Origin of the sequence: Methanobacterium sp., from assembly GCF_016217785.1 — an archaeon.
In the GTDB taxonomy this organism is placed as follows: Archaea; Methanobacteriota; Methanobacteria; order Methanobacteriales; family Methanobacteriaceae; genus Methanobacterium.
Window position 1 is genome coordinate 1 of the sequence record NZ_JACRGA010000027.1, and the last position, 115,343, is coordinate 115,343.

At 39.4% G+C, this 115,343-nt stretch carries 110 protein-coding genes, 1 tRNA gene and 1 pseudogene (1 of these 112 running past the window's edge); 88 read left to right on the plus strand and 24 right to left on the minus strand.

The window, feature by feature from the left end; genetic code table 11:
- From HY987_RS11475 to HY987_RS11510, 8 genes are all read left to right on the plus strand, one after another.
- Positions 1–286 (plus strand): hypothetical protein (locus HY987_RS11475; RefSeq protein WP_292758766.1); only part of this gene is annotated, 286 nt, incomplete at its 5' end.
- A gap of 43 nt (positions 287–329) precedes the next feature.
- Positions 330–1,130: a hypothetical protein gene (locus HY987_RS11480; RefSeq protein WP_292758769.1), complete on the plus strand. Its 801-nt coding sequence runs from the start codon at positions 330–332 to the stop codon at positions 1,128–1,130.
- Between the two features lie 308 nt (positions 1,131–1,438).
- Positions 1,439–1,861, plus strand: coding sequence for a DUF1616 domain-containing protein (locus HY987_RS11485; protein WP_292758772.1), 423 nt, complete (start codon positions 1,439–1,441; stop codon positions 1,859–1,861).
- Positions 1,862–2,133: 272 nt separating this feature from the next.
- Positions 2,134–3,060, plus strand: coding sequence for an SDR family oxidoreductase (locus HY987_RS11490; RefSeq protein ID WP_292758775.1), 927 nt, complete (start codon positions 2,134–2,136; stop codon positions 3,058–3,060).
- A gap of 103 nt (positions 3,061–3,163) precedes the next feature.
- Positions 3,164–4,891: a glycosyltransferase family 39 protein gene (locus HY987_RS11495; protein ID WP_292758778.1), complete on the plus strand. Its 1,728-nt coding sequence runs from the start codon at positions 3,164–3,166 to the stop codon at positions 4,889–4,891.
- A 330-nt stretch (positions 4,892–5,221) separates the two neighbouring features.
- Positions 5,222–6,454 carry a GDP-mannose 4,6-dehydratase gene (locus tag HY987_RS11500; protein ID WP_292758781.1) on the plus strand — a complete coding sequence of 411 codons (1,233 nt, stop codon included), beginning with the start codon at positions 5,222–5,224 and terminating at the stop codon, positions 6,452–6,454.
- Positions 6,455–6,522: 68 nt separating this feature from the next.
- Positions 6,523–6,963: a GtrA family protein gene (locus HY987_RS11505; protein ID WP_292758783.1), complete on the plus strand. Its 441-nt coding sequence runs from the start codon at positions 6,523–6,525 to the stop codon at positions 6,961–6,963.
- Positions 6,964–7,112: 149 nt separating this feature from the next.
- Positions 7,113–8,732, plus strand: coding sequence for an NAD(P)/FAD-dependent oxidoreductase (locus HY987_RS11510; RefSeq protein ID WP_292758786.1), 1,620 nt, complete (start codon positions 7,113–7,115; stop codon positions 8,730–8,732).
- 210 nt (positions 8,733–8,942) lie between these two features.
- Here the strand turns inward: HY987_RS11510 and HY987_RS11515 are convergent, their stop codons facing one another.
- Both HY987_RS11515 and HY987_RS11520 read right to left on the minus strand, forming a co-directional pair.
- Complete coding sequence (locus tag HY987_RS11515; RefSeq protein ID WP_292758789.1) at positions 8,943–10,082, minus strand: heparan-alpha-glucosaminide N-acetyltransferase domain-containing protein; 1,140 nt, start codon at positions 10,080–10,082, stop codon at positions 8,943–8,945.
- A gap of 176 nt (positions 10,083–10,258) precedes the next feature.
- A complete protein-coding gene (locus HY987_RS11520; RefSeq protein ID WP_292758792.1) occupies positions 10,259–11,893 on the minus strand; it encodes a PIG-L family deacetylase in 1,635 nt (544 codons plus the stop codon).
- Between the two features lie 724 nt (positions 11,894–12,617).
- On the opposite strand from HY987_RS11520, the gene HY987_RS11525 reads away from it, so the two are divergent.
- The 29 genes from HY987_RS11525 to pdxS all read left to right on the plus strand — a co-directional run bounded on the left by HY987_RS11525 (position 12,618) and on the right by pdxS (position 34,084).
- Positions 12,618–12,911 carry an energy-converting hydrogenase A subunit A EhaA gene (locus HY987_RS11525; protein WP_292758795.1) on the plus strand — a complete coding sequence of 98 codons (294 nt, stop codon included), beginning with the start codon at positions 12,618–12,620 and terminating at the stop codon, positions 12,909–12,911.
- A gap of 15 nt (positions 12,912–12,926) precedes the next feature.
- On the plus strand, positions 12,927–13,430 hold the full coding sequence (locus HY987_RS11530) for a hypothetical protein (protein ID WP_292758798.1): 504 nt from the start codon (positions 12,927–12,929) through the stop codon (positions 13,428–13,430).
- Between the two features lie 9 nt (positions 13,431–13,439).
- Positions 13,440–13,688, plus strand: a complete 249-nt coding sequence (locus HY987_RS11535) for a DUF2109 domain-containing protein (RefSeq protein ID WP_292758801.1) — start codon at positions 13,440–13,442, stop codon at positions 13,686–13,688.
- A gap of 1 nt (position 13,689) precedes the next feature.
- A complete protein-coding gene (locus HY987_RS11540; RefSeq protein WP_292758804.1) occupies positions 13,690–13,974 on the plus strand; it encodes an EhaD family protein in 285 nt (94 codons plus the stop codon).
- Entirely contained in the window at positions 13,967–14,227 is a 261-nt protein-coding gene (locus tag HY987_RS11545) for an EhaE family protein (protein ID WP_292758808.1), read from the plus strand. Before HY987_RS11540 ends, HY987_RS11545 begins: the two co-directional genes overlap by 8 nt.
- Complete coding sequence (locus HY987_RS11550; RefSeq protein WP_292758811.1) at positions 14,224–14,709, plus strand: EhaF family protein; 486 nt, start codon at positions 14,224–14,226, stop codon at positions 14,707–14,709. The genes HY987_RS11545 and HY987_RS11550 overlap by 4 nt, the downstream gene beginning before the upstream one ends.
- A complete protein-coding gene (locus tag HY987_RS11555; protein WP_292758814.1) occupies positions 14,706–15,386 on the plus strand; it encodes an EhaG family protein in 681 nt (226 codons plus the stop codon). The genes HY987_RS11550 and HY987_RS11555 overlap by 4 nt, the downstream gene beginning before the upstream one ends.
- A gap of 22 nt (positions 15,387–15,408) precedes the next feature.
- On the plus strand, positions 15,409–16,086 hold the full coding sequence (locus tag HY987_RS11560) for a proton-conducting transporter membrane subunit (protein ID WP_292758816.1): 678 nt from the start codon (positions 15,409–15,411) through the stop codon (positions 16,084–16,086).
- A gap of 129 nt (positions 16,087–16,215) precedes the next feature.
- Complete coding sequence (locus HY987_RS11565; RefSeq protein WP_292758819.1) at positions 16,216–16,431, plus strand: DUF788 domain-containing protein; 216 nt, start codon at positions 16,216–16,218, stop codon at positions 16,429–16,431.
- Positions 16,432–16,495: 64 nt separating this feature from the next.
- Positions 16,496–17,356 carry an NADH-quinone oxidoreductase subunit H gene (locus HY987_RS11570; RefSeq protein WP_292758822.1) on the plus strand — a complete coding sequence of 287 codons (861 nt, stop codon included), beginning with the start codon at positions 16,496–16,498 and terminating at the stop codon, positions 17,354–17,356.
- A gap of 16 nt (positions 17,357–17,372) precedes the next feature.
- A complete protein-coding gene (locus HY987_RS11575) occupies positions 17,373–17,633 on the plus strand; it encodes a hydrogenase (protein ID WP_292758825.1) in 261 nt (86 codons plus the stop codon).
- An 11-nt stretch (positions 17,634–17,644) separates the two neighbouring features.
- Positions 17,645–17,968, plus strand: a complete 324-nt coding sequence (locus HY987_RS11580; protein ID WP_292758829.1) for a DUF2104 domain-containing protein — start codon at positions 17,645–17,647, stop codon at positions 17,966–17,968.
- Positions 17,965–18,390: a DUF1959 domain-containing protein gene (locus tag HY987_RS11585; protein ID WP_292758832.1), complete on the plus strand. Its 426-nt coding sequence runs from the start codon at positions 17,965–17,967 to the stop codon at positions 18,388–18,390. The genes HY987_RS11580 and HY987_RS11585 overlap by 4 nt, the downstream gene beginning before the upstream one ends.
- A gap of 14 nt (positions 18,391–18,404) precedes the next feature.
- Complete coding sequence (locus tag HY987_RS11590) at positions 18,405–18,854, plus strand: NADH-quinone oxidoreductase subunit B family protein (protein WP_292758835.1); 450 nt, start codon at positions 18,405–18,407, stop codon at positions 18,852–18,854.
- Entirely contained in the window at positions 18,851–19,987 is a 1,137-nt protein-coding gene (locus HY987_RS11595; RefSeq protein ID WP_292758837.1) for a nickel-dependent hydrogenase large subunit, read from the plus strand. The genes HY987_RS11590 and HY987_RS11595 overlap by 4 nt, the downstream gene beginning before the upstream one ends.
- 62 nt (positions 19,988–20,049) lie before the next feature.
- Positions 20,050–21,087, plus strand: coding sequence for a 4Fe-4S binding protein (locus tag HY987_RS11600; RefSeq protein WP_292758841.1), 1,038 nt, complete (start codon positions 20,050–20,052; stop codon positions 21,085–21,087).
- A gap of 2 nt (positions 21,088–21,089) precedes the next feature.
- Positions 21,090–22,463: a 4Fe-4S binding protein gene (locus HY987_RS11605; RefSeq protein WP_292758844.1), complete on the plus strand. Its 1,374-nt coding sequence runs from the start codon at positions 21,090–21,092 to the stop codon at positions 22,461–22,463.
- A 141-nt stretch (positions 22,464–22,604) separates the two neighbouring features.
- Complete coding sequence (locus HY987_RS11610; protein WP_292758847.1) at positions 22,605–23,630, plus strand: hypothetical protein; 1,026 nt, start codon at positions 22,605–22,607, stop codon at positions 23,628–23,630.
- A 56-nt stretch (positions 23,631–23,686) separates the two neighbouring features.
- On the plus strand, positions 23,687–24,568 hold the full coding sequence (locus tag HY987_RS11615) for a formylmethanofuran--tetrahydromethanopterin N-formyltransferase (RefSeq protein ID WP_292759418.1): 882 nt from the start codon (positions 23,687–23,689) through the stop codon (positions 24,566–24,568).
- Between the two features lie 246 nt (positions 24,569–24,814).
- Positions 24,815–25,726 (plus strand): carbohydrate kinase family protein, encoded by a 912-nt coding sequence (locus tag HY987_RS11620; protein WP_292758850.1) that lies wholly within the window; start codon positions 24,815–24,817, stop codon positions 25,724–25,726.
- 150 nt (positions 25,727–25,876) lie between these two features.
- Positions 25,877–26,629: a 4Fe-4S binding protein gene (locus HY987_RS11625; protein WP_292758854.1), complete on the plus strand. Its 753-nt coding sequence runs from the start codon at positions 25,877–25,879 to the stop codon at positions 26,627–26,629.
- A 1-nt stretch (position 26,630) separates the two neighbouring features.
- The gene (locus HY987_RS11630) at positions 26,631–27,266 is read left to right on the plus strand and encodes a CBS domain-containing protein (RefSeq protein ID WP_292758857.1); all 636 of its coding nucleotides are present in this window, start codon (positions 26,631–26,633) and stop codon (positions 27,264–27,266) included.
- A 434-nt stretch (positions 27,267–27,700) separates the two neighbouring features.
- Positions 27,701–28,831, plus strand: coding sequence for a PLP-dependent aspartate aminotransferase family protein (locus HY987_RS11635; RefSeq protein ID WP_292758860.1), 1,131 nt, complete (start codon positions 27,701–27,703; stop codon positions 28,829–28,831).
- Between the two features lie 192 nt (positions 28,832–29,023).
- On the plus strand, positions 29,024–29,218 hold the full coding sequence (locus HY987_RS11640) for a MoaD/ThiS family protein (protein WP_292758863.1): 195 nt from the start codon (positions 29,024–29,026) through the stop codon (positions 29,216–29,218).
- 23 nt (positions 29,219–29,241) lie between these two features.
- Positions 29,242–29,964 (plus strand): HesA/MoeB/ThiF family protein, encoded by a 723-nt coding sequence (locus tag HY987_RS11645; protein WP_292758866.1) that lies wholly within the window; start codon positions 29,242–29,244, stop codon positions 29,962–29,964.
- Between the two features lie 52 nt (positions 29,965–30,016).
- On the plus strand, positions 30,017–31,168 hold the full coding sequence (gene thiI, locus HY987_RS11650) for a tRNA uracil 4-sulfurtransferase ThiI (RefSeq protein ID WP_292758868.1): 1,152 nt from the start codon (positions 30,017–30,019) through the stop codon (positions 31,166–31,168).
- Positions 31,169–31,398: 230 nt separating this feature from the next.
- On the plus strand, positions 31,399–32,226 hold the full coding sequence (locus HY987_RS11655) for a sulfide-dependent adenosine diphosphate thiazole synthase (RefSeq protein WP_292758873.1): 828 nt from the start codon (positions 31,399–31,401) through the stop codon (positions 32,224–32,226).
- A 248-nt stretch (positions 32,227–32,474) separates the two neighbouring features.
- Positions 32,475–32,951 (plus strand): MOSC domain-containing protein, encoded by a 477-nt coding sequence (locus HY987_RS11660; protein ID WP_292758876.1) that lies wholly within the window; start codon positions 32,475–32,477, stop codon positions 32,949–32,951.
- Positions 32,952–33,202: 251 nt separating this feature from the next.
- On the plus strand, positions 33,203–34,084 hold the full coding sequence (pdxS, locus tag HY987_RS11665) for a pyridoxal 5'-phosphate synthase lyase subunit PdxS (RefSeq protein ID WP_292758879.1): 882 nt from the start codon (positions 33,203–33,205) through the stop codon (positions 34,082–34,084).
- 59 nt (positions 34,085–34,143) lie between these two features.
- On the opposite strand, the gene HY987_RS12770 is transcribed toward pdxS, so the two are convergent.
- From HY987_RS12770 to HY987_RS11685, 3 genes are read right to left on the minus strand one after another with little or no spacing between them, the layout of a single operon-like run.
- The gene (locus tag HY987_RS12770) at positions 34,144–35,640 is read right to left on the minus strand and encodes a heavy metal-binding domain-containing protein (protein ID WP_367146907.1); all 1,497 of its coding nucleotides are present in this window, start codon (positions 35,638–35,640) and stop codon (positions 34,144–34,146) included.
- 41 nt (positions 35,641–35,681) lie between these two features.
- Positions 35,682–36,008 carry a heavy metal-binding domain-containing protein gene (locus tag HY987_RS11680; protein WP_292758881.1) on the minus strand — a complete coding sequence of 109 codons (327 nt, stop codon included), beginning with the start codon at positions 36,006–36,008 and terminating at the stop codon, positions 35,682–35,684.
- A gap of 54 nt (positions 36,009–36,062) precedes the next feature.
- Positions 36,063–37,061 (minus strand): AI-2E family transporter, encoded by a 999-nt coding sequence (locus HY987_RS11685; protein WP_292758884.1) that lies wholly within the window; start codon positions 37,059–37,061, stop codon positions 36,063–36,065.
- A 596-nt stretch (positions 37,062–37,657) separates the two neighbouring features.
- Here HY987_RS11685 and HY987_RS11690 point away from each other — a divergent pair.
- The 4 genes from HY987_RS11690 to HY987_RS11705 all read left to right on the plus strand — a co-directional run bounded on the left by HY987_RS11690 (position 37,658) and on the right by HY987_RS11705 (position 39,882).
- Positions 37,658–37,933: a hypothetical protein gene (locus HY987_RS11690; protein WP_292758887.1), complete on the plus strand. Its 276-nt coding sequence runs from the start codon at positions 37,658–37,660 to the stop codon at positions 37,931–37,933.
- A gap of 190 nt (positions 37,934–38,123) precedes the next feature.
- Positions 38,124–38,777 carry a YkgJ family cysteine cluster protein gene (locus HY987_RS11695; RefSeq protein WP_292758889.1) on the plus strand — a complete coding sequence of 218 codons (654 nt, stop codon included), beginning with the start codon at positions 38,124–38,126 and terminating at the stop codon, positions 38,775–38,777.
- Between the two features lie 135 nt (positions 38,778–38,912).
- The gene (locus tag HY987_RS11700) at positions 38,913–39,065 is read left to right on the plus strand and encodes a hypothetical protein (RefSeq protein WP_292758893.1); all 153 of its coding nucleotides are present in this window, start codon (positions 38,913–38,915) and stop codon (positions 39,063–39,065) included.
- A 307-nt stretch (positions 39,066–39,372) separates the two neighbouring features.
- Complete coding sequence (locus HY987_RS11705; RefSeq protein WP_292758896.1) at positions 39,373–39,882, plus strand: pyridoxamine 5'-phosphate oxidase family protein; 510 nt, start codon at positions 39,373–39,375, stop codon at positions 39,880–39,882.
- 166 nt (positions 39,883–40,048) lie between these two features.
- On the opposite strand, the gene fdhD is transcribed toward HY987_RS11705, so the two are convergent.
- The 5 genes and pseudogenes from fdhD to HY987_RS11730 form a co-directional block, all read right to left on the minus strand.
- Entirely contained in the window at positions 40,049–41,983 is a 1,935-nt protein-coding gene (gene fdhD / locus HY987_RS11710) for a formate dehydrogenase accessory sulfurtransferase FdhD (RefSeq protein WP_292758898.1), read from the minus strand.
- Positions 41,984–42,085: 102 nt separating this feature from the next.
- Positions 42,086–42,484, minus strand: coding sequence for a Fe-S cluster assembly scaffold protein NifU (gene nifU, locus HY987_RS11715; protein WP_292758900.1), 399 nt, complete (start codon positions 42,482–42,484; stop codon positions 42,086–42,088).
- A gap of 39 nt (positions 42,485–42,523) precedes the next feature.
- A complete protein-coding gene (nifS, locus tag HY987_RS11720; protein ID WP_292758902.1) occupies positions 42,524–43,690 on the minus strand; it encodes a cysteine desulfurase NifS in 1,167 nt (388 codons plus the stop codon).
- 102 nt (positions 43,691–43,792) lie between these two features.
- Positions 43,793–45,274, minus strand: coding sequence for a homoserine O-acetyltransferase (locus tag HY987_RS11725; RefSeq protein ID WP_292758903.1), 1,482 nt, complete (start codon positions 45,272–45,274; stop codon positions 43,793–43,795).
- A gap of 167 nt (positions 45,275–45,441) precedes the next feature.
- Positions 45,442–46,746, minus strand: a pseudogene (locus HY987_RS11730) (O-acetylhomoserine aminocarboxypropyltransferase/cysteine synthase family protein); the annotation flags it as partial.
- Positions 46,747–47,093: 347 nt separating this feature from the next.
- Here HY987_RS11730 and HY987_RS11735 point away from each other — a divergent pair.
- The 10 genes from HY987_RS11735 (at position 47,094) to HY987_RS11780 (ending at position 56,679) form a co-directional block, all read left to right on the plus strand.
- Positions 47,094–47,489 carry a pyridoxamine 5'-phosphate oxidase family protein gene (locus HY987_RS11735; RefSeq protein ID WP_292758907.1) on the plus strand — a complete coding sequence of 132 codons (396 nt, stop codon included), beginning with the start codon at positions 47,094–47,096 and terminating at the stop codon, positions 47,487–47,489.
- Between the two features lie 198 nt (positions 47,490–47,687).
- Positions 47,688–47,758: transfer RNA gene (locus tag HY987_RS11740), tRNA-Cys, on the plus strand.
- A gap of 138 nt (positions 47,759–47,896) precedes the next feature.
- Complete coding sequence (gene cysS / locus HY987_RS11745) at positions 47,897–49,297, plus strand: cysteine--tRNA ligase (RefSeq protein WP_292758909.1); 1,401 nt, start codon at positions 47,897–47,899, stop codon at positions 49,295–49,297.
- Positions 49,298–49,484: 187 nt separating this feature from the next.
- Complete coding sequence (locus tag HY987_RS11750) at positions 49,485–50,825, plus strand: FAD-dependent oxidoreductase (protein ID WP_292759424.1); 1,341 nt, start codon at positions 49,485–49,487, stop codon at positions 50,823–50,825.
- 118 nt (positions 50,826–50,943) lie between these two features.
- Positions 50,944–51,531 (plus strand): ferredoxin:CoB-CoM heterodisulfide reductase subunit HdrC, encoded by a 588-nt coding sequence (gene hdrC, locus HY987_RS11755; RefSeq protein ID WP_292758911.1) that lies wholly within the window; start codon positions 50,944–50,946, stop codon positions 51,529–51,531.
- The gene (hdrB, locus tag HY987_RS11760; protein ID WP_292758913.1) at positions 51,528–52,508 is read left to right on the plus strand and encodes a ferredoxin:CoB-CoM heterodisulfide reductase subunit HdrB; all 981 of its coding nucleotides are present in this window, start codon (positions 51,528–51,530) and stop codon (positions 52,506–52,508) included. The genes hdrC and hdrB overlap by 4 nt, the downstream gene beginning before the upstream one ends.
- A 965-nt stretch (positions 52,509–53,473) precedes the next feature.
- Positions 53,474–53,695 carry a sulfurtransferase TusA family protein gene (locus tag HY987_RS11765; protein WP_292758915.1) on the plus strand — a complete coding sequence of 74 codons (222 nt, stop codon included), beginning with the start codon at positions 53,474–53,476 and terminating at the stop codon, positions 53,693–53,695.
- Between the two features lie 9 nt (positions 53,696–53,704).
- Positions 53,705–54,124 (plus strand): DsrE/DsrF/DrsH-like family protein, encoded by a 420-nt coding sequence (locus tag HY987_RS11770; protein ID WP_292758917.1) that lies wholly within the window; start codon positions 53,705–53,707, stop codon positions 54,122–54,124.
- Between the two features lie 95 nt (positions 54,125–54,219).
- Positions 54,220–55,386 carry a cysteine desulfurase family protein gene (locus tag HY987_RS11775; protein ID WP_292758920.1) on the plus strand — a complete coding sequence of 389 codons (1,167 nt, stop codon included), beginning with the start codon at positions 54,220–54,222 and terminating at the stop codon, positions 55,384–55,386.
- A gap of 120 nt (positions 55,387–55,506) precedes the next feature.
- Entirely contained in the window at positions 55,507–56,679 is a 1,173-nt protein-coding gene (locus HY987_RS11780) for a MalY/PatB family protein (protein WP_292759428.1), read from the plus strand.
- A gap of 550 nt (positions 56,680–57,229) precedes the next feature.
- Here HY987_RS11780 and HY987_RS11785 read toward each other — a convergent pair.
- Positions 57,230–57,460 carry an Lrp/AsnC ligand binding domain-containing protein gene (locus HY987_RS11785; RefSeq protein WP_292758923.1) on the minus strand — a complete coding sequence of 77 codons (231 nt, stop codon included), beginning with the start codon at positions 57,458–57,460 and terminating at the stop codon, positions 57,230–57,232.
- 1,182 nt (positions 57,461–58,642) lie between these two features.
- Here HY987_RS11785 and hdrA point away from each other — a divergent pair.
- A complete protein-coding gene (gene hdrA, locus HY987_RS11790) occupies positions 58,643–61,027 on the plus strand; it encodes a ferredoxin:CoB-CoM heterodisulfide reductase subunit HdrA (protein ID WP_292758926.1) in 2,385 nt (794 codons plus the stop codon).
- On the opposite strand, the gene HY987_RS11795 is transcribed toward hdrA, so the two are convergent.
- Both HY987_RS11795 and HY987_RS11800 read right to left on the minus strand, forming a co-directional pair.
- Complete coding sequence (locus HY987_RS11795; RefSeq protein ID WP_292758929.1) at positions 60,957–61,895, minus strand: ABC transporter substrate-binding protein; 939 nt, start codon at positions 61,893–61,895, stop codon at positions 60,957–60,959. The genes hdrA and HY987_RS11795 overlap by 71 nt on opposite strands.
- A gap of 2 nt (positions 61,896–61,897) precedes the next feature.
- Positions 61,898–62,176 carry a MoaD/ThiS family protein gene (locus tag HY987_RS11800; protein ID WP_292758932.1) on the minus strand — a complete coding sequence of 93 codons (279 nt, stop codon included), beginning with the start codon at positions 62,174–62,176 and terminating at the stop codon, positions 61,898–61,900.
- 228 nt (positions 62,177–62,404) lie between these two features.
- On the opposite strand from HY987_RS11800, the gene HY987_RS11805 reads away from it, so the two are divergent.
- From HY987_RS11805 to HY987_RS11915, 23 genes are all read left to right on the plus strand, one after another.
- On the plus strand, positions 62,405–62,749 hold the full coding sequence (locus tag HY987_RS11805) for a NifB/NifX family molybdenum-iron cluster-binding protein (protein ID WP_292758934.1): 345 nt from the start codon (positions 62,405–62,407) through the stop codon (positions 62,747–62,749).
- 90 nt (positions 62,750–62,839) lie between these two features.
- Positions 62,840–63,169 (plus strand): NifB/NifX family molybdenum-iron cluster-binding protein, encoded by a 330-nt coding sequence (locus HY987_RS11810; RefSeq protein WP_292758937.1) that lies wholly within the window; start codon positions 62,840–62,842, stop codon positions 63,167–63,169.
- Positions 63,170–63,352: 183 nt separating this feature from the next.
- Positions 63,353–64,885 (plus strand): nitrogenase component 1, encoded by a 1,533-nt coding sequence (locus tag HY987_RS11815; RefSeq protein WP_292758940.1) that lies wholly within the window; start codon positions 63,353–63,355, stop codon positions 64,883–64,885.
- Between the two features lie 2 nt (positions 64,886–64,887).
- On the plus strand, positions 64,888–66,261 hold the full coding sequence (locus tag HY987_RS11820; RefSeq protein ID WP_292758943.1) for a nitrogenase component 1: 1,374 nt from the start codon (positions 64,888–64,890) through the stop codon (positions 66,259–66,261).
- 279 nt (positions 66,262–66,540) lie between these two features.
- On the plus strand, positions 66,541–67,419 hold the full coding sequence (locus tag HY987_RS11825; protein ID WP_292758946.1) for a nitrogenase iron protein NifH: 879 nt from the start codon (positions 66,541–66,543) through the stop codon (positions 67,417–67,419).
- Between the two features lie 284 nt (positions 67,420–67,703).
- Positions 67,704–68,690 carry a cysteine synthase A gene (gene cysK / locus HY987_RS11830; RefSeq protein WP_292758949.1) on the plus strand — a complete coding sequence of 329 codons (987 nt, stop codon included), beginning with the start codon at positions 67,704–67,706 and terminating at the stop codon, positions 68,688–68,690.
- Positions 68,691–68,818: 128 nt separating this feature from the next.
- Positions 68,819–69,532: a serine O-acetyltransferase gene (cysE, locus tag HY987_RS11835; RefSeq protein ID WP_292758952.1), complete on the plus strand. Its 714-nt coding sequence runs from the start codon at positions 68,819–68,821 to the stop codon at positions 69,530–69,532.
- 254 nt (positions 69,533–69,786) lie between these two features.
- On the plus strand, positions 69,787–70,164 hold the full coding sequence (locus HY987_RS11840) for a helix-turn-helix domain-containing protein (RefSeq protein ID WP_292758955.1): 378 nt from the start codon (positions 69,787–69,789) through the stop codon (positions 70,162–70,164).
- A gap of 702 nt (positions 70,165–70,866) precedes the next feature.
- Positions 70,867–73,809, plus strand: coding sequence for a carboxypeptidase regulatory-like domain-containing protein (locus HY987_RS11845; RefSeq protein ID WP_292758958.1), 2,943 nt, complete (start codon positions 70,867–70,869; stop codon positions 73,807–73,809).
- A 343-nt stretch (positions 73,810–74,152) separates the two neighbouring features.
- Entirely contained in the window at positions 74,153–75,703 is a 1,551-nt protein-coding gene (gene asnB / locus HY987_RS11850; RefSeq protein WP_292758961.1) for an asparagine synthase (glutamine-hydrolyzing), read from the plus strand.
- A gap of 145 nt (positions 75,704–75,848) precedes the next feature.
- Entirely contained in the window at positions 75,849–76,064 is a 216-nt protein-coding gene (gene gatC / locus HY987_RS11855; protein WP_292758964.1) for an Asp-tRNA(Asn) amidotransferase subunit GatC, read from the plus strand.
- On the plus strand, positions 76,061–76,549 hold the full coding sequence (locus HY987_RS11860) for an amino acid-binding protein (RefSeq protein ID WP_292758967.1): 489 nt from the start codon (positions 76,061–76,063) through the stop codon (positions 76,547–76,549). Before gatC ends, HY987_RS11860 begins: the two co-directional genes overlap by 4 nt.
- A 35-nt stretch (positions 76,550–76,584) precedes the next feature.
- On the plus strand, positions 76,585–77,598 hold the full coding sequence (locus HY987_RS11865; protein WP_292758970.1) for a homoserine dehydrogenase: 1,014 nt from the start codon (positions 76,585–76,587) through the stop codon (positions 77,596–77,598).
- A 233-nt stretch (positions 77,599–77,831) separates the two neighbouring features.
- Positions 77,832–79,067 (plus strand): cofactor-independent phosphoglycerate mutase, encoded by a 1,236-nt coding sequence (locus tag HY987_RS11870; protein ID WP_292758972.1) that lies wholly within the window; start codon positions 77,832–77,834, stop codon positions 79,065–79,067.
- A gap of 253 nt (positions 79,068–79,320) precedes the next feature.
- The gene (locus HY987_RS11875; protein ID WP_292758975.1) at positions 79,321–80,637 is read left to right on the plus strand and encodes a Mur ligase family protein; all 1,317 of its coding nucleotides are present in this window, start codon (positions 79,321–79,323) and stop codon (positions 80,635–80,637) included.
- Between the two features lie 202 nt (positions 80,638–80,839).
- Positions 80,840–81,562 carry a glutamine amidotransferase gene (locus HY987_RS11880; RefSeq protein WP_292758979.1) on the plus strand — a complete coding sequence of 241 codons (723 nt, stop codon included), beginning with the start codon at positions 80,840–80,842 and terminating at the stop codon, positions 81,560–81,562.
- 244 nt (positions 81,563–81,806) lie between these two features.
- Positions 81,807–83,420, plus strand: a complete 1,614-nt coding sequence (gene pyrG / locus HY987_RS11885) for a glutamine hydrolyzing CTP synthase (RefSeq protein ID WP_292758982.1) — start codon at positions 81,807–81,809, stop codon at positions 83,418–83,420.
- Between the two features lie 29 nt (positions 83,421–83,449).
- On the plus strand, positions 83,450–84,613 hold the full coding sequence (locus HY987_RS11890) for an A24 family peptidase C-terminal domain-containing protein (RefSeq protein WP_292758985.1): 1,164 nt from the start codon (positions 83,450–83,452) through the stop codon (positions 84,611–84,613).
- Positions 84,614–84,879: 266 nt separating this feature from the next.
- Positions 84,880–85,320 (plus strand): hypothetical protein, encoded by a 441-nt coding sequence (locus HY987_RS11895; protein WP_292758988.1) that lies wholly within the window; start codon positions 84,880–84,882, stop codon positions 85,318–85,320.
- Positions 85,321–85,339: 19 nt separating this feature from the next.
- The gene (locus HY987_RS11900; protein ID WP_292758991.1) at positions 85,340–86,242 is read left to right on the plus strand and encodes a DUF2101 family protein; all 903 of its coding nucleotides are present in this window, start codon (positions 85,340–85,342) and stop codon (positions 86,240–86,242) included.
- Between the two features lie 147 nt (positions 86,243–86,389).
- Entirely contained in the window at positions 86,390–87,151 is a 762-nt protein-coding gene (locus HY987_RS11905) for a phosphopantothenate/pantothenate synthetase (protein ID WP_292758994.1), read from the plus strand.
- A complete protein-coding gene (locus HY987_RS11910) occupies positions 87,148–87,744 on the plus strand; it encodes an AAA family ATPase (protein ID WP_292758997.1) in 597 nt (198 codons plus the stop codon). The genes HY987_RS11905 and HY987_RS11910 overlap by 4 nt, the downstream gene beginning before the upstream one ends.
- Positions 87,722–88,102 (plus strand): RNA-binding domain-containing protein, encoded by a 381-nt coding sequence (locus tag HY987_RS11915; RefSeq protein WP_292759000.1) that lies wholly within the window; start codon positions 87,722–87,724, stop codon positions 88,100–88,102. Before HY987_RS11910 ends, HY987_RS11915 begins: the two co-directional genes overlap by 23 nt.
- Positions 88,103–88,258: 156 nt before the next feature.
- Here HY987_RS11915 and HY987_RS11920 read toward each other — a convergent pair whose 3' ends face one another.
- From HY987_RS11920 to HY987_RS11950, 7 genes are all read right to left on the minus strand, one after another.
- A complete protein-coding gene (locus HY987_RS11920; RefSeq protein WP_292759003.1) occupies positions 88,259–88,942 on the minus strand; it encodes a TIGR00289 family protein in 684 nt (227 codons plus the stop codon).
- A gap of 194 nt (positions 88,943–89,136) precedes the next feature.
- On the minus strand, positions 89,137–89,943 hold the full coding sequence (locus HY987_RS11925) for a hypothetical protein (RefSeq protein ID WP_292759007.1): 807 nt from the start codon (positions 89,941–89,943) through the stop codon (positions 89,137–89,139).
- 66 nt (positions 89,944–90,009) lie between these two features.
- A complete protein-coding gene (locus tag HY987_RS11930; protein WP_292759010.1) occupies positions 90,010–90,429 on the minus strand; it encodes a peptidase in 420 nt (139 codons plus the stop codon).
- 1 nt (position 90,430) lies between these two features.
- On the minus strand, positions 90,431–90,862 hold the full coding sequence (locus HY987_RS11935) for a hypothetical protein (protein WP_292759013.1): 432 nt from the start codon (positions 90,860–90,862) through the stop codon (positions 90,431–90,433).
- A 14-nt stretch (positions 90,863–90,876) separates the two neighbouring features.
- The gene (locus HY987_RS11940; RefSeq protein WP_292759015.1) at positions 90,877–91,941 is read right to left on the minus strand and encodes a hypothetical protein; all 1,065 of its coding nucleotides are present in this window, start codon (positions 91,939–91,941) and stop codon (positions 90,877–90,879) included.
- Between the two features lie 12 nt (positions 91,942–91,953).
- Positions 91,954–94,059 carry a hypothetical protein gene (locus tag HY987_RS11945; protein ID WP_292759017.1) on the minus strand — a complete coding sequence of 702 codons (2,106 nt, stop codon included), beginning with the start codon at positions 94,057–94,059 and terminating at the stop codon, positions 91,954–91,956.
- A 5-nt stretch (positions 94,060–94,064) separates the two neighbouring features.
- A complete protein-coding gene (locus HY987_RS11950; RefSeq protein WP_292759020.1) occupies positions 94,065–94,883 on the minus strand; it encodes a hypothetical protein in 819 nt (272 codons plus the stop codon).
- Between the two features lie 372 nt (positions 94,884–95,255).
- Here HY987_RS11950 and HY987_RS11955 point away from each other — a divergent pair, with 372 nt between their 5' ends.
- From HY987_RS11955 to HY987_RS11970, 4 genes are all read left to right on the plus strand, one after another.
- Complete coding sequence (locus tag HY987_RS11955; RefSeq protein ID WP_292759023.1) at positions 95,256–95,672, plus strand: class III signal peptide-containing protein; 417 nt, start codon at positions 95,256–95,258, stop codon at positions 95,670–95,672.
- A 71-nt stretch (positions 95,673–95,743) separates the two neighbouring features.
- On the plus strand, positions 95,744–95,977 hold the full coding sequence (locus HY987_RS11960) for a hypothetical protein (RefSeq protein WP_292759026.1): 234 nt from the start codon (positions 95,744–95,746) through the stop codon (positions 95,975–95,977).
- Positions 95,978–96,071: 94 nt separating this feature from the next.
- Positions 96,072–97,100, plus strand: coding sequence for a M42 family metallopeptidase (locus HY987_RS11965; protein WP_292759028.1), 1,029 nt, complete (start codon positions 96,072–96,074; stop codon positions 97,098–97,100).
- A gap of 194 nt (positions 97,101–97,294) precedes the next feature.
- Positions 97,295–97,504, plus strand: coding sequence for a hypothetical protein (locus HY987_RS11970; protein ID WP_292759031.1), 210 nt, complete (start codon positions 97,295–97,297; stop codon positions 97,502–97,504).
- A 138-nt stretch (positions 97,505–97,642) separates the two neighbouring features.
- On the opposite strand, the gene HY987_RS11975 is transcribed toward HY987_RS11970, so the two are convergent.
- From HY987_RS11975 to HY987_RS11990, 4 genes are all read right to left on the minus strand, one after another.
- A complete protein-coding gene (locus HY987_RS11975) occupies positions 97,643–98,353 on the minus strand; it encodes an ATPase domain-containing protein (protein ID WP_292759034.1) in 711 nt (236 codons plus the stop codon).
- A 71-nt stretch (positions 98,354–98,424) separates the two neighbouring features.
- On the minus strand, positions 98,425–99,702 hold the full coding sequence (locus HY987_RS11980) for a GGDEF domain-containing response regulator (RefSeq protein ID WP_292759037.1): 1,278 nt from the start codon (positions 99,700–99,702) through the stop codon (positions 98,425–98,427).
- A gap of 113 nt (positions 99,703–99,815) precedes the next feature.
- Entirely contained in the window at positions 99,816–101,648 is a 1,833-nt protein-coding gene (uvrC, locus tag HY987_RS11985; RefSeq protein ID WP_292759041.1) for an excinuclease ABC subunit UvrC, read from the minus strand.
- An 87-nt stretch (positions 101,649–101,735) separates the two neighbouring features.
- Positions 101,736–102,548, minus strand: a complete 813-nt coding sequence (locus tag HY987_RS11990) for a DUF169 domain-containing protein (RefSeq protein WP_292759044.1) — start codon at positions 102,546–102,548, stop codon at positions 101,736–101,738.
- A 321-nt stretch (positions 102,549–102,869) separates the two neighbouring features.
- Between HY987_RS11990 and uvrB the strand changes: the two genes are divergently transcribed.
- The 9 genes from uvrB to HY987_RS12035 all read left to right on the plus strand — a co-directional run.
- Positions 102,870–104,819 carry an excinuclease ABC subunit UvrB gene (gene uvrB / locus HY987_RS11995; protein WP_292759049.1) on the plus strand — a complete coding sequence of 650 codons (1,950 nt, stop codon included), beginning with the start codon at positions 102,870–102,872 and terminating at the stop codon, positions 104,817–104,819.
- A 132-nt stretch (positions 104,820–104,951) separates the two neighbouring features.
- The gene (uvrA, locus tag HY987_RS12000) at positions 104,952–107,888 is read left to right on the plus strand and encodes an excinuclease ABC subunit UvrA (RefSeq protein ID WP_292759431.1); all 2,937 of its coding nucleotides are present in this window, start codon (positions 104,952–104,954) and stop codon (positions 107,886–107,888) included.
- A gap of 608 nt (positions 107,889–108,496) precedes the next feature.
- Complete coding sequence (locus tag HY987_RS12005; protein WP_292759052.1) at positions 108,497–109,393, plus strand: ATP-binding protein; 897 nt, start codon at positions 108,497–108,499, stop codon at positions 109,391–109,393.
- Positions 109,394–109,480: 87 nt separating this feature from the next.
- A complete protein-coding gene (locus HY987_RS12010; RefSeq protein ID WP_292759055.1) occupies positions 109,481–109,918 on the plus strand; it encodes a response regulator in 438 nt (145 codons plus the stop codon).
- Between the two features lie 177 nt (positions 109,919–110,095).
- A complete protein-coding gene (locus HY987_RS12015) occupies positions 110,096–111,865 on the plus strand; it encodes a response regulator (protein WP_292759058.1) in 1,770 nt (589 codons plus the stop codon).
- On the plus strand, positions 111,865–112,764 hold the full coding sequence (locus HY987_RS12020; RefSeq protein WP_292759061.1) for a methanogen output domain 1-containing protein: 900 nt from the start codon (positions 111,865–111,867) through the stop codon (positions 112,762–112,764). The genes HY987_RS12015 and HY987_RS12020 overlap by 1 nt, the downstream gene beginning before the upstream one ends.
- A 215-nt stretch (positions 112,765–112,979) precedes the next feature.
- Complete coding sequence (locus tag HY987_RS12025) at positions 112,980–113,894, plus strand: DUF362 domain-containing protein (RefSeq protein ID WP_292759064.1); 915 nt, start codon at positions 112,980–112,982, stop codon at positions 113,892–113,894.
- A gap of 362 nt (positions 113,895–114,256) precedes the next feature.
- Positions 114,257–115,183 carry a DUF2121 domain-containing protein gene (locus HY987_RS12030; RefSeq protein ID WP_292759067.1) on the plus strand — a complete coding sequence of 309 codons (927 nt, stop codon included), beginning with the start codon at positions 114,257–114,259 and terminating at the stop codon, positions 115,181–115,183.
- Between the two features lie 125 nt (positions 115,184–115,308).
- A protein-coding gene (locus HY987_RS12035) for an MBL fold metallo-hydrolase (RefSeq protein WP_322168500.1) crosses the window boundary here: on the plus strand, positions 115,309–115,343 show its 5' end (the start). The gene runs 745 nt beyond the window's last position; only the first 35 of its 780 coding nucleotides appear in the window; the start codon lies at positions 115,309–115,311; its stop codon lies off the right edge, out of view.

Here is a 115,343-nt window from a genome sequence, read left to right on the forward strand (position 1 = left end):
ACTACCTCGACTTCGCAACACGAATCACCAACCACATGAACGACAACCACCAAGCACCACCCTACGGCTACATCGGACTAGGAAAAATCAGCTACCAATCACAAGTCTACCTCTACACCCGCATACTAAGCATATACAACAGTACCGGGACTTTACCAACGTATGTGACTGTCAAACCCTTCACAGCATCAAATATACCCATAGTCTACAAACCACCAGTTGTATTCACTTTAGCAGAGATTCTTGCTGCAACGAGCGATGTTCAAGATTATTTGGATACATATAAACATCTGCCTGAAAGTGCTGAAGTTGCGGGAGTGACAGTTAATATGGCTCAGTACCTGTATTTACTGACGACTGCCACTGTACAAATTAAAAACAATCAAAATTCACCAATAATACTGCTGGAGGCTACATTACCCGGATACAGTGAAGAGCAATTGAGTGCGGGTACTTTAAGTATTTCACAATACGTTGAATTTGCCCAGAGAATCTCAAGCCACATAAATGAAAACCACCAGGCACCACCCTATGGTTTAATTGGCCTGGGAAAAATCAGCTACCAATCACAGATCTACCTTTTCAACCATATACTGAACTCATATCTGAGTTGTAATGCTTTGCCAGCTACGGCCATTGTGAAACAGTTCGCATTATGTAAACCTGTATGGATCACAAGCGACAATATAATTAATACGGCAGTAGACACAGCCCGTATGCAAGCAATTGCAAATCTGCTAATATCTTGGGGAGTAAATGCAAATGTTTATGGTTTAGGCTCTAATACACATTATTCTGTTCTCGAGTCTAATAATATACCACAAGACGCCTTAATAGTCAACATATATGGTGGAGCATGTGCTGCAACTATCTATGAAATGGGCCTAAATTCTTATAAAGCTCTAAAGGGAAGTAGAGAAGTTTATTCGATCTGGATATCTCCACCTGCTTTAGATATTAGAGGTTTAGCCTGGTTACCAAGGGCTCATGATGATGACTTCTCATCTCCAAGTTTCACAGGATTGGCTAACCCTGACCAATTCCTGACCAGCCATGGATTTAATTTCTTGGTGTGTGGTGGAGATATTGCACAAATGGCCAGTGCAATTTTCAACGAAGCACGAACCTGAGTTAACCCTATTAATAGATATTTGGCTTTTTTAAGCCAATATCAACCTTTTTTTAATCCTTTTTTTAAATTGTATAATTAATGAATTATGTGATAAATTTATTATGAATTAAAATTATAATAAATTAAAAAATACCAATACAATTAAAAATCGTATATAATTTTTATAATATAACATTATAAAGGAAATAGAGAATTAATAATGGTACGTGTAATAGTTTACTCATAAAAGGATAATTCAAGATAACATTGAATTTTACTTACAAGGACTCTTAAAATATATTAAATCCACGATATGGAAGTATCATAATGGACTTTGATCGGACTATTTCAATTTTAATAATAATTGCCCTCATTGCCGGAATGATAGGTGTATTTTATATCACATTGTCACCCGCGAAAGTAGATGGATTCACTGAATTTTATTTACTGGGTCCTGATGGAAAAGCCGGGGATTATCCAACAAATTTAACAACCGGTGAGCAGGGTAACCTTACCATAGGCGTGGTTAATCATGAGCATTCAACACAGAGTTACCTGATTAAGATTAAAAGAAACAACACTATCCTGAAAGAAGAGAATATTTCCCTTCAAAATGATGAAAAGAATGAAATACCTTTCCAATTCACAGGAAACACTCCGGGTGAGTATAAACTGGAGTTTGAGCTTTACAAATTACCCGATACCAAAAATATTTACAGATCAGTCTTTCTTTTGGTAAACGTTAACTAAAAAACGTTAACTATAAAAAAACGTTAACTAAAAATTCTTGGATAGAGTTCACCATGATGTTCTTAAAATAACCATGGTGTTCTTAAAATAATGTTAATAATGGTATTGACTAATGTAATGGGCAGTAACAAATTGATATGTAGTTACCCATCAAGTTATTTTATAGCTAGAAAAATATCATCGTATTAGTCTATCGTTTACCTAATTTCCCAAACAAAATAATAATAATAATAATAATAATAACCGAATAAAAAGAATTTAAAGGAGTTTAAATGAAGAACAAAAAAGTTGCAGTAACTGGAGGGCTTGGTTTCATTGGATCACACCTGGTGGAGGAACTTTGCCAGGAAAATGAAGTAGTTATTGTGGACAATGAATCCACCGGCAACATTAAAAACATTAAACACCTGGAATTAGATAATATCAGCCTTGACCTGGGTGACATCACTGAGATTGATCTTGAAAAGAGTTTTGAAGGCTGTGACTATGTTTTTCACCATGCTGCCATGGCCAGTGTTCCGGCTAGTGTGGCTGATCCACTCAACTGTAATTTAGTTAATGTCACCGGAACTTTGAAGGTTCTCATAGCCTCCCGGGACAATAACGTGAAGAAAGTTGTCTTTGCTTCCTCTGCCGCAGTTTACGGAGATAACACTGACTTCCCACTTTCTGAGAATACTCCCTTAAAATCCATTTCACCTTATGCTTTGAGTAAAGCCACTGGTGAGATGTACTGTCAGCTTTTCGCTGACATTTACGGGTTATCAACTATTTCCCTCCGGTACTTCAATGTTTTTGGCCCCAGGCAGGACCCTAATTCTCAGTATGCTTCGGTAATTCCCCATTTCATCAGTTCCATGTTAAATAATGAAAGACCGGTTATATTTGGTGATGGCCAGCAGAGCAGGGATTTTATCTATGTTAAGCACATTGTGGATGCCAATTTGAAGGCCTGCCAGACCAAGGAGGCTGGTGCATTTAACATAGCAACCGGGATGAGCACCACTGTCAATCAGCTGGTGGATATAATCAACGAAGTTCTGGGGAAAGATTTGGATCCCATTTATGATGAACCAAGACCGGGTGATGTTAAACATTCACTGGCAGAGGTTTCCAAAGCCAAATCATTTGGTTTTAATCCCTCTACTGATTTTATGGGGGAACTGGGGGAAACAGTAAACTGGTTTGTTGAAAATTAAAATTTGAATAGTTAGCTGTGAATTTAAAAACATATTTTATTATTTTATCGAAGAATTGCGAATAATTTGATGAATTTAAAAGACTATTTCTAAGGGTGGTAATTTGGATCAGGACAAAAAACAGGGTAATGTTATTTCCAGAAGCCTGAAACAGGTTTGCCATAATCCGCTCATTGTATTGATTCTCATCACCCTGGGAATTGTTTCTTATTTTTTGAGTATTCAGATGAGGATAGGTGTTCCTTACTGGGATGTTTTTAACTATCTTAACAATGCACTTTACTTTGCAGGCATGGAGGGTGGGAGTGTCGCTATCTTCTTACCTTCCCTGCTTCCCTTACTCACGTCCCTCCTTTTTAGAATGGGATATGTCTCAATTAATGTTATTTTCATTGTAAGTGGCTTCATATCTATAGTAGGAGTTACTGGATTTTACCTCCTCTTAAAACAACGTTTTAATCCTATTCAAAGTTTTGCAGGTAGTATAATTTTCATTTCATTGCCGGTGATGCTGTCATGGGTTGTCAGTGGTGGTATAGATATCCCAGGAGTTGTTTTTTCAATCTGGGCGATTTATTTCCTGATCATTGGCTTGAAAAAGGATTCACGATTTTTATACTTTGTTCTACCCCTCGCGGTTATTGCCATCATGGCCAGGTACACTTCTGGCCTGATAATTTTACCCATACTCATTTACCTTCTGATAAATCTAGATGAACTTAAAACTAATGAAAACTTGAAAAAAATCATTTTAGGAGTTTTAATAGAATTTGGAGTTCTAATAGTAGGGAGTATGTATTTTTTTGTGAAATTGGGTGCTACTGCTTCTATATTCAACCTGATTTTTGCAGTGGCAACCGCCACATCCACTGGAGCCGGTGATGTGGCCTACAACCCCAACCTTTTATACTATCTTCAGAATCTATTGAATTACATCTCAGTTGGTCCCATTCAGGGTACATATCAACAGATATTAAACCCATCCATGGGAATCCCATCAATATTATCATATGTAATTGCCATTATTACCATAGTTGGACTTTCATTTTACATTTACAGAGGCGCGAAATCAAGATTTGGCATGGTTAATCCATCACCCTTAAACCGGAGTAACCTGCTGAAATTCACACTGACCCTGGTTTTAGTTGCAGGATTTGTGATCAGTTTTTACTTTAAATCCCTGATTATCAGTGAAATCCTGTTAATCTCCGTACTATATCTCTTATATCTCTTCTTATTTAACGGAGCCAGTGACGATTCTAAAGGAAAAGCTAGCCTGGATTTCATGTTTATATCTTGGTTTGGTGTTTTTTTCATATTTCACAGTATTTTACCCTTTAAGGTTGACCGGTACTTCATTACAATGGCCCCGGCATTTGCATATTTCATAATTCTTGGTTTCAGCCAATTCATGGAGCTTGTGGATATAAAATCAAGGATTACAAAATCCAGTTTCCGAAAATGTGGAGTTTACTTGATCCTTGCACTGGTACTCTTATCATCAGCTACAGCAATTTATGTCGGCCATACACCTAAAAAAACTTTTACCATTGATATTGGTAATTCAAGCGACTGGATAAAAGAGTATGACCCCCATTACCATGATAAAAACATAAGGTCTGATTATCCAAATGCAGTTAGCTGGTATCTTAAAATGGATGTGCTGGGGGCATATCCCAGATTGTTCAATACCACAGGGGAATTTGCTGATTATCTTAAAAATAGTAATGTGGATTACTATATTGACTCTACCAGCCAGTCCCATCCAGACATTGAAGGTTATCGTATCATCAAGTCATGGGGAGTGGTGGTAATATACCAAAAATTATAGGGGCCAAAAAGTATAGGGGTATTGTTAAAAAAAGTACAAACATGTCCAAAAATAATATGACTCAAAAAATAATGAGAGATTAATAAAAGAATTAACAGTTGATGGGATAAAATATTTAAATAAGAGATGATTATACTTAAAAAAATCAAATAACCTCAATTAATAGTAGATAATAATTTTTGAAAATAATAAATTTAAATTATTGAAAATTTAATAGAGAATAAATTGATTATTGGACAGTGGTTTTAATTTGAAAGATATCATTGGATTAAAAGATATCAATTGGACAGTTATTTATTAATTGAAAAAGATCATTAAAGAGGAATTCAAATGAATTGGAAAAACAAAAATGTGCTTATAACTGGTGTAGGCGGATTTGCCGGCTCTTACCTTGCTAAAGAGCTTATCAATCAAGAAGCTAATGTTTATGGATTGGTTAGAAGGAGAGCTGACGGTACATTAGCCAAAAATATTGTGGATCGAGGTATTGCTGGAGCATTAACCCTTGTTGAGGGAGATTTGACTGATTTAACCTCACTGACTAATGCTATGGAAGAATCTGAACCGGATTACATTTTCCACTTGGCTGCTCAGTCCTTTGTTGAACGATCATTTGACAACTCCCAGGAAACACAGCACATTAACTGTATTGGAACTTCCAACCTCCTGGAAGCCATGCGAATGGAAGAATCCGACTCCAAAGTAGTCTTCGCTGGATCCAGTGAAGAATATGGTCTGGTATTATCCTCCCAGGAACAGTATGAAAAAGCCAAAAAAGACTACGGAACTATTTTCCCTGAACCAGAAGAAATCCCTGAGGTACCTATAAAAGAAACCAACCCTTTAAGACCAATGTCACCCTACGCAGTGTCCAAGGTCTACGGTGATTATCTCATGAGGAACTATTATCACTCCTATGGGTTAGATACCGTGGTTTCCCGTGCTTTCAACCATGAGGGAGCTGGAAGAGGAATAATGTTCGTAACCTCCGTGGTTACTAACCAGATCATGAAACTGAAATCTGGTGAATCAGACCGTATTGTCATTGGAAACCTTAATGCCCTGCGGGACTGGTCCCATGTTAAAGACATAGTCCAGGGATACCTGTTACTTGCTGAAAAAGGACAATCAGGAGAAGTTTACAACCAGGGCTCCATGCGCACCAACTCCGTACTGAGCTACATATTACTGGGCTTAGAAGAAGCAGGATGGAATGTGAATAAGATTGAAACCCTCAAAGGCGATAAACAGATCCAGGACCCCAATGAAATGGATAACAGTTCTATCTTTGGAATTAAATTCCCAAAAACCAAGATTGACCAGTTAATTTTAGAGGAAAAACTGGAATACACCCTGGAAGATAAGGGAATACGAGTTAACACCGAACAAGGGGATGTTACAATAGAATTCAATCCGGACAGATTCCGGCCGGCTGAAGTCCCAATTCTACTGGCTGACACCAAGAAGATCCAGGCTATTGGTGGTAAAATCGATTACACCCTCAATGATATATTAAAGGATCAGCTGAATTATTTCCTGAAAAAAGAGAATAGAACTTCCTAAACTCTTTTTTTACCTATTTTTTTCTAAAATAGACTGGATTTAAACAACATCTTTGTTAGAAATAGGGAATGTTCATGAAAGCCCGTGCCAAAAGTTTGAAGAACAAATTAATATCAGAACAAACTGATAAAACTCATATACAACTCTTCAGATACGTTTTCACAGGCGGGGCTGCATTCATTGTTGATTTTTCATTGCTTTTGATCCTTACTCATTTTTTTGGAATTTATTATCTGACTTCAGCAGCGGTAGCATTTGTTTTAGGTTTAATAGTTAATTATGTCCTCAGTATAAACTGGGTTTTCAACAGAAGGACTATGGATAATAGGAAGCTCGAGTTTGGGGTTTTTACATTAATAGGATTAGTGGGTATTGTTTTAAATGAAGTGTTTATATGGTTTTTTACTGAAAATTTAGGAATTAATTACCTATGGTTATCCAAGATCATGGCTGCATTTATTATTCTATTCTGGAATTTCTTTGCCAGGAAATTTGCTTTGTTCAGATAAACCTCATCACCTAAGAAACTATTCACCTAAGAAAATCACTGGTTAACTAAGATTTAAGTATCCACCATTATCAGTATCCAAATAAACAATAATTTTATTAAAGATAGATAGGGATATTGAAAATGTTAAAACTTTAGTAACGGTAAAACATGACTAAAACTCCAAAAAAAGCCATTATAATTGGTGCGGGTCCTGCAGGGTTGACAGCCGCCTATGAGTTACTTGATAAAACAGATATAAAACCGATTATATATGAATCAAGTGATTCTATTGGAGGAATTTCAAAAACCATTAATTACAAAGGTAACAGGATCGATATTGGTGGACATCGTTTCTTTTCAAAATCACCACAAATTATGGAATGGTGGACCAATATTTTACCCATTCAGGGCGCACCAGCACGTGATGATAAATTAATGGAACGTGAAATACCCATTAATCAGGAATATGTAAAAAGGGATATAAGCTATGGAAAAACTGTAACCCTCCCTTCACCCGACCCTGAAAAGACAGATAAAGTAATGCTCAAACGCAGCAGATTATCACGGATTTTTTTCCTTAGAAAATTCTTCGATTATCCTGTGTCATTAAATTACAATACATTCTCCAATTTAGGGGTCACAAGAACTACTAAAATTGGCCTAAGTTACATTAAAACATCCGTTCACAAAATAAAACCTGAAAAATCCCTACAAGACTTTTTCATCAACAGATTTGGCATGGAACTGTACCTCATCTTTTTTAAGGATTACACTGAAAAGGTGTGGGGTGTTTCCTGCAGCAAAATCACCGCCGAATGGGGTTCCCAGCGAATAAAAGGACTTTCTGTTTATAAAACTATTGTTCATGCATTGAAAAAGAATTTATCCGGTGATTCTTCCATATATCAGAAGAACGTGGAAACAAGTTTAATAAAAGAGTTCATGTATCCCAAATACGGGCCGGGCCAGTTATGGGAGGAAGTTGCAAGCATTATAATGGAAAATGGCGGAGAGATCCATACCAGTAATAGAGTGACCAGTATAACTGCCAGCGAAGATCTTGTATCTCAAATTACTACCGTTGATAAATCCACCGGGACTTCACATGAGATATCAGCAGACTATTTCATTTCAACAATGCCAGTACAGGATTTGATTAATTCATTACAGTGTGATGTGCCGGAAGATGTTTTAGATGTGTCTAACGGCCTCATGTACCGTGATTTTATAACCGTGGGCTTGCTACTGGATAAATTAAAGATTAAAAATGAAACCAAAACACCCACTGTTAACAATTTGGTGCCGGATAACTGGATCTATATCCAGGAAAGAGACGTGAAAATAGGCAGGCTTCAAATATTCAATAACTGGAGTCCGTATATGGTTAATGATGCTGATGATGTATGGATTGGTCTTGAATATTTCTGTAATGAGGGTGATGACTTGTGGAGCATGACCAAAAAAGATTTCCAACGATTTGCCATTGATGAGCTTGAAAAAATAGGTATCATTGATCCAGAGGATGTGAAGGATGGCGTGGTTATTAAAGTTAAAAAAACGTACCCTGCTTACTTTGGAACCTATCCTCAGTTTAATCTAATCAGAGAATATACTGATCAGTTCAAAAACCTGTTCTTAATTGGAAGGAACGGTATGCACCGTTACAACAACATGGATCATTCCATGTTAACTGCCATGGCTGCTGTTGATAATATTATCAAGGGTGAAACTTCCAAGGATAACCTTTGGGAGATCAACACTGAAGAAGACTACCATGAATCAGACTAGGTTAAATAATTTATAAGTAATCGTTATTTAAAGCTAATAAATCTTAGAAAGACTAATAAATTCTAAAAAAGGCTGATAAATTCTAAAAATAAAGATTAAATCTTTAAAAATCATATTAAATATTAATCCCTTTATTTATTCAATTACTTTTACTTAAGATTCATATTTTGACACTGTGTTCTTCTTATTTTAATTATTTCAAAAAAAAGGTTATAATTTAATGTAAATATGTCTCCAGTGCATTATAGATGCTACAATTAACCATATCAGGACTACGAGAAGCCCATAAGCCACCATTCCTGCACCAGGCCCTAATATATCCATGAAATATATGGTAGATACATCGTAGAAACTGAGGGGGATCTCTCCCATGTTGGTGAAAAAATCCATGTGCATTGGTATGGTGAATACAATGGATAGTATGTATATCACCAGAGCATTAAGGCCCATGGGGATGGCCCAGAAGAAAGCATTAGGCCACCTTTTAATATCAAGATAGGAGAACATCAATGTCAGGAATAGGGTTCCTATGCCTGCGCATACCAGAATAAAACTGGAGGTCCAGAGCTGTTTGTTAATGGGTAAAACCTGGGAAACTAATAAACCTATTATGATGGATATTATCCCACCTACCAGCAAAATACCCATGGTTTTCCAGTTGTGATCTAGTAACTGTAATGTTCGGCCAATACATAATCCCAGTAAAACCAGGGCAGTTGCAGTAAGAATACTCAAAATACCTTCGGGATCACCATTTGCATTAATGGTATGATTTGGTGTTAAAATCTGAAGGTCCAGCCAGTCATCAACGTTGTTTCCCGGTTCTAATGTACCTGCAGGTATTCCTGGCGCCCCCACACCAAGGAGAATTGCACCGTGCACCAATAGGAGGATAGCCGCGGCCAGGAGTATCCAGCGAGGTTTCGATTTTGCCAGTGGCGCGGCACAAAGTGATGAAAGAGCAATGAGTTGCAGTACTCCGGGGATTCTTATCATAGTGAAATTGGAGGTGAACCAGTTAAGTCCCACACCAATAAGGAAAAGGGCAACCACTCTAAAGAGGAAATGACCCCATAAACTACGTTTAGAAGCTCCAGAACGAGCAGCAAAAGAGTAGGCCATGGATACCCCTACAATGAAAAGGAAGGAAGGGAAAACCAGATCAGCAATGGTAAGACCATTCCAGGAAGCATGTTCAAAGATCCATGGGGTGGATTCAGAGAAGGCCATGGCATTTACAAAGATCATTGCGGCAACGGCAAGGCCTCTGAACACGTCCAGGGAGATCACTCTCTTCTTTTTCACTGTACTTCCTGTACTACTTACCCTACTGTTAATAATTTCACCCATTAAATTCCCTCGTGCTTATCATTTCTATTCCGTTATTATGTCATCAGACCCCTATCTACATCCAACTCATTTAGATACCACACAGATAACTCCTGATAAGTCATCCAGATGCGTGATTTTAATGTGAGATATTTAAATCTGCAGAGATGTTAATCCCTGACTCTTATTTGTCAGGGTTAAAAATTGGCATCTGCTGCAGAAAGGATATCCTGTGATTCTTCCTGGTTCACCAGACCAAAATTATTACCACCAACTTCAGATTTAGAACCAGTTACTGAGTTTGAAACCTGTTTAGCGGTTGTTACTCCAGGATTGGTGTTTACAATAAATCCGGCAACTTCAGAAGTTACTCCTCCAAATAGACTGTTATCTGCTGTGGCTATTTGATCTGGGAATTTGAACACCCTGTAAGAAAGGAAATCCAACAATCCATTGTTTTGAGGGTTAACCATATCCGTGCTCAACATCATATATTTGGTTCCATTGAAGAGCCCCCGGGGTAGGGTGACAACAATAATACTATTTTTGGTGGTTACTGTAGGTTGCTGGTTAGAGGTTATACTGTTTTTGGCAAGTGTCTGGTATTCGGCTTTTCCATTTTTGGCCAGTATATCCACTCGTTTAACATCAGTTCCATTGAATAAACGGAGGTGGAAGTTGTATCCTAAACCGTTATTCACTGATTGTGATTGTGAGAAGAGGTATACATTGTTGTCATCGTAGGCAACTCCTGCTGCAGATAGATCATCACCTTTCTGTAGTAATCCAGTTTTATCATCATTTTTAACATCCTGATAGGAACTGGATGGCAGGGTGGTCCATATTGAATTGATACTTCCAATCTTCTGTATGTCTATTTTATGATAGGTGGCAAATACCTCATCGGTCCTTATGAATGAAAGCAAGAGGTCCCTGAGAGCGGTCACCTGAGATGCATGTGCCTTGATAGCTTTTTCCTTGGCTGCCTCCTGCGTAGCATTTAAAGAAGTAGAATACCAGTCAGCATCAAGCACACCTAGTTCGGATGGGAAATGAAGTGCTCTACTTGGCTGGTAGTTAAGGGGACTTGGCCAGGCAATGCCCTTGTGAACCAGATAAGTGTAGCTCTTACCAGTATAATTGGTCTGTAATGCAGAATATCTTACAAATGCACTGGTGGCAAAGTGATCTGGGTGATCATCTCCATCATCAGGATAGTAGATAATGGTTGGTTTGTAATCCTTCATGATCTGCTCCAGGTTCTTAACCACATTGGCACCGGTGTAGGGTGCATTTTTTTCATAGGTGAAATTATAAGGAGAGTGATCGTTCTGATTGGACCCAGAAGTACGCTTATAAGCGGTGTCCCAGTTTGTTTCCAAAAGATTTTTTAGTGATCCATCAGGATAGCCCAGGAAAATTATATTATTCGAACTTAATCCCAATGCAGTTACGGCATTAATAGCCTCAGTATGACGCAGGTCACCTATGGTGCCCTTGTAATTGACATTGTTAGTACTGGTTAAATACTTCTTAAAGTCTTCAGGACTCATTGCATCTCCAGTGGTTACCATAACCACTTCCACCGATGCATTTTTTTCCAGTGCTTTTTTAATAAGTCCCCCTGTACCTAAAGACTCATCATCAGGATGCGGAGCAACTATCAGTATCCGATCCGAAGCACTTATCTCAGGCAGGGTGCTGTACTGTAGATCTTCAACATAAACAGTGTACATATAAAATACAGCTCCTAAACCAAGAAGAGAAACTATTACTAATATCACAACACCCTTAGTTAGTCTGAATCTAGAATTATCATCATCATCAACCATTAAAAATACCTCCCCAATTTAACTTCAACTATTTTTTAAGTTCACAGAGTATAAATAAATTTATATTATTTTATGTGAACATGCGGTATTTTAGAAGTTAAGATTAAAGCATGTATAATATTCCTTTTAATAATTATGAGAGAATTTAAAAAGATTTTCAACATTTATCAACAAGTAACAATCTGTGAAAATATTTCCCTGACTTTTACGGATATGATATATAATTCATCCTAATAGAGAATATTAACCACTAATTCACCCATATGGAGCATATTAACCCTTATATAGAATATTAACCCTTAAATTACCCTTATATAGAATATTAACACTAATAATGTTTACAATCATGAAATTATAATTACAAAAAAAGCACCATAACAACTTTGAATGTTTTTAATAATTCCATTTATATTTTAAATCATTATAATTCATTTTAAAATCATTGCAAAAAGTTTATGAGAAAAGTTTAATATATGGCAAGTTAAAGATACTTTATATAACAGTAAAGAGATTAAATGACTTAGAAAAGATTAAAATCTTCTTAATAAGTTTATTTAAAGAAGATTTGTATTATCTGAGAACATCAGTTCATCAGAGAACGTCAGTTCATCAGAGAACGTCAGTTCATCATTAACCGTGAAACTCCACGGACCCTGTAAGTAATAACTCATAAGCATTCTCAAGTAAAAAGATTTATATACATAAAGGAGACCACCTATTTATCATGATTATTCATGCTAATGTGTTCAGTTATCTTATTGCCCTGGCTGCAGCCATAATACTCAGCCTGGTTTTAAGGCTTCCTTTACTCCCAGATAAGCCTATGAGGCATTCCTGGACCATCAGTGCTATTTTCCCAACTGCAGTGTTGGCTGTTGGCTTTTACGCCATGGTTTACGAGTTAGGTTACCAGGGATATATTGTTGCATTAATCACCGGGATTATCACTGCTTTATTTGCCAAATTTATTTTGGAAAAGGTAGTTCCTGTACCAGAATCGGAGGAATCCCATGAATAAAATTGGAGGAATCCCATGAATGAAATTTTAGGAATAGCAATTGCTGCTGTTATCTCCTGGTTGAACTTCGTCCTGATAGACACTTGGATGGGACTTCCAGAAGCACCTGGAGTTAAAGGTGCCGATGTAATCGGCAGATCAATTAAGGAAAGAGACGGGGATCTGGCAGGAGGATTCTTCCAGGGAAACATTGTATGCTCACCAGATGCATCTGCCGGAACATTACTAGCTTCAATTGGCTGTTACGCCATAGGAACCCCGGAAGGAGGGTTAATAGCTGCCGTACTGGTCTACTTCGGGAACCGGTTATGTGCTGACCCCGGATATGCAGGTACCACCGGAGCCCTCACCATTACAGTTATAATATTCTTAACCTCATTTATTGGTTTTAAAACCGAATACTTTATTATAGGCATGGTACTGGCTATTGTAACCATACAGGGCCTATACCACCCTGGAGCCTCACGTCTTTTAGGGAAAATAGCCCAGAAAATGGGGAGACACACCAAGTTAACCTAGGTGCAAATCATGTTAATCGAAATATTAGGTATAATAGTAGTACTCATGGCACTGCGCACACTGGTAGCCCAGAACCGTTCAGAACGTTTACTCTACCTAAACGTTATTGGTTTCAGCATGTCTGCAATCATTGCCTTATACATACAGACACCCTTCGGAGCAATCATGGCCATCACATTCTTTGTTACATCCACCCTAAGCTCCAACGCCATTGCTTATTCTCTGGGAAGGGTAAAAGAAGAGATCATGGTGAAATAAAATGTACCTTGACTTTGTAAACTTAACCACTGTATCGGCAGCAATTGCCTTAATTGGCACTGCCGGGATCATAGCCCTTCCAAAACCCCTGGATAAGGTGATCATGTTTGCACTTCTCCAGGGAGGGTTTATAGGAATGATCGTAGCTGCCAAATACCTAGACGTGGCCATGGCCGCAGCCATCTTCGACCCCATCTCTATTGTTATCTTATTAATCGGAATCATCAAATTAAATGAGGTCCGTAAGAAAAAAGAAGAATCCCAGGAGGAAGGGAACCTTGCTTGATATTTACATATGGTTCTACACAGGGGTGGCACTCACCATCCTCGGAGGAGTTGCCACAGCCATAGGCCCGGGAGTGAAAGATCCAATCGTAAGGACCTTAAACACTGAAATTGCTGCAGTAGGTGTTTCACTTATATTTTTAACCTATAACCATACCATTGCACTCGTCACTTACATTGCAGCCACAGCCATAATAACAATGATTCTCTTGAGGGCTATTGTTAGATTAGAAGAAGTGGAGGCCAAATTATGAGCAGGATTGGCAGGCTGTGGAATTCACTGGCCACACCAAAACGTATCCCACGCTTTTTCTCCATAATTCTGGGAATTTTATTACTGGCAGGTTTTCTGGTGCCCATGGGACTTAATGATAATCAACTCTACCCACGACCAGCACCACAACTACAAATAGACGAGAAAGATCCTCTGGCACCCTATGATCGAGGAGGTGTGCCTCTTGAAGAGCCAGGAATAGTACGATCACAATATCCTGAGTTTTCAGAAAAAGCAGGAATGGTAACCGGATACTTATCACCTATTGCAATTGGAGTTAGTAACACCACTCTCTACTACGGTACATCTATCTATTCATCCCCAGGGGGATTAATAGATGAAATATTATACTATTCACGAGGTTTCGACACCATACTGGAGTCCAGCATACTTATGATGGCATTTGTGGTGGCATCATGGGTGGCACTTAACTTCACCATGAGAAGGAGGGAAGACGAATGAGTGCTTCAGTACTGGTTCCCAGTGTTGTGTCCCCCATAGTGGTCTCATTATTCATTCCAGCAGTATTCACTGGTTTAATCGTTGGTCTCATTGGTCTAATGGCCATTGCCTATCAGAAAAATGATCTAAGTGCCCTGATATTAACTGATATCGTTGGCATTGGCATGCTGATCCTGGTGGCAGCTGTGGGAACCGATCTGGCAGAAGCCCTCATACTACCTGGACTAGTAGTGGAACTGGCAGAAATACTGGCCATATCCGAGATACTGTTGAGTAGGGAGATGAGAAAAACCGGGAAAACTGCAGAGTTAATCCCCTTGCCTGTGTCACTGGACATGGAAATAATGACAACTGCCCCTACTTTCCTGGCTCTTATATTAATTGCATATGGAGCATTTCTTACAGGATTCACTGGAGGAGCTGTAGCCGGAGGAGGGATTCTATTTTATGTTCTCTCAAAAAGAGTGCGCGGAGTTCCAACCGATACATGGGAAGGTATTGCAGGAATATCCGGTATTGCATGGTGCCTATGGCTGGTAGGATTTATAATATTCTTTGTATTCCCACAATACTGGCTTCTGGCTTTGTTCCTGGCAGCGTTTGGAGTGTTTATAAAAGTTGCCTTCAAAGCCGGCCTTATAGGAGTTATAGGCCGTGAAGAATTTAACAAGAAGTAAGGAGTAGTAAGGAGTTAAAAAAATGGATATAATCATACTGGGTCAACAGTTACTGGGCTACATCCCACTGGGAGACATCGTCCTTTACATGGCACCCCTCAACCTGTTCATGTTCGCCAGTGCACTGGCCTTCACTACTCTTATTGCCATAAGCCGGACTGAAACACAGGTTGAAGCTGGTTTCGGCACCCTGAAAGATAAGGAAGTCAAAGTAGGTAAGGAAGAATTCAAGATCAGACGATTCCTGGCTATTATCTGCGGACTGGCCACCGCTGGTGCTATGATCACTGGAGATCTTTTCAACTTCACCCTATTCGTATGTCTTATTGGTATTGTTAACATTGGGATAGTAGCTGCAGTAAAACAAGTGGATGTTTTAGATGCAGCCTTCCAGTATGGTCTGGTGGCCATGATAGCAACCCTACCCCTCTTCGGAGGCGCCGCCATGATCCTGGCATCAACTGGCTCCATAAGTTTACTGGAAATTGTGAATATACCCACCACCGCCATGATGGTCTTTGGATCTCTCCTCCTGTTTTTAGGAGTGGCCGGTGAAACTGGGGTGGCACCATTCTACGCCACTAAAGCAGAGATGTTCAGAACTCCGGGTTCACCATTTTTGCTGATCATTCACTTAAGCTCACTGCTGGTAATAGTTAGAGTGATTGAAATACTCCTAATCATAAATAAACCATTCTAAGAATGATTATACAAAAATATAACAAAAATGTGCTTAAAAAAAATATGCTTATAAATGGTTAAAATTGCTGGTCAAATGATTTGAACAATAAAGTCATTTCATGAATAACACATCAAAACTGGTGAAATAATGGACAAACTGAAGGTAGCAAGTTATTTAATATTTATAATCTCCATAGCAGGAATAGTTTATGCCCTCCTGTTCAACCCGCCCAACTGGGTGGTTTATGCAATTTCCATTATATTCATACCAGCAGGAATACTATCCTTTGGACTGATAGTAATGGCCAGAGGACCTAAGGATGATGAAGAAGACAAGACCAGGGAACCATTTATAGGATATTAACCCCTTTATAAAGAATATATATTAACCGTAACTAAAATATCAGGACAACTAATCGGTGATCATATTGAATTTAATGGCAAACATTTTGTTGAACGTCCTCATCGCATTTCTGGTGGGTAGTGTCCTTTTCGGACTGCAGAGGAAGATAATGGCCAGGATACAGATGAGGCCAGGGCCACCCATCATCCAGCACCTATTACACACATTAAAATTCTTCATTAAAGAATCATCATTCCCCCAAACAGCGGCAATGCCCTTTTACATAGCCATAACTGGCATGTTATGTGTTATATGGGTTTCAGCAGTTATTGTGGGTCCGGTTACTGAGGGATCACTTCTTTTGATCTTTGCAATCTATGCACTACACAAGATCGTGGAGCACAATGCAGGATCATCTTCCGGTTCACCTTACGGTAAGCTTAGCTGTGTCAGGGCAGTTTTCTCAGCAGCAGCCGAGGTTCCACTATTTGCTGTGCTTATAATCATTTACTTTAAAACTGGGACCATGAACATCGGTCAAATTGTCAGTTTACAGGCTGTCAGCGGACCCCTCATATACAGTATACCCTTAGCAGCTGCCATGTTCTTCGTGTTAATACTTTCCAAAGCCCCTTACTCCCCCTTCGCCATAACCAAAGGCAAAGATATCATTTCCGGATATGAAACAGAGCACTTCGGACTTCTCCGTGGTTATTTGATGATTTCAGAGTCAATAGCATGGTACATGCTTTTATGGGTGTTCTTAACTGTGTTCATTGGTGGATTAAGTCCACTCTGGTATCTGGTGGGCATGGTTGTAATGTCAGCAATTGTAGCCCTTATAAATGCTACCACCCCTATATTAAACCCTAATCATTCCATAATGATGCAGGTTAGCTTTGCAATAATTGGAATCGTAGGTTCATTTGTACTTCTACTATACTAACAGGAGAAACAAAAAAATGGAAATGCAAGAAAAAGACACACTGTTCCTCATGACCCTGGCGGCCTTCGGTGCCCTCTTAGCCAGTGGTTTAGCTGCATTATTACAGTGGATCGTAGTTTTACCACTTACCATAGCAGTTTTTCTCTTAATGATTCTCACCTACTTCCTTCACAGAAAGGGAGCCATTCACTTCTCAGAGAATGCTGAGAAATGGGCCATGATCCTGACTCTTGTAGTGTTCATAGCCGCATTTATATACCTTTACCGCCCCATTTAAATGGTGATTAAATGAATGAAACAATTTACCTGCTTTACATACTTTCATTTGTACTGGGATCCGTATTGGGACTGGTACTCAGCTACCGGAAATACAAGGCCCCCTATGCCATTGGAAAGCTTGATGCTCTAGCTGTGGTGCTGGCTGTTGTAGGCTGGACATTAGCCCTTAACAGTATTTTAATTACGTTCATACCAGAATACATAACCATAACCATTGGTGTGTTCTTCCTGGCAATGGTGCTGGGAATGAGACCTGGTTATGGTCGTAACGAGACATTTATCGGCATTATAATTGCAGGAATCATCTGGATTATAAGGACGGTGATCCTTTGAGGAAAGAGGATATAGAAAAAACTGGTGATATGTCCAGTTTAGATGAGGATGATGTGATGCGCATCATGAAGCTGCGAATCGTTGAAAGTTACCGCTGGAAACTGGACATAGTAAAACCTATTTCCAAGGAACTTGGAATATCAGAAGACCAGCTGGAAGAAATACTCATCAAAAGGTTGGACATGGCCAGTTTAGAGGCACTACACCCCCGTTATGAATCTTCAAAACATTACTGTATAAAAGAAAAATTACACTCTGATTTGAGATTATGCTGGCTCTCAGACGTAATGAATATATTATCTGAAGAAGAAACTGAAGAAATTAAAAATAAAATTGCTGCTGAAATATTAACCAAAGGTAAATCTTACCAGGAAGCCCTAGAAAATGGTAGAAAAGATTTACTGGAATATCTAATGAGATGAATCGAGGTAAATCAATGTTAGATGCCCTTAAAGATGTTGTAAGGAAAAGTTCAATTCACGTATGCCTTATTAACACCGGAGGATGCAACGGCTGTGACATCGAAGTGGTGGCACTCCTTTCACCCCGCTACGATTTGGAACAGTACGGTATTTACGTACACAACAACCCCCGTGAAGCAGATGTGATACTGGTAACCGGGGCCATGTCTGAACAGTGGAAGAAAAACTTGCAGAGAATTTATGCTAAAGCCCCAGAACCCAAGATAGTGGTGGCCATAGGAAACTGCCCATTAACCGGTGATGTTTTCAACCAGGAAGGATGCAAAATCTATGCCCCTGTATCAGATTTTATACCTGTAGACGCTGAGATACCTGGCTGTCCACCCCGACCTTCTGAGATTCTAGCTGCCATTTTAGCAGTGGGCCCTGATGCCATAGCAGCCAAAGGGAGGCAAAAACAATGATACTTCCAATTGGACCCATACACCCCGCACTTAAAGAACCAGTACGCCTCAAACTCAAAACAAGGGGAGAAAAGGTCATAAGTGCAGAAATCGATTACGGGTACGTTCATAGAGGAATAGAAAAAGTAATGGAAGGTAAAACCTGGCAGAAAGGAATATTCCTCTCGGAAAGAGTTTGTGGAATCTGTTCCTACATCCACACCCAGACCTTTGCCGAGACCTTTGAGAAAATAGCAGGAGAACGTGCACCCCTAAGGGCACAATATCTGCGGGTTTTAACCAATGAACTGGACCGGATCCAGAGCCACCTTCTGGCCAACTCAACCTACTTCAAAGCTGTTGAACACGAAACCCTCTTCATGTACATGCTGTATCTACGGGAGCCAGTAATGGATGCCATAGAACTATTAACCGGTAACCGGGTGAACATGGGCTGGAATGTGGTGGGAGGCGTTAAAATGGATGCCAAGGAAACCCATCTCAACAGTATCATGAAGATCATAACTAACCTGGAATCAGAGTACGATAAATACGTGGAAATGTATGAGGAAGGCCCGCTTCTAGGCCTCAGGTCAAAAGATGTGGGTAAAATGAGCCGTGAAGACGCCATAAAAGGCCGTGCAGTTGGTCCTATTGGTAGGGGTTCCGGTTTAAAACATGATGTCCGGGAAGACCATCACACCTACCGGGATCACTTTGACTGGAAGGTCATCTGGAGGAAAGACGGTGATAACTTCGCCCGTAATATGAACCGTTTTGATGAAGTTAGGGAGTCTATTAAACTCATCAAACAGGTGATTGAAAACATTCCAGAGGGACCTGTGCGGGAAAAAATTAACATACCTGCTGGATATGCGGAGTGGAGGAATGAAGCTCCCCGTGGTGAAGTCACTTACATGATTGAAACCAATGGTAATCTTATAAACAATATCTCAATTCGAACCCCCAGTATCATGAATATAGATGTCTGTGCCAAGTACATGCTGAATGATGTGGCTACAGTGGCAGATGCAGTTGCTACCTATGCCAGTGTAGACCCTTGTGTTGCCTGCACTGAAAGAGTAGTGATCACGGATGAAAGTGGAGAAAAGAAGGAATTCGATGGGCTTCACACTGTTAAATATCTCAAATAATATTTTAAACAAATTAAATGAATCTTTAAACAGTTAATAAATTTTAAGACAGTTGATGCATCATGTCATCGGTAATATGGTATATTTACGAGTTCGCCCGAAAATCCTGGGCTGAAAATTTTGCAGTGGCCAAAACCGACCCGGAGATAGTGGAAACACCCGACCGTTTCCGCGACTTCCCCCAAGTCTTCCCAGAAAACTGCATAGCCTGCGGTGCTTGTACTGCAGCGTGCCCCGCTCCCCAAGCCATTAAACTGATTAGAAGCGAGGACACTGCAGAGAAAGAAGGGCAAACTTATCCTGTAATCAATACCCGCGGATGTATCCGCTGCGGATTCTGTGCGGAGGTTTGTCCCACTGACCCTAAAACACTTACTTGCGGTGAAAACCATCTAATAAGAGAAGAATTCACCATTCTTCCCGCTGAAATAATGTACGTAATCGATGATTACCTCTGCATTCGCTGCAAAAAATGCATGAATGCCTGCCCAGTTTACGGAGCTATTTACGAAGAGAATAACAAGATCATCGTTGATCAGTCCGTGTGTATTAGCTGTGGAGAATGTTTGAAGAGTTGCCCGGTTAAAGGTGCAGTTAAAGGTATCTACATCTCCAATGTTCAGGAACAAAAGAACATCATCAATCTTATTGTTAACACCTTAGAAGAACGTATCGAGGCTGAAAGAGACAATATAACTCATTTATCTGACACTGAAGTCTTTAATATAGATTATCCCATTGCGGACCTGGTGACGGGGGCCCGATCTATACTGACCAATGATGACCTGATTCTGGATACCTTCCAGAAAATCACCGACCGGCTGAAGTTACGTATCGTGACCTGGGACGAGGAAAAATGCAAAAAATGTCATTTATGTGTTGATGAATGCCCATCTGGGGCCATAAGCTATGATGAAGCAGAAGATGTGATCAAACGGGATACCAAAAAGTGTCTCCGCTGTAGCACCTGTTACCAGACCTGTCCCTTTGGAGTGGCAGGCTACTTTGTAGCCAGGTTCCTCCTGGATCCACCTTCCCTGGAAGAGGGAGTTATCCATATCACAATTAAGGCATCGCAGTTACCTGTAGGAGCTGATTAAAAATGCCCACTACAACGGATAAAATCAGGAAATCAGATAAACTTAAAAAAATTTACAAACCACTTCGTGATGTGGAAGTGGAGTACGATATAAACCATGATAAATGTGCCCTCTGCACCGAGAAGCCCTGTCTAAATGTCTGTCCAGTAGATGCTGTACATAAAAATCTCACAGATGACCACATTGAAATTGATGATAATTGCTTTGGATGTGTCCTGTGCAGGAATGCCTGCCCCTACGATGCCATCCATATGGAAACAACCCTCTCTAAACCCCTTAGAGAGAATGTTCCTAACATAAACACCAAGCTCTGCCGACAATGCGGAGCATGCGTGGACGCCTGCCGTATGGGGGCCATTCACCTTGTTTCTTCCGGTACCGAGGAAGCCCATAGTGTTATTGATGAAGATAAATGTGTGCGCTGTGGTTACTGTTCCAGGGTGTGTCCCACTGAAGCCATAAAGTATGGTGAGATCCTACCACGTTCAGTGGTGGGTGGGAAGGCTATTGTGGTCAACCAGAAAAAATGTATTGGCTGCATGACCTGCACCCGTGTATGTCCTTCCAAGGGTGCCATTAACGTGGATAAAATGAGCAAACTACCCTATATCAACCCATCATACTGTGCTCGGTGTGAAGAGTGCATGAATGTTTGTCCATCAACAGCTATCAGGTATTCATCCCGTAAGAGAGCTTATGAAGGTTATCAGAAGATAAAAACTATGGAAATCGTTTCTGAGCTCATGGAAAAGGAAAGCGAGAAACTTGCCCGTGAAACTGTTAAGATTGACTCCATCCTCAATAAGGTCACCCGTGAGGTAAGTCACAGCCACAGTGAAGATGAATTCACCCAGGATGTCACTGAACGGGTTACAGATGAAATCAAAGCACTGGTTGGGGGAGACCTTGAAATTGAAGATCTTAAAGAGATCATACAGGCAACCAACCCCCACAGGGAGATAATGGTAGATGAAGATACATGTATTGGTTGTGGCGCCTGTATAAAAGAGTGTCCTGTTGATTGCATAGAACTGGAAATGCCCTCACCAGTACATATCGAGGACGGATGTGTTTACTGCGGTAAATGTGTTGAAACCTGCCCATTCCAATCCATATCACTCAAGGAAGAATCCTTCCAGGTGGAAGATGGTCGTGTTCTCTTCAAAAGACGTGACATCACGGGGACCTCATCTGGAGAAGTCCTTATTGATAATACTGCCTGTCAAAGGTGTGGAGTGTGTGTTAATAAGTGTCCAGTTGATGCCATGACCCTGGAAAATGACCAGGTGATTGTTGATGAGGATAAATGCATCTTCTGCGGTGAATGCCAGTCAATTTGTCCCACCAGGGCCGTGAAACTGGATCATGCGGATTAAACTCAGTAAATATCTTTAATTTCAGATTAGGGGGTTTATTATCCCCCTATGATCTCAACCTCAATCTTTAATAAAATAATTTTTAAGCATGTTATTGAAAAACATGTAATTGATTTTAAACGTCCACAGGAGGATGTAGATTTGTTAGGTAAGAAATTCTTTGTTTCTGATTGTGAAGGACCCATCTCAGTTAATGACAATGCCTTTGAACTGGCAGGTCATTTCATTGAAGATGGGGAAAAATTCTTCCAGATAGTCAGCCATTATGATGATATTTTGGTAGATGAAATAAAAAGACCAGGTTATAACGCGGGGAGTACTTTAAAACTCATATTGCCTTTTCTGAAGGCATACGGCGCTACTAATCTGAATATGAGGGAGTTTTCATCACGTAATGTTCTTCTCATACCTGGAGCCAGGGCCACCCTGGGATTGCTGCAATTTATCATGCCATCATACATTGTCAGCACCAGTTACGAACCCTACATCCAGGCACTCTGTGATTTAACCAATTTTTCGTTTAATCAGTGTTACTGTACCCGTCTGGATCTGGATAGTCACCCCCTGAGTGAGCAGGAAGGGAAGAAGCTTAAAGAATTCCGTTCATCCATTGTTTCTGACCCTGAATTTGATAACTTGGAACGTATATTCTGGGAAGACATCCCAGGGATGGAAATTGGTTCACTCATTGAAGAAGTTAAACCGGTAGGTGGTGAAGCCAAGAAGGAAGCAGTTCTGGATATTATGGCCAAGAACGGTTTCCAGGCCCAGGATCTGATGTACGTGGGGGACAGTATAACCGATGTAGAACCACTTCATTTTGCTAAAGAAAATGAAGGAATCGCATTATCATTTAACGGGAATGAATTCGCACTGGATAATGCATCCATTGCAGTTATCTCTGATAACACCGTAATCACATCCATAATTGCTGATCTGTTCAATAGATATAACAGAAACGTTGTTCTTGAATTTGCTGCGTCATTTGAAAAGGACCCTGAGAAGGCAGTTAAAAATCATCCAGTTAACCCCCAGCTGGCTTTTAAACTGGCTGAAACCAACACCAAACTAGAAATCATCACCGAAGATAATCTGGAAGAGTTAAAGAAAGATAGCTGTAAGTTCCGTAAAGAAGTTAGGGGAGAATCAATCGGAGGACTGGGTTAATGACCATCGGAAATGAAAAATTCCATGGAAACGGAAATGATGATTTTTCTGAAAAAATGGATAAAATTGAGGACACCTATGCCGAGGCCTTCAATGGCATATGCTGTCGGGTGATGGTCACTGCCGATGATGAAGAGACCCTCCATAGAGCAGCCTACGATGCCACCAGCACCCCAGGAACAGTTATAGGGCGAGTGGAGGGGGGAATTGAGGGCTGGTTAAATGAAGATGAGACTCCTGACCAGAGGAAAGGAGCAATCCTCCAGTTCTGGTACAACACCACTGATATTGAAAAGTTCCAGGTGGAATTATCATACCGCATAAGGCAGGACATTCTGGTAAAACCCTTCACCTCTGTGTTTGATGCATCCATCAATCCCACCGGTTATATTGACACCATGAAATATGTTGGTCACTGTGGTGATGGATACGAATGGGAAGAAGAACTATACGGTCGGCACATGATTGTGGTACCCATAGCCATACCCGACTTTCTCATTGAACGCAAATTAGGATACATGGAGGGAATCATGGGAGCCAACTTCTGGTACTACTCCCAGAGTAAGAAAGCAGTACTCGAAGGAGGTAGAGCGGCTTTAAAGGCTATTGAACACGTGGGCGGAGTGATAACTCCCTTTGATATCTGTTCAGCAGCCTCTAAACCCGAAACCAACTACCCCTGGATTGGACCCACCACCAACCACCCCTACTGCCCCACCCTTCAGAACATACTTGGAGCTGAATCTCAGGTACCAGTAGGTGTTAATTACATCCCTGAAATAGTTTTAAACGGCCTCACCCTCAAATCCCTTAAAAAAGCCATGAAAACAGGAATTGAGGTTTTACTGGATTACAATGATGTTCTGGGAATATCAGCTGGTAATTATGGTGGGAAACTGGGAGACCACCAGATACATTTGAAAGATTTATTCCCATAAAAGTGAAGATTAAATGATTAATTTAGAATAAGAAGATTAGAGTAGGGATTAAATTAGAGTACAGATTAATTAGTAGATGATAGGTAATAATTTATAGATTCAACATCAAAATTCATATAAAAAAATAGAGAATAATCAGATGATTAACCCTAAATAGAAGGTTACATTTGGTGAACTTGATAACAACTAAACAAGATAAAAAATTGATCAACTGGATGTGATGTTATTTCCCTGATACTGGACGCTGTGGGATTCGGAGCACTGAACCTGGACAGACTCTACTGGGTTAATAAAATAGCTGGAAAAGACGAAGAAGCCTATGTTACCAACGTACATGAAAGCTGCGGGGGCTCGGCAGCCAACACCATCATTGGACTAACCAGACTGGGACTATCAACTGGTTTTTTAGGAAAAGTGGCCCGTGACCGGCAGGGACAGTTACTCCTGGAAAACCTTGAAAAGGAAGGTGTTGACACCGGGGGAGTTATAAAAAATTCCCCAGGTCGCAGTGGTACTGTACAGGGATTTGTGGATCCTAACGCTCAACGAGCGTTATATGTTGATCCGGGAGTAAATGATGAAATCACATCTTCCGAGATCAACCAGGAATACTTGGCAAATACACGACTTATACACCTCACATCATTTGTAGGCAAATCCATCCAGGTACAGGAAGAACTGTTAGATTCAATTCCAGATAGTGTAACCGTAAGCATGGACCCCGGGATGATCTATGCAACAAAAGGCATCAAAGGCCTGGAAAAGTTACTGGGAAGAACTGATATCTTACTTTTAAATCAAAAAGAACTGGAACTTTTAATACCACACCAGAATAAGGAGAATGATAAAATGAAAGCCCTTCTTGATTTTGGACTGGAAATACTGGTAATTAAAAAGGGTGAACAGGGGTGCATAGTTACCGATGGTGATGAATCCCATCTCATGGGGGCTTTTAATGTTGACTGTCAGGACACAACCGGTGCAGGGGATGCGTTTAACTCAGGATTCCTCTACGGATATTTAAGGGGTAAAAGTATCAAAAGATCAGCCAATATGGGAAACTACGTTGCATCTTACTGTGTGAAAATGCCCGGTGCCATCAGCGGTCTTCCATTCTTATCTCAAATAATATCCAAGTATCCGGATAAAATGCGGTGATTTCATAAATCATAAACTGTAATTGAATACTTTGACTTAAATTTAAGATATAACTAAATTGTAGGTTATTATAAAATATTATAAATCAGGGACTGAAAATAAACTAACAATAAAATATCCAGGGTTAGTGAATTACATGATGGTGTTAAGATGGATGTAACATTCAAAAAGAAGAAAGAAGTACTGGAGGGAGAGGTAGCCCTTAAATCCAGGGACCTGGAAGATAGTCAGGAAGGATTTAAAGGAGAAATTGAGGATTGCACCTTTGAGGATAAATTCATAACAATCTCCCCCGAGTGTGTCCGGTGCAATTTATGCGTGGAGGAATGTCCGGTTAATGCTATCAGTGACTCCACATCATCACGACCCGCCAGAATCATGGACAACTGTGTGAAATGTGAAATCTGCGCCCAGACTTGCCCTGTGAAATGTGTACATGTTGTTGAAAGCACATCAAATGTTCAGGACGATGTTAAATTTCATCTGAAGGATGTCAAGGTACCACATCGTAATTTACGCATGGAATCAATTCACGTGGATCCTGATAAATGCGATTCATGTGCTACATGTGTCAAATTCTGCCCCACTGGAGCCATCACTGCCCGTGAGGGTGAAGTAGCCCAGGTTGACCCTGATGCCTGTGTGGGTTGCGGTGCCTGTGTTAATGTCTGCCCCCAAGGGTCCATTGATCTTGTAAGAGAACTGGGACCTGTGATAAAAACAAAAGAGCTCATGGTGGATGAGGACACTTGTGTTCAGTGCCAGGTCTGTGAAGAAAACTGTCCAGTTGATGCCATTAAGATTGATGGCGACAGGGTGGTCTTAGACCAGGAAAAATGTATTTTATGTGAAGTTTGTTCTACAAAATGCCCGGTAGGGGCTTTAAAACTGGAGATGGTTTAAGATGTTAGTTAAGGAAATGATGGACAAGGATTTTATTGTAGTATCCCCTGATGAGGACCTGGTGGAAGTTTCGATTTTAATGGAAAATAAACGGAAATTCACCACTCCTGTAGTTGACGATCAAAAAAGGCTCATTGGATGGATCACCTCCCTGGATGTGACCAGAGGATTCAGGGAAGGTCTGAAAAAGGTTAAAGATGTAATGTATGTTAAGGAAGATGTTGTTCTTGTAAATCAGAATGACCCTGCACGTTTAGCTGTCCTGGAAGCATCCCAGCACAGGGTAGTTGCCATACCAGTTGTAAATGATGATGATGTGGTAGTGGGTGTGGTCCGTACCTTTGATATTGTGAAAACTCTTTCCAGTCTTTATGAGATTAAAGTTTACAAGATCTTCGAGGCCATGGATAATGAACTCAAAGGAGTTACCTGGGATGAACTTATGGAAGCATCAGCCATTGTCACCCGGCGCAGGACAGGTAAACGAGTCACTGCCCAGGACTACGAGAAAAGGATCAGAGAATCCACCTTTGGTGAGGCCATATGGGCCACTGGAGGATTGGAAAAATTCTTCGTGGGACTTATTGCCATTGGTGAACTGGTCATCGCCCGGAAAGTGGCTCAGGCACGGAAATAATTCTTTTTATTTCCCCTATAATTCTTTTTTAAATTTTTTTAAGCCTTTTTTTAAAAAATCATCATTCGAAATACTTTCTTTAGGTAATAGGGAATCTTTTATAAAATAAGGAATTAATCCCTTAATATTTTCTCCTTTGGAATTATTTTTGTGTAATCCTAATTTTTATGTTAAAACCTATTTTTCAAAAAAACGTGGCATCACCCCGATTCTATTCATCAGATCTTTTTGAATATTCTCCCAAGTTAAAAACAGTCTTTTTTTTTACCGCAACCTATATAAGATATAACAATTGTTATATAACTATCGTTATGTTAATTAGAGTTACACCCCCACCTCATAGTTAAGGAGAATGCCTAAAATTCAACCTAATAATATTTCAATCTATTAAAAAAACAAAAATTAGCACATGAATAGTTGAAGGAGAAGAAATAATGAGATTTAATACAAAATCAATACATTCCGGCAGAAGACCGGACAAATCTACTGGGGCAATATCAACCCCCATATGTCAAACCTCAACCTTTGTATTTGATGGATACCAAAAGCCCAAAGAACATGACTACACCCGAACCAGCAACCCCACCCGAAACGTGCTTGAAGACACCATAGCCGCTCTTGAAGGTGGAAACCAGGGATTCGCATTTTCCAGTGGGATGTCAGCTGTTGCTACGGCCATACACCTTTTAAGTGCAGGTGATCATGTGATTAGCTGTGATGATCTCTACGGAGGTTCACACAGACTGTTTGAACAGATAATGACCCGTTTTGGAATTGAATTTACTTTCACACGACTTAATGATGAAGAAAAGATCCAGGATGCTCTTAAACCCAACACCAAGATGATATGGGTAGAAACACCTTCCAATCCCCTCCTGAACATCACTGACCTGGAACTGGTTTCTAGAATTGCACATGAAAACCAGCTACTCACTGTTGCCGACAACACCTTCGCCAGCCCATATTTCCTGAAACCAATAGATTTTGGTATTGACCTGGTGCTTCATTCCACCACCAAGTACCTTAACGGGCACAGTGATGTGATTGGTGGGGCTATTGTAACTACCACTGAAAAACTGGCCGAAGATGTGCACTTCCTCCTCAATGGAATGGGGACTAACGCCGCACCCTTCGATTCATGGTTGGTTCTCCGTGGCATAAAAACACTGCCCCTGAGGATGGAAAGACATGCCAGTAATGCCCTTACCATAGCCGAGTACTTGGAGGATCATCCTCAGGTTAAAGAGGTTTACTACCCGGGTTTAACTAACCATCCTGGCCATGAAATAGCCAGGAAACAGATGACTGGATACGGAGGAGTGGTTTCATTTAAACTCAAGTCAGATGTCGGAACATTCCTCCACAGTCTGGAATTATTCTCCCTGGCGGAATCCCTGGGAGGAGCTGATTCCCTGGTGGAACATGCTGCAACCATGAGCCATGCATCAATGACCCCTGAAGCCCGGAAAAACGCTGGGATAACCGATGACCTAATACGTCTATCAGTGGGTCTGGAAGATGTGGATGATCTGATTGAAGACCTGGATCAGGGCTTCAAAGCATAAAAAAGTGCTTCAAATACAACAAAAATATGATATTCAATTTGAGAAAAATAAAAAAAAGATTTAGAGGTGTTTAAAATGTAGCATGAGTTAAATAATATCCTATGATTAGTGATGGAATTAATTAAAAAAATTGATCAAAATCAATGGTTAATCCATTTATAATAAACGGCCAAATAATTGGCCGGTGATTAAATGAAAATAAACATTAAGGACCAAAAGACAAAAGAATTAGAAATTAGCTCATCTTCGGTTAAAGAGATTCTGGAAGAGCTTGAAATAAATTCACTAGAAGTAGTGGTTAAAAAGGATGATGCCCTTATCCATGAAGACCATCTCTTAACCAATGATGATGAGATAACCGTGATTAAAGTAGTGTTCGGCGGTTAAAAAAAAATAAGTGAGGATATAATATGCTTACAGAAGATGAAATTAAACGATACGCACGTCAAACCCTGATATTTGGCGAAGAAGGACAGGAAAAACTTAAAAATTCAAAGGTATTTATTGCTGGAGCAGGAGGATTAGGGTCCCCCATATCAGTATATCTAGCAGTGGCCGGAGTGGGAAACATAACCATAACAGACCATGATGTTGTGGAGTTAAGCAACCTCAACCGGCAGATATTACATGGAGACGCAGATATTAACCGAAAAAAAACTGAATCAGCTAAAGAAACCCTTATCGCGTTAAACTCGGATATAAACGTCAATATCATTTCGGAGACTATTACTGATGAGAATGTGATTGACCTCGTTGGGGACTCAGACTTGATAATTGATGCTATGGACAACTTTAACACCAGACATACCCTTAACAGGGCAAGTAACCAACTGGGAATTCCCTATTTCCACGGAGCGGTCACTGGATTTGATGGTCAAGCCACCACCATAATTCCGGGTAAAACAGCATGTTTAAACTGCATATTCCCGAAAAGCCCACCCAAAGCAGTTTTTCCAATTATAGGTGTAACAGCCGGATTTATAGGAGTAGTACAGGCTATAGAAGTAGTGAAATACATTACTGGAGAGGGAGAATTACTGGAAAACGAGATATTCCTATGGGATGGTCTCAAGTCAAAAGTAGAAAAAGTTAAAACTAATAAAAGGCCAGATTGTGAAGTATGTGGCCAATAGGTTTACAGAACCTATACTACTATATTTTTTTAATTTTTAGGAGTTTTTCAAGATGCTGGAGAAATTAATAATAGTTCGTTACGGGGAAATTGGGGTTAAAAGCCCGAAAGTCAGAGGAAGATTCGAGAGAAAGCTCATAGCAAATATTAAAACGGTTATTAATGATCGTGTAGATATAAAACAGGGCAGAATCTTCATTTATCCTCAAGATCTAAATAAAACCCTTAAATCCCTCCAAAAAATTGTGGGAATAGTTTCATACAGCCCAGCAACTGTCACTCACACTGACAAGATTTCAATTAAAGAGTTGATTGAAATCTACATCAACGAACTGGTAAATGAAGGATCCTTCTCATCAAGTGACTCATTTGCAGTTAGATGTAGAAGAGTGGGAAAACATGACTTCTCCAGTCAGGAAATGGCTGCATACGCAGGTTCTGTGGTGTACGGAGTAACAAAATCCAAGGTTGATCTTTCAAATCCCGATTTCGAATTATTTGTTGAGGTACGGGATGATAAGACCTACATATTCCATGAAAAGATACAGGGACTTGGAGGCTTACCCCTTGGGACACAGGGAAAGGTTATAGCACTGGTATCAGGAGGGATAGACTCGCCGGTTGCCACGTTTTTAATGATGAAACGTGGTTGTAGTGTTACCATTGTCAACTTCAACAATCATCCATTCACCTCTGGATCCAGTGAAAAAATCCTGAAAATGCATGAGAAATTAAAAGAATACTCTGCAGGTTCAAAACTGAAACTTTACCAAGTTGATTATGGAGAGTACCTCCAGAAGTGTAAGGATGAAGCTCCTGAAAGGATGACTTGTGTGCTGTGTAAAAGTGGGATGTACCAAATTGCCGAAAAAATTGCCGAAAAGGAGAAAGCCTTGGCCATTGTTGATGGAAGCAGTTTAGGTCAAGTAGCATCACAAACCCTGCCAAATATTCTGGCCACACGTTACTCAACTTCATTACCCGTGCTAAGTCCCCTTATAGGGATGGATAAGGTGGAGATTGAAAATATCGGTAAAAAAATTGGTACCTTCGATATATCCATACTCCCTGATAGTGGCTGTTCTGCTGCGCCAAGGCATCCTGAAACTAATGCGGAATTACCACTGGTTTTGGAGACACTGAAAAAAATTGACGCTTTAGATGAATTTGACAAAGTCATTAAGGGTATTAAATTACTTAAATAGGTTTAAAACTATTTAATAATATTTTAAATATTACCCAAATATATTTTTTATATCAAATTTAATTCCCACAGATTTTAATGGTTTAATATTTTTTTATTTATTTTCCAAACACTGGGCGCAATTTTTATATGTAACTATAGTTATATAACAATTGTTAAAGAAGGGTTTTATAGAAGTTCCCACTCTCGTAGGGAGTTTTAAAGGTGAAAATTAAACCAGGAGGAAACTAAATGGAAATATTTTCAAAAGTTTCAGAAAAGGATGTAACCAAAGCAATTGTATCTGAATTTGCAGAAGAATTTATTGATTATATTGAAAGTGATGTTATCATCATAGGAGCTGGTCCAAGTGGTCTTATAGCTGCACGTAGGCTTGCCCAGCAGGGTGTGAAAACTCTCATAATCGAAAGTAACAACTATCTGGGAGGCGGGTTCTGGATTGGAGGGTACCTCATGAACAAATTAACCGTCCGAGAACCGGGAGAGCGAATCTTAGATGAGATTGGAGTTCCCTATAAAAAGGTTCAGGATGGTTTGTTTGTTGCAGACGGTCCCCATGCCTGTTCCAAGCTCATTGCCAGTGCACTTGATGCGGGTGCCAAAGTGATTAACATGACCAAATTCGATGACGTGGTTATCAGAGATGGTAAAGTGGCGGGAGTGGTTATAAACTGGACACCAGTGTCTGCTCTGCCACGGGCAATTACCTGTGTTGATCCAGTGGCCCTGGAGTCAAAGATAGTTATCGATGCCACCGGACACGATGCAGTGGTTGTTAAATCCTTGGAAAAGAGAGGAATGGTGGATATTGAAGGTTTCCAGGGAATGTGGGTGGAAAAATCAGAAGATGCCATTGTGGAGAACACCAAAGAAGTCTACCCCGGATTACTGGTTACTGGTATGGCTGTGGCCACTACCTACGGAAGCCCCCGTATGGGACCCACTTTTGGAGGAATGCTCCTCTCCGGTGAAAAGGTGGCAGAAGTAGCAATAAAAAATTTAAAATCCAACATAAAACTCTCCGAACAGGAAAAAGGTGATGTTAAAGGATCTAAATAATTTAAAATCCAAATAAATTATAAATAATTATTGGTGATCCTAGAGTGATCTGAAACTAGAGTGATCTGAAACTAGAGTGATCTGAAACTAAAGTGATCTGAAACTAGAGTGATCTGAAACTAAAGTGATCAGAAAGTATAAGTGATCTTAAATCTTAAAAAAGGCTTGAATGGATAGATAAACGTCCATCATCCATTTTTTAGAGATAAATTATTGAATGCAATAAAATCTTAAATTACAGTGATCCTATGATAGAATTTACATCCAGTGAAATAGTAACCGGTTCTGAATCAGGGGAGATAATTGCAGTATGTACCAGTCCTCAGAAGCAAACTCGAAAGACTGACGTTGGGGAGTGTGTGGTTAAAGAAAACCACGGACTGGTGGGTGATGCCCACAGTAACCCCGAAACCCACCGACAGGTAAGTCTCCTGGCACAGGAGAGCATTGATAAGATGCGAGATCTGGGACTGGATGTGCATCCAGGGGATTTTGCCGAGAACATTACCACCACCGGAATCGAACTCGTCTTGCTTCCCATAGGCAGCAGGATCCAAGTGGGTGATGAAACCGTCTTGGAAGTTACCCAGATAGGTAAAGAATGCCACAACCGCTGTGCTATTTACCAGCAGGCCGGGGACTGTATAATGCCCAGGGAAGGTATCTTCGCCCGGGCAATCACTGGAGGGAAGGTTAAAACTGGAGATAAAATTAGGATTCTTTGATTACTCACTAAAGACCTACTGAATATGAAGGCCCTAATAATCCTATTTATCCTATTTTTTAATTTATTAATAGCTCTTTTAAAGCCCTGCGGGCTTAAATAATAATAAACTTCATATTAAACTGAAACAGATGATATTATTATTAATTAAGATATAATATTTAATTAATGGACTGATTGATTAATAAAACATGATTTTCATGAGAATAAATGAGTTAAAAGGAGAATAAATAAGTTAAAAGGAGAAATAAAATGTTACATGGAACTGAAGTACTGAAGAAGGGTTTCGCTAAAATGACTAAAGGCGGAGTGATTATGGATGTTGTTAACGCTGAACAGGCTGCTATTGCTGAAGAAGCTGGTGCAGTGTCAGTTATGGCACTGGAAAAAGTCCCTGCAGATATAAGGGCTGCCGGTGGAGTGGCCAGAATGGCAGATCCTTCCAAGATCCTGGAGATCATCGATGCAGTGAGCATACCGGTCATGGCCAAAGCAAGAATAGGCCACTTTGTGGAAGCACAGGTCCTGGAAACACTGGGCGCGGACATGATCGACGAGAGCGAAGTCCTCACCCCTGCCGATGAAAAATACCATATAGATAAAAAACAATTCACCATACCATTCGTATGCGGAGCACGGAACCTGGGTGAAGCACTCCGGAGGATTGATGAAGGTGCAGCCATGATCAGGACCAAAGGAGAAGCAGGTACCGGTAACGTGGTGGAAGCTGTGAGGCACATGCGCGTGATTCAGGGAACCATACGTGAACTCAAGGACAAAACCGAAGAAGAATTGTGGAGTGTGGCCAGGGAGCAGGAAGCATCATTAGAACTTATTAAAGAAACCCAGAAACAGGGTAGATTACCTGTAGTTAACTTCGCAGCCGGTGGTATTGCCACACCAGCCGATGCAGCCCTCATGATGCAGCTTGGAGCAGATGGAGTATTTGTGGGCAGTGGAATTTTCAAATCAGAAAAACCAGAACTGGTGGCCAATGCCATTGTGGAAGCTACTCATAACTACAAAAACGCTGAAGTTATTGCCAAAGTCAGCCGGGACCTGGGAAGTGCCATGCCTGGGCTGGAAATAAGTGAAATACCTGAAAATAAACGGTTACAGGAGAGGGGTTGGTAATTAAACCCCCCTGAATTTTTTTAGACTTATTAATATTCTTCGAGTATTTACCATCCAATTTATATTGTTGATTGGTTCTCTGTTTTCACCAGTATTTTGTCCCCAATAGCGATTACCATGTCCTGAGGAATTCTAACATCATTTTTAGAACTTCCAAGACCTTCTAAGAATCCTCCTCCCCCAACTATGAATGCTTCCAGGGTTTTGGTTTCGAAGTTTACTTCCACATCTCTTACTTTACCAATTACAAGTGCATTGACATCTACAACTTCTTTCCCAACAATTTCTTCTTTTATTTTCATAGCAATCCTCCTCGCATACTCAGATTTATTAACTAATTTTGTAATATTCTCTCTTGGATTGATTTTTCTGTTAGTGTATTCTCTCTCGTGAGACTTGCCAATATCTTCCAAATCCTCCAATACATTTAGAAATCTTTTTTCAAGCTCCTCTCCGAACTCATCTCTCGTGGAAAGTTCAAAATCACTTATTAGCTGATGACTTTGTTCATCCTGTAATAGGTCAGTTTCACTGGATAAATCATCAGTGCTCGCTGTATGATTTATATATCCATTTATTTGTTCATCCTTTTTTGTGATACTTTCACCACCACCTGAAACGTTTTCATTAACTTTATAAACTATTTCTTCACCCAATAGGGGTACAGAATTTTCAGACAGCTTTTCTCCATCTTCTGATATTTTTTCCATAACCCGTCCATCTTCAACTATAACCGCAGTCCCGGTGGCTGTTACTATGGTTACGCTACCTTGTAACCCACCCATGGAAACATAGTCAATTAAAACTTCTACCACTGCATTTGCTCCCATTAGCTCCGCATTTTCGAGCATGCAGGATATGGCGCCCTTTCGGGCCTCTCCTAGATTCATATCCTCCAGTTGAGCGGGTTCGATCATCTTTAAAATTTTTAATAACCGTTTTTCAGGTTCTTTTTCTTGTGTTATTGATTCTCCAACAACTAAACCAATATAACTCTTTATTTTTTCCCCATTTACATCAGGAATAGATACCAGGGGCACGGTTAGTTCATCCAAGAAAATTTCATCAGCTTGCCTGTCAATCTCCTTTCCTTCTGTTTCAAGCGGTTTTAGGATCATTTCAGAGGGAGTTCTCACCAATATTCTAATAATCCGGGTGAATATACCGGGAACTAATACGAAGAGAATATGGTTGACGAAAATAGGAAATGCAGCTTGAATTGTCAATATTATTGCAATGATAGTGATTAAACTCAGGGTTACCGGTTCTTTGGGAAATATCAAGCCCGGTCCGAACCATCCATAACCATTGATTAATAGAAATGTGAAAAGAGCACTGATGGCACCGGTACTCTTACCATATTTTTTACGGGCTATGGTGGTTTCAACAATTCCTGCAAGTAATGGGGATACAATATACATGATATTGAATCCAAAAATAATCAAATTCCATGCTATGCAGATAATAGCTGAAATGAAACCTAATGTGGTTCCTAAGAGTATAGCTAGTAGTGCCCAGCGTTTTTCTATAAAGAAATTTTTATTGGAAGTTGGCAAAACAGGTCACCTTTAAGGCTTTTAAGTTGTTCATAAATCATTTATTCCTGGAAAGAAACTGCAGTTCCCACCACTGTGACCATTATGGTGTTTCCCATGGTACCTCCCAGGTTATGGTATGCCACACGAGTCCCTATGATTGCATTAGCACCTTTTTCTTGAGCTTTTTCTTCCATACTCTTAAGTGCCAGGTTTCTTGCTGTTGTGAGTTCTTCTTCATATTTAGATGTTCTTCCACCCACCACATCTCTAACTCCAGAGAACAGATCTTTATATAAATTTGCTCCCAAAAGAGCATCTCCAGTTACTAAACCATAATATTCATTTATTTTTTTCCCTTCAATAGTTGGTGATGTTAAGATCAACATTTTAAAACACCCCTTATTTTTTTATAAGTCCCTCATTTTTAATGTCCCTTGTTTTTATGATTTCTTTCCTTTACTATCATCTTCTTCCGCTTCACTGGTCATGAGTAAGGCTAACCAGCGAGTTTCATCATAATTTTCCAGATACTTTATTACAATCAAGGTCAAAGGTACTCCTATTAAAAATCCGGTGGGTCCTAAAATCCAGCCCCATACAAATAATGAAACAAATACCACAAAAACTGACATCTGAAGTCCTTTTCCAGTTAATCTGGGGAATATATAACTTTCAGCTACGGTATTAATAATGATAAAGAAGAGACCCATTGCTATAGCTCCCCATATACCATATTTAGCCCATGCTACTAATACCGGAGGTATTGCTGCAATTATAATACCCAAATATGGAATAAATCCCAGGGCAAAAGTTAACAATCCCCAAAGAATTGCAAAGTTAATGTCAAAAACAAAAAGAATAGCTGAAACACCTATTCCATAAATGAAGTTTACTTTTGCCCGGATTATGAAGTAAGTGATGTTAGCTTCAACAATATCAAATATCTTAGTCAGAGTAGGATTATCTGCACCTAATCCATTAACAAGTCTTACTTTTATCAGTGGAAGCTCATAGACCAGGAATATGACTGCAAAGAGAATAAAAGTTCCTGTGGCAATAAGTCCAGTAATATTCTCTATGGGTATATTGGTGACAATGAATTTTATTATTTCATTCCCATATTGAGCTAGAATACCCGAAGAGTTAATGGTGAAATCAGGTAGTTCTTTTACTAATTGGACTAGTGAAACCATGAGAAACCATAAAATTGCCAACCCCACAGCCAATGTTCCAACCAAGGTTACTATTACTGACTGGTTGTAGGAAAGGTCTTTTTTCTTAAGCCACATTAAAACAGGGTATATAATAATAGCAAGGAATATTGAAAGTAATATAGGTCCTAAAATCTCAGAACTATATTTCAATCCTATAATTGCAAGAAAAATAAATGCTATTAACATGATTTGCCGCGTGTAAGGCGGTGTTTTAAAATCCATCATTGTTTATCCTCCCCATAACTTTAAAGTTATTTTATTGGCTTTTAACCTTGTTCTGCTGACTCTTTTTCGTGCTTACCATCCATAAACACGATCCGGGCTGAATATGATCAAAGTAACAATATAACTATATATCCTATAATTGATTAATTTTTGGGCTGGTTTGATTATTGTTAATTTATTCTGAGGTTTCTTTTTTCAAATCTGAGGAGAACGATTACAGTAATGATCATCATTGATACTGAAAGAAATGAAAGCAACACCGTAGAATACACATGATAGCGAGTCCAGAACTAATCACCAGTGGACCATGCCTATCATAGATACGACCAGAAACAGGGGATAAAACACAATTCAAAATACCTTCAGGCAATAGCACAGACTGGTCATAAATGATGTGATTCCAAGGGCAGTCTGCAAGTATATTGGCAGTATAATCACCATTTGCAAATACTATCATCACATTTCTTATGTAATTATAATCCCCTGCTGAAGAAAGGATATTTATCGTGAGAAGGTGCAGCATAGGATGTATAAGTTAGGAAACAAAGGTAATGGTAATGATACAAAAATATCTAAAAATAACGGGTAGGTAAAAAATGAGTAATGAAAATCAAGTAAAATGGATAGAAAGTGTGGATAAGGACTTAATAAAATTGTTTGAGACTACCGAAGAATATAAAGCATGGCAAGAATCATTATTTGCAATTATTGGATATTCATCTAATGAAGAAATTGATGAAAAATTAGTTACAGAATTATTGGCGGATCATCTTAATGCAAGCTTTGAATTACAAAAGGGATTAGGAAACGCCAGACATAAGAAAGGAAAAATGATACGAAATGAGTTGTTATTAGACAATTGTGGAGAATAATTTGAGTAATAATATTATCTAACTCCAGTTAATACATATCATACTACATAAATCAATGATTTTTTAAAATTTAGAATTAATTATTTAAATCATTCAAACCATATTATCCACTTAAATAAGTTGGATATTTGGGTAATTTAAGTTTATACATTCATATAAAAACTTAACAAACAAAGTGAGCGTCCAACAAATGTTAAGAGATCTTCTTATTGATAAAGAACTGTTTAAAACCCTCAGAGAGAAGTCCCTGGAATCTGATGAGGGTGGAGTAAATACCACTGAAGAGGTTGAACTCCTGGAGAAAGCTGTCTTCAATAGATTGAAAAAGAAAAGATCTGTTAAAAAGTACAAGAAATTAGGGGTCAGTAAAGGGGACCTTAAGGAAATAATCCAACTTGCAGACATCATCAGCTTAGATGCACTGGGCGGTCCATCTAACTATGAACTGGCCAAGGAACATCAGGAATGGTGCACCATTTGTGGAAGATGCTGTAGGGAATCTGAATCCATTTTCATACACAAGGATGAACTCAATGTACTCCTCACTTTCAACCCGGATTTGGAAAAGGGAATTATCCGAAACAAACTCTACCCTGAACACTTCGAACTTAAGGACATCCAACCCTGCAAATTCATTGATGATGAGACCAACAAGTGCGGGATATACGATTCAAGACCACAGGTCTGTCGGAGCTATCCCTTGGTACTCATTGAATCAAATGGTAAAGCCAAAAACATCATCAATCTACGTTACAAATGCAATTACTCCGTTAATCTGATCCTGGAAAAGTCAATGATACTATTTGATGAGGCTATCCGGAGACTGAAAGAAAAAAGTAATTAATTAACATAATAAGTTGTAACTTTGAATTGGCTTTAATATATTCAAAATATATTTTTTTAATTTAAATTTATACCCCAAAAAATAAATCTTACCTACACTAAAGAGTATATAGAATATAATTGGGGGTTTATAAAAATGGCTGAAACATGCATGAGTGAAAGTGAAGTAGAAGTGTTCGTTGAAAACTTCAAAGGGATGCTATGGGATGAACTGGAAGATGCCGTGAGTTGCATGTCCAAAGAAGATATGGCAGCAGTCATACTGGCTTTGAAGAAGCGTTTCGGTTAATTAAAATTTATTTACTTTTTTATAAAATTCAGTTCTACTCCAAAATCATATCTTCCATTTTTTTGATTCTTCTCATGAAACCCAGATGATCATGGATTTGTATTATCGCACCAGAATATCATCATTAACAGAATCATATTATAATAAACTTTATATAAAATGATGTTCAATTAACTATCGGAAGTATGATTCCTTATTCCAATACAAGGAATGTAATTAAATCACTTAAATAAAAACATAGAAGTTATTTCACAGAGCTAAAAAGAATGAAAAATGAGGATGTCCCTTTATGAATAAAATCAGATACGTGCAGAGAGATTGCAAAGATAAAGAGAAAATAGAAAAGTTCCTAATTAATACAAGGACCGGTGTAATTGGAATGAATGGTGATGATTTTCCATACGCTGTTCCTGTGAACTTCGTCTGGTATGATGGTTCAATAATTTTCCATGGAATGGGTTCTGGGAAAAAGGTACAGATTCTTTCATCAGAACCACCAGTCTGCTTTACAGTATATGAAGAATACGGAACAGTGACCGATCCAATGCCCTGCCATGCTGATACTTCATACATGAGTGTAATGATCTTTGGAAAAGTGGAGAAGGTTGTTGATTTTGAAGAGGCAGCTTCGGCTCTTCAGAAACTGGTTGAAAAATATACCCCGGGTTATTACAAGAAGCCCTTAACCAGCAAGCTGATTGAAAATTATCGGTCCTCCTTTGATGAAAATGCGGTTTCTGTCTATCGGCTAACACCTGAAGATATGACAGCAAAAGAAAACCAGGCCGATGAAAACGAACTTTTCAAAAATGAATGAATATCTGACTTGAGATGAGGATGTCGTTTCCAATGGTTGCGACATCTTGCATTCAAAGACATCTTGCATTCAAACATTAATCTAATTCAAACATATTCTGAGGGAATATATTTTTGAGAAGTACAGAAAAAAGAGTTTTATTTCTAAAAAATTTAATCTGCAAGGTTTATTCTATCAATATCCTCTGGGGATTGGTGTAAATATTAAACCGGTTCCCCCTTAAAAATCCGATCATGGTTATCCCTGCCTTAAAAGCCACCGAGTAACCGGATGAGGTTGGTGCGGCATTGGATGCGATTATGGGAACTCCCACCCTGGCCAGTTTTATCATCATGTCCGCAGGCATCCGACCACTGTAAACCATGAACGCCTGTGAAAAGTTAACCTTCTCCAGTGCAGCGGCCCCTATAACTTTATCAGCAGCTACATGACGACTGACATCTTCACGGGAAATGAATTTACCCTGATAAACCATGCCTGCAACATGTGCCCCGCCGGTATTCTGCCATACCCGAGCTTCATCCCTTAATTTTTCAATGGCATTGAAAATATCATCCTTTGTAACAGTAAATTCTGATTCCACCCGGTTGATGGTTTCTATCTTCCGTCTCCACCCACCGAAACAGTCCGAGCCCACCACCAGATCCTTTATATCAAAATCAGCCAGGTTGATCTCCACGTTAATGTTCAGCCCATCAATTTCTATCTTTTTTATAACCTCTATACTTGCAACCAGGCCTTCACCCAGGAGGTAGCCAGTGGCAAATTCTTCCAGGGCATCCGGGCTTATGGAAAAGCTCCGTGAGAATTTTTCATTGATAATCAGGTTCACCTGTTCATCAATAACAATTTCATCCTCCCCATTAATTAAACCGGGTTTTTGAGGCTGATCAGACATTTTGCCTGAGAAATCCTGTTCAGAAACACTACTGTAACGCTGTATAGGAACGATTTCAGTCATTCCCCCTACACTAGCCGGAGTTCTCAGTTTCTCCACTGCTTGCTTAATGGTTTTGATGGCAAGATCAATGTCTTCAAAGGTGTTCTCCTTCCCCAGTGTTAACCGGAGGGAGCCATTGGCATCTTCCTCATCCAGCCCCATGGCCAGCAGGACATGGGATGGTTCCACTTTCTTGGTGGAGCAGGCTGACCCGGTTGAAGCATTCACTCCATTAGCGTCCAGGAGGAATGTTAAAGGTTCTCCCCTCACATTTTTAAAACTAAAATGTGCATTGCCCGGTAACCGTTTCAGGGGATGGCCGTTTAACTGTACTTCACCAATTCCTTCCAGAATTCCCCTGATGAGCCGGTCCCTTAATTGGGTAATATGTTTAATATTCTGTTCAAGGTTTTCTTCTGCCACCTGGCAGGCCTTACCCAACCCCACAATTCCAGGAACATTCTCAGTACCTGGGCGTATCCCCTTTTCATGACCTCCACCATGGAATAATGGTTCAAGTTTTACTCCTTTTCTGATGTACAGGGCTCCGACTCCTTTGGGTCCGTAGAGTTTATGGGCAGAAATAGATAAGAGATCAACCTTTAATTCTTTCACATTAACTGGTATTCTACCAATACTTTGCACTGCATCAGTGTGGAAGACAATACCTTTCTCCCGGGCTATCTTCCCAATTCGTTTTATGGGCTGAATGGTACCGATCTCATTGTTGGCGTGCATAACTGTGATTAGAATAGTTTTATCAGTGATTGCATCTTCAACATCAGCTACATTAACAATACCATCAGTACCCATTGGTAGAAAAGAAACTTTAAATCCTTCATTTTCAAGGTGTTTACAGACCTCCAGAACTGCAGGGTGTTCAATGGAGGAAGTTATAATATGGTTTCCCCTATTTTTCAAGCTATAGGCAGTTCCTAATATGGCCAGGTTGTCTGATTCTGTACCACCACTAGTGAAATAAACCTCTTCAGGGAGGGCACCAATAATTGATGCAACCTGTTTACGGGCGTTTTCCATGGCAGTTCTGGCCTCTCTTCCCAATAAGTAGAGAGTGGATGGATTGCCAAAGGAATCTGTAAAATAAGGCTTCATTGCTTCCCACACCTCCAGATCAAGGGGAGATGTGGCTGAATGGTCCAAGTAAACCGGTTTTGGGTTAGGTGGGTGTGAGGTCATAAGCTGGGATTTAAATATTCTAATAAATTAGTTAAAAATTATTCGGGATACATGAAAAAATAGAATTTATTCTGAGGTTTCATCCTCAGAAGATTCTCCGGCCTGTTTCTTTTTGTAGTCTTCAATGGCTGCTTTTAGAGCATCTGCTGCCAGGTTAGAACAGTGCATCTTTACTGGTGGCAGTCCTTCCAATTCATCAGCAACATCATTTCTCGTGATCTTCAGGGCTTCATCTATGGTTTTACCCATTGCCATCTCGGTTATCATACTGCTGGTGGCTATTGCTGCTCCGCAACCGAATGTTTTGAATTTTATATCGGTTATTATATCATCTTCTACCTTGATGTAAATAGTCATCAGGTCCCCACATACGGGGTTTCCTTCAGTTCCCACACCACTGGCATCTTCTATTTCACCGACATTCCGGGGGTTGGAAAAATGGTCCATTACTTTTTCACTGTACATATTCCATCACCTGCTTATTTATTATTAAGCTATTTATTATTAATCTTCTTTGGCTGGACACCAAAGTGGAGACATACTTCTTAATCTTTCAACTACTTCACTAATGGCAGTAATAGTGTAATCAATATCTTCCTGCGTGTTTTCAGTGCCAAGGCTTATACGCAGCGACCCATGAGCATCCACTTCCTTGAGTCCAAGGGCCATCAGGACGTGGGATGGTTCCAGTTTCTTGGATGAACATGCTGACCCGGTGGAAGCGTTAATTCCCTTGGCATCCAATTGTAGTACCAGTGATTCCCCCTCAATACTACTGAAGCGGAAGTTGGCATTGTTGGGAAGTCTTGTGGTGGGGTGTCCGTTGAGGTAGGATTGTTCAATCTCCCCCAGGACTCCCTTTATTAACCTGTCCCTCAATGAGGTTACATATTCAAAGTTCTTGTTTAAGTTTTCTTCTGCCAGCTGACAGGCCTTACCCAATCCCACAATTCCAGGAACATTCTCAGTTCCAGGACGTATCCCTCTCTCGTGGCCTCCGCCGTGGAGCAGGGGATCTACCCTTACTCCCTTCTTGATGTAGAGGGCTCCGATTCCCTTGGGTCCGTAGAGTTTATGGGCGGATATGGAAAGCATGTCCACGTTCAGGTTTTCCACATTGACTGGTATTTTACCCACGCTCTGCACTGCATCAGTATGAAAGTAGATACCTTTTTCCCGAGCCAGTGCACCTATTCCTTTGATGGGCTGGATTGTGCCGATTTCATTGTTGGCATGCATAATGGTAATGAGTATGGTCTCATCATTAATTGCTGATTCCACATCAGAGACTTTAACAATTCCATCCTCACCCACTGGAAGATAGGTAACTTTGTATCCTTTTTTTTCCAGGTATTTACAGGTTTCTTCCACTGCCGGGTGTTCTATGGCACTGGTGATGATGTGGTTGCCCTTGTGTTTAAGTCGGCTGACAGTTCCTTTGATTGCTATGTTGTCTGATTCTGTGCCTCCACTGGTGAAATACACTTCCTCTGGTTTGGCACCTATGAGTGATGCCACCTGTTTCCTGCCATTTTCCATGGCAGTTCTGGCTTCCCTTCCCAGGGCGTATAAAGTAGAGGCATTTCCAAATGATTCTGTGAAGTAAGGTAGCATGGCCTCCAGCACTTCTGGGTTAACGGGTGATGTTGCAGAATGATCCATATAACTCATTATATCACCTTAATTTTTTTTTAATAATATTAAATAATCCTTAAAATTTTTCATTCTTATTGTTTTATATGAGTCTTAAAATTCTTAATATTTTGTCTCTTCTTAATATTTGTCCCCAGCAATTAGGGTGCTTATGTGATCCGTGGTTATGAGACCTAAAACATTCCCATGATCATTGACCACTGGCAGTGAAGATATATTATGTTTTCTCATCTTCCGTGCAGCTAATTCGATTGGATCCTGTGGCAGGGCAGTAACAACATCACGGGTCATGATTTCGTCCAGTTTATTGTATTTGAGAGCTACTGCTTTGGAAATGTCCCATGCAGTTACAATTCCCAACATTCTAAAGTCTTCTGAAACCACAGGTAGATGGGTGACTTTCTCATCCAGCATTAACTCTGCTGCTTCTTCAATACTTGAATCTTCTGTTATAGTGGCTGCATTGAGGGTCATAACATCCACCACCAGTGTTTCACTGTAAAATCCGTTTATAATGTAACTTAACTGTCCAGCTTCGAGTAGGAATGCATCGTGACCATAGCTTGATTTGATCTGGCAGTAACTGACATCCACTTCATTGGCAGTCAGGGCCATTACTATCTCTTTAGACTCAGCTGGCGTGTAAAGCCAGTCTGAATCAACTGATATTACCAGTACTCTGGATTTAACATTTTTGAATGCATCCGATAGTGATACTGTTCCGTTTTCTGTCAGATCAAAATAGTCAATAGCTTTGGAAATGTAGAGATAGGAGTTGGCATCAAATCGCTTGGTGAAAGTGTCTCCCTGGTAGTGAAGGTAGCTTTCCACTTCAAAGTCTGTGGAAAAATCAAAACTGTACTCTTCTTTATCCTGGAGTCTTCTTCCGAACTTCTCATACATTGATTCGTTGCTGAGGTAAGTTATGTGGCCAATCATACGGGCCAGTGCCAGGCCGCTGTCTGGGAATTCTCCATCATAATAATTACCCTCATTCCAGTGGGGGTCACTGATTATGGCCCTTCTCCCCACTTCATTGAAGGCTATTTGTTGAGGTGATGAATAAGATGTAGTGGCAATGGGTATGGCTGATCTGACCATGTCCGGGTAGGATACACACCACTGGAGGACCTGCATACCACCCATGGATCCGCCTACCACTGAGAATAGTTGTTTGATTTGGAGGTGGTCGATTAATTTTTTCTGGGCTTTCACCATGTCTTTTATGGTGATTATAGGGAAGTTTAGTGCGTATGGTTTCCCGGTTTCAGGGTTTATGGATGATGGTCCAGTTGATCCCTGGCATCCTCCTAAGACATTGGAGCAGATGATGAAGTATCGGTCGGTGTCCAGGCATTTGCCAGGGCCGATTATGTTATCCCACCAGCCAGGTTTCCGGTCTCCCCCATGCCATCCTGCCACATGAGCATCACCTGATAGGGCATGACAGACTAAAATAGCATTACTTTTCTGCTTGTTCAGTGTTCCATAGGTTTCATAAGCTATAGTAACATCTTTTAGACTGTATCCACCCTCTAGTATTAATTTTTCAGATAGATTGTAGTATTTAGTTTCTACAACGCCAACAGATTCTTTTTTCATTGTTTATCCCGCATTGAATATGTTTACATGTAACTATACTATTGGTTATACTAGCACAGTTAATTTTAGGAATATCCATCTTATACACCGATGTATCCTTTTAGTTTGTCAACAGTTGACTTATCATTTTCTTCAGAAACATCATCGTTATCATCAATTTTTACATCTATGCGTGATAATGCCTGATCAATGTCAGCAATGATATCTTCTACATCTTCCAGTCCCACGGATACTCGTATGAAGTCAGGAGTTACTCCTGTATTTGCCTGTTCTTCAGGGGTTAGTTGCTGGTGGGTGGTGGATGCAGGGTGTATAACCAGGCTCTTGGAATCTCCAATGTTAGCCAGGTGCGAGAGAAGTTCCACGTTATTTATGAACTGTTTGCCAGCTTCGAGGCCTCCTTTAATTCCAAATCCGAGTAATGCCCCATATCCTTTTTTAAGGTATTTTGATGCTATTTCATGGGCTGAATCATCTTCTAGTCCAGGGTAACTCACCCAGCTGACTTTTGGATGTTCTTTGAGGAAGTTGGCAACGGTTAGTGCATTTCGAGAGTGTTGTTTCACACGCAAATCTAGTGTTTCCAATCCCTGCAGGAATAACCATGCGTTGAAAGGACTTACCTGTGCTCCCAGGTCACGGAGTAATCTTACTCTTGCTCTGAATGTGAATGCAACATTACCTAATCCCGGGAAGTCTCCAAAAGCATCCCAGTAGACTAATCCATGGTAACTTGGATCTGGTTCTGTGAATCCGGGAAATTTACCATTACTCCAGTCGAAGTTACCTGAATCAACAATAACCCCCCCAATTGATGTTCCGTGGCCTCCTATGAATTTGGTTGCGGATAAGACAGTGATGTCCACTCCGTGATCTATAGGTTTCACCAGACCTACTGCACTGGTGTTATCCACTACCACTGGGATTCCAGCTTCATGGGCTATGTCTGAGATGATTTCAAAATCAGGTACGTCGAGTTTTGGGTTTCCAAGTGATTCAGCGAATATGGCCTTGGTTTTATCGGTGATGGCATCTTCGAATTCTTCGGGTTTATCAGAGTTCACAAAATTAACTTTCCTACCTAATTCTGGGAAAGTGTAGTTAAACAGCTGGTAAGTTCCACCGTAGAGATTGTCTGCAGATAATATTTCATCCCCAGGCCCACTTAGATTGAGTAATGCATAGGTAGTTGCAGCCTGACCAGATGCTACGGCTAAAGCAGAGTTACCACCTTCAATAGCGGCTATTCTCTTTTCGAACACATCGTTGGTAGGGTTCATAATACGGGTGTAGATGTTACCCAGTTCTTTTAAGCCAAATAGGTTGGCTGCATGATCTGCGTCGTTAAATACGTATGCTGCTGTCTGGTATATGGGCACTGCCCTTGCTCCAGTTGCAGGATCTGGTTCTTCCTGCCCTACGTGCAACCCCAATGTGCTTAAACCAAATTCTTTCTTCTTTTCTTCTGTCATTTTATTTTCCTCCGTTTTTTATAATACCATTTTTCCCCATAAGTTTATTGCAATTTATTTTAGATTATTTATCGCATTATGGAGTTTTCCCAATTTTCCGAGGACATATTAATATTATTCGCTTTCACATTGCGAACCATATTGAAATAGGCCCCCAACAGAAAATATAACAATTGTTATATTATTTTACTATTTATACTTTGTTCTCAGTCCAAGTAACAGCCAGTTTTTTTCATGTTTAATACCACCATCCCCATCAGGAGTAAATTAAATCAATCTGAAAAATTAATTATTATATAACATAACTTATATAATATAACAATAGTTATATAAATTTTGGTGATACAATGACCATGACTGAAGAAATGATGGATGCTATAGAAAAAGACTTAGTATTTCTTGCAACTGCCAGCAGCGAAGGTATTCCTAACGTGGTTCCAATTGGCTTTGCAAGGCCTATTGATAATGGAAGTATATTAATCGCTGACAACTACATGAACAAAACCCGGAAAAACATTGAAGAAAACCCTAATGTTGCCATCGTAACCAAGGATGCTCAGAAAAACCCTTTCCAATTTAAAGGTAAAGCTGAGATCTTTGAATCCGGTAAGATCTTTGATGAAGTGGTGGAATGGGCCCAGAACGTTATGACCAAACTTAATCCCAAAGCAGCCATAGTAGTTAAGTTAACTGAGATATATTCAGTACAGCCCGGTCCTGAAGCAGGAAAAAAGGTTGAATAGATAAATAAATATTTATTCAATTTTTTTATCAAAAACATTTAAAATGTTGAATAAATCCCCCTTTGAATATTCTGTTATATTAATATAACAGTAAATTTTTTTGCCGATCAATAAAAAAACATGGCAACGTTTATATATAACAATTGTTAATGTTTGTAGTGCAGCTAAAAAATAGCCAAATTTCATGAATCGTTTTTTGCCAAGATGACCGAGCGGCTAGGTGCGTGGCTGCAGACCACGATACTTGGGTTCAAATCCCAATCTTGGCCTTTTATTTATTAAACAACTTACAGCTAAAGCTATATTTGATAACAAGACATATCTAATAAGAATTCATTTGATAATTAATATATCTAATAATAATTTGATAAAAAAAACTAAATTTAATAAAAATTTTCAGTGATTTTATGATAACTGTATATAACACTTTGTCCCGCAGGAAAGAGATTTTCAAGCCTCGTGAAGGAAACCGGGTAAAACTCTTTGTCTGTGGGCCAACAGTTTACGATAACTCACACATAGGTCACGCACGCACCTATATCTCATTTGATGTTATCGCCCGCTACCTGAAATACAGAGGTTATAGTGTTTTTTACGTACAAAACATCACCGATATCGACGATAAAATTATTAATCGGGCCAGAGAAACTGGGGAAGACACCCTTCAACTGGCACGGAAATTTGAGGAAAAATACATAGAGGATATGAAGTCTCTGGGTGTGGAAAATGTTAACCTCTATGCCAGGGCCACTGAACACCTAAACGAGATCATAACCCAAATAAAAACACTCCTCAATAAAGGATTCGCCTACGAAACAGATAGTGGGGTTTACTTTGATGAATCCAAGTTTGAAGATTTTGGTAAGCTTTCCAACCGTAACATTGAGGATTTAAATGTTCACCGCATAAATCCAGACACCAGCAAGCGCAACCCTGGAGATTTTGCACTTTGGAAAAAAAAAGATGAGAAACCATACTGGGATTCGCCATGGGGCCTAGGACGACCAGGATGGCATATAGAAGACACTGCAATAACTGAGGAATACTTCGGACCACAGTACGATATACACGGCGGAGGTCTGGATCTCATATTCCCACACCATGAAGCAGAAATAGCCCAGATGGAATCTGCATCCGGGGAAAAACCCATGGTTCGCTACTGGATGCACACTGGTTTCTTGAATGTTAAGGGGGAGAAGATGTCCAAATCCCTAGGAAACTTCATCACCATCAAGGACCTCCTGGAAAAATATCCACCAGAGGTATTCAGATTCTTTGTCTTATCCACTCATTACCGCAGCCCCATAGATTTCAGTCAGGAGATACTGGAACAATCACAAAACGGGCTTAAAAGAATATACAAACTTACCGAAACCATTGAAGATCTCTTAGAAAGTGATATTCCAGAAACTGGCAAAAAAGATGCAGAACATGAAAAATTAGTCCATGAAACCAGGAAAGATTTCATGGAAGCAATGGACAATGATTTTAACACACCATTTGCCCTTTCATCCATTTTCGATTTCATACGAGATATGAACAGGGAAATAAATGAATTGAACATTTCAAAAAATACATTGGATAATATTAAGGAATTTATAACCGAAATTGGCAATATTTTAGGTTTTGAATTTGTTTTGAATAAATCTCATGGCGATGCTACTGATGAACTGGTGAATATTCTCATTGATGTTAGGGAGAAACTTCGTGAGAAGAAGGATTATGAGCTTTCAGATGAAATCAGAAGCAAACTAAATGATCTGAATATTGTTATAGAAGACAGAAAGAATTATTTTCAAAAAAAGTAGGGAATAGATTAACTTGAATAGATTAACCTCAAATGAATAGATTAACCCCACTTATTAAATGTTAAAATCTGTCAATAACTGCCAATGTCATATTTAAATTATTAAATGAAAATTTAAAGCAGATCAAATAATTAAAGCAAAGTAAATTTGATAATATTGGAATTTATGAAGTTTTAACGTGAATATCATGATATACGATGTTATTGTAGTAGGAACCGGTGCCGGTGGATCAACGGTTGCACGTGAGCTTTCAATGAAAGGTCTTGATGTTTTAATGTTGGAGAAGGGAGACTTTATACCATCAGGTGCTGCAGCTGGAGAAATCAAAACTGTTGAATTAATTTTAGACCAAGAAGAGGATGGTCAAAAATTTATTGAAAACTCTGAAAAATATGAATTCCTGAAGTACGCAGGAGAACTGATGTATATTGAAGGTGTTGGTGGAACCACCCCTGTTTCACTGGCAAATGCCTGTTACGCCTGTACAACCTGTTATTCTAACTCTCCCACCGCCCAGTTCAAGATCCATGACCTGGAATTATTTGAAGAACTCATGGAAGCCAGCAGGGATATGAATGTTGGTCCACTTCCCAAGACACTGACTGGTCCTGTGACCCGTAAAATATGGGATGCTGCCGAGAAACTGGGTTACTTTGTAGAACCTATGCCTAAATTCATTGACTATTCTAAGTGTAACAACTGTGGACTCTGCATCGCTGGATGCACACAAGGAGCGAAATGGGATGCTACCAGTTTTGTTGAGGATGCTGTGAAATCCGGTGCAACACTGGTAACTGACTTTGAAGTTAGAAATGTCCGGCACAGTGAAGGAGAGTGTAGTGGAGTGGAGGGTTTAGATAGTGATGGAAATATCAAAACCTACCATGCCCAGAGAGTTGTGCTGGCAGCAGGAGCACTGAACACGCCCCTAATTTTAAAAAATAGCCAGATCACCGATGGAGTGGGACAGGGTCTTTTTACTGATTTATTCATTACTGTTGGTGGATTCCTAAAAGATGCTAGTCTAAACCAGGAGCTACCTATGGGAATTAAATCTGAATTTGGAGCATACTTTATATCACCACACTTCTCGGGCCAGCTGGTTCCATTAATAGCAGAAAAAGGTTTCAATGCCCAGAATAAAGATGTGGTGGGTTTAATGGTTAAGATTGCAGATGAGGCCAATGGTTCCCTGAATGAGGATGGTTCCATTACCAAACCCCTGACCAGTTCCGATTTGAAACTCTTAACTGAAGGCTATGATAAATCTGTGGAAATACTCACTGAGATAGGGGTGGATCCTTCTTCAATTATTTCCACACCCATAAGAGGAGCACATCCCGGTGGCACTGCTGCCATGGGCAATGTGGTGGACCGATCCCTAGAAACTGAGGTAAATGGTCTTTTTATTGCTGATGCCAGTGTTATACCCCAGGCACCCGGAAGACCGCCAATATTAACCATCACTTCCCTTGCTAAACGATTGGCTAAAAACATTATTCATAAGGCCCTTGAATTAAAAAATTAACAAATTATATGATTAATTAATAATTTGTAATTATTAAAAATTATGGATTAGATTTATAAAGGTTAATAAGCCCATCACTTAAGAAGAAGAAGTTAATTCATAAAGAGGTAAATTTGTAATGAGAACTCTTAAGCTCAATGAGGATTCCTCTAAACTTGCCAATGAGGTAATCAACGATTTAAAAGCATCACCTTCCCTTGAACTGTTTAAATGCATCCAGTGCGGAATGTGCACTTCACTATGTCCCGGAGCGCGTTACAGTGATTACAACCCCCGGAAAATGGTTAAAAGGGTGCTGGACGGGGATGAAAGTGTTGTATTTGATGATGATATATGGAACTGTTTCTACTGCTATACTTGTCATAGTGTATGTCCGGCCAACAACAGTGCCAGTGTGGTGAACCAGATATTACGACAAATGGCCATTAATGAAGGGAAACAAACTGAGAGACTTGCTGCATTTTTAACATATGGAGACAGTTTCCTGGAGATAGGGATAGGCTCTATCCCTGCAGCATTTTTTGATGTACTAGTCAAGGATTTTGGACCAAAATGGCTTGATCTTAAAATGAACCTGGATAGCGTGCGGAAGGACTTGGGTCTGGGACCAGTTACGCTACCTGAAGATTCCATTGAAGAAATAGATGAAATTCTCAATGTAACAGGATTCACCAGGAAAATGGAGAAAATAAGGGGATCCAAATGAAGAAAATACCTGATAAAGATATTTTGTTATTTAAAAGTTGTCTGGTGAGTGTGGAGTATCCTGGTGTGGAATCATCAACTACCTTCCTATTTGATAAACTGGGTGTGAGATACCATCGTGATGAACGTCAGTCCTGCTGCACAGGCCTAGGACATTACTACGATCTTTTTGACCAGCTTTCCACTACCACCCTGGCTGCCCGGAATTTTTGGGTTGTACGAGACTCCGGTAACCCCAACATAGCAGTGATGTGCGCCACTTGTTATGCCATTTTAAAAAAATCTGCTGAAATCCTGAATCAGGATGCTGAAGCCCGGGAGAAGATTAACGGACTCCTGGAAGAAGCAGGTCTGGGTAAAATGGTCTATCATAAGGGTGATATCGACCCTCATAAAAATATCTTCCACGCTGCTGAGATTCTCTATAATAAAAGGGAGTTATTTGAAGATTCATCCCAACTGGATTTCTCACAATTCAATATTGCCACCCACCACGCCTGCCATTACTGTAAGGTGCACTATGAAGATACTGTGGCCGGGGTTAGACATCCCATGCTCATTGATGAGATGGTTGCTTCCTGTGGTGTGGATACTGTAGGATGGTATGACCAGAAACGCCTTACCTGTGGTGCTGGTTTCCGTCAGCGATTCACCAACAATGAGCTTTCCCTCAGTGTGACTGCTGAAAAACTCATGAGTCTCAAGGAGAACCAGACTGATATAATGTTGCACATGTGTCCCAACTGCCAGATGCAGTTTGACCGTTACCAGCCCGTTATTGAAAAGAAATTGGATGAGAAATTCAACATATTTCATCTGAACATATCCCAGTTTTTAGCCCTTAATATGGGAGCTGACCCTTACAAAGTGGCGGGAATTCAGACCCACACTGTTCCTGTGGAACCACTCTTAAAAAAACTGGGTATTGAACCAGTTAAAAGTCCTGTTGAATCTGAAAAAATAAAGATGGACCATTGATTTGGATTTTTTGTCCATCTTTTAAAAATTCAAAATATACTTATTTTAAATTAATATTTCATTTATTAACTTTTTTTCATCGATTATTAATTAATGAACTTACTTTAAGTCACTAATCGTTAGTTAAACTGATTTTTAATTATTATTCTTAATTAAAACATTTTTTTAAGGTTAATATAATAGGCATAATATGAAAACAATCCTTAAAAACTTGATTTTTATTATTCATCCCCCATTTTGTTATGGTCAGGATTTTTTAAGAATAGAAAACTTTATATAATAATATAACATTTGTTATAATGTGGGAATCTTATAACGATCGTTATATAATGATCGTATTACCCCATAACTATTGATGTCTCCTGCTAGACATCCATCCTGATGAACCACGAGTATACATGAAATATAGATTCATGTTATTTCATCAGGATAGAAAAAGCCCATCACATGTGCTAAAAAAAATATGTGGCCAAAAAATGTTTCCAAATCCGAGGGGCTAAAACTCTCCTTATCAACCATGTTTTCTGTACCTCGGAAAGAAACGCTTCGCCCTAAGTATCTGTTTAGCATCCTAACCGATATTTTCAGGGTACTGTTTATGTTGATTAGGATGCTTCAAATTTAAGGAGGGATTATTCCTTTCCTAAAACATGTGCCACCAATCTAACCAAAGATACTAACCAGATGAAAAAATGTATCTCTGGTTAGGAACATAACTAATTACTGATCATGGTTACTCAACATTATTTAATCCGCATGTCATTACTAAGTAATTGCATAGATCAAGGAAAATAAAAAAGTTGAAAGCAAAAAATAGTATTATTCAAAATATTAATAAAGATTTAAAGAATAATAGAACTCTTAAAGGGTATTGAAACTCTTAAAGAATAAATAAAGCTTTAAACAGGACAAAAAAAGATTTATTTTATATTCATGCATTAAAAAAAAACTTTTGTGGTGATTAAATGGCTGAACAAAAAGTAGATGTTAAAGGTGAAACCTGTCCTGTGCCATTAGTTGAAGCCCGAAAAGCACTCCGAAAAGCAGCTCCAGGAGATATTGTGGAGATAGAAGGAACCCACCCTGCTTCAAAGAAGGAAATACCCATGGCCGTTGAAGCTCTGGGTTTAGAATTAGTGGATATCCAGGAGAAAAATGGAATATGGACCATTAAAATCCGCAAGTAGGTGAAAAAAATGACGGATAAAACAACAATCATCGTTCACAGTGGAGATTTGGATAAGATCTACAGTGCCCTGATAGTGGCTAATGGTGCCCTTTCCATGGGTATGGATGCATCACTGTACTTTACATTCTGGGGACTGGAACGCCTTAAAAAAGGTGGGCTGGATAAAGGTCCCCTGTCCAAAATGAACATGCTAGGACTGGGTCGCAAGATGATCCAGAGCCGAATGAAAAAAGCCAATGTAGCACCTCTAGAAAGACTCATACAGGACTATAAAGAACTTGGTGGTAAAATTATAGCCTGTGAAATGACCATGGAGATCATGGGAGTAACCAAAGAAGAACTGCGCCAGGAACTAATAGATGAATACGGTGCAGTAGGCACTTACATACAGGAAGCCAGAGATTCTAAAATAACCCTATTTATCTAATTTTTATTTTTTAAAAAAACATTTTTTAAAATATACAAAAAAATTTTGATCAAAATATGAGGAATAGTTTCAAACTATATTGGGGGATGTGATCCATGTTCGAAAACTATACATATCTGGATAATGCTTCAATCACCCGTTTAGATGAACGGGTTTTTGAGGAAATGAAACCTTATTTTTTTGATATCTATGCCATTCCCACTTCAGAATCAGGTTATTCCATGGGTGTGGAAGCTAGGGAAGTCCTGGAAAAAAGCAGAGAAACTATAGCTGAGAAATTAAATGCTCAGAGCTCAGAATTAATTTTCACTTCAGGCTACACTGAATCAAGTAACATTGCACTTAAAGGAGTTGCATTGGCCCTTGAAAAGAAGAAAGGAAACCATATAATCGTATCCAAAATTGAAGATTACTCGGTTTTAAACACTGCCAAAGCCCTTGAAAAACAGGGATTTAAAGTGACTTACTTGGAAGTTGACCAGTACGGACTGGTTGACTCTGATGTCTTAAATGAGCAGATCACCTCTGAAACGATCCTGGTCTCAATTCAACATGCTAATCAGGAAATTGGTACTCTACAGGACATTAAAGCTCTTGGTGAAGTCTGCAAGGATAATGGAGTGCTCTTCCATACCGATGTCACCCACACATTTACCAGGACACCACTGGATCTTGAAAAAACATCAGTGGATCTGGCAACCATTTCCGCCCACACCATCCATGGACCAGCAGGTATTGGTGCACTGTACATAAGTAAAGGAACGCCAATTACCAAATGGATGGATGGTGGTTTCCAGGAATCAAACCGTCGAGCTGGTCTGGAGAATATCCCGGGTGCAGTTGGTTTTGCCAGGGCAAGCCAGCTGGTAACTCCTGAGGAGAACCAAAAAATGGAAAAAATGCGTAATCATCTTATCGAAAGAATACTCTCTGAAGTGCCAAAATCAATTTTAAATGGTCATGATGTTAAGAGGGTTCCACAAAATGCCAATATAACCTTTGAATATGTGGAAGGTGAATCCATAACTCTGCACCTGGATATGCGCGGTTTTGCAGTGAGCACAGGTTCTGCCTGTTTCAGCCGCTCCTTGGATCCCAGCCATGTTATTCTGGGTATTGGTGGAGATCATGAAAGAGCCCATGGATCAGTGCGTTTTACACTGGGACGTTTCACCACACCTGAACAGATAGATGCTGCCTGTGATGCAGTGACCACCGTGGTGGAAAACCTCAGGAAAATCAGCCCCCTGGGAAACCAATGAAACTGGATAGAACTAGTTAATAATGGTTAAGCGATTAATGCTTGTTAATTAAATAAGTTTGATTTAAGATAAAAGAATATTAACAGAGGTTATAAGCTGAAATACGATTTTGATCGGGTAATTAGCCGGAAAAATACTGATTCTTTGAAGTGGGATGTTCAAAAATCCATATTCGGACGTGATGATCTCATCCCACTGTGGGTGGCGGATATGGACTTCCCTGTTGCCCAGCCAGTTATTGATGCACTTAAAAAACGTGCGGAGCATCCTTTTTATGGTTACACCCAGGCTGGCTCCAGTGTCAGGGATGCAGTTGTAGAGAGAATGGAGAAGAAATTCCAGTGGGAAATAGATCCAGAATGGGTGGTATTCACCCCCGGTGTAGTGCCTGCACTTCATGTTGCTGTTCGTTCCCTCACCCACCCTGGAGATGAAATTGTACTCCAGGAACCTGCTTATCATCCCTTTTTTCCAGTGGTTAGAAATAGTGGCTGCCACATAGCAAGTAACCCCCTTAAACTGGTCAATGGTCGTTATGAAATGGATTACTCTGACCTAGAAAGTAAATTCCAATCCAGAAAAGAAAGATCACATGGGCAGGGACGTGCCAAAGCAATTATATTCTGCAATCCCCATAACCCGGTAGGACGCCTCTGGAAACAGGATGAAATAATTAAAATGGGAGAAACGGTCATTGGAAATGGAGGAATAGTGATCTCCGATGAGATACACTGCGAAATAGTGTTTAAAGGCCGAAAACACGTATCTTTTGCCACTATTTCCCCTGAGTTTCAGGAAAACTCAATAATCTGTATGTCCCCAAGTAAAACATTTAACCTGGCAGGGTTGGAGGTTTCATCCATTATAATTCCCAACAAAAAACTCAGGAATGGGTTTTTAAACGCCATGGATGGAATTGTACCCCAGCCTAACCTGTTCGGTTACATTGCCCTGGAAGCTGCCTACAGGGAGGGTGATGACTGGCTGGAACAGGTGCTGGAGTACCTGGAGGGGAACCTTGAATTTTTAACCAGATACTTTGAAAGGAAGATTCCAAGGATTGATATAATTGAAACAGAAGGGACTTATCTGGCCTGGCTTGATTGCAGAAAACTGGGCATGAATAATGAAAGTCTCAGAACTTTCATGAGGGATGTGGCAAAAGTAGCAGTTGAAGATGGGTACATCTTTGGAAAATCAGGTAGTGGTTTTGTAAGGATGAATTTCGCACTTCCCCGGTCTATTCTGGAGGATGGTTTAAAAAGAATTGAAGATGCTGTGCTTAAGTTATAACTTTATTATATTAATTTTTAATTATAATTTCCTCAAAATGAGATATTTTATCAATAATTATTAATTAAATCAGCCCAATCTGGAATTATAGTGAAATTAGCAGGAAAAGAATTTTTTTAAGGAGGGAGAATAATGGAGATTGACCTTCAAGTTGGACCCTAAATCCCGAAGGATTTCTCCATTATCCTATTTCCAGATTGGGGTCCTTATAATGGGTATGGTTATTATAAGGTTGCATTAACCCCAATTGGAAATATTTTTTTATATACAAAGATTGGCAGGACGTTTTCATTTTAATCTACAACTACACATTTTTTAGCACCCCCTAAGGGATATTCACAAATATAAGCCTTTATTGCGTTATAAGCATTCGACTTCATTTTTTTAAATCAATTATGATCTCATTAATTTATGATTTTCAATCATAGGTTATCGTATACTTTTAATGGTTCAAATATCTTGATGGTCTAATATCACCATTCCAATAAACACCTCATATTCCATTTTTTTAAACGGCTTATTCCAATTACATAATAGCATATATTTCATTTTATGAAATATCTGAACCGACTAAAGTTTTGGTTTTCACAACTCCATCAATGGGGTGGATTTTTTCCAGTAGATTATCTGCAGTGGTTTTTGAATCTCCGAACTCAGTGATAACAATGAAATCATGGTCACCAAACAGAGGATAAACTTCTAAACCTGTCTTATCCAGTTCACTGGAAACATCTTTAATCTTGCTGATTTCTGCATCCACCAGTATGAAACTTTTAGCCATCTATATACACCTCCTCGTGCGTTTTTTGAATATATGTTCCAACCAAATACTTTACGTGCAGATTTTTTTCCAAACGACACTATTTACATTGAATTTAGTTGGTTCTGGGTTTCTGATGCTTTTATAAAAAACCATCAGTGGTGGTGATTATACACGATTTCATAACGATCGTTATAATCATCAATATAACGATCGTTAATTTTAATATAAATAGTTTTCGATTTCTTAATCTGATTATCCATCAATTTTTCCAATTTTAGAGTGTTAAATCGATAGATTTATATATGAATATAACAATTGTTATATTAGGGGCAATTATAACGATCGTTATAAAGATCAAACGCACGGTCGTTTATTACCCTGACCTTCAATTAAGTATAAAAAAATAGTAGACCATCTTCAAGGATTAAAATTAATACAAATAAGATTTCTCCTTTAAAGATGAAAAAGCCCCCTTGTAAGGTGCTAAAAAATGTGTAGTTGTAGATAAATGATAAAATCCAAAAAAGATAAAATCCATTCTCAACTATTAATATCTCCTCAAGAGGTGTTTTACGATGTGTAGATAACAAATGTATTACTAATGATGGATTATTTCCCAAATTGGGTGAAAAAATCTATATTATCACCATTCACCCAGGGAATGTTGGGATAAATATCACCATGACCACTCTTTCAATACAAAATCATCCTCTGCCTTGTCATGTATCATCCATTTTGAAATGAGAAGAGTTATGATGAATATTTATTTTTCCAAATAAAATTCAATAATGATGAAATGTGATGTCTGCCATTAAGCTATATACCTAACCGGAGAACAACCGTAACCACAAAAATAGTCTTCGGTTAGGAATATAAGCTCTATAAACTGTTAAATAACTATTTTTTAATTAAACTCCTGATTTCAACTTCATGAGCTAATAATTTCAACTTCGTCATGAGCTAGAATAATTGTAATTTCAAATTTATTGATATAATGATGGAAATATATTTATTATATTAAACTTCACTATAGTTAACTTTATAAAATAGTTGTGTATTTTATATGAATACATGAATAAACCTACCAGTAATTAAATAAACCAGATTCATAAGATAATTGTTTTGATTTATTCAGAAAAAATTTATTCCTAAAATATTTTATTACTCCCTAATTATCAACCCTGAAAGGAGATTGGTTAAGTGAATGAAAATGATTTTGCTTTAAACCCTGCCAAGGAAAATCTTAAAGTAGGTGTTTTCCTGTGCCGCTGTGGTGGTAACATCTCAGACAACGTGGACATGGAAAAACTCCGCTCATCCTTAGATGCCACGGTAGTGGAAGAATTCGAGAACTTATGCTCAATCAATGGCCGTAAACTCATCAGAGATTCCATTATAGATAAACATCTTGACCGGGTGGTGGTGGCAGCATGTTCCCCTGTTACCCACGAGAAGACATTCCAGAAATATGTCAAACCATTAAACCCCTACCTGATGCAAATGGCCAATATCCGTGAACAGTGCTCCTGGGTACACTCAGACACCGGGAAAGCCACAGCTAAAGCTATTTCATTAACAGCAGCTGCTGTTGAAAAAGCCAAATACTCAGAACCCATCACCCCATTACTGCGACGTACAAAAAAGAGTGCAGCAGTTATTGGTGGTGGGATATCTGGAATCACCACTGCCCTTTCACTGGCAAGGCAGGGAATAAAAACACGGATCATTGAAGAAAAATCCACTATTGGCGGATCCATGGTTAAAATTGGTAAAGTCTTTTCTCCTGAAAAGCTGGCAGAAGAATGTGCCATGTGTCTTTTAAACCCACTGGTTAACGAGGCTGTAGAAAACAAAAACATCAAAATATTAACCAAAACCAAGCTTTTAAGGGCAGAACGTAGAGCAGGGAACTTCAATTTAATAGTGGAAAAAAGACCAGGGTTTGTAAAGGAAGAACGATGCATTGCCTGTGGAAGCTGTGCAGAAGTATGTCCGGTGGAAGTGCCCAACTCCTGGAATGAAGGTATGACCATACGCAAGGCCATATACAAATCTTTCCCTCAGGCAGTTCCTGATGTGTACACCATTGATGATAAAAACTGTATACAGTGTGGAGCATGCCAGGAAACATGCAAAATGGATGCCATTGACTTTTCAATGGAAACAGAAGTCTTACCAATAAATGTGGGCTCAGTTATCATAGCCACCGGTCATAAAGGTTTTGACCTGAGTAAAAGACCAGAATATGGATATGGGAGGTTTCCAGATGTGGTTTCTCAAATGGAACTGGCCCGTATCATGGGTGTAAACGGTCCCACCGAAGGGAAATTATTGCGACCATCCAATGGCGAGATACCCAAAAGGGTGGTTATGATTCAGTGCACTGGCTCCCGTGATGAAAAACCAGATGGAAACCCATACTGTTCCAAGGTCTGCTGTATGGTGGCTATGAAACACGCCAATGTCATTAAACATTACTATCCTGAAACTGAAGTCATAATCTGTTACACTGATATGAGAACTCCAGGAATGTATGAAAAATATTTACGATACGGACAGACTAAAGGTATTAAATTGATTCGTGGCCGAGCAGGAGAAGTTACCCGGAAAAATGGAAACCTGGTGGTAAGGGTAGAAGAAAGCCTTGAGCACAGTCCACTGGAAATTGAAACAGACATGGTGGTTTTATCTGAAGCCATGGAACCCTCTGTAGGCACCCGGCAAGTAGCACAATTACTGGATGTGGGTTTAACCGAAGATATGTTCATCAGAGAGAGCCATCCAAAAATAAAACCGGTTAACACTGATGTTGAGGGTATTTATGTTTGCGGAACTGCCCAGGGACCGAAAGATATTACAGACAGTGTTTCTCAGGCTAACGCTGCTGCGGCTAAGGTTGCAGAACTGATGAACGGCAACCTTGAGGTAGAACCCTTCGTGGCCACCATTAACACTTCCCAGTGCGATCTATGTAAAAAATGTATGGATATCTGTAAGTACAAGGCCATTTATGTTCAGGAAGATAACTTGGCCATTGACCCTATTGCCTGTAAAGGATGTGGTATCTGCCTTTCCCAGTGCCCTGAAGAAGCCATTAGCATCATGGGAAATGCTGATGAAAAATTATTTGCCATTATTTCCGGTGTTCTTAAAACAAAAGAAAGGGGTGAACGCATAATACTCACCTTCCTGGATAGTGTGGGATACCTGGCAGCAGATAACATGGGCATTAACAAGATAAGCTACCCGGAATCTATCCGAATAATCAAACTCCCATCATCAAACCGTTTAATGGCTAAACACATTTTATATGCCTTCGAAAAAGGTGCCGATGGCATATTTTTAGGGGAATATCCTGATGATCTCATGTACCCCCAAATGAAAGAAAAAGTAAAACACTTAAAAGGAGTCCTGGGTGAAAACAATATAAATCCAAATCGTTTAACTCTTCACAGAGTGTACATACCCTATTTCAGGGGATTGGCCAATAAATTAACACTTTTTGATCAGGAAATTATTTCTCTAAACCCGGAACATCACGAGACGGATGGTAGTGCGAAGGTTCTGGATGAACCTCTTGAATAAACTTCAACTCGAAAATATCTTCCATTTTTATTTTCTTTTCCAGATACCCTAATTTTCCAAGGACCGGGACAAAATCCATGGTGGATTTTATATATTCTTCAGGTAAACTGGCACAGTATTTTGGGGAAATCTGGAAGGTTTCCAGTACGAAATCCACATCAATATTGCCCAGCTCACCTGCTGCTACTTCCGCAGCTTCAAGGGTCTGGTTGCGTATGAAATTACATGCAGCTTCATGTGCAATTAAAAAATCGTTTATAAATTCCGGTGCCTGGTTTATGAGTTCTTCTCTTACCACGATCCCGTAGCTGGGATTATAGGGCCACAGTTTGTTTGGTGGAATTACTATCTTTGAATTAATTTCACGGGAGGCCACTGTGGCCAGGGAAGGAGTGCCCAATCCTGCGATTATTTCACCGTTATCAATGGCACCAGGTATGAAATCTGCCCAGGGATAATTAATGATGGATATATCCAGATCATGGATGAGATCCCGTATTATAACATCATGAATAGACCCTTGTGCAGGAGTCCCAATAGTTTCCCCTTCAAACTGTTCTAATACCTTACTAACGACCCTCAGATCATCAAAAGAAGAGAATAAATCTTTAGAAATCATCACGGTACCTTCCACATGACCTCCAGCCACACATTTGAGTTTCAGTCCTTTGGTAATTCCAATCATTGCTGGAGGAAGTCCAATGTAACCTACATCTATTTCTCCAGTTTTAAAGGCGTCCATCATTGCAGGGCCTGTTGGAAATAGAGTCCAGTTAATATCAGGTGTTATTCCATCAAGAAATCTATTATCTGGACTTTTCATAATAAATGATGTGTGATAAATAGTGGAAAGATACCCGATATTCAAATTTAACCACCGGCCAGGGTCTGGAATATAACTATTTCATCATCATCTTTTACTGGAGAGCTTAAACCACCAGTTCCTCGAATATCATTTCCATTGATCAGTATTTTCACGAAATCTTTTATTTCACCCTCATCACCAGTGATAGTAGTTTTAAAGTCTTTTCCTTCAAGTTTATTATCTAAATTATCGATCAACCCAGATATTAAGCCATCATACTCGATTGTCAGGGATTTTTCTCCAGTTAGATCTGCTAGATTTGATAAAAATTTTATTTCAGGCATTTTTTTCCTCCAATATTTTTTTTGATTTATTTTGTAGAAGTTATACTTCAGGTAAGTACAACTACTTTATATAACTATTGTTATATAACTATTGTTAACTTATAAAAATTAGTATATAAAACTTTTGGATTTATGAAATTCCCCTAAAAATGGGGGAATACATGGAAATAAACTATAATTGTATAAATAAAATTAGAGTATTTATCATAGATAAAGGTGACAAAAGAAATGCCCATAAAAATAGCAGTAGCCAGTAGCGATGGAAAATATATCAACCAACATTTTGGAATGGCTTCACAATTTCTGATTTTCGAGTTAAATGAGGATGGAACACATAAATTCCTGGAACTAAGGGAAAACAAACCCGCCTGCAGTGTGGAAGGACATAGTGAATTATCCATGGAAGAAAGTGTTAAATTAATATCTGACTGCCAAGCAGTACTTGCCAGCCAGATTGGCCCGGGAGCTATTGATATATTATTAAAAAACAACATCGACCCTTACATAGCACCAACATTTATTGAAGATGCATTAAAACAATTGGCAGGACTTAAAAAAGAGAAAACAGAGTGATATACTGAGAACAACCAAATTAATGGATTATCATATAAAAGATAATTATAAGATAAATTACACTCTGTAAATACCATTCAAAGTGATTAAATGTCAATAAAAGTAGCAGCAGCCAGTAGTGATGGAAAGCATGTGAATCAGCATTTCGGAAAGGCTCAGAAATTCCTGATATTTGAAATAAAAGATAATGGAAAATACGAATTCATTGAGCTTAGGGAAACAGACCCTCGATGCGGGGGAGATCCTGATTTAAAAGAAAAGACAATCAATTTAATTTCAGATTGTGATATCCTGCTGGTGAGTCAGATTGGAACTGGAGCCCGGGAAAAATTGTTAAATAGAGGAGTTCGGCCCGTGATTATGCCTGTTTTTATTGAAGATGCACTGGAAAAAGTGTATTCCCTAATACAGAATGATTAACTGTATAGTAAAATCTATTTTTTTAGAAACAAAATTGACTAGTTTTGTGACAAACTTTGGTTAACTATTTATATTAGATCATTAATTAACAATTGTTATATAACGATCGTTATTAGATCTTTTTAGCCGCTCTTGATCATTCATCGTTGTATAAACCATGAAACGGGAAATAGGAGGAAAAAAGTGAGCCCAAATAAAAATAGCCAAGATGAGACAATCGATCTCAGTAAAAACACATGCCCTAACCGGGAGCATCGAGCCCATGGTACTAATGTGTACTATGGAAAAGCATCCGAACTCTTAAAAGACGCCAAAGAAGGAAACGTTAAATGTTCTGAAAGAAAATTCCAGCAGTCAGGAGGTTGTGTGCTTAACTTTTACCTTTCAAACAGGGTTACAACGATACGTGATGCTGTTGTCATATTCAATGCTCCAGTTGGTTGCTCTGCAGGAGCACTTGGTTACCGAGAATTATTCCGAGGTGTACCAGTTGAGTTAGGTAGACCTGCACAGTACAAGGTTAACTGGCTTACAACCAACTTACAACAAAATGACGTTGTTTACGGTGCGGGTCAAAAGTTAAAAGAAACAATACTGGAGGCAGAACAGAGATATTCACCCAAAGCAATTTTTATCTTGACTTCCTGTACCACTGGAATTATTGGCGAAGATATTGAAGGGACTGTAAATGGAGTTCAATCACAAGTAAATGCCAAAATCGTGCCCATCCATTGTGAAGGGGTAAGATCACGACTGGTGCAAACTGGATATGATGCATTCTGGCACGCAGTACTAAAATATTTGGTAAAGGAACCTCAGGAAAAGCAAGAAGATCTGGTAAATGTGGCTAGTATGCTTTCCTACACTTGGCAGGACCGACTGGAAATAAAACGACTCTTAGGGAAGGTTGGTTTGAGGGTGAACTTCATCCCTGAATTTGCAACTGTTGAACAGTTTGAACAACTCTCAGAAGCAGCCTTAACCGCACCGATCTGCCCCACCTACACAGATTACATCTCAAGAGGTCTTAAGAAGAAATATGGAGTACCATACTTCCTTTACCCATCGCCAACTGGAATAACCAATACTGATGGGTGGTTACGCGAGATCGGGAAGTACACTGGAAAAGAAGAGGAAATTGAGGAGCTCATAACAGAAGAACACGAAATATGGGTACCTAAAATGGAGGCAATACAGGAAGAATTCTTAAAATTACGTAAAGATGGTGAAAAGGTAAGAATTTTAGGATCTCTTGGTCAGGGAAGGTTAGTGAACCAGTTGCCCTTCTTCGATGAACTAGGACTTCAAGCTCCAGCTGCCATGAGCCAGGACTTTGACGACCTTCTGATTGACCAGCTTGATGATATTGTAGAAAAAATCGGTGACTTTGATATAATGGTAAACACATTCCAGGCCGCAGAACAGGCCAATGTCACCACTAATCTGGATCCCGATCTAACATTAACCTGCCCATTCCAGGGGGGTACATGGGAACGTGACAACAATGTCACTAGAATACACTCCTTAAGAGGAGACCCAGATCCATGGAGTGCTCAAAGTGGATATGCTGGTGCAGTTGCATTTGGTAACTTCCTGTTACAGTCCTTTAAAAACAAGTCCTATCAAAAAACACTGAGTGAAAAAACACCAAGAAGTTATAAGGATTGGTGGTATGAACAACCCGACCCACTGTACTACCTTGAAAAGGGGAAATAAACATGAACGAAAATGAATTAAAATCCAAACAAGAGACTAAATCCAAACAGATCCATATAAACGGAGATCCCAGTAAACACACCCTGGAAGCACCAAGGTTTAGTTGCTCCTTAGCTGGAGCCTATGGAACCACCTTAGGAATTCGTGGAGGTGTGCCGATTTTACATTCCGGAGCGGGATGTGGAGTAGGTCAGCTCTTTGGAACCCTTTATGCCGGAGGCCAGGGAGCAGGTGGTAACGAAGGAGGTACCAGTACCCCTTGCTCCTGTCTTGTTGAGGATCACGTTATATTTGGGGGTGAAGGAAAACTCCGAAACCTGATCCAGTCCACAACAGAGATCTTCAATGGAGAACTCTTCGTTGTAATATCTGGATGTGTTCCCTCACTCATAGGTGACGATGTTGATGCAATTGTAAACGAATTCCGGGACAAAGTATCCCTAGTTCATGTTAACGCACCGGGATTTAGTGGTAATTCATATGAAGGGTATGAATTATTCTTTGAAGCAATCGTAGACCAGCTTTTAACTGAAAAACCCCTGAAAAAGAAATTGGTGAACATATTCGGTGTTGTGCCCTACAACCATGTTTTCTGGAAAGGAGAACTTCCCACCATTAAGAAACTCCTGGAAAGCATTGGTGTTGAAGCAAATATCATATTCACCGAGGAAGATGGACTTTCAAATATCCAGAAGATACCCTCAGCAGAGTACAACCTAGTTGTATCACCCTGGAATGGTCACAGGGTAGTAAAAAAACTCGAAGAAAAATTTGGAACACCTTTCATTACCTTCCCGGGTGTCCCAGTTGGTGCAAAACAAACTGCTGAATTCCTGAGGACAGTGGCTAAAAAATTGGATGTGCCTTTAAAGACGGTTGAAGAAGTCATTAGCAAAGAAGAAAGCTGGACTTACCGTTACATGGAGTATCCTGGTGATGCAATCATTTTGGTACGCCCTCACTCCTACTTTGCAGTGGCTGCAGACAGTAATACTGCGGTTAGTATAACCAAGTTCCTCACCAATGAAATTGGTTACTTGCCGGATATTGTTCAGATTACAGATAATCCTCCAGAGGAATATCGAAAAAATATCCAACGTGAGATACTGGACAATATTGACACTGTGGTTAAACCGGAGATTGTCTTTGAAAGTGATACCTACAAAATAAGGAAAAATCTAGAGGATAGACCATTCCAGTTCCTTTTCTCAAGTTCACTGGAGGCACCAACAGCAATGGAAGACTTTGGAGCACTTCATATAACCACTGCATTTCCAGTTTTCAATAAATCGGTACTGGTACATAACTATGCAGGTTACGATGGAGGACTGCGCTTAGTGGAAGATGTTGTGAGTTCATTTGTTGGCCCACTTTGAAGCCCAATTCATCAGAACATGTTATAAAACAATGCTGGTTAAGTGGAACTAAAAAAAATAAAAAAAGATTGGTGGATACGTTTTCAATTAAAATTCAATGTCAATGGACATTTTAGAAATAATCCACCTTTCATTCTTATCTAAACGAACTTAAAAATCCAAAATAGACTTGTAGATAAATTTAATGGAAATATAAACGATTTAAGTAATACAAACTCTAGAATATCCATCAAAAAATGTGAGTTTAAATTCACTATAATTTATAAAAGGAGGTTTAAAATGACAAAAAGAAAACAAATTGCAATATACGGAAAGGGCGGTATCGGAAAATCAACAACAACCTCTAATTTAAGTGCAGCTCTATCCGATATCGGCTACAATGTGATGCAAATTGGCTGTGACCCAAAAAATGATTCAACAACAACCCTCAGAAACGGGAAACCAATACCCACAGTTATGGATACCATTCGAAGCGGTTCCCATGATCTGAGCAATTTAATACATGAAGGTTACAATGGAATTCACTGTGTTGAAGCAGGTGGTCCTGAACCGGGTGTCGGCTGTGCAGGCCGGGGTATTATTGCAGCAATAGAACTCCTGGATTCAAATGGGATAATAGACGATTACGATCCGGATATTGTTATCTACGATGTTTTAGGTGATGTTGTCTGCGGAGGATTTGCCATTCCAATCAGACAGGGAATCGCAGAACAGGTGTACACAGTTACATCTTCAGACTACATGGCAATTTACGCAGTAAACAACCTTTTTAAGGGTATACTGAAATATTCAGGTAGCGGTGGCGCACTACTGGGAGGTATAATTGCTAACTCAATAACTAAAACATCCCAAAGAGATATGATAGATGACTTCAGTGAAAATACAGACACCAAAGTTATTGAATACGTTCCCCGTTCCCCTATCGTTACCCGATGTGAACTGGATGGGGTCACAACAATTGAAGGTGCTCCTGATTCCAAACAGGCCGAAGTATACCGGGAACTTGCAAGGAAGGTAATAGAAAACAAGAATGCATACATCCCCAAGCCATTCGAAGCGGATGATCTTGCAGATTGGGCATCCTCATGGATAAACAGACTGCTTCGAGAAGAAAAAGTATCTCATGATGGAATACAGTCTGGAGGAAGTGGTGTTTAATTAAATGAAGTTAAATTAGCTCAAAGACAATAAAATAAAAGGAAAACACTTTAAGATTCGTAAAATCCAATCTAAAACAAAATTATACCATAAAAATTTCTTTTTTATGATTAAAGCGAATAATTTTGTTTTTATCAAATAATGTTAAAACCAAAACCTTTATAAATGTTTACATAAAGAAAATTATAACAATTGTTATATAACAATAGTTATATTAATTATTTTAATTAAGTTGTATAACAATAGTTATATAAGTGGAGTTATATAAAATAAAAGGTGAAAAAATGGTAAAAATACCAGAATTAACACGAGGAATTGCAAATGATATAACTGAAACCATTGGAAATACACCTCTGGTCAGGTTAAACAAGATTAGCAAAGGTTTAGATGCAGAAATATTAGTAAAACTTGAATCATTCAACCCAATCAGCAGTGTTAAAGACAGAATTGGAGTAGCACTTATAGAACATGGGGAAGAAATAGGAGCTATAACTCCTGATTCAGTTTTAATTGAACCTACCAGTGGGAACACTGGAATTGCCCTGGCATTTGTAGCTGCAGCAAGAGGATACCGATTAATACTCACTATTCCAGACACCATGTCCATTGAAAGAAGAAAACTTCTGGCAACTTTCGGTGCTGAAATAGTCTTAACACCCGGTGCAGATGGAATGCCCGGAGCAGTAGCCAAAGCAGAAGAACTGGCCGCAGAAATACCAAACGCAGTCTTACCTCAACAATTCAAAAACCCGGCAAACCCCAAAATCCACCGGGAAACCACTGCCCAGGAAATCTGGAGAGACACCGATGGAAAAGTAGACATTGTTGTGGGCGGAGTGGGTACTGGTGGAACCATTACCGGTCTCGCACAAGCTCTAAAGGAAAAGAAACCTGAAATTAAAGCAGTTGCCGTTGAACCAGCAACATCACCAGTCCTATCCACTGGAGTAAAAGGACCACATAAAATACAGGGAATCGGTGCCGGATTTGTGCCAGAAGTATACCAGGCAGACCTAATTGATGAAGTCATTCCCATTAAAGATGAAGATGCCGGAGCTTACCTATTAAGACTGGCCCGGGAAGAAGGAATACTGGCAGGTATCTCATCAGGAGCAGCCACCCGTGCGGCAGTAGAACTTGCCCAGCGCGAAGAAAACAAAGGCAAACAGATAGTGGTTATACTACCTGACACCGGTGAACGGTACCTGAGTGTTGGATGGGTTTTCGAAGAGATTTACAAAACCTACGAAGACACGATTCCTCAAATATAAATTAGAGATAGTAAAGAAGTAAAAATAATCAATTCAATGCCAATTATCAAGCGTTGAATGTTTGTTTTTATATTTTTCTAAAAAAAGAAGCCTAATTTAGATTTAAACTTAAACAGGAGGAAAAGTAAATGTTTGAAAGGATAAAAGAAGACCTGGAAATGGTACGTATGCGGGACCCTGCCGCCCGAAGCACTCTGGAAATATTCTTCTGCTATCCTGGTTTACATGCTATCTGGTTCCACCGACTGGCCAGCTGGTTCTGGAACCACAAACTATTATTTTTAGGTCGATTCACATCAACCATCAACCGCCTGTTAACCGGGATCGAAATACACCCCGGTGCCACCATTGGCAGAAGAGTGTTTATAGATCACGGGATGGGGGTGGTAATTGGTGAAACCGCAGAAGTGGGAGAAGATGTACTGATCTACCAGGGAGTAGTCCTGGGCGGTACCAGTCTAGAAAAGACAAAAAGACACCCTACCATTGGAAATGGTGTGGTTATAGGCTCTGGGGCCAAGATCATTGGTAACATTAAAATTGGTGATGCTTCTAAGATCGGTGCAGGATCAGTAGTTTTGAAACCAGTTCCCTCTGGCTCAACCTGTGTAGGTATTCCTGGAAGAGTGGTTCAGGAGGAACGTAAATGTGCCATTGATTTAGATCATGGGGAATTACCGGACCCTGTAGCCGAAGTTATTAGCTTACTTTTAAAACGTCAGGATGAAATGGAAGCCCAGATCAAAGAACTGGGAATTACCTCGACTGTGATGAAGGCTAATGGTTTATTAAGCCGTAAAACTGAAATGGAAGAAATTTTTTCAGAAGGAGCAGGGATATAACTAATCATTAAAAAAAATATTACTTACATTTACAACGCTTCATACTAAAAATCAGTATAATACACATTAATACATACATTTAAAACATTGCATTTAAAAATAAACATAAATCATTAAAATTAAGCGAAAACCTTAAAATTATAAATAAATATCAAAAAATCTTTTAAAATGGATTTTAGTTAAAAATAAAGGATTAAAAAAAAATAGTAAATGATTAAAAAAAATAGTAAAAAAAAGGGGAAATAGTGATTAAAATGAGACCTCCATGTGAAATAGTAGTGTGGTACGTTATCCCCACCATAAGATCTGAACTGGCCAAGGAACTCTTGAATCTGGGCATGAAACAAAAGGAGATTTCTGAACTTTTAGATATAACTCAACCCGCAGTTTCTCAGTACATCAGTGATAAAAGAGGACACGGTATTAAATTCAATGATGAAACCCAGAACCTTATCAAAGAATTTGCCAAGGGTTTGGTGGAAGGAAAACATACTCAAAGGGATATAATACCACACGTTTGTGAAATATGTAGAAAAGTGAAGACTGATGAGATTCTCTGTCAGTTACACAAAGAAAAAGGAAAAATGCCAACTGATTGTGACGCCTGTATGTCATCTCACCTAGTTGAATAAAAATAGTTAATGAGGTGTCACTGTTTAAATTTTTCTGAGAATATTCTTCTTTTAGAATGAATATTCTGCCTTTAGAAAATAGAAAATGAAATTACTTGTTTTTTTTGTTTTTATATCTAATTTTTGTTATATCCAAAGAAAATTGTTTTTTAAGTCCATGTCTCGTGGTTATGTTTATCATTATTAATACATGAAAGACTGTTCATAAAATCATTATTAATACATGAAAGATTGTCTAAAAATTTAGTTCTATTTCTTTTTACCGGGTTAATCACCCATACTAATAATTAAATTTCATGATCAATCACCAAGTTAAGTATTAAAAAATGTAATTTTTTTTGGATCTTTAATGGTTTTTAATTCTTAATTCAAGGACTTATTAATTGGCAAATCACACCCTGAGTTAATAGTTTACCCAATATAAACATTAAAATAGATTATTGTTTGATCCCAGAAAATAAATCTACATTCGCTCAGTTTTATACGAATTTAAACTATTTTCAAATAATAATATTTAAATACTATTGAATATTATTAAGACATGATAAGCATAATACTTTAGTTAGTATTATGAGTTACCAGATATGTAAATTGAGAGTTAATAACCCCATTTTACTTATCTTAAACTCAGGTGCATTATCATTTGAAATAACCCCATTAAGGCAGTTATTTCTATTTGAAACAAAAAAGGAGGTGACAAATGTGAAGTATAAAAAACATGGAGCAGTTCTTCTAACATTCTTTTTAGCAGCGATACTTTGCAGTGCAGTCAGTGCTGCAGATTCAAGTGATACCCCTATCAATTCTTCTGCAGATATTTCTGGGATCCAGTCCGACACATCAGCAGAAATTGATGAAAACAACAGTGATTCATCGATCATAGATCCTATAATATCTGGAACAGTGATTGAAAGCGGTTCAGATACTGGATTGGGCGGAGTTACCATCAGGGTCTGGGATACCAGTGACAATTTAATGGCAGAAACAATAACTGGAGCTGATGGCACATATCAGGTAAACTTCATCAATCCAGGAACGGTATTCCAGGTGGCGGCAATTAGGTTAGGTTATTTATCCTACTCTAAAGAAATAACCGTAACCCCCAATGCATCCAATCCATCTGATCCCAATCTTTATGGTACTGCGAATTTCAGGTTATATGCTTTACCAGCTTACAGTGGCAATGCTTCAAGTTTTGTATTAAACGTAGGTGCGATTCCAGGAATTTTACTGGACATATACGCAGGAAAATCAAGTGCCTTGGTTGATAGCCAAGTAATACCTTACAGTGAAGGTGAAGGTATATCTCTGGAAGTCAGGTTGCTCACCGGTGATTTACTCGCCGGTTTATTGAATGTGAATTCAACAGGTGATCAGGGTTTGGTGACTGGAGGAATACTTCCATCCAATTTACCCAGCTTATTGCAACTACTAGGACTCAATGTAGGTGCTTTAGTTGGAGTTGCTGATTCAAGCACCAATCCCCCAGAAGCAAGTGGAGGGAGCAGTTTAGTATCTCTACAACTGAGCCTACTGAATTTAATCCAGATCATAAATCTGGGGGTTATAAATGCAGATAGCAGCGTAACACCCGATTTTGATACTGGCGCCTTGACTAGTTCCTCAAGTGTTGGAAGCACAGCCAACATATTAGTTCTTGGCGGATTACTTGAAATAAATGCTTTAGATGTTCATGCAACCGCAACTGCCAATGGTGAACCAGGAGGAGCTTCTGCAATCTATGATTGGACTGTAGCTGACATAAAACTCCTCGGCATAAGTATTTTAGACCAGCTTAGAATAAGCGGAGTTGTAGAACTTCCAGGAGTGCTGAGAATAGCATTGGGTGATGAGACAGAAGTTACTTCTCCTGACGGTACTCATGCCTTTGCTTCAGGGGATGCTTTAAACATTGAGCTTCTTAACATCATACCAGGTTATGAGTTATTAACCCTGACCCTGGGCCATGCCCAAGCAGAAGCAAGTGTGCCTTTAGGTGGTTTAGATGCAGGAACAGCTGATCTGGGAATTGATAAAGTAGTGGATTCTTTGACTCCTAATTACATGGATGAAGTTGTGTTCACTTTAACTGCCCATAATTATGGACCGGATGATGCTACCAATGTTCAGGTGACTGATCAGTTACCTGCTGGATTTGAATGGGTATCAGATGATTCTAACAATTCCTACGATCCTGTAACTGGTGTTTGGACCATTGGTGATCTGGCTAGCAGTGCTAGTGCCGTGTTACATATTGTGGCACGTGTCATTGCCTCCAACACACAAATAACCAACGTTGCCATTATCAATGGAACAGAACATGACCTGGAACCAGATAATGATCATGATTCTGTGACTGTAACTATTGGCCCCGCATCCGACCTGGAAATAACCAAAACCGTAAACAACACCACACCCCAATACCTAGAAACCATCACCTACACCATAACCATACACAACAACGGACCAGACAACGCAAACAACGTAATATCAACCGACACACTACCAACCGGACTACAATACATCTCAGACGACAGCAACGGATCATACAACCCCACAACCGGAATATGGACCATAGGAACACTAAACAACAACGCAAACACCATACTACACATCCTAGCACAAGTAATCACATCCAACACACAAATAACCAACATCGCCAACGAAACCAACACAAACTACGACCAAAACAACACCAACAACGAAACCAACACCACCATCAACGTAGGACCCGCATCCGACCTAACAATAACCAAAACCGTAAACAACACCACACCAGAATACCTAGAAAACATCACCTACACCATAACCATACACAACAACGGACCAGACAACGCCACAGGAGTAACATCAACCGACACACTACCAACCGGACTACAATACATCTCAGACGACAGCAACGGATCATACAACCACACCACAGGTTTATGGGCCATTGGTAACTTGGCAAAAAACACCAATGCTGTGCTTCATATCTTAGCACAAGTAATGGTCTCTAACACAAGCATAACCAACATCGCCACAGTTAACGGAACCAACTACAACCAAAACTCAACTAACAACGAAACCAACACCACCATCAACATTCCACCAGCATCCGACCTTAGTATTGCTATAAATGTGAACGAGACGCATCCAAAATATTTGGATTTTGTTGAGTTTACCCTGACAGCACACAATTATGGGCCTGACGATGCACCTAATGCTAAAGTGTATTTCACAGCACCTACAGGACTTCGCTACGTATCTGATGATACCAATGGCTCATTTAATTCAACCACCGGTTTGTGGAGTATTGGTTACATGGCTACGAATACAATGGCTGTTATGCATTTAATAATGCAAGCTATGGTTTCAAATGTTCAGATGACTGTTGAGGCAGTTATAACTGATCCAGACCCTAATTTGGCTTCAGGATTCTATGATCCAAATCCAGACAACAACCGGGCAACTGCTTCAGTTTCACCTTATTCAGTATCTGATCCCGAAAATCCAACCACAACCACTGATTCCAGCAACCCCACAACATCATCAGACACATCAGAAAAAACTGTTGGTATGCAAACTACAGGAATACCCATTGGTGGGATATTAATGGCGATACTGATGATCTTCGCCGGGATATCCGTGTCAAAAAGGAAGTAAAAAAACAACTTATTTTCCCTTTTTTTTATTTTTTTGCCATGAATTAAATGCGATCTATAATTAAATCTCAATTTTTGTATGCAGCATTAATAAAATTGATTAATCATGAAGAGGAAAATCTATTATAAGAGACTAATAATAGATAATATAAGATTAAAAATAATAAATTGAAGACCTAAAATAAAACATCCACATAATAAATACTATCTAAATTTAGAAATAAACTTATTTTATTGATTTTTGAGTCATTACAAATCCAGAAACTTTTATCAAAATTAAAAATATTTATTAAAGAAATCATTTATTCAAATAGATTCATTAAGAAATTGTGGGATTACTTGTTATGTGTGCAATAACTGGTATCATCGGTGAGAATATCGGTGACAAACTGTATAATATGTTAATAACCCTTAAACACCGGGGACCTGACAAATCTGGAGTTTTTGTAGATGGTAAAATATCTCATGGCAACCTGAAAGATTTGACCATACCCCCTGGTAACATTGGACTGGGCCACAACCTTCTGTCTATTGTGGGATCAGAAGTTGTCCAACCATTGAAAAAGGGGAAAATTATCATAGTCTGTAATGGGGAGATATACAATTATTCCCAACTGTATTCTGAGCTTAAAAATAGATCAGGTTATGATTTTAAGACTGACAGTGACTCTGAAGTGGTTTTAGCCCTTATAACAGAACACTACACTGGTTCTCTATTAAAAACCATTTCTATGATTGTGGAACACCTTGATGGTGATTATGCCTTCGCTGCCTATGATGGTAAAGATTTGGTGGCTGTTCGAGACCCAATAGGAGTAAAACCACTTTACTATGGAGAGGAAAATGGTTTATTTGGTTTTGCATCTGAAAAAAAGGCATTGTGGTGTGCGGGAATAAACAAAACACATACTTTACCACCCAATTTCATGTTACACAATCAGGAGTTAGTACTTTTACCACAAAGATTATCCTGGAAAGAAAACTGGTCTTCCTGGAAAGAAACCCTGTCTCAAAATGAGTCACATAAGTGTTCCAAAATTACTCAAGTTACCTCAAATAATGAACATCTTAAAGATAAAAAATATCTTAAAAAGGTTTTAAGGGATCATATCAGAGAATCCGTGAAAAAAAGAACCCTAGGCCTGGATAAGGTAGGAATATTATTTTCTGGAGGTGTTGACAGCACTCTCCTGGCAGTGCTATGTGCTGATCTGGGGATTGAAACTGAATTATATGCCGTGGGGAGTGAGGGTTCTCCAGACCGGGTCTTTGCCAGTAAAGTTGCTGATGATATAGGTCTTCCCCTTCACATTAAAACGGTTGATGAAGAACTGGTGAGAGAATACACTCCCCTCGTACTAAATGCCATAGAAGAGTGGAATGTCATGAAATTAGGGGTTGGTATGACCGCCTACCTGGCTGCTGAGATGGCCCATGAACAGGGCCACAGGGTGATCTTGTCGGGCCAGGGCGCAGATGAACTCTTTGCAGGATATCATCGTTACCTCGATTTTTACCACATGAAGGGTGAAGAGGCCCAGGAAGACCTCCAGAGTGATGTGGAGAATCTTTACCATGTGAACCTGGAACGTGATGATAAAGTAACCATGGCCAGCAGTGTGGAATTAAGGGTTCCCTACCTTGACTTCCAAATTATAAATATGGCCATGAATATACCTATGTATTATAAGATAAGTGGCCCTGATGACAAACTGCGCAAGTGTATCCTCAGGGAAGTGGCCAGTCAGATGGGTGTGCCCCCTGAGATTGTTAAAAGACCTAAAAAGGCCGCACAGTACGGATCGGGCATTCATAAAATCCTCAGAAAAAAGGTCTTAAAAGACCAGGAATATATGGAAAAATTGAAAAAATCCTTTAAATTTATAGACATTTAGATTCATATTATAGATGATTAATATAAAAATCCATAGAAAAATGATTGTTCAATTTACAAGTTAGTGATAATGGAATATCTGATAATATGGAATAAACTAAAGATAATCTAAAGAAGGCAATCTGATTAATTTGGGAGTGAAAAAGTTGAAGATTGAAAAAGAGGCCGAAGAGATACTACAAAGCTTTTCTGAAGCCCTGAAAAACATACCTGAACTGGAAGAAACCCATTACATGGTTGACAACGTTAATTTATCACGGGAAGACTGTGCTGAGGATAAAAACTCTTCAAAGATCATGCGCAACGCCCATGTAGACGAAGAGGGTAACCTGATTGCAGAGAAAGGAAAGTGGGTAAAATGAGATTTAACCTTGTACTGGATCTGCCAGATGTTCCAGGGCAATTATTAGAAGCCCTCGAACCAATGGGAAGGTTAGGGGCCAACATAGTGGCCGTTATACATCAAAGAGATGTTAAAACCGAAAGAGGAACAGTTCCGGTGCAGATAACTATTGAGGGAGATAAAGAAACCCTTGATCGGGTTATGGGTGCTCTGGAAGCTAAAGATATTCAGATAATGGCAGTGGACGGTGTTCTAAGGAAGGAACAGATCACTACTGTTCTGGTAGGAGATATTGTGGAAGAAGATGTAAAGGACACAGTAACCCTCCTAAACCAGTTGGAAGGTGTCAGGGTCGCTGATCTGGATCTTAAAATGTCTGATGAGCCTAAAAACTCAGCCACCAAGATCGTTATGGAAGCAGATTTCGGACAGAAAAAGGAAGTACTCAAAAATATCAAAGAAATTGGGGATCAGAAAGGCTTCCTGGTTATTAATGAAGTTTAAAAGGATTATGAGTCTTGAAAGTGAAAGGTGATCCTATGAAAATTATTATTTTAGGTTTTGGTGCGGTGGGACAGGGAGTTGCCCGTGTTCTATCCATGAAAAAAGAATATTTGAAGAGTAACTATGATCTTAATCCCCAGATCGTTGCGGTAACTGATCGTTCCGGGGCTGCCATTAAAGAAGATGGTCTGGATGAAGAATTACTCATTAAAACCAAGAACGAAACAGGCAAAATCTCATCTTACCCAGAATACGGTGCTCATGGTTTAAGCAGTCTTAAAGTTCTGGGAGAAGTTGAATATGATTGTTTGGTGGAAGTTACTCCCACTGATATTGATGATGGTGAACCTACCCGCAGCCACATCCTGAAGGCAATGGAAGATGGTAAAGACGTTGTGACCTCCAATAAGGGACCTCTTGCCCTATCATTCCAGGAACTTGCAGATTGTGCCACATCCAATAAAGTCGAATTTAAATTCGAGGCATCAGTGGGTGGTGCCATGCCCATTATCAATTTCGCCCATGAAAACCTGGCTGGATGTAGTATAGAATCAATATACGGAATCCTGAACGGAACCACCAATTACATCTTATCCCGGATGGCCAATGAAGGATCATCCTATGAACAAACCCTTACTGAAGCACAAGAAATGGGTATTGCTGAAACTGATCCCTACCAGGATGTGGAGGGCATTGATGCAGCCTGCAAAATAGTTATACTGGCTAATTCTGTTTTAAACCTCCCAGTGACTCTTAAAGATGTGGAAGTGGAAGGAATATCCAGGATAACTGCTGAATCAATAGCTCTGGCTAAGAAGGAAGGTTTATTAATAAAACTTATTGGTGAAGCTTCACCAGATGCTCTGGAAGTATCACCCCGCCTGGTACCTAAAGGGTCTCCATTTGCAGTGGAGGGCACTCTTAACGTTGCCACCCTTAAAACTGATCTGGCAGATGATGTCACTGTGGTTGGTAAAGGCGCAGGATCCGTGGAGACTGCTTCTGCCATCCTCAGCGATATAGTAAGTATTTGGAAAATAAGGAAATAATAAACCCTTTTAAATTTTTTTAATATCTACGCTGGTAAAATTGTCAGAATACTTAAATTAACACAATAAATGGGAATAACCAAATCAGAATGGGAATAAATTGAATTGATTATAATAATTTCCCAAAATGATTTCCAAATAAAAGGGGATTCTTTTTATTATCCGGGGCATGCTATACATTGATTAGTGTATTATTAGCCTAATATTAATAGAGATTAAAGGAGATTACTTAAATGAAGTACATTGTTGTTATTGGGGATGGAATGGTTGACCAACCATTAAAAGAACTGGATGGAGAAACACCCCTTCAAAGAGCTGAAACCCCCAATATGGATTTTATAGCAAAGAACGGGTCCTGCGGCATGCTGGCAACTGTTCCCCAGGGAATGGAACCAGGATCAGATGTGGCCAATCTATCCATAATGGGTTATGATCCTAAAAAATATTACACTGGCCGGGGCCCACTGGAAGCCGCCAGTATCGGAGCCCAACTGAAAGAAGATGATGTAGCATTCCGTTGTAATCTCATAACTCAGGAAAATGGCCTTCTAGCTGATTTCAACGCAGGGCATATCAGCACTGCTGAAGCATCACAGCTTATTGAGAGCTTAAATCAATCCTTTTTCCGTTACGGGAAATTTTATCTGGGAACCAGCTACCGCCACCTGTTCATTTATAAGGGTAAAGATGCTGCTTTACTTAAATCAACACCCCCACATGACGTGGTGGGAGAACCCATCCAGGAATATCTTTTAAAAGGAGATAATAGTGTATTAGACGCTTTATCTGTGAAACTGAATGAATTGATGTATAAATCTTCAGATGTCCTGGAAAAGCAGCCCATAAATGAAAAAAGAGTTGAATCGGATAAAAATCCAGCTAACATGATCTGGTTGTGGGGGCAGGGACCCAAACCCCAGTTACCTCCTTTTAAGGAAAAATATAACCTTAAAGGTGCAACCATTACTGGGGTGGATCTAATTAAAGGGATTGGAACTTACCTTGGATTAACCAATGTCCATGTCCCTGGTGCTACTGGTTTTTATGACACGGATTACTGTGGTAAGGCCAAGTATGCCTTGGAATCCCTGGAAGATCATGATCTGGTTTTTATTCATGTGGAAGCTCCTGATGAAGCGGGTCATGCCGGTGATATCCGGGAAAAAATAATGGCCATTGAACGCATTGACCGACGCATACTGGGAAAACTAAGAGAAGAACTCCATTCATTGGATGATTATGCTCTGGCTGTGTTACCAGACCATCCCACACCCATAGATATTAGAACCCATACTTCTGATCCAGTTCCCTATGCTGTGTACACCCCTGGTTGCGAAGCTGATAAAACAGAAGCATACAATGAAGTGTCTGTTTTAGATAGTTTTAAAGATAGTTCTAATGAGATCATGGAAGGTTATAAGTTCCTTAAATTTTTCATAGAGTATGCAAGACGTGGAAAAACTGTTTAAGAGGAACTATTTTTCTAAGAATATGAAAATATAGAAATATTTACCAATTAAAACTATTTAATGGATCACCAAATAAGACCATAATCAGACAAAATAAAATATGGTATGATATACCTAACAAAACAATTATAGTAATTTAATAAAGGTGGGATTTAGCATAAGTTATCCAAGATTTAGATATTATTCTGCAGTGGCAGCGGGTAAAATAGCCTCTTTCGTTCTCAGGAAAATTCTTAAAAGTAGTGCCAGTGCCATGCCCGGTAAAGTGGCCATGACCATTTATCCTGATATTTTAGGGGTGGTAAATGACCGCTGCCAGAATAAGATCATCATCACCGGTACCAATGGTAAGACCACCACCAATAACCTCCTCACCCACATTTTAAAGAAGGAATACCCTTCAGTTCTATCTAATCTTAGGGGTGCCAACATGCCCCAGGGACTGGTAAGTGCATTTTTACATGACCGGAAAAAGGAGTATGATTGGGGAGTCTTCGAAGTGGACGAAGGTTCATTTGAAAGGGTTACTGAACATGTTAAACCAGACTACGTCCTGGTGACTAATTTCTTCAGGGACCAGCTTGATCGCTACGGTGAGATTGAAAAAGCATTCCAGGATATCTTAGAAGCCCTGGAACCATTGGATACAACATTAATTCTTAACGCAGATGACCCTCTGGTTTCAAACTTCCGGAAACTACATAAAAAGAACATTTATTATGGGGTGACCCAAAACCAGTACAGCACCCTTCAGCAGGGAATTGTTGAATCACGGTTCTGCCCAGCCTGCAGCAGCTATCTGGATTACGATTATTATAATTACGGCCAGTTAGGCGGTTACCAGTGCCCTGATTGCGGTTTTTCCAACCCGAATCATGATTACCAGATAACGGAGATAGATTACCAGGACCATCAGTATCATTACCAGTTTAAAAATAAGGATCAGGAAGTGCAGGATATAACCTTTGCCTACGAGGGGATATATAATGCCTATAACTGTTGCGCGGCATTATCCACTGCCCTGGAGGTAGGTCTTCCCCTGGAGAATGTTGCCCGTTCCATTGAAGAGTTTGAATATCATCTGGGCAGGATGGAGAATTTCCAGTTCCCTGAGAAAATCGTTAAAATCGCCCTGGTTAAAAATCCCATTGGACTCAGTGAGACAATAAGCAGCATTTCCCTGGATGAACGTGCTAAATCAATGTTATTTGTGCTTAACGACAACCCGGCTGATGGTAAGGATGTGTCCTGGATATGGGATGCTGAAGTAGAAAAAATGAGTAATGTGAAGAACATCAACCAGATCTACTGTTCTGGTCGCCGGGCTGAAGATATTGCACTCCGACTCAAGTACGCTGGGGTGCCAGTGGAACTGGTGAAAGTAGATGATAATATGGACAGTGCCATAGGGAAGGTCTTAAATGAAGATGTGGAAATAGTTTATATTCTACCAACCTATACTGCAGTATTCCAGGGTCGTGAGTTGGTACTGGCACGATTAGAAGGTTCGGGAAAGAAAATGTCACATATTCGTGAATATTTAAAGAATCTGAAACTTCCAGGCCGATGAGAGGATTTGAATGAAATATTTTTTAGAATAACATCAAAAAAAATCCTTTTAGATATCTCAAAAAAATCCTCACATGAAAAATAGTTTAAATCATGTAATGAGAATCAATTAAATTATTGAATTTAAACTCATCATAATAAATTAGAATTTGAATTATCATTAATAACTTATTTATAACAAAATAACTTTGATGGGAATAACCATGGAACTTAAAATATATCATATGTATCCTGATCTTTTGAATCTCTATGGGGATCTGGGTAACGTAACCAGCCTACGTCAGCGCTGCCAGTGGAGAGGTATCAATGTAGAAGTGGTAAGTTTCAGCATGAATCACGAAGTACCCTTAACTGATGGTGATCTGTTCTTCATTGGAGGAGGTTCAGATCGTGGTCAAAATATTGTTTACTCCCATCTCCTAAAGTACACACGGGTAATGGGAGATCTGATTGAAGATGGCGCCCCTGTTCTGGCCATATGTGGCGGGTATCAGCTTTTAGGTGAGAAATACATTGATGCAGATGGAAATGATGTTCCTGGTCTGGGAATATTTGATTACCATACTCGTAGTGAGGAAGGACGGCTTATTGGAAACATAATCATTGAAAACAGCCTGAAACTTAGTCCAGAGACACTGGTGGGCTTTGAAAATCATGGAGGCCGCACCTACCATGATCACCAGGCACTGGGAAAGGTAATTGTGGGTTATGGTAACAATGGCAAAGACCAGGAGGAAGGCATGATTTACCAGAACTGCATCGGAACATATCTCCACGGCCCATTATTACCTAAAAATCCGCATCTAGCGGATCATCTTATTTTAAAGGCCCTGGAGAGAAAATATGACCTGAAAGAGTTATCCTCCCTTGAAGATCGTCAGGAATATGCGGCTCATGAAAAAGTACTGAAATTGTACTCTCCCTGATTTTTAGGGAAATCCCTTAATTATCAGAAGATCATTATGCTCTTTCGGAATCTTTTTTAATGATATTTACATATACATAGATGTTCCTATTTGACTTTCATTATGTAAGCCCATCAGGGTAAATATTCCGGGAACAAAGTCTTAAGTCCATCGAGAGTGTTAAAATAGGTATTAAATCCATTTAATGCTCTTTAGATGTTTATAATGTTACTGTTAACACAATGTTTAAAATCTTTTTAAGGAGATGGTTTGTCTGTCTAAATATATAGTGGTTACTGGTGGTGTGGTAAGTTCGATTGGAAAAGGAATAACAGCAGCTTCTATTGGTAGAATTTTAAGGTCTTATGGTGTGGATGTAACTGCCATCAAGATTGACCCTTATCTTAACTGGGATTCAGGTACCTTAAACCCCTACCAGCATGGTGAAGTTTTCGTCACCGAGGATGGTATGGAAACCGACCTTGATCTGGGACATTATGAGCGTTTCCTGGATGTTAACCTCTCAGGAGAATCCAATATAACCACGGGTAAGGTTTATTCTTCGGTTATTGATCATGAACGTAAGGGGGATTACCTTGGTTCCTGTGTACAGATCATTCCCCATATCACAAACAAGATCAAGGACATGGTGCGTAAGATCGCCCGTGAAAGCCAGGCTGAGGTGGTCCTGGTGGAAGTGGGGGGAACTGTGGGGGACATTGAAAGCCAGCCATTCCTGGAGGCCCTGAGGCAACTTCGAAATGAGGAAGGACACGACAATGTGATGTTCGTCCATGTAACCTACGTGCCCTACTTGCGGGCTGCAGGTGAATTTAAGACTAAACCCACCCAGCACAGTACCAAGGAACTCAGGAGCACCGGTATTATTCCAGATATGATTATCTGCCGTTCAGAATTACCCATTGATCAGCCCCTTAAAAACAAGATAGCTCATTTCTGTGACGTGGAAAGGGAAGCTGTGATTAACACTCCTGATGTAGCATCAATTTATGAAGTTCCACTGATCATCAACCGGGAAAACGTTGGAGAATACATTATTAACCGGATAAAGATAGATGCAAGTGAACAGGACTTGGCTGAATGGGAAAATGTGGTTAAATCTCTGAAACAGGATTCGTACCATGTCAGCGTGGGGATCGTCGGTAAGTATGTGGAACTGGAAGATGCCTACATGAGCATCAGGGAATCCTTAAAACACGCCGCTGCCAATCTGGGAATAAAAGTTAACATTGAATGGATACAGGCAGAGGACACCATTGATGAAGAGAAAGTAAGCCATCTTGATTCCCTTTTAATACCGGGAGGTTTTGGTGAGCGAGGAATATCTGGAAAACTGGATGCAGTACGCTATTCTCTCCAGAATAATGTACCCCTTTTCGGAATCTGCCTGGGAATGCAGTGCATGGTCATTGAATTCGCACGTCTGGAGGGCTTTGAAGGAGCCCACAGTACTGAATTTGACAAGGAAACTCCTTATCCAGTTATTGACTTGATGGAAGAACAGAAAAAGATTAAAAATATGGGCGGGACCATGCGTCTTGGTTCCTATCCCTGCAAACTTAAAGAAGGAACCATGGCTCATGATGCTTACGGCCAAGATGAGGTCAGTGAACGCCACCGACATCGCTTCGAATTAAACAACGATTACAGGGACGTTCTTAGGGAAAAAGGACTGATTATTTCAGGGACATCACCCGATGATTTCCTGGTGGAAATGATAGAATTAGAGGATCATCCCTGGTTTTTAGGTTGCCAGTTCCACCCTGAATTTAAATCCAGACCCAACAATGCCCACCCTATCTTTGTATCATTTTTAAGGGCAGCACTGGAAAATCATAAGCAAAAAACAGGAAACTAAAGGGTAAGATTTACTTTCAGAGGAATCAAATGATCATTGACATCCCCCTAATCACTGTTATCATAGCCATAATTGCCTGTCTTTACGCCAGTTACTCTGATCTTAAAAGGGGAATTATTCCCAATAAACTGACCTTTCCCCTCATAGCTATTGGCCTAATTTTAAACTGCATTTATGCATTTATGCTGGGGGAATTATGGATTATAATTGTTTGTCTGGTGGTCACCGGGGTGATATTTGCTCTGGGTTACCTGTTCTGGAAGATGGGTGCCTGGGCTGGTGGTGATGTGAAGCTTTTCACTGCCCTGGCAGCACTCATTCCCTTCAACCCTATCTTAATATCATATGAAGTATTCCAGGTGCCTTTCCCTGTTGAAGGAATTTATCCATTCCCCCTAACCGTGATCATTAACAGTATCCTGTCCATTCTCCCATTTCTCCTGATCTATGTTTTTTATGTGGTGGCCAAAAACAAACCGCACCTCATGAGTGAATTAACATCCCCTGTGAAGGATTATCGGAAAAACATCGTCCTGACCCTGGTTATCACCTCGGCAGTGAACATCACCTTCCTCATAACCCAGCAAGTGGGTTTTCAAATTATAATAATTTCCTTAATTTTGATCTATATTCTATCCCTCTTAATATCCAAATTACCTAACCAGGTTAAGGCAGTGGTGGTATCACTGATCACTGTTGCAGCTCTCTTCTATAACTTTAAAATTACCATTATCAGTGTTGTTGTTTTATTCATTTCCATAATCATCATAGAGATTGTACGAAAACTTTTAACTTCTGTGAGCCGGGAAGCACTGCAAGATGATATTCCCCTGGATGAACTTCAGGAAGGGATGATACCTGCTTATAATCTGTATCAACGTGATAATGATGAGGTATTAGTGGATGATAAGAGTTTCACAGATAAAATGAAAGATTCTTTTAAAACACAGGATCCCAGCATTCTCACTGCACCCCCGGGTAAGCGTCTGGTTGGAACTCTGGCTGCAGGGTTGTCCAATGAGGATATCCAGCTTTTAAAGCAACTACACCAGGATGGTAAGATTTCCAACAAATTCCGGGTGAAAAAAGGAGTGCCTTTTGCCCCTTCCATCTTAATCGGACTCATAATATCCCTTTTCATCGGGGATCTGGCTTACATACTACAGAAGATCCTCATTTGGATCATGTATTAATGATTTTAGGTATTGATTAATATTATTAATAAGTTGAGTATTAATTGATAAAGATCAAGAATTACTTGCCGATTTGATGTAAACCATCAAGATTGTGAAGACTTATGATTCCAATTAAGATCAAACCATAATACTCCTAATAAAAACCCTTCTAACATTTCCAGCAGTAATAATCATCAGGATTTTATAACCAGAGCCCATAAGTATTGTACTAATATTTATATGATCATGTGCTATAGATTATAATAATAATCAGAGTGATTAAAATGGAAAACAAAGGACAGGCATCTGCAGAGTACTTACTTCTCCTGGTAGTGATTTTAATTATAATGGCTTCAGTTACCATACCATTAGTGAGCCGCTCTGTTAACGCTACTATGGATGTTTCCACATCATCTGACACCAAAAATGCAGTGCAAAGCATTGCAAATGCTGCTAATTTAATTTATGCCAATGGCCCTGGTGCCAAACGTACACTTAATATTTATATGCCCCAAAATATGAATTTAATTTACGATAATAACACTAAGACCATTAATCAAACACTCGAGCTGTCTTCCCAAAATAAAACCATAAGTGCCAGTGTAGATTACTCAATTACCATTATAAACCCGACTCCTGGTAAAGGGTGGCATGAAACACAGATAGAATGGCCTCTTAGTGAAACTTCTAATCCTACCAACATAACCGTGACCTTCTTAACTTAAATTTTGAGGTAATAATATAATGTTCAATAAATTAGGAGACATGATATTACGATTCTTCTCACTTCTAGGGGCAGTGATATTAGCAATACCCAAAATTCCCCAAAAACTTGGTAACATCAACCGGGAACGTGTGAAAGAAAAAATAGACACTAAAAACATTAAAGGAAACGTTTCTAAAGTTAAGGAAAACCTTGGAATTGATGAAAAAACTTCAAGAACCAATTCTAACAAAAAAAAAGATTTTTCAACAGAATCATCATACCCCCCCATCACCCCTAATGCTGGAAAAACCAATGAAAAATCCGACGTTATTCTTATATCAACTCCATTCACATCCAAGGAAAAGGAAGATACCATATTTCGTCTTCAGTTGTTATCAGCAGGATTCCTCATTATATCTGTCCTATACCTATTTAATTTCTTTTCTATCATTCTTTATGGGATCCTTGGAATTTTAATAGGAGGTTACATTATTTATATCCTATTTAACAGGGTTAAAGTCATGTATGGCCCAGAATTCCCTGCTTATCGAGATTTTTTCTTGATGTATCTAGTAGTGGGTATTATCTTGGTACTGGCTGGTACTAACAGTAATTTAGTCATGGCATTTTCATTCAGTTTCTTCCCTTCACTGACCATCTTCATATTTGCAATAATCGCCGTGGTATTAGTTTATTTGATCTTCAGGATACGTTACCACCGCGACTTCACTTATGGAGTTGTAATTGAAACCGGTGAAAAGATGGCCTATGTGAAGGTAGAATATGATATTCGTTCCAATGTCAAACCAGACATATATGTAGTAGAAAATGATTATGGTGCATCAGATGGTGACACAGTGCAACTGAAGACCGAAAAAAAGCTTTTTAGTAACAGTGGCAATAAACCAATAAGTGTGATGAATACTGTTAACAAAATCTAAACCCTATTTTTGATTTTCACGAATTATTGAATAATATTTTTATTATAAATTAGTTTACTCTAATAAATTCATATTAACCTTAAAAAAAGAAACTTAAACCCCAACATTTTACTAAAGTAATAACAAAATTTAATGGAAGTATTGAATATGCATGACATCTCACCAAATCATCCTCGTTATCACTCCCTTCTTTTAAGGGATAAAATGGCCCAAGCGTACCACGAGGGGATCCTGGCTGACACCGCCCTCATCGCCCATGGTAGGGGCGAGGCTTTTGATTATATTATAGGTGAAAAAACAACTCCCCCTGCAAGGAAGGCAATTAAAACTGCAACTGCTGCCCTTTTACTTGCTGAAAGTCCGGTTTTATCTGTTAATGGGAATACTGCTGTTCTGGCAGCAGATTATGTGGTGGAGTTAGCCAGTTTGTTAAAGGCTCGGATTGAGATCAACCTATTCTACCGCACTCCACAGCGTGTGTTGAAAGTTGAGGAAGTATTAAAAAATGCAGGGGCAACAGATGTTCTGGGTAAAGAAGGTGATGATTACCTGCCGGTTGAGGGATTGGAGGGCCCCAGGTCGCGTGCTCATCCCCAGGGTGTACACCGGGCAGATGTAGTTCTGGTTCCATTGGAAGATGGTGACCGGGCAGAAGCACTGGTATCATCGGGTAAGAAGGTTATAACCATTGATCTAAACCCTTTATCACGAACTGCTAAAAAATCATCCATAACCATTGTGGATAACGTGGTTAGGGCCATTCCCCTCCTGATTAATGAAACAAAAAAGCTCAAAGGATGTTCCCGGCAGGATCTGCAAGGGATATTAAATGAATTTGATAATGATGAGAATATTTCCAGTTCACTGAACTTAATATCACAATATTTTAAAAGAGATGAAGACTCATGAAGGTAATTGGAGTTACAGGAATGCCCGGATCAGGTAAAAGCGTGGTTTCCAGAGTTGCAGATAGTATGGGGATGAAAGTGGTACGGATGGGTGATGTCATCCGCAATGAAGCCCAGAGAAGAAATGAACCCCCTGGAAAAGTGGCAGTGGAACTTCGCCAGGAATATGGAGAATTTGTGGTAGCAGAACGATGCGTGGAATTCATTAAAAAATCAACCCACAAGGAAAAATCTTCAATTAATAAAACCAAAGATAGTAAGTCCACCCAAAATAGTAAATCACAATTATTCCTTATTGAAGGCATTCGCAGCCCATGGGAAGTGCAGATATTCAAAAAAAACTTCCCACAATTTAAGGTTATAGCCATACACTCTGCACCAAAAACCCGTTATATTCGACTTAAAAAAAGAATGAGATCCGATGACTCTTCTGAAGCTAAAGAAGCGGTGAAACGAGACCAGCGCGAACTTAAATTTGGTATTGGAGAAGTAATTGCCAATGCTGATTTTATGGTAGTTAATGAGAGTGCTAAAGGTAAACTGAAAAACACAGTGCGAGGTATCCTTAAAAATGAATTGCGAAATAGTTGCTAAAGCGCCAGTCCATCCAACAGAGGATCTGGACAAAGTTATCGAGGCCCTATCCAATGTCTTCGACTACGATGACATTTTAATAGCTGAAGAAAGTGTTACAGTTAATGGAAATACTTCCTGTCTTTTCCCATTTAAAGAATTCCTGGAGAAAAGACAGATCAGGGATACTGCCCGGAAAATTATTCTTAAGGGATGGGATGAAGAATCGAAGACCATTAATTTAAATTTAAGTAAACAAGCCGCCTTTGCCGGTATGATCAACCTGGTGGATGATGATCTCTCACCCCTAGGGGAAATAGAAGTTAAAATCACCACTACAGATGTGGAAGAATTTGCAAACTGGCTATGTGCCCATTAAGGTCAATGTTCCCTTAAATAAACCTCATTCGAGAATATTAAATCTTCGATTTACATCCATATTTTTTTTATAATCCAACTTTATTCAAAGAAAAGTTAAGTGTTTAATGTGAATTATACCCTAATTTAAGTGTTTATGTGAAATTATATCCATACCCTAATCTTTCTCACTTAGTTCTGCGTCTTTAATCACCATATATCCACTATCCACTTCCCAGACATTTTCTGAGTCCAGAATATTGAGTCTTTTTTTGAAAATAGGACCATCAAGAACCAGTGTTTCTGCTTCTCCCCCTTCAAATGCCATGTGCAGACCATATTTTTCATGAAGTCCGTTTAACTCTTCCAGTAAATCTTCATCCACTATTCTGCCCAGCCAGGATTCATCCAGACCCTCGGCAGATGCACTGGTGACTATAACTTTAAATCCCAGGTCAATAATCTCCTGCATGTAGTCAAGAGGATCTCTGTGCCATAATGGTGCATGGGATTCTAATCCCACTTCCTTACATAAACCATCAATCCGTGATTTCTGGTACTCGGAATGTATAGCCCCAGTAAATACCGCTTCAATGCCCCTATTTTTAAGGTCTAAGAGAGCATTCCGAAGGTCTTCTAATTCTTCCTCCTTTTCACCAGGGGTTTTAGCCTGGATAAGAGGTATTTCCATGGCCTGGGAGAGTAACTGGGTGAGGTGTACGTTAGGAACATGGAACATATAGGAATGGGGATTTTCAGAGTGCATGGAAAGGAGATATTCTACTTTCCAACCATCTTCCATGGCCTTGTAAGCGGCCATGGTACTGTCTTTACCACCTGAAAAAAGTACTGCTGCGTTCATAAATCATCTCATCCTATAATAAATCATTTTTTTAAGTTTTAATTCTTTATTTAATATCAATGCTTTATTTTAAGGATCAATTGTATGTTATTTATAGTGATTGACCCAAAAAATGGATTTGCTAAATAATCACTACAATTTAATAAAAAAATTGGGAATTAAAGGAGATTAATACATTAAACTCATCAATATAATTAATTATCCTTCTTTTTGCGTAAACGATCCCTTAGGCCTTTAAAACCCCGGGTAATGGTGTCTATGAACATTCCCGCTAACCCTACAATCACACCCAGGAATCCACAGAACAGGATCACATTGTTCTTTGCAGGTATGGTATTTTTCAGGGTTTGGATTTCTTTCTCCACAGGCCCGTTGATCTCGGTTACCACCACTTCCCCCTGGGGGAGTTGTTTAACGACTGAATCTACCTGGGAAGCATCCACTACTAATTTAACTTGCACTATGCTGAATTTAATATCTATACCACTTACCAGTACCAGCCAGCTTTTGAGTTTCTTGATAACTTCTGTGGGGTCACTTCCAGGTTTAGTCTGTACCATGAGGGTGTCATCGGAAATAACCTTAGCTGATGTGATATTGGTATTGGCCACGGGTATACGTGACTCCAGATTACTCTTCCAGGCACTACTTATGCCTGTTGTTTTAACTGTTATTTCACCGCTTTCAACGCTTTGAACTCCGGGGATTTTTTTAACAGTCTCTATGGCCTGATTAACGTTGCTGTCCGTGGAAATATTTATGGTGATGATTTCCTGCTGGTCACTGGTGGACATGTAAATAGCACGGGCCATGTCAGGGAGATCATCATAGACCGGGGCTATGAAGAAGGCACCACCAATCAAACCCACCACAAATCCTAAACCAATAACGAATAAGAAATTCTTTTTACCAATTAGGGGAGTGAGAAGTGCAGTAGAGAATACAAAGGCCATGAGCAGGAAAAATAGTATGATCATTATGATTACAAATAGTGTTTCCATGTTTTTCATCTCTGGTTAGAAGTATCGGTAAGAGTTAAAGTTATTTCAATTCAATTGTTACAAGTATCAAGTTGTGTTCACTACTTTCCCTGTATTCACATCAACATAAACTGTTTTTGAGGGCTGTCCAAATTTGGAAATTGGAACCATCCATACAACAACAGTTGTCTGGTTAACCACTATTGTCCCCTGAAATGGTTCTGAAGCCTTATATCCAGGATTTTGGCTTACAGCTATGTTTTTAGCCTGATCTGCAGATATAAGGAAAGTATTGTTTGAACTACTGCTAGACAAATTGCTAGAATTGTTAGAAACAACAGGAGTTTGGTTGACTGGTGTAGATGTAACTGGAGGAGTATAAGACTCATTGGTGCTTGTTACATTAGTTTTGGACTGAAAAGGATTATACGCATATACTACCAGTATAAAAACCACAACAGCAACTATAATTAGTGCTTTTTTTTCCCAGCCCTCACCTAGATCCATATTAATACCCTTGGAATTTTATAATACCATTTTCATTTTTTATGGTTATTATTCTATCGGTTGTAGTACTGGTAGCGATATTAAAATTAGTGATTTCTTTTGGTATCACCTTAACACTAACTGTTTTGTTATTATACACAACATCAACAGAATCTGTCGTGTTATTTGCACGAATAAGAGATGTAGGAACAGTTATACCTGCTGGAATTGTTAAATTGGCAGAATAGCCACTCCCCCCCACATAAACTGCATTAATAGCCCCTGCAAGCTTTTCTCCAAGAGTTCTAGCCTTACCCATATCTGCAGTTTCTAACTGGTTCAATTCACCTCCAATTAGTGACAACATACTTGCCATAATTATCAGGGCAATCAGAGATACAAATAATAATTCTGCACTTACCTGTCCTTTTTTGTCAAGACCCAATTTTTTCACCTAAATTTTAAAGATTACGTGTTATAATTATTTGCTAGTGAAAAATAATTTTTGTAGTATGTAGAAAGATAGAATGGTTTACCCGCTGGATCATTGAATGGTACAGATCCATTTATTGTTATCCCTGAACCTGTTACCCCCGCAAAATACTCATGATCTAGAGCAGAGATTGTTTTACTCCTATATACATCACTTAGTGGGTTCCCTATAATAAAAGTACTCATACGAGTTTCATTGTTCTCTCCGCTGATTTGTGCTCCCTGTAATCTTTCAAAGAAGTTGAGTCCTGATGGATCTGGGAAGTATTGTGGTAAAAGTGATTGATTTTGAGGATTATCAGTTCCATTTAAACAATCCCACAAGTACTGGATCTCAGTAATAGTCACATTATCATCAAAGTTGTAATCTACATCTCCCAAATAATTCTTTTCATAGTGAGGATAGTCATATATAACATCCCTACTCCTGAAACTAGTTTTTAGCCATATATAAGGATCTTCAATACCAATAATCGGAGCATAGCCTCTTATTTCGGGTAGAGTTCCCTCATAAACTTGATCTTCCTGTACAACTTTTATAGGTACGCCTGCTTTAACCACTACATAAAAACCAAAGGGATCGCCGTTACCATAAGGATCAACCTGGGTAACATTGACATCTTCTTCAGTGAAAGTATCATTGAAAGTAGTATTAGTTAAATTAGTGGGTATTAGTACATTATTAATGTAAATCTGCCTACCTGTTTCTTTGGATAGTTTACTGCAAGCATCAATGACATGAGCATTAAGTTGTTGAGTTACCACTTGTCTAGTGAAAAGTTTACTATCACTCATAAAATGTTGGTCGTCAATAACTTTTCGACTCGCAGTGTAAGCAGCATATCGTCCGGAATCGCCGGCACCATCTTGTATAGCAGAGTAAATGGATGAAACAGTACCACCTGTAACATCACTACCAATTGTAATTGTAGAAAATTGGTTAATTTCGTTTACAATATCTCCAAATGCTACTGCAAAGATTATTACTGGTATGAGGAGCAGAAATGCCAGTGGAGTAATTGTGTAACCGTTTTCATCCATAATACCATATTCCTATTGATTCCATAAATCTAAGCGGACTGTGACCGAATTAGGAGTGTTACCCGCAAATAAAGCAGAAGTATGTATATTTTGAGCTCCAGGATATTTGTCGAGCAGATTAGCTGTAGCATTTTGCATAGCTTCTTCCGCAGTACTTCCCATACCAGTTGACCATTCATTCTGAATCTGGGGATTGATTACGCCAATCCGGGTACCTGAAAATATTGAAGCAGTACCTGTACTTAATGATTGATAATCACCAGATTCCCATGCTTTACTAGGCCCAGTAACTGTAATTCTTAAAGGATAATTTCCAGGTACGAGAGTATAATTTGTTGCAGTGGAGTTGGCTGTAGTGATCTTATGGAACCCCTTCTGAGCATCCAATGCAGCTAGATCCAGAGAGAATGGTACTACTGAACCCTGGTATAATATCTGATTATTACCATAATCTACCCGGACATTTCGAGTGTTAAGTCCCAAACCCAAAAAGAGCATTGCTTTCTGACTGTCTTCAGTAAGTGTAAACGCTTTAGTCTGCACTTCACTATTATCACTGGCTTGATGACTGTCAAATGGATAAGTATCCCATTTTATTTTGTATTCACTGGTGGAAAGCATGATGTAAGAATCCTGCAGACCAACAAGGTCATAATCAGAGGAGGGAACATTGTCCCATGTAGTTATTCTCACCTTGTTGTTTGCTCCCTGCATTAGTTCCTTCCCTATATAAATAGTTCCGGGAAGATTACCGTAACCATCAGACAGGTCACTGTACTCTGCCTCACCTATATCAAAGGAACAGAATACTGTTCTCCAATCGTTGGATTGATCATCCCACACTTCTACCAGTGTATTATCTACTGCCCCCCAGCTGTTTACAACCACATAAGCATCCAAAATGTTGTTATCAGAAGGGATATTAACATCCTTAACAACAGAGACTGCAGAACCGTCTTCACCATTTACACCAGTGATAACAAAGGGGATGCCATCAGAATAGGAATGATCATGGTTGTACATATCATTCCAACTGATTTCTCTTAAATAATTAAGGTTAGTCACCTGACCGGTTTCAAGGTTGTATATACGACCATAACCATTACCAGCTCCCAAGTCAGTTAATCTGTCTACAGCCAAACCAGCGGCATTTTGGAAGGGAATTTTATTTGTACTCACGTTAACTGGAACAGTAATATTCGTGGCATAGGTTGATAGAATAGAAAACCAGGGCATATTATAATCATAATTAGAATTCGTGATAAAATTAACATAGAAATTATTTAAACCAGGATTCAGGAGAGATTGTGATATGTTTCCTTGATAGTTATACATAAGTTCACTTGAATCCACCCTCTTATTAAGAAATGTGAATTGGTTTGAATTAACAACAAGTGCGGGCTTGCTATTTATTACTGTGTTAGTCCCAAAAGCAGGGTTCGTTGTCGGCCAGCTATATCGGTTATCACTTGAAGAACCTTGTAAGTATTTAGCCCCATAGATAGTAGCCCCGTCAGGTATGGTAAAACTAATGGCCTGAGGAGTAGTTCCACTACCCCAATAGGAATATGTCCTCAAATTACCACTTTGACTCCATGGATAAAAGTTGGTAAGCCAGTTGTGGAATATCCAGGAAGTGGTAGTAAGATTAACTTGTTGATTGGTAAATTCAACCGGCTCAGATTTAAACCATGCCCGTCCCCACCATCCTTCTTGTGGTCCAGAAATAACCCTTACCCGGGTGACAGTGTCTTTATTGTATAAATAGCTAGTGTTCATACTTGAATCTCTTTCCACAGAGACGGGTGTTCCAGGATCGATGGTTAACCTGTATCCAATTCCATTAGGTATCAAATTGTCTACGGATGAGCTCAGAATCATCTTAGATTCATTAGTGGCATTAGAAGAATTACTCAGCGCAGCAACAGAAGCGGAATCTAAAGTTCCATCCTGTTCCATAACTTGTAGTGCACTATCAGCCAGTGCTTCCAGATGCTGGTGTTCCTGCCCCATGTACATAGGGAGCATGATGTAACTTGCCACAGTTACAGTAAATACTATAACTACCACCAGGGCCAGGGTGGCATCAGCAGTGAATATAAAACCTTTTTCATCCATTTAAATCACTTAGTCCATGCATAAAACTGGAATCTGTAACTTTGAGGTAATGCATTAACAGCAGTTATTTCACTAGGTAGAGTTCCTTTGGGGACCCGGATCACATAAGCATCCATATCAGTAGTAGGAGTACTAGCAACCTTCTTCAAATATAAAAAATTATTTTCTAGGTTTGTTCCATCTTTTAAATAACTTTCAGGTATAGCCATAGTCCAATTTGAATACTTGTCATGACCTTTAAAATCATTTTCACTCATAACTTGATATTGATTGATATAAACTGATGTAGATGTTACTCCTCTATTGAAAATGAGTATATAATAATCATATATTTCCAGATCATATTGATTAGTGGGAAATGGCTCAGAACCATAGTCTTTGGGTTTTCCAGTACCATGACCTGCATTCTTAATTGAAGTTAATACATCACTATTAAAAGGATTATAAAGAACATCTCTTTCTATTTTTACAATATCTTTAGCACTTTCTTTAGGAGTTCCAGTACTGGTAAGGTTCCAGACAATAGTTTCAGTTGAATTTAATGGGCTGAGAGTAATGTAAAACCCATACTGATCACCAATCATACTCTGTGTCTTAGTTTGTCCAATAGTACTTTTTAACATGGCCATCTTTTTAGTAGATAGTGTATACTCAATTGGTTTTTTACTACTAGGATCATACTGGGCAACCCCCACAACATTTACTTGTGACGGATTGGTCTCCCAATTATATGGATCCCCTGATGTTTTCAAAAGACTATTAACAGTGTCTGCTGAAACACGTTCCAGTGAACTTCTATAAATGGTATCCTGAGTATCATACATAATATTGCCCATATTAGCCGCCACTAAACCAAGTAGTATAGTAATGGGAATAAGAGCAAGTAGTAGGTCAAGGGATAATGCAAAGCCCCCCGAATCACTTTTGAATAGCCTCAGAATGTCCATCTCCTGTTAATATGGTAAATATAAGATATTTATTTTATATAATTCTATATTATTAAGTTTTTTGGATATATTCAATAATATAACTTTGTATTTATTACTTTATTCCAATAAAATACTATAATTCACAGCAGACTTTAAACACAATTAATAATAATGTCAAGATATAATTAAATTATAAAAGACAAATAGAAGGATATTAAACTAATAATTATTAAAATTATTAATAATAGAAAAAGGAAAAGGGTTATCATGGATAAAAAGGGGCAAATATCTGTAGAATTGATCCTTATTTTAGCTTTCATCCTGCTGGTTGTACTTTTGGTCGCAAATTACGTTAGTGATCAAAATGAACAGAACAACATTGCAACTGCAACCAGATTAGGAGCTACAAATGCCACAACTGCAATGGGAATTACAACCCCCGGGATGTTACCAGTACGAGTTGACGCAATCCAAATGAGCGGAGCTCAAAACATAACTGTACTTATTAATCTTAATTATAAAAATGATCCAATTCAGAACACTGCTTTAACCGGCGTTTATAACTCCCTCATCTCCCAAGGATATTCTCCAAAAAAGAACATGAACTCTAACCTAACCAACCCAATTATCCAGAATTTGACCCTGAACACTTCTAAACACAATTATAACATCAGGCTAGCATAAATGAACTCAAAATAAAATTCAAGATACAAAAAGGCATTAAAAGATTTAAAAGAAGATACAGAGGATTGAAAATGGATAAAGATATAAATGAAGATATAAAAATTAGCAAACCTGAATCTGCCAAACCCCAAAAAAAGAGAAATATAAATAAATGGGGCATCTATATCAGCATATGTTTTATCCTAATAGGTTTGGTATGGTACGGTGTGAATCTGGGAGTTATACCACTTACATTCCTCCAGGAACAGGCTGGACCAATCGTTCTGATCCTAATAGGAATTTTAATTCTGGTTAAATCATTTTAATCATACCACTATATTTTTAGTGAATAATATTGAAAATTACATTCCTAGAATATTATATTTGTTACATTTTATTTTAAAATTGAGAGGTTAATATATGAAACAATTACTAGAAAAACTATCGAATGCATCTGGTGTATCTGGATTTGAAGATGAAGTTCGCAATCTTATGATGGAAGAGTTGAAAGGACATGTGGATGACTTAGCTGTGGATAATATGGGTAACCTCATCGCAACTAAAAATGGGAAGCCCGATGGGAAAAAAGTGATGTTAGCCGCCCACATGGACGAAATAGGCCTTATGGTAAGGTACATTGATAAAGAAGGATTCATCAAATTCTCCAAGCTGGGAGGAATAAACGACCAGATGCTCCTCAACCAGGAAGTGTACATCCACAGTAATGGTGAAAAAACACTGGGTGTTGTGGGAAGTAAACCTCCTCACCGGATGAAAGCAGCTGAAAAGAAGAAACCTGTGCAATATGAGAATATGTTCATCGATATCGGCGCCTCAAACAAGGAAGATGCCGAAGGAATGGTGAATGTAGGGGATCCCATAACCATTAAACAGAAATTTGCAGAACTTAAAAATGATCTAGTAATGGGAAATGCCATGGACAACCGAGTGGGCTGTGCCATCATGGTGGAAGTCATGAAACGAGCCCGTAGCGATGCCACCATCTATGGAGTGGGAACTGTTCAAGAAGAAGTAGGCCTTAAAGGAGCCAGAACTGCCGCCTACCGCATCAACCCGGACATGGCCCTGGCCCTGGATGTTACCATATCCGGCGACCACCCTGGTATGAAGGAAGAAGACGCTCCTGCCAAGGCAGGTGAAGGACCGTGTATAATACTCACCGATGCCAGTGGAAGGGGAATCATCACCCACCCACAGGTGAAAGAATTACTGATCCAGGTTGCAGAGGAAGAAGAAATACCATACCAGTTAGAAGTTAGCGAAGGCGGAACCACAGATGCCACTGCCATCCACCTCACCAGAGAAGGTATCCCTACTGGGGTTATTTCACCACCATCACGTTACATTCACACACCAGTGAGTGTGGTTAATATCAAGGATGTGGAAAATGCTGTTAAACTCATTTTAGCCGTGCTTAATAGACTTTAAGCACTTTTTAACTTTTAATTTGTCATTTTTATATTTTCCTGCCAAATCTTCTTTTACAGTTCAAATATTTCAACATAACACAGAAATAATAATTTAGGGTGGAAATTAATAATTAAAAGATTTAAAGAATAAAAGATAAATCAAAAAGTGAAAAATAAAAAATTTGGATGAATACGATCTAAGGTGTATTATATATGAACAAAGTAATAGTATTAATAATTATTATTCTGTTAATAATTGGGGCAGTGGCTTTGAACAAAATAATAAACTCACCAGGAACAGATAATACACAAACAAACCCAGAAAACACACAAGTAGTCAGCAATCCAGTTCAAGACAACTCTAACAACAACACTTCTACCAGCAGGCCAAACATACCCACAACCTATGTTTCACAAAAATAGAGTGGAATTAAAGAGGATACATTAGTTACATAGAACTGTAATGTAACTACTATTTCGGTTCAATTTATTACTTTTTTAAGAAGAAATCGTGAACTCTCATCCACAAGGAAAAAATCACTAGCTCCAAAAACCCGTATTTTATTCTTTACTTTCCACTCCAGAAATGATGTCAATACCATTATTGTTTATCTCATAGGTCATGAACTGGGTGGGTGTTTTGGTGCTCCTCATTTTAACCACATCCATCACCCTCTCCCTGCGGCCAGTGTAAGGGTTTTCACGTTTCATGAGTTTTATGGCACCATAAACGGAGAATAGGGCGATTTCGTTGAATTCTCTTGAAGTTGCACTGTCTAAAATGATGAGTGCAGTTATATTACGTTCTTTTAATTCGTATACCAGAAGGTCAAAACGATCACGGAATTCATAGGGGGTGAGCTTAGCTGTATAACTGCCAATATTATCAATTATAACTGTTTCTGTGTCTTCAGGGAGGTCTTTCAAGAATTTAGAGAAATTACCCTTCATTGCCCCCACATCGATGCTGATTTCAGCCTCAGTTACTCGGGCCCGGATACCAGCTAGTTCAATGAAGCGTAACAGACCATTATCAGTGGCTGATCGGATATCCCATCCGAAAGTTTCGCCCTGGATGAATAGATCCTTCGAATCTTCTTCTGTGGTGATGTAAACTGTTTTAATGTTCTGCTGGCAGCTGGTTAGGGCGAATTGCAAACCGAATATGGTTTTACCTGAACCCGCATCTCCAGTGATGAGTATTGTTTTCCCTCGGGGAAGTCCACCTGTAAACTGGTCTATTCCATTTATTCCTGTTTTGATTCGTTCCAAAGATTAAACCCCCAGTTAAAATGTTAAATGGATTTATTTGTGGTAGTTAATTGATTTATTTGTGCTAAATATTAATTATCATCCCATGAAATTATGAATTCAAAGGAGCATTTATCATTATCATCAAGTAGGCACTGGCTCTGTTCCACATGTCCATGGAGGGATGTCCATGTGAAGCTACGTATAACAATTGCCCTGCAAATTAAACAAAAGATTGGGCTGACACTTTCTTCATTTGTCCAGGGACAGTTGGCGAAATTCAGATAACTTTTTCTCTTCTCAATGTCCGTATCAGTTACAATGCCCAGATTAGACATGAATTCACTGATCCAGGAGAGATAGCACTGGAATAATACTTTTTGGTCAGCTAAGGCATTATCACCTTTGTTAATCTGGCATTTTTCCATTTCCTCCAGGAATAGGGGTTTCATGTTTTTCTCAAACCTGTCTGCAAAACTACGGGCAATGTTATCTCTTATTTGAGGGGGGATGTTAGAGGCAAATACTGGCAGTGCACTGACCATGAAACTGGAAAGTTCTCCCCGGGCTTTATCCTTCAATAATTCTTCTCTTTCCTTGACTTCCCTTCGACGCTGGGTCACATCACGGAAGACCAGAGCCACACCAATTATGCTCCCATTTTCATCCTTAATAGGGGCACTACTATCATCAATAGGTACCGGTTCCCCCTTTTTATTAATCAAAAGTACCTGAGGGGGTAGATCAATTATGGCATCATTCTCAACCACCTTCACCACTGGATCATCAACCGGTGCACCACTTTCTTCATGAATGATCTTGAAGATCTCATCTAATGGTTGGCCAATGGCTGCATCATGATCCCAACCAGTCAGCTGGCTGGCTACAGGGTTCATAAATTTGATTTTACCATTTTTATCAGTGGCAATAACTGCGTCTCCAATACTTTCCAGGGTAGTGGATAACCATTTTTCACTTTCTTTGAGTTTACTTTCCATTTGGTGTTTGTAGAGAGCTACCTCCACTGCACTGTGAAGTTCCCTATCTTCAAAAGGTTTGATTATGTAACCAAATGGTTCAGTTATTTTAGCTCGTTTCAGGGTTCTTTCATCCGAATAAGCAGTTAAATAGACTACTGGGACATCATAGGCATCTCTTATCTTTTGTGCTGCCTCAATACCATCCATTTCTCCCTTGAGAACAATATCCATCAGCACCAGATCCGGCCGGTTATCAGCCACATGCTCCAGAGCTTCCTCTCCAGAGGGTGTTATGGCAGTGACTTCGTAACCCAGGCCTTCAGCCCGGTGTTTAATATCCATAGCCACTATGCTTTCATCTTCCACAATCAGGATTTTCACTTCAGACATTCCATTCCCCATTCATATGTAATGTAGATTTCTCTAACATTATCTTTCAATTTGAACCTTATAAGATTTATTATTAGTTTTACTGATTAATCACATTATAATAAAACTAATGCTCAATCCTTCGCATGGTGAAGATATCCATATATTTCACTGGCTAAATTTCTATGTATTCCCTTAACTTCTGTTATTTCATCAATACTGGCATTTTTTATTGATTCAAAATCACCAAAATGTCTCAGTATGTTCATTTTACGTTTGGGTCCAATGCCTGGAATTTCATCCAGAGGAGAAGTCTTAAGATTCCGGTCTCTGAGATTTTTATGATATTTCACTGCAAAACGATGGGCCTCATCACGAACCCGCTGCAAGATGTGTAATGCAGGGGAGTTGGAAGGTAAGATAAGTGGAATGGCAACTTCCGGTATGAAAACCTGTTCAAATTCTTTGGCCAAACCTATGACTCCTGTTTTTATACCCAATGAATCTAAAACATCTATTGCAACATTTAACTGACCCCGACCCCCGTCAACAACCACTAGATCAGGTGGTGTTTCTCCCTTGTCCTTGAGTTTTTTATATCTCCTCATTAGTACTTCCCGCATCATACCATAATCATCTGGCCCGGGTGTTTCCAGTTTATATTTCCGGTAATGGTTTTTTGATGGCTTACCATCTTCAAATACAACCATGGAGGCTACAGCCATCTGCCCGGCGAGATTTGATATATCAAAGGCTTCAATGCGGCGTGGAATTCGGGGTATTTTAAGATAGGTTTTTAGATCGAGTAAAGCTCCTCTGGCTTGTTTATGATGGTTTAAGATTATGCTGGCATTTTTAGTTACCATTTGCACCAGACGATACTCCAATCCCTCATCCGGCACCCTCAATGACACTGCAAAAGTGTTAGGATCCATAGATAAACCTTCAACATCAACCGTACCATCTGAGGCATCGTACTCACCAGCACGAATTTTATCCGACAACCACTTCTCAATAAGATCCCTGTCATCAATCATAACTGGAAGTAGAATTTCTGCAGGTACCTGGCGGGGACCGGAATAGTACTGTTTGATGAATGCCGCCAAAATCTCAGGAGGTGAGTTTTCCTGGGCTCCTTCCATTAGGAAATCATCTTTTCCCATGATTTTACCATTCATTACTCTGAAAACAACCACTACCACGATTTTCCCATCATTGGCAGTAGCTATGACATCCTGGTCAAGGCTACGGTTAAATTCCATCTTCTGTTTCTCCATAACCTCGTCCAGAGAGAATAACTGATCCCTTATAACCACTGCCTTTTCATAGTCATGATTTGCGGCTGCCTGTTCCATCTCTTTTTTTAGGAGGTCCATAACCTCTTTTTGCCGGCCTTCCAGAAACAATTTGACCTTTTCCACGTTTTCATGGTAGTATTTCCTGGTGACCTGGCCACTGCATGGTGCAGGGCACAGATCAATCTGATAGTTTAGACAGGGACCATCCATGCGTTTACAATCCCTGAGCTGGAACACTGGTTTTAAGAGTTTCAGCAAACTCCTGACAGATGTGACATCAGTAAAGGGTCCATAGTAATGAGAACCATCCTCCCGAACACTACGGGTTATGAGCAACCGAGGATAGTCCTCAGAGGTTATCTGCAAATAGGGGAAACGTTTATCATCCTTAAGGCGTATGTTGTAACGGGGTAAATGTTTCTTTATAAGGTTAGATTCTAAAATAAGGGCCTCTTTCTCAGTATCAGTTACCAGGTAATCCATATGATGAAAGTGACGCATCAAAACCCTGGTTTTGGGATCTTCCAGTTCTTCTTTAAAGTAACTTTTAACCCTCTTTTTAAGAGATTTTGCCTTTCCCACATACAAGATCTCATCCTGAACATCCTTCAGGAGATATACACCTGGTTTTTCAGGTAAATCATTGGGGTTACTAATTGTAGCTGACAAAATTAATCCTCTTAACTTAAATTAAACATGATTTTAATGAATTATTCCACGAGTAGAATTTATAAAAAAAATGATATTCATTTATTTTCAGATTTCATTTCTTAAGTTCACGTCTTTTCTTTCCAGCGGATATGCAACTTCAGGTCTTTTAACTGCGAATGATTCTTCCAGGTCCTGGCACATATCTCGGGCCATGTTCAGGGGGATTCCCAGTGCCATGTAATCAGTGGGGAACCAGGAGTTACCAGTGGGATCAATAGGACCTATGAATGCAGTGTTTTTAGGAGTTTTTTGGGCCATGTGTGCAGGATAGGTTATCATTGTTGCACAAGCTGGACCAAAGGGGGCAATTATAGATTCAAATGGGTTTTCTGTTCTGAAATGAATTAAACTACACAGATTTCGTATTTGCTGCCCATTTCCGAAGCATAAAACTGATTGAACCGCATGATCTTCACCAGAATTATCCTCATTTTCTGCAAAATCATCACAGGTACTTACCACCAAATACTTCCCAGGTAAGGTAATTTCACCGATTGATTCTCTAAATTTGTCAAATAACTCAGGGCTGGCCTTTAAATACTCTGCAATTCCGCCTCTGAAATTTTCATGCCCGGTGGATACAAAATATCGGATGTAAGGTGAAATCTTTTTAGCATATCCCAGCCAGGTGATTCCCCCCATACAAACACCTTTAAGGCAATCATGACCCATGTAAACAGGAGGGGTATCTTTACGAACCGCAACAGCTAATACAACCTTGGCAGAACAAGTATCAATGTTAACCATTGGAACAGCGCCTTCTGGAATAGTATCAGATCCATAAACACATAATGGTGCTGTTTCAAGCATTCCTGCCCTTTTTAACGATTCTCCAATTTCTTTTATGGTTTTTGACATGTTTTAATCCCCCAAAAAATCTATTAAAAATTGCAATTATATCATATTTATAAGAATTTCACAATAAAAAATTCTACATTTTACAAACTTTAAATTAATTCAAATTTTTGAAAGTGTTCAAATTCGCCATTATTAATTTTTAAATTTACATATATAATAGATATATAATTGGATCTACGAACAGTTCGTAGATCAGTGACTTATATATAACATTGTTGGGAAAGGATAGTATAATAAAGGATGGCAAATAATATAATCTGTTTTTAGATCTGACAATGACATTAATTAATATTTTTGTTTTTGACCTGAGAGGATTGATAAATGAGAAAATTTGAACTTGTATCAAATTATAAGGCATTAGGCGATCAGCCAAAGGCTATTGAATCTTTATCTGATGGAATAAACAGGGGACTGAATCATCAGACCCTTCTAGGAGTTACTGGTTCTGGTAAGACTTTCACCATGGCCAATGTAATCAAAGAAGTCCAGAAGCCAACCCTGGTAATATCCCACAATAAAACACTGGCTGCTCAACTCTACGAAGAGTTCAAAGAACTGTTCCCCAACAACGCCGTGGAATACTTCGTCAGTTACTACGATTATTATCAGCCAGAGGCCTACGTACCCCAAAGCGATACTTACATCGATAAAGAGTCATCTATTAATGAGGAAATTGATATGATGAGGCACAGTACCACCCAATCTCTCATGAGCAGGGACGATGTGATTGTGGTATCCAGTGTGTCTTGTATTTATGGTATCGGTGCCCCAGAAGACTACGGAAACCTAGTACTCCAACTGGAGATGGGTCAGCAGATAGAAAGGGAAGAAATAATCTCCAAACTGGTTGAAATGCAGTATGAAAGGAATGATATTGATTTCAGCCGGGGGAAATTCAGAGTAAGAGGAGATGTGGTTGAAATCTTCCCGGCCGAAGGAAAAACAGCAATCAGAGTGGAACTTTTCGGTGACGAAGTGGATGGCCTATCATTCATTGACCATGTAAGAGGCAATGTGACTCGCCAGATGGACAAAATAGTAGTTTTTCCAGCCAAACACTTTGTAACCTCACCCGAAAAAATGAACAAAGCCCTGAAAAAGATTGAAGATGAACTGGAAGACAGACTCCGCGTTTTGGAGGCTGAAAATAAACTGGTTGAAGCTCAACGTCTGGAACAGCGCACCAAGTTCGATCTGGAAATGTTAAAAGAAATGGGTTACTGTCAGGGAATTGAAAATTACAGTATGCATATCTCCGGCCGTCAGTGGGGAGAAACACCATACAGTTTACTGCGTTACTTCCCAGATGACTATTTAACCATCATCGATGAATCCCACGTGACTGTACCCCAGATCAGGGGGATGTACGCTGGTGACCGGGCACGTAAGGATGTTCTGGTTGATTATGGGTTCCGCCTGCCGTCTGCCCGTGAAAATAGACCTCTGAACTTTGAAGAGTTCCAAAGTCTCCAGAACCAGGTGATCTATGTCTCAGCCACCCCTGCTCAGTACGAGTTAAACCTATCAAAACAAGTGGTGGAGCAGATTATCCGACCCACTGGCCTGGTGGACCCTGAAATAATGTTGTACCCTGTCCAAGGCCAGGTTGATCATTTGCTGGGTCAGATACGGCAAAAAACTGAAAAAAATCAGAGGGTCCTGGTGACCACCCTAACTAAACGCATGGCCGAAGACCTTACTGATTACTATGCCCGGGCTGGTGTTAAGGTTCGTTACCTGCACTCGGAGATCAGCACCCTGGAAAGGATTGACATTATCGATGACCTGCGCAGAGGAGAATTCGACTGTTTGGTAGGAGTTAACCTACTCAGGGAAGGTTTAGACCTCCCAGAAGTGGGCCTGGTAGGCATATTGGATGCAGATAAGGAAGGATTTCTCCGCTCCCAACCAGCACTTATCCAGACCATTGGACGGGCTGCACGTAACGTGGAAGGCCAAGTGATTATTTACGCAGACAAAATAACTGACTCAGTTCGAAATGCAGTTGATATAACCAATCACCGCCGAGAATTGCAGATAAAATATAATCAAGATCACGGGATCACCCCCAGAAGTACAGAGCGGACGTTGAAAGAGAAAACTAAAGAAAAAGACGTTATTATGCGTGATGATGTTGAGAAAATGCCTAAAGATGAACTGCGTCTTCTGATAAAGGATTTGAAAGAGGAAATGAAAAAAGCAGCTTCCAGACTGGACTTTGAAGAGGCAGCCCAAATCCGGGATAAAATATTGATCCTGGAAGGAGTTTAGACTGATCATCATTGGATCGATGAATTAAAAACTTAGAGCCTATGAATAAAACTTAGAGCCTATGATTATTAGCTGATTATTGAAAACTAAGAAGAGTTATAACTGATTATTAAGTCTAGAAGGAGTTTCAGACTGATGAATAATAAGAAAGAAATTATTTTAATTAAAGGAGCCCGGGAGCACAATCTTAAAAACATTGACTTGGAGATTCCTAGAGATAAGTTCGTGGTGATCACTGGGTTAAGTGGTTCTGGTAAGTCTTCCCTGGCCTTTGACACTATTTACGCCGAGGGCCAGAGACGCTACGTGGAATCCCTCTCTGCCTATGCTCGACAATTTCTGGGTCAAATGAAAAAACCAGAAGTAGATTACATTGAGGGACTGTCCCCTGCCATATCCATTGACCAGAAAACCACCCGTATGAACCCCCGTTCAACTGTAGGAACCGTGACAGAGATATACGACTACTTGAGACTTTTATTTGCACGTATCGGAATACCCCACTGTCACCAGTGCGGTCAGGCCATAAGCCAGCAGACTGCAGGCCAGATAGTAGATAGTATACTACAGGGAAAGGAAGGGAGTAAAATACAGATACTGGCACCCCTGGTGAGGGACCGCAAGGGAGAACACCAAAAGGTGTTTGAGGACTTGAGGCGTAAGGGATTCGTAAGGGTGAGGGTTGATGGTGAAATCCAGAGCATGGATAATGAATTCCAGCTGGAGAAAAACTTCAAACACAGTATAGAAGTTGTGGTGGATCGCCTCGTCATCCGTTATGACCGTGATTTTGAAAGTCGACTGGCAGATTCTGTAGAAACCGCCCTGGAACTGGGTGAAGGCCTCCTGATTGTCGCTTACAGTGAAGGGGAACCCCATAAAGAGAAAATTTATAGCGAACACTTCGCCTGTACTGACTGCGGGATCAACTTCGAGGAGATCAGCCCCCGGATGTTCTCCTTCAACAGTCCCCATGGAGCCTGTCCCGAGTGTAATGGACTGGGAAGTAAACTGGAAATCGATGCAGATCTAGTGGTGCCTGACCCCACACTATCCTTAAATGATGGAGCTATCCTGCCATGGAGTAAATCTAAACACCGTGATAACTATTACGGACAGATGTTAAAGGCAGTGGCTGATCACTATGGTTTCAGCATGGATACTCCATTCCAGGACCTGCCCCAGAAATATCAGGAAATCATCCTATATGGTTCACCAGATAAGATCGAATTCGAGTTCCAGAGGAAGAACCGCCTCCACCGTGTTCACCGCTACTTTGAGGGCGTGGTAAAGCGGATGGAACGTATATTCATGGAAACCAAGTCCAATTACATGCGAAGTTACATGGGTCACTTCATGAGTGACCGTAAATGTCCAGCTTGTAACGGAACCCGTCTGCGACCGGAAAGTCGTAGCGTCACTGTGGGAAGTAACTCCATCACACAAGTAGTGGAAATGCCCATTAAAACTTCATACCAGTTCTTTGAATCATTGGAGTTATCTGATAGGGAGCAGTTCATTGGCCAGGAAGTCTTGAAGGAGATAAAAGAACGTTTAAAGTTCCTGAAAGATGTGGGTTTGGATTATATCACCCTAGCCAGATCTTCAGGTAGTTTATCCGGCGGAGAAGCCCAGAGAATACGTCTGGCCACTCAGATCGGCTCGGGACTGGTGGGTGTTTTGTACATTTTGGATGAACCCAGTATCGGCCTGCACCAGCGTGATAACCACAGACTCATTGAAACCCTTAAAAAGCTGAGAGATATTGGAAACACCCTCATTGTGGTTGAACACGATGAAGACACCATACTCCACGCTGATTATGTGGTGGATATTGGTCCCGGTGCAGGGGAACACGGTGGCTGGATCACTGCCACTGGAACTCCCCAGGACATAATGGAAAACCCAGACTCAATAACCGGCCATTATCTCTCCCGACAGGAAACCATACCCCTCCCTTCAGAACGTACCACCCCCAATGGTAATTATTTAACAGTTAATGGTGCCAGGGAGCATAACCTTCAGAATATCAATGTTGAATTTCCCATGGGAGTCTTTACCTGCATTACTGGAGTTTCAGGGTCAGGTAAAAGCACACTCATCAACGATGTATTATACAAAGGACTTTATGGGACTTTAAACCATAAACACATGAATCCCGGTAAGCATGATTCCATCACCGGCACAGAACATGTGAACAAAGTAATTATCATTGATCAGTCCCCTATTGGCCGTACACCACGCTCCAATCCGGCCACCTACACAGGGGTGTTCACCTACATCCGGGAAATATTCGCCCAAACACCCACCTCCAAGAAACGAGGATACAAACCCGGAAGGTTCAGTTTCAATGTTAAAGGCGGAAGATGTGAGGCCTGTACCGGTGATGGTATTATAAAAATCGAGATGCACTTTCTAGCCGATGTCTATGTGCCCTGTGAGGTCTGTAAAGGTAAACGGTACAATAAGGAAACCCTGGAAGTTCGTTACAAGGGCAAAAACATCTCAGAAGTTTTGGACATGACTGTTGAGGAAGCACTGGAGTTCTTTGAGAATATTCCCCGTATCAAGAAGAAACTGCAGACCCTGGATGATGTGGGGTTAAGTTACATTAAACTGGGACAACCTGCCACCACCTTATCTGGAGGAGAGGCCCAGAGGGTGAAACTGGCCAAAGAGTTGAGCCGTCAGAGTACCGGTCGCACCCTGTACATACTGGATGAACCCACCACTGGCCTGCACTTTGCAGACATCCGGAAGTTGTTGGAAGTGTTGGGAAGGCTGCGTGATGGTGGAAACACGGTAATAGTCATTGAACATAACCTGGACGTTATAAAAACCGCGGACCACATCATTGATCTGGGACCTGAAGGTGGAGATGGTGGGGGAATGGTGGTTGCCCAGGGAACACCAGAAGAAATCGCTGCCAGTGGTTCTTACACTGGAGAATTTTTAAAAGAAGTTTTAACTGATGGGGAAGATTTAACCAATGAAAAAGAACCATTGAGTCATGATATAAAACCAGGGAAAGAAATTGGTGAATCTGGAACAGATAACCGTGCTAAGTAACCATAGGCCTAGTTTAGGGTTGAATCAATTTTCACCCATCCATTTCCCATCACCCATCCATTTTTTTACCCATCTTTCATCTTAAACCCCAAACCCTTTCTATTTTACTTTGATTTTATTTTTATTTCTATATTTTAACATAATAATGGATAAATTAATGATTACAATAACATCAATGAATATAAACTAAATGAGGGATTATCTAAAGTTTTATACTTATCCTCATACATTTCAGATTCAGTATAATCTCTAAACACCTCTTTTGTTGTATCAATATACAAAAATTTAATGGGGACTAATTGGTTTTCATTACTGATCTTTAATGAAATGCAGTAATATAATTTTTAGGAACGAAATATTTTTCTATCGATTGAACCAAATTACCATATATTCCTATAAATAATAATTACGCCCCTATCAATAATAAAATTACGCACAAATGTGGCCTCCAAGCTTATCACCACTAATAAAATCATTTAATCAAACTTATTTGTGATAATGGTCCCAAAGTTGGGTGGAACATTTATAAAGTTGTGAATAGGGGTAAATTACATGTATAATAACGAACATAAATCATTTAACAATTTAATAAAAAAAGGGGGTAAAATATGGTCGCCAACCCTGCGTTAATTACTTTTTTATACGCCATAGAACCCGTGTACAACGTTTTAAACATGTCCCTTAATGAAGATTACTTCCGTTTGTTAATGCTTATTATTGTAGTGGTTCTGGTGGCTATTCTTGCCGAAAGGATTGAAAAAATAAGAAAACTCAATGAACTAAACCAGAAGTTAAAGGTTCAAACTGATAAACTGGAAGATGCCAACCAAGAATTGGAAGCATTCGCATATTCAGTATCACATGATTTGAGAGTTCCCTTAAGGGCCATCGATGGTTTTTCACGGATACTGGTGGAAGATTATGAGGATAAGCTGGATGAAGAGGGAATAAGACTACTGAACATTGTGAGGGATAACACTGCCAAAATGGGGCACCTCATTGACGACATCCTCCTCCTATCCCGGGCAAGCCGTCAGGAGATGAAACTCAACGAACTGGACATGGCAGCCCTGGCAAAAAGTGTTTACAGTGAATTCCAGACAGATGTAGAAGGACGGAACATTGAGTTCTCTGTAGGTAATCTTCCACATGCCTATGGGGACAGGGCCATGCTGGGACAGGTATTCCAGAACCTCATTGGTAATGCCATTAAATTCACACGCAACCGGGACCCTGCCATAATTGAAGTAGGTGGCGAAGTTAAGGGTAAAGAAATCACCTACTACGTTAAGGACAACGGAGCCGGTTTTGATATGAAATACATTAACAAACTCTTCGGACTTTTCCAGAGACTACACAGTCCTGAAGAATTTGAAGGAACTGGTGTTGGTCTTTCAATTGTCCAAAGGGTTGTAAGACGGCACGGTGGACGTGTTTGGGGTGAAGGATCCGTTGATGGTGGTGCAACCATCTATTTCACCCTACCCAAAGATAAGCCGAAGTAAAGATGAATTTTTTAGAAAAGATTTAAAAATGAAATCAAAGAGAAATAACAAATAAAATTAGATTAAAGACCAATGGAAGGTGTGTTAATGGATTTTGAAGAGGCTGATATTTTACTGGTGGAAGATAATCCCACTGATGCCGAGCTTACCATGAGGGCACTTAAAAGGAAAAACCTGGCCAACCAGGTAGTCTGGGTAAAAGATGGGGCTGAAGCTCTGGAATTTATATTCGCAACCGGACAGTTTGCCCATAGGGATGTTGAAAACTTTCCTAAACTCATATTACTGGATCTGCGAATGCCCAAAGTAGATGGGCTGGAAGTCTTGCAGAAGATCAAAGCTGATGAGCGAACCAGCCGCATACCCGTGGTTGTTCTAACTTCCTCCCAGGAGGACCGGGATATAGTAGAAAGTTACAAGTTAGGAGTAAATAGCTATGTCAGCAAACCAGTGGAATTCGATGATTTCATCGAAGCAGTATCCACCCTGGGATTCTACTGGATGCTCATCAACAATCCACCCTAATTGATACCATATCCAGATAAGGGGGAGTATACATCCAATGATGGATATCCAATAACCCCAAAATAGTGATAATAGCCGTTATATGTAGAGAACAATATCCTAATGATTAGTTTAGGAGAATCACCCTAATAATTAGGGGAATACAATCTCTACACAGTATAAATCCCTAGTGATTATATGGAAGAAGAAATTAAAGTCTTGATCCTGGAAGATGTTCCTCTAGACGCGGAATTAATAGAAAGGGAACTTAGAAAAGAAGGTTTCGATTTTACCAGTCATCGTGTTGAGCGCGAAGATGAATACGTGAGGGAAGTGGAAGAATGGCAACCACATATTATACTGGCAGATCATTCATTACCCCAATTTGACGGTGTTTCCGCCCTTCACATAGCTCAGGAGAAATCATCCCACACACCATTCATATTCGTCAGCGGGAAGATAGGAGAAGAATTTGCGGTGGAAATGCTGAAAAAAGGAGCTACAGACTACGTACTCAAACATAACCTTTCTAAATTAGGATATGCTGTTCGAAGAGCTCTTACTGAAGCACAAGAACATCTGGAAAGAAAAATAGCCCAGGAAGCCCTATTGGAAAGTGAAAAAAAATACAGGGCCCTCTTTGAGAAAACCAAAAATCCCATTCTGGTATTTACTGAGGATGGCACCTTCACAGATTTTAACCAGGCTGCATTGGATTTTCTGGAAACAGAACCCATCAAACTCCTTAAACATAAAATTCATCACTTCCTTTCCCCGGAATCAGATCCGGTTGATATGAAAGACTGGTCCACGGGACGTATAGTGGAATTACCTCTAAATATTAATGACGAACTTAAAATACTGGAATTAACCATCACCCCCGTGGAACTGGGTGAAAGTAACATTATTTTCGGGACCGGACGAGATCTAACCAAACAAAAGAGGATGGAAAATGCCCTGAAAGAGAGTGAAGAGAAATATCGACTTCTGGTTGAAAATCAAACCGACATGGTGGTGAAATTCGATCCAGAAGGAGAAGTTCTCTTTGCCAGCCCTTCTTACTGCGAAGTTCTGGGACGTACCGAAGAAAGTATTCTGGGAAGCAACTTCCTACCCCTGGTACACCAGGAAGACCAGAAAAAAACTCACAGGGCATTGGAAAAACTGCATCGTCCCCCATACGTGGTTTTCCTGGAACACCGCCTGCTGACCATGAACGGCTGGCGCTGGATTGCTTGGGCAGATAAAGCAATAATGGATGAGAATGGCAAACTGGAAGCCTTTGTAGGTGTGGGACGTGACATAACAGAGCGTAAACTGGCTGAAGACAGGATAATGAGATCTTTAAAGGAAAAGGAATTATTACTCCGGGAAATCCATCACCGCGTGAAAAACAATCTCCAGATCATTTCCACCCTTCTAAGTCTACAATCATCCCAAATTGAAGACCAGGAAGTCATTGATCTGTACCGAGAAAGTCAGAACCGCATACTCTCCATAGCATTGATACATGAAAACCTTTACCACTCTGAAGATTTAACCAACATCAACTTTGCCAATTACGTGCAAAACCTCATTGACGATCTTTTCCACTCTTATGGTGTGGATCCCGACAAAATCCAGATTAACATGCAAATAAAAGATGTTAAAATAGGTATTGAAACCGCAATCCCTGGCGGTCTTATTATCAATGAACTGATTTCTAACACCCTGAAACACGCGTTTCCACAGGGTGAAGGCGAAATATATCTGGAATTATCCAAAAAAGACGATGACAAATACTTGTTAATAGTCCGAGATAATGGAAATCCATTCCCTCATGAATTTAAATTTGATGACACGGATACCCTGGGAATGAAACTAATTTCTAGCTTGGTGAATCAGTTAGATGGGAACATAACCCTGGATAAAGATAATAAAGAGTTTAAAATCGAGTTTGAGGAACTTAAATACAAGGAGCGGATCTGATGACCAAATCCTACATACTGGTGGTTGAAGACGAAGCAATAGTGGCCATGGGCATTAAACAAAAATTGGAAGACTTGGGTCATCAAGTAGTGGATATCGTTTTCACAGGGGAGGATGCTGTTCAAACAGCCCTGGAAAAAGAACCAGACCTAATTTTAATGGACATTGTTCTTAAGGGGAACATGGACGGCATAGAAGCTGCTGCTAAAATTCGTAATCAGCTGGATATCCCGATAATCTACTTGACTGCCTATTCAGATGAAGAAGTCCTGGAAAGGGCCCGTATGACCGAGCCATACGGATATATAATCAAACCCTTCAAAAAGAGTGAATTAAATGCCAACATAGAAATGGCTCTTTATAAACATGCCGAGGATCAGAAAAAAAGTGAAACTCTTAAAAAGCAGGTTTTAGCAGATTTCTATGATTTCATACTCAACTCCATGCCCACCACTGCTGATCAATCTGAGGCCGAGATCAGGAACACTCTACTTAAAATATTTGCATCACGCCTGGAAGAGAATATGAGACCTCGTTTTGAGCGTGAACTCGGAGATATTGTTGAAGAACAGGATTTAACTGATCTGGAAAGTATATACAATGCTTACCTTGATTGGGTTGCCAAACTCTTTGCAGATTTTGGTGTTCAAACCAAAATCGAAGCTAAAGGCCATGTACATCTTTTTAAATTCCTCAACTGCCCATGGATTGAAGATGCGAAGAAAAAACCAGTGTTCTGCCTTAATTGTCAGGCCATAATGCAGCAAACCTTTGATTGGACTGGAATGGATGGAAAGGTGGATAAAAAGGCCACTATTGCTGATGGTTCAAACACATGCATCTTCAGATTCAATGTTCCATTCATGAAAAAAGAAGAAAAGAAGAAAGAGATCATGTAAAAGAAAACACCTCATTAATATTCATCTTGTGGATTAGTTTTCCAACTAACTTGAAGTATTGCAAAATTAATAAAAGTGTCTAAAATCAGGATCTTAAGCTAAAAAACATTGCCACATAACCTCAAGAAACCTCAAGAAACAATAATTATTAATAGCTAGAAGTCCTTTCTTTAAAAATTTATTTCTCTTACATTCAGAATGGAGGATGTGATAATATGGCTAAAGATGGTTATTCAAAGGTATTCCTGGCTAAGAATGCAGACAGAATATCTGGAATCAAAAAGGTACTCCAATACTTTGAACTTGATACTTTTAGAGGGAAAAACGTGGCTTTAAAGGCTAATTTCAATAGTGGAGATCCATTCCCTGCTTCAACCCATCCTGAAACATTGAAAAGTCTAATTGATTGTCTGGGAAAATCAGGAACTGGTAGAATAACTCTCATTGAGCGCAGTGGCATGGGAAACACCCGTGATGTCCTGGAAAAACTAGGCATCTTTAAACTATCCCAGGAAATGGGCTTTGAAGTAGTTGTTCTGGATGAAGAAGAACGTGATAGTTGGGTCAAGATTGAAAAACATGGAACACACTGGCTGAAAGGTTTCTACATTCCCAGGATAATATGTGATGCAGATATGGTTGTGCAAACTTGCTGCCTTAAAACTCACAGTTTTGGAGGTCATTTTACTCTCTCCCTAAAAAATTCGGTTGGTCTGGTTGCTAAAAAACTGCCAGGAAGTATTTATGATTACATGGCTGAACTCCACATCTCACCTTACCAGCGTTCAATGATAGCAGAGATAAACAATTATTATCCGGTTGATCTGGTTTTAATGGATGCCATGAAGATATTTGTTGATGGTGGTCCTGCTAAAGGAACAATAGCTGAACCCGGACTTATTTTAGCATCCAGTGACAGGGTTGCTCTTGATGCTGTGGGAGTGGCAATTCTCCGTTATCATGGGACTACCAAAGCAGTTTCTAAAGGTAAAATCTTCGAATTAAACCAGATCCATAGGGCTGCAGAACTGGAAGTTGGTATTTCATCCCCAGAAGAGATTGAACTGGTTCCACTGGATGAAGAAAGTCAGGAATTAACACCGGATCTAGAAACAATTCTTAAAAATTAAATTAAAAATCAATGGTTTGAGACAGTTTAAAATTTTTTAGATACCTATTAAAGTTTTTTAGACCAGCACACCCCCATCAGTAAAAATAATAGTAATTTAATATATTTTAGATTAGTTTAGTATATTTCGATTTAGTTAGTATATTTTAGATTGGATCAAAAAATAGACCTAGATCAAGGTGATAGATCAATAATAAATTTAAAGATAATGATTTATTTTAACGAGATTGATAAATTGATAATTAAAATCAGACATAAGGATTTTATTCGAATAGATCAATATTCAATGTAGATTTAAAAGTTCACGTAAATCAATCACATAATAATAGTATATTATGATTAAACAGTAGTATTGGTGATGCAATGAGCCTGATTATAACTTACGTTGGAAATAAAGGTTGCGTAATGGCCGGTGACAAACGCAGCATAGGTTTCCTCGGAAATAAGGAACAAAGAGAACTCCTGGAAGAAGAGCTCTATGCGGGTAAAATAAAAACCACAGAAGAACTCCACAAAAGAGCAGCACAGCTGGATATAAACCTTAAAATCACAGATAATGTGGAAAAAGTGCGTAATCTGGGTGACGTGCTGGTGGGTGAAGTTAAACTTCGAACCACCCTAGAAACCAGGCGAAAAAGGATATACGGTACCAGTAGCGGTTACCACCAGATTGAACTTACTGGATCCGAGATTAAAAAGGTTCAAAGTGGTCAAAGCTCAATTGTTGTCTTTGGGAATAGGATAACCAAGGAAATTGCCAATAAACACCTTAAAAAGTATTGGAAATCCAAAACAAGCTTGGATGAAGTTGGTAAAATATTTAAAAGAATCATGGAAGATGTGGCACAGGCCACGCCCTCGGTAAGTCAACAATACGATATTTTCATTATTCATCCCCGGCTGGATCATAAACAGGCCATGGAACTCTTGAGAACCACTATAATCAGTGATGTTAAGGAACTGGAAAAATGGCGTGAAAAACTCAAACAGGAAATGTTGGAAAAAACCAGGGATATTCAGATGGCTTCACGAATCTTAACCCAAGGTGAAGTGGGAAGGGTGAAGAAGGTGGAAGGAGATGAAGTGGAAGTAATACTTTCACCGGGTGTGGAGGCCTTAAACACAAAATGGGACACCCTTGCTAGTGCAGGAGAAACCATCCTGATGAAAATGGAAACTCCAACTCCCCTCAGTCTGGGTGACCTGGTAGTAATTGAAGATGAGAATCTGTGTATAAAAAAGGATAAAACCTTCCTAAGTTGTGATATCATCCTCTGTAAATCAAGTTAAAACCTGGATAAGTAAATAATAACTAAATAAATTTATAATGTTTTGATGACATTCACAAATCAATGCATAAATATAAATTGTAATTTAAATCAAGGTGAATAAGATGAAGCTAACATTTTTAGGAAGTGGTGGCGGACGCTTTCGCCACCATAACTCAGCG

Bases quoted from the DNA above. Each gene is read 5' to 3' on its own strand.
- HY987_RS11480 (WP_292758769.1), top strand. From the start codon at position 330: ATGGCTCAGTACCTGTATTTACTGACGACTGCCACTGTACAAATTAAA.
- HY987_RS11485 (WP_292758772.1), top strand. From the start codon at position 1,439: ATGGACTTTGATCGGACTATTTCAATTTTAATAATAATTGCCCTCATT.
- HY987_RS11490 (WP_292758775.1), top strand. From the start codon at position 2,134: ATGAAGAACAAAAAAGTTGCAGTAACTGGAGGGCTTGGTTTCATTGGA.
- HY987_RS11500 (WP_292758781.1), top strand. From the start codon at position 5,222: ATGAATTGGAAAAACAAAAATGTGCTTATAACTGGTGTAGGCGGATTT.
- HY987_RS11505 (WP_292758783.1), top strand. From the start codon at position 6,523: ATGTTCATGAAAGCCCGTGCCAAAAGTTTGAAGAACAAATTAATATCA.
- HY987_RS11510 (WP_292758786.1), top strand. From the start codon at position 7,113: ATGACTAAAACTCCAAAAAAAGCCATTATAATTGGTGCGGGTCCTGCA.
- HY987_RS11515 (WP_292758789.1), bottom strand. From the start codon at position 10,082: ATGGGTGAAATTATTAACAGTAGGGTAAGTAGTACAGGAAGTACAGTG.
- HY987_RS11520 (WP_292758792.1), bottom strand. From the start codon at position 11,893: ATGGTTGATGATGATGATAATTCTAGATTCAGACTAACTAAGGGTGTT.
- HY987_RS11525 (WP_292758795.1), top strand. From the start codon at position 12,618: ATGATTATTCATGCTAATGTGTTCAGTTATCTTATTGCCCTGGCTGCA.
- HY987_RS11530 (WP_292758798.1), top strand. From the start codon at position 12,927: ATGAATGAAATTTTAGGAATAGCAATTGCTGCTGTTATCTCCTGGTTG.
- HY987_RS11535 (WP_292758801.1), top strand. From the start codon at position 13,440: ATGTTAATCGAAATATTAGGTATAATAGTAGTACTCATGGCACTGCGC.
- HY987_RS11540 (WP_292758804.1), top strand. From the start codon at position 13,690: ATGTACCTTGACTTTGTAAACTTAACCACTGTATCGGCAGCAATTGCC.
- HY987_RS11550 (WP_292758811.1), top strand. From the start codon at position 14,224: ATGAGCAGGATTGGCAGGCTGTGGAATTCACTGGCCACACCAAAACGT.
- HY987_RS11555 (WP_292758814.1), top strand. From the start codon at position 14,706: ATGAGTGCTTCAGTACTGGTTCCCAGTGTTGTGTCCCCCATAGTGGTC.
- HY987_RS11560 (WP_292758816.1), top strand. From the start codon at position 15,409: ATGGATATAATCATACTGGGTCAACAGTTACTGGGCTACATCCCACTG.
- HY987_RS11565 (WP_292758819.1), top strand. From the start codon at position 16,216: ATGGACAAACTGAAGGTAGCAAGTTATTTAATATTTATAATCTCCATA.
- HY987_RS11575 (WP_292758825.1), top strand. From the start codon at position 17,373: ATGGAAATGCAAGAAAAAGACACACTGTTCCTCATGACCCTGGCGGCC.
- HY987_RS11580 (WP_292758829.1), top strand. From the start codon at position 17,645: ATGAATGAAACAATTTACCTGCTTTACATACTTTCATTTGTACTGGGA.
- HY987_RS11590 (WP_292758835.1), top strand. From the start codon at position 18,405: ATGTTAGATGCCCTTAAAGATGTTGTAAGGAAAAGTTCAATTCACGTA.
- HY987_RS11595 (WP_292758837.1), top strand. From the start codon at position 18,851: ATGATACTTCCAATTGGACCCATACACCCCGCACTTAAAGAACCAGTA.
- HY987_RS11600 (WP_292758841.1), top strand. From the start codon at position 20,050: ATGTCATCGGTAATATGGTATATTTACGAGTTCGCCCGAAAATCCTGG.
- HY987_RS11605 (WP_292758844.1), top strand. From the start codon at position 21,090: ATGCCCACTACAACGGATAAAATCAGGAAATCAGATAAACTTAAAAAA.
- HY987_RS11615 (WP_292759418.1), top strand. From the start codon at position 23,687: ATGGATAAAATTGAGGACACCTATGCCGAGGCCTTCAATGGCATATGC.
- HY987_RS11625 (WP_292758854.1), top strand. From the start codon at position 25,877: ATGGATGTAACATTCAAAAAGAAGAAAGAAGTACTGGAGGGAGAGGTA.
- HY987_RS11630 (WP_292758857.1), top strand. From the start codon at position 26,631: ATGTTAGTTAAGGAAATGATGGACAAGGATTTTATTGTAGTATCCCCT.
- HY987_RS11635 (WP_292758860.1), top strand. From the start codon at position 27,701: ATGAGATTTAATACAAAATCAATACATTCCGGCAGAAGACCGGACAAA.
- HY987_RS11640 (WP_292758863.1), top strand. From the start codon at position 29,024: ATGAAAATAAACATTAAGGACCAAAAGACAAAAGAATTAGAAATTAGC.
- HY987_RS11645 (WP_292758866.1), top strand. From the start codon at position 29,242: ATGCTTACAGAAGATGAAATTAAACGATACGCACGTCAAACCCTGATA.
- thiI (WP_292758868.1), top strand. From the start codon at position 30,017: ATGCTGGAGAAATTAATAATAGTTCGTTACGGGGAAATTGGGGTTAAA.
- HY987_RS11655 (WP_292758873.1), top strand. From the start codon at position 31,399: ATGGAAATATTTTCAAAAGTTTCAGAAAAGGATGTAACCAAAGCAATT.
- HY987_RS11660 (WP_292758876.1), top strand. From the start codon at position 32,475: ATGATAGAATTTACATCCAGTGAAATAGTAACCGGTTCTGAATCAGGG.
- pdxS (WP_292758879.1), top strand. From the start codon at position 33,203: ATGTTACATGGAACTGAAGTACTGAAGAAGGGTTTCGCTAAAATGACT.
- HY987_RS11680 (WP_292758881.1), bottom strand. From the start codon at position 36,008: ATGTTGATCTTAACATCACCAACTATTGAAGGGAAAAAAATAAATGAA.
- HY987_RS11685 (WP_292758884.1), bottom strand. From the start codon at position 37,061: ATGATGGATTTTAAAACACCGCCTTACACGCGGCAAATCATGTTAATA.
- HY987_RS11690 (WP_292758887.1), top strand. From the start codon at position 37,658: ATGAGTAATGAAAATCAAGTAAAATGGATAGAAAGTGTGGATAAGGAC.
- HY987_RS11695 (WP_292758889.1), top strand. From the start codon at position 38,124: ATGTTAAGAGATCTTCTTATTGATAAAGAACTGTTTAAAACCCTCAGA.
- HY987_RS11700 (WP_292758893.1), top strand. From the start codon at position 38,913: ATGGCTGAAACATGCATGAGTGAAAGTGAAGTAGAAGTGTTCGTTGAA.
- nifU (WP_292758900.1), bottom strand. From the start codon at position 42,484: ATGTACAGTGAAAAAGTAATGGACCATTTTTCCAACCCCCGGAATGTC.
- nifS (WP_292758902.1), bottom strand. From the start codon at position 43,690: ATGAGTTATATGGATCATTCTGCAACATCACCCGTTAACCCAGAAGTG.
- HY987_RS11725 (WP_292758903.1), bottom strand. From the start codon at position 45,274: ATGAAAAAAGAATCTGTTGGCGTTGTAGAAACTAAATACTACAATCTA.
- HY987_RS11735 (WP_292758907.1), top strand. From the start codon at position 47,094: ATGACCATGACTGAAGAAATGATGGATGCTATAGAAAAAGACTTAGTA.
- cysS (WP_292758909.1), top strand. From the start codon at position 47,897: ATGATAACTGTATATAACACTTTGTCCCGCAGGAAAGAGATTTTCAAG.
- HY987_RS11750 (WP_292759424.1), top strand. From the start codon at position 49,485: ATGATATACGATGTTATTGTAGTAGGAACCGGTGCCGGTGGATCAACG.
- hdrC (WP_292758911.1), top strand. From the start codon at position 50,944: ATGAGAACTCTTAAGCTCAATGAGGATTCCTCTAAACTTGCCAATGAG.
- hdrB (WP_292758913.1), top strand. From the start codon at position 51,528: ATGAAGAAAATACCTGATAAAGATATTTTGTTATTTAAAAGTTGTCTG.
- HY987_RS11765 (WP_292758915.1), top strand. From the start codon at position 53,474: ATGGCTGAACAAAAAGTAGATGTTAAAGGTGAAACCTGTCCTGTGCCA.
- HY987_RS11770 (WP_292758917.1), top strand. From the start codon at position 53,705: ATGACGGATAAAACAACAATCATCGTTCACAGTGGAGATTTGGATAAG.
- HY987_RS11775 (WP_292758920.1), top strand. From the start codon at position 54,220: ATGTTCGAAAACTATACATATCTGGATAATGCTTCAATCACCCGTTTA.
- HY987_RS11785 (WP_292758923.1), bottom strand. From the start codon at position 57,460: ATGGCTAAAAGTTTCATACTGGTGGATGCAGAAATCAGCAAGATTAAA.
- HY987_RS11800 (WP_292758932.1), bottom strand. From the start codon at position 62,176: ATGCCTGAAATAAAATTTTTATCAAATCTAGCAGATCTAACTGGAGAA.
- HY987_RS11805 (WP_292758934.1), top strand. From the start codon at position 62,405: ATGCCCATAAAAATAGCAGTAGCCAGTAGCGATGGAAAATATATCAAC.
- HY987_RS11810 (WP_292758937.1), top strand. From the start codon at position 62,840: ATGTCAATAAAAGTAGCAGCAGCCAGTAGTGATGGAAAGCATGTGAAT.
- HY987_RS11820 (WP_292758943.1), top strand. From the start codon at position 64,888: ATGAACGAAAATGAATTAAAATCCAAACAAGAGACTAAATCCAAACAG.
- HY987_RS11825 (WP_292758946.1), top strand. From the start codon at position 66,541: ATGACAAAAAGAAAACAAATTGCAATATACGGAAAGGGCGGTATCGGA.
- cysK (WP_292758949.1), top strand. From the start codon at position 67,704: ATGGTAAAAATACCAGAATTAACACGAGGAATTGCAAATGATATAACT.
- cysE (WP_292758952.1), top strand. From the start codon at position 68,819: ATGTTTGAAAGGATAAAAGAAGACCTGGAAATGGTACGTATGCGGGAC.
- HY987_RS11840 (WP_292758955.1), top strand. From the start codon at position 69,787: ATGAGACCTCCATGTGAAATAGTAGTGTGGTACGTTATCCCCACCATA.
- asnB (WP_292758961.1), top strand. From the start codon at position 74,153: ATGTGTGCAATAACTGGTATCATCGGTGAGAATATCGGTGACAAACTG.
- HY987_RS11860 (WP_292758967.1), top strand. From the start codon at position 76,061: ATGAGATTTAACCTTGTACTGGATCTGCCAGATGTTCCAGGGCAATTA.
- HY987_RS11865 (WP_292758970.1), top strand. From the start codon at position 76,585: ATGAAAATTATTATTTTAGGTTTTGGTGCGGTGGGACAGGGAGTTGCC.
- HY987_RS11870 (WP_292758972.1), top strand. From the start codon at position 77,832: ATGAAGTACATTGTTGTTATTGGGGATGGAATGGTTGACCAACCATTA.
- HY987_RS11875 (WP_292758975.1), top strand. From the start codon at position 79,321: ATGCCCGGTAAAGTGGCCATGACCATTTATCCTGATATTTTAGGGGTG.
- HY987_RS11880 (WP_292758979.1), top strand. From the start codon at position 80,840: ATGGAACTTAAAATATATCATATGTATCCTGATCTTTTGAATCTCTAT.
- pyrG (WP_292758982.1), top strand. From the start codon at position 81,807: ATGGTTTGTCTGTCTAAATATATAGTGGTTACTGGTGGTGTGGTAAGT.
- HY987_RS11890 (WP_292758985.1), top strand. From the start codon at position 83,450: ATGATCATTGACATCCCCCTAATCACTGTTATCATAGCCATAATTGCC.
- HY987_RS11895 (WP_292758988.1), top strand. From the start codon at position 84,880: ATGGAAAACAAAGGACAGGCATCTGCAGAGTACTTACTTCTCCTGGTA.
- HY987_RS11900 (WP_292758991.1), top strand. From the start codon at position 85,340: ATGTTCAATAAATTAGGAGACATGATATTACGATTCTTCTCACTTCTA.
- HY987_RS11905 (WP_292758994.1), top strand. From the start codon at position 86,390: ATGCATGACATCTCACCAAATCATCCTCGTTATCACTCCCTTCTTTTA.
- HY987_RS11910 (WP_292758997.1), top strand. From the start codon at position 87,148: ATGAAGGTAATTGGAGTTACAGGAATGCCCGGATCAGGTAAAAGCGTG.
- HY987_RS11915 (WP_292759000.1), top strand. From the start codon at position 87,722: ATGAATTGCGAAATAGTTGCTAAAGCGCCAGTCCATCCAACAGAGGAT.
- HY987_RS11920 (WP_292759003.1), bottom strand. From the start codon at position 88,942: ATGAACGCAGCAGTACTTTTTTCAGGTGGTAAAGACAGTACCATGGCC.
- HY987_RS11925 (WP_292759007.1), bottom strand. From the start codon at position 89,943: ATGGAAACACTATTTGTAATCATAATGATCATACTATTTTTCCTGCTC.
- HY987_RS11930 (WP_292759010.1), bottom strand. From the start codon at position 90,429: ATGGATCTAGGTGAGGGCTGGGAAAAAAAAGCACTAATTATAGTTGCT.
- HY987_RS11940 (WP_292759015.1), bottom strand. From the start codon at position 91,941: ATGGATGAAAACGGTTACACAATTACTCCACTGGCATTTCTGCTCCTC.
- HY987_RS11945 (WP_292759017.1), bottom strand. From the start codon at position 94,059: ATGGATGAAAAAGGTTTTATATTCACTGCTGATGCCACCCTGGCCCTG.
- HY987_RS11950 (WP_292759020.1), bottom strand. From the start codon at position 94,883: ATGTATGATACTCAGGATACCATTTATAGAAGTTCACTGGAACGTGTT.
- HY987_RS11955 (WP_292759023.1), top strand. From the start codon at position 95,256: ATGGATAAAAAGGGGCAAATATCTGTAGAATTGATCCTTATTTTAGCT.
- HY987_RS11960 (WP_292759026.1), top strand. From the start codon at position 95,744: ATGGATAAAGATATAAATGAAGATATAAAAATTAGCAAACCTGAATCT.
- HY987_RS11965 (WP_292759028.1), top strand. From the start codon at position 96,072: ATGAAACAATTACTAGAAAAACTATCGAATGCATCTGGTGTATCTGGA.
- HY987_RS11970 (WP_292759031.1), top strand. From the start codon at position 97,295: ATGAACAAAGTAATAGTATTAATAATTATTATTCTGTTAATAATTGGG.
- HY987_RS11980 (WP_292759037.1), bottom strand. From the start codon at position 99,702: ATGTCTGAAGTGAAAATCCTGATTGTGGAAGATGAAAGCATAGTGGCT.
- HY987_RS11990 (WP_292759044.1), bottom strand. From the start codon at position 102,548: ATGTCAAAAACCATAAAAGAAATTGGAGAATCGTTAAAAAGGGCAGGA.
- uvrB (WP_292759049.1), top strand. From the start codon at position 102,870: ATGAGAAAATTTGAACTTGTATCAAATTATAAGGCATTAGGCGATCAG.
- HY987_RS12005 (WP_292759052.1), top strand. From the start codon at position 108,497: ATGGTCGCCAACCCTGCGTTAATTACTTTTTTATACGCCATAGAACCC.
- HY987_RS12010 (WP_292759055.1), top strand. From the start codon at position 109,481: ATGGATTTTGAAGAGGCTGATATTTTACTGGTGGAAGATAATCCCACT.
- HY987_RS12015 (WP_292759058.1), top strand. From the start codon at position 110,096: ATGGAAGAAGAAATTAAAGTCTTGATCCTGGAAGATGTTCCTCTAGAC.
- HY987_RS12020 (WP_292759061.1), top strand. From the start codon at position 111,865: ATGACCAAATCCTACATACTGGTGGTTGAAGACGAAGCAATAGTGGCC.
- HY987_RS12025 (WP_292759064.1), top strand. From the start codon at position 112,980: ATGGCTAAAGATGGTTATTCAAAGGTATTCCTGGCTAAGAATGCAGAC.
- HY987_RS12030 (WP_292759067.1), top strand. From the start codon at position 114,257: ATGAGCCTGATTATAACTTACGTTGGAAATAAAGGTTGCGTAATGGCC.